Raw genomic sequence first — 112,634 nt, forward strand, 5'->3', positions numbered from 1 at the left:
TGCAAGGTCAATTTCGGTGTCACCTTCCCGCTGATGGCCAAGGTGGAGGTCAACGGTGCGCACGCCTCGCCGCTCTACGACTGGCTCAAGACATCGGCCAAGGGGCTGATGGGGTCGACCTCGATCAAGTGGAACTTCACCAAGTTCCTGATCGACCGGACAGGCAAGGTGGTGAAGCGTTACGGCCCGACCGACAAGCCCGAAGCCATCGCAAGGGACATTGAAGCGCTGCTGTAATTTTTCCCGCCCCTGTGGAGAATTAAGCCGGCGGTGCGCTTCCGGAATCGGCGCAAATTCCTAAACTGTGCGCCATGTCCTTCGCCCCCTTCGTCCCCCTGCGCGTGCTGTCGTCCTTCTCGATGCTCGAAGGGGCGATCGATCCCAAGGAAATTGCCAAGCTGGCGAAGGAACGGGGCTATCCCGCCATCGCCATCTGCGACCGCAACGGGCTCTACGGGATCATGGCCTTCGCCGCCGCCTGCAAGGGCGAAGGCGTGCAGCCGCTTATCGGGGCGCTGCTGGGCGTGGCGCGCGGGGGTGACAGCCGTGAAGTCGATTATCTGCCGCTGTTCGTGCAGGATGACGAAGGCTACGACAACCTGTGTCACCTCGTTTCCTCGGCGCACCTCGATCGCCCGCTGGAGTTTGACCCGCATGTCACGCTGGCCGATCTCGAAGGCCGCACCGCGGGGCTGATCGCGCTGACCGGCGCGGGCGAGGGCGGTTTGACCCGCCTGCTGGCAGAAGGCCAGCACGATGCCGCCGCACGGCTGGCCGACCGGCTGGAGACGCTGTTTCCCGGGCGGCTCTATATCGAGATCGCCCGCCATGGCGATCCGGTGTGCGAGCGCGCGGACGAGGCGCTGGTCGATCTCGCCTATGCGCGGGGTTTGCCACTGGTGGCGACCAATCCGGCCAACTTCGCCGAGCCGCACATGCACAAGGCGCATGATGCGATGCTGTGCATTGCCCATTCGACCCAGATCGAAGCCGATGATCGCCCGCGTTCCAATCCGCAGGCTTTCGTCAAACCGGCGACGATGATGGAAGAAGCCTTTGCCGATCTGCCCGAGGCGACCGCCAACACGCTCGTCATCGCGCAGCGCTGCGCCTTTGCTCCGCCCTATCGCAAGCCGATCCTGCCAAGCCTTGCCGGCGACCTTGCGGGCGAGGCCAGGATGCTGGCGGAGGATTCGCGCGCCGGGCTTGAAGCGCGGCTCGCGGCCTATCCCGATCTCTCCGAGGAAGAGCGCAAGGTCTATTTCGACCGCCTCGAATTCGAGATCGACGTGATCGTGAAGATGGGCTTTCCCGGCTACTTCCTGATCGTTGCCGACTTCATCAAATGGGCCAAGGACAATGGCATTCCGGTGGGGCCGGGGCGCGGGTCCGGTGCGGGTTCGGCGGTGGCCTGGGCGCTGACCATCACCGATCTCGATCCGATCAGGCTGGGCCTGCTGTTCGAACGTTTCCTCAACCCCGAACGCGTGTCGATGCCCGACTTCGATATCGACTTCTGCGAAACGCGGCGGGCTGAGGTGATCCGTTACGTGCAAGCGAAATACGGCAGCGATCACGTCGCGCAGATCATCACCTTCGGCAAATTGAAGGCCCGCGCCGTGCTGCGCGATTGCGGTCGCATCTTGCAGATGAGCTACGGGCAGGTGGACAGGTTGTGCAAGATGGTGCCCAACCACCCGACCGATCCCTGGACCCTGCCGCGTTCGCTGAACGGGGCGGCGGATTTCAAGCGCGAGTATGACAACGACAAGGAAGTGAAGCGCCTCGTCGACCTCGCGATGCAGCTGGAAGGCCTGCCGCGCAATTCATCGACCCACGCGGCGGGCGTGGTGATCGGTGACCGGCCGCTGGCGCAGCTGGTGCCGCTCTACCGCGATCCGCGTTCGGACATGCCGGTGACGCAGTTCGACATGAAATATGTCGAAAGCTCCGGTCTGGTGAAGTTCGACTTCCTCGGCCTCAAGACCCTGTCGGTGCTGCGCAAGGCGACCGATCTGCTCGAACAGCGCGGTATCACCATCGATCTGGGCGCGCTGCCGCTGGATGACCAGCAAGTCTACCACCTCATGCAGACGGGCAACACCGTGGGCGTGTTCCAGCTGGAATCCGAAGGGATGCGGCGCACGCTGAAGGCGGTGAAGCCGACCAATTTCGGCGACATCATCGCGCTCGTTTCGCTCTATCGACCCGGCCCGATGGACAACATCCCGCTGTTCGGCCAGCGCAAGGCGGGCGTGGTGCCGATCGAGTATCCGCACCCCAAGCTTGAGGGCATTCTGGCGGAAACCTACGGGATTTTTGTCTATCAGGAACAGGTGATGCAGGCCGCGCAGGTGCTCGCCGGTTACTCGCTCGGCGATGCAGACCTCTTGCGCCGCGCCATGGGCAAGAAGGTGCAGGCCGAAATGGACGCCCAGCGCGGGCGCTTTGTCGAAGGCTGCAAGGCTGTGTCGGACATCGAGGCAAAGCAGGCCAACGAGCTGTTCGACTTGATCGACAAGTTCGCAGGCTACGGCTTCAACAAGTCGCACGCGGCGGCTTACGCGCTGCTCGCCTATCAGACCGCGTGGATGAAGGCGCATTACCCCGAGGAATTCTACGCCGCCTCAATGTGTTTCGACATGCACCAGTCGGAAAAGCTGAACGTGTTTGTCGATGATGCGCGGCGCTATCCCAATGGTCGGGGCGGAGTGGAGGTGCTCGCGCCGTGCATCAACGCCTCCGAGGCCGAATTCACCGTCGAGCAGACCGACGAGGGCTATGCGGTGCGTTACGCGCTCGCCGGGATCCGCAATGTCGGCGAAAAGGCGATGGAGGCCATCGTTGCCGAGCGCAAGGCGGGCGGGGCGTTTGCCAGCCTCAAGGACCTGTTCGAACGCCTGCCGCAGGGCACCATGAACCGCCGCCAGCTGGAAGGGCTGATCTGCGCGGGCGCATTCGATGCGCTGGAGCCGGACCGCGGGCTGCTTTATGCCAATGCCGACATGCTGATGGCGGTGGCCGATGCGGCGATCCGCGAACGATCGAGCGGGCAGGCGGGTCTGTTCGGCGGCGAGGATGCGGCGGCAGAAGGCCTGCGCCTGCAAGCCGCGCCCGCATGGAGCCGCAGCGAGCGCATGGCGAAGGAGCGCGAGAATTTCGGCTTCTATTTCTCCGCGCATCCGGTGGCGCAGTATCGCGATGTCGCCTCGGCCAATGGCGCGCGCACCTATCAGAGCCTGATGGAAGCCGGGGCGCCGGTGGGCGGACGGGGGTCTGCGGTCATGGCAGTGCTGGTCGAAGGCATCACCAAGGCACGCACCCGCAAGGGCGGAACCTTCGTGCGGGCGGATTTCTCCGACGCTTCGGGCCAGTTCTCCGCCGCCTGTTTCGAAGAGGCGCTGGTGCCCGATTTCGAGCGCTGGGCGCAGGCGGGCGAGTGCCTGTTGCTGACGGTCGAACTCGATGCGCCAAGCCCGGACGAGCCGCCGCGTCTGACAGTGCGCGGTGCGCGTCCGCTGGCTGCAGTCAGCGGGGCGACGCCGATGGAACTCACCGCAGACATCGCCCACATCGATGCCTTGCGCGAATTGCAGATCGAACTCGCTGCGGCGCAGGCAGACCGCCCGACCGGCAGCGGAGAGGTGGTGGTGCGCCTGCACCTTGCCGATGGCGGGGAAGCGCGGATGCGGCTCGGATGCAATTTCGTCCTGACCGGCGAACTGGCAGAACGGCTTGCTGCGGTCGAGGGTATTGGCAAGGTCGCGCTGGTGCCGCTGAAGAAGCGCGGCAACCTGCGGCTGGTGGCTTGATATTACATCACCGATTGTGTCGCTGCCCGATTGCCAAGCGATGCTGCGGCGGGCAATGTTTCGCCCTGATTCACCCCCATAACGCGCAACAATCTGCGCCCAGAACACGGAGAGAGAGAAACCATGGCCACCACGCGCCTCGGAGCAATGCAGGAATGGACCATGCGGGTCACTGCGGTCATCGATCACGCCGCGCGCGAGGCACCGACCCGCGAGATCGTGACGCGTTGGGCCGATGGCACCATCACCCGCACCGATTGGGCCGGTATCCGCCGCGACGCGCTGAAGATGGCGCAGGCATTGCAGGCACTGGGTCTCAAGGCGGGCGACAAGGTGGCGAGCCTCGCCATGAACCATTCGCGCCATCTGGTGAGCTGGTACGGTGTCGCAGGGATGGGCGGAGTGCTGCACACGGTGAACCCGCGCCTGTTCGACGACCAGCTCGAATACATCGTCAACCACGCCGAAGACCGGGTGCTGTGTTACGATGTGGCCTTCCAGCCGATTATCGACCGGATGAAGAGCCGCTGGCCCACGGTCGAGCACTACATCTGCTACGATTCCGGCGAGCACACGACGGCGTTCGAAGACTGGATCAGCGCGCAGGACGGTGATTTCGAATGGGTCACGGGCTCCGAAACCGATCCCTGCATGATCTGCTACACCAGCGGCACCACCGGCAATCCCAAGGGCGTGCAATACGAACACCGTTCGACCGTGATGCACGCGCTGGCGGGCCTGCAACCGGCTGCGTTCAATTTCTCCAGCGCATCGGTGATGCTCCCCGTGGTGCCGATGTTCCACGCAGCCAGCTGGGGCCTGCCCTATGCAGGGGCGATGGCGGGGATCAAGTTCGTGTTCTCGGCGGTCAATGATCCGGCAGTACTGCACGATCTGATGCTGAAGGAGGGCGTCACCGATTCTGCCGGCGTGCCGACGGTGTGGCTGGCGCACTTCCAGTATTGCGATGCCAACGGGCTCGACCTGCCGCCGCTGAAGGCCGCGACCATCGGCGGCTCGGCCGCACCGCGCTTCATGATCGAGCGGCTGCTGAAGAACGGCACCCGTGTGCAGCACGCCTGGGGGATGACCGAAACCAGCCCCATCGGCACGGTCGGCGGGCCGACCTGGGACTGGGATCAGCTGACCCTAGAGGAAAAGGTCGAGAAGACCGCGATGCAGGGGCGGCCGATCTTCGGCGTGCAGCTGCGCACCGTCGATCTCGACGACATGGCAACCGAGCTTCCGCGCGATGGCAAGACGGCGGGCGCGCTCCAGATCCGCGGGCCTTGGATCATCAAGCGCTATTTCAAGGCGGAAACGGATGCCGCCAACAATGAAGGCTGGTTCGACACCGGCGATGTCGGCATCATCCACCCCGACGGCACCCTGCAACTGACCGACCGCACCAAGGACGTGATCAAATCGGGCGGCGAATGGATCAGCTCTGTCGAGCTGGAAAATGCTGCTTGCGGGCACCCCGCCGTGGCCGAAGCCGCCTGCATCGGCATCTACCACCCCAAGTGGGATGAACGTCCGGTGCTGTTCGTGGTGAAGAAGGCGGGCGCGGAGGTGACCGGCGGCGAGATCATCGAACACCTGAAGCCGATCGTCGCCAAGTGGTGGCTGCCCGACGCGTGGAATTCGTCGACGACATCCCGCACACCGCAACCGGCAAGATCAGCAAAAAGGACCTGCGCGACCGGTTCGCGGATTACACGCTTGCCTGATGTGACGGTCCGGCCTGCGCGTGCCGGTGACGCGCAGGCCGTTTGCAATATCTACGCCTTCCACGTTGCGCACAGCACCGCGACTTTCGATACCACCGCCCCCGATGTGGCGGCATGGGCAGAGAAGATCGCGGCTGTCACGGCACGTTGCTGGCCATTCCTTGTGGCCGAGCGGGGCGGGGTGGTGGCGGGCTATTGCTACGCCACGCAATTCCGCGATCGCGCCGCCTATGCGCGCACCTGTGAAGACAGCATCTACGTGGCCGACGCAGCACGCGGCAGCGGTGTAGGCTCGGCACTCCTCGTCGCACTGATTGCGGCGGCGAGGGGCTGCGGGTTCGAACAGATGATCGCAGTCATCGGCGGTGGCGAGCCTGCCTCGGTGGCGCTCCACGGCAAATGCGGTTTTGTCCATGCAGGCCGGATGCGCAATGTCGGCTTCAAGTTCGGCCGCAGGCTCGATACGGTCTATATGCAATGCGATCTTACTGCGACGGAGGCAGAGGCATGACCTGCGAAACCTATATCGATCCAAGCCCGGCGAACTTCCAGGCCTTCAAGGACCTGCCGCGCAATACTCCGATCAACATGCTCAACCTGCTGCTATACCGTGACCTTGCGGAATATCCCGAGGGCCATGAGCACGCGGCCAAGGGCTGGAGCGGGCGGCGCGCTTACGAGGAATACGGCATCACCAGCGGCCCGATCTTTCGCCGGCTCGGCGGGCAGATCTTGTGGCGCGGGCGGTTCGAGGGCGTGGTGACGGGGCCGGAGGGCGAGCGCTGGCACGACGCCTTCATCGCGCAATACCCCGATGCTGGCGCGTTCTTCGCCATGATCAAGGATCCCGATTACCAGCAGGCAGTCGTCAACCGCACCGCTGCTCTGATCGACAGCCGCCTCGTGCGCTTCGCTCCGGGCGAGGCGGGGGAAGGGTTCGGTTAGAGCGCTTTCCGACCAATCAGGGTGATCCGGATTGGTCGGAAAGTGCTCTAGACTTCCTTGAGGCGCGGCATCAGTTCCACGAAGTTGCAGGGCCGGTTGCGGCTGTCGAGCTGCTCCGCCAGGATGCCATCCCACCCGTCCTTCACCGCGCCGTTCGATCCGGGCAGGGCGAAGATATATGTGCCCCGCGCCACCACCGCACAGGCCCGCGATTGCACCGTGCTGGTGCCGATGCTCTTGTAGCTGAGCCAGCGGAACAGCTCTCCGAAGCCGGGAATATCGCGTGCGCCATTGATCATGGCCAGCGCTTCCGGGGTGACATCGCGGCCCGTAAGGCCGGTGCCGCCGGTGCTGACGATGGCGTCAATGGCGGGATCGTCGATCCACGCCTCGAACTGCGCGGCGAGGGCAGCGGCGTCATCCTTCACGATCATGCGGGCAGCGAGGGTATGGCCTGCGCCGGTCACCCGCTGCGCCAGAATATCGCCCGATGTGTCATTTTCCGCCGTGCGCGTATCGGACACGGTCAGCACCGCAATGTTGATCGGTTTGAAAACGCGGGCCTCGTCGATCGCCATTACGGCTCCAGCCTTGCCGAACGCACCGTGCCTGCCCGCGGAAACTCCGGCCAGCGACCCTGTGCCAGAGCGCGGCGGCTGGGCGAGGCGACGCCGGCGGCGCGTTCATACATCCAGTAATTGCGCATCACGATCGCGACACAGCCGCGGGTTTCCCAATAGGGGATCGATTCCATCCACAGCAGCGGATCGCCCTGATCGTTGATCTCGGCATTCCAGCGCCCGATCGGGGTGAGGCCGGCGTTATAGGCGGCCATGATCTTGGGCAGGACCCCGCCGGTCGCCGGATGATCGCGCAACATGGCAAGATGCCGCTGGCCATAGGCAAGGTTGACCTGCGGATCGTTCAAATCCTCGTAAGAGGCGCCAAGGCTGAGGCGGCCCGAATGGTCGCGGGCTGTGCCGGGCATGATCTGCATCAGCCCGCGGGCGTTGGCCGGGCTGACAGCATTGGCACGGAAGTTCGATTCCTGCAGCGCGTGGGCGAAGGCGAGCGCCGGATCGACTTGCCAGCCGCCCACCGGCTGCCAGTGCGCCACCGGGAAGCGCAGCGAGGGATCGCTGCTCGCACCATAGGGCGCATTGTGCGCCATCCACAGTTGGGTCGAGGGCAGTCCCAGTTCGCGGGCAAGGCGGGACAGCGCGCCGAACTGGCCGGCAGGGCCAATCTTTGCCTCGTGGCGCAGCACTTCATCGGCCATGCCCGCGCGCCCGATTTCGGTGAGTGCTACCGCCACGCGGACATTGCTGCGGCGCGAGAGTTGCTCCCAGTCATCACGCCCGAACGGCGGCGGCGGCGCATGGGCGGGCAATTCGACGCCAAGCTGGTCGGCGGCGAGCATGCCGTAGAGCGTCTCGTGCATCTGTGCAGCGGCATTGAGATGCTGCTGCGCCTGCCCCGGTTCGCGGCAGCGCACCAGCGAACGGTGCGCCCAGTAATGTCCTGCGGCAGCCAGTTCGGGATTGGATGCGCGGCCTGCGGTCCGGGCAAAAGCCTCGGCAGCGAGCGAGCAATAGCCCAGTCGCCACGCGGCCAGGCCTTCGGTCCAGGCACCTTCGGCGACCCATTCGCCGGTGCCTTCGGCCGCGGTGCGGGCGAGTTCCAGTGCGGCGGTATCATTGTTTTCGATATAGTGGCTCCAGGCGACGCGCTGGCGCCACTCGGCGCGGGCATCGCTGGATAGCTGCCAGTCAGCCTCGGCCAGCAGGCGCTGGGCCTCGGTAGGGTTGTCGGCCTTGATCGCGGCGAGAATGGCGCTCGCAGTGGCGGCGGGCATGGTCCCGTCGCTGACCGTGCGCGGCAGGATGCGCTTGGGCGCATAGGGCTGGCGGGCAAAGCCCTGACCTTGCGGAAGGGCAGGCAGAGCAGTCACCCCGCGCTTGGCACCCATCCGCGCCAGCTGTTCGGCTTGCGGCAGATCGACACCTGCGTTGAACCATGCCGCAATCTGCTCGGGCGCGATCTTGGGGCTTTTAGCGTGAGTGTAATAGGCCGCCTGTGCGGTCTGGGTCAGCACGCCGTCAGGGCGTTTGGCGAGCAGTTCTTCCACCAGAGGCCATTGTTCACGGTCAATCGCGGCAAACAGCTGGCGGTAATGTTCACGATCCTCGCCCGAGAGCACGGGCTTGAGCGCCGCCTCGCCGCGTGCTTCGCCGCGCCAGTCGGCCACCAGTGCGCCCGATTGCGCCTGCGCGGCGACCGGCAATGCCAGTCCCGCCAGCGCCATCGCCGCCATTCCGGCGCGCGCATACCCATTCATCAGGCTGACCATTCCATCCATCTCTTCCAGAACCGCGCCTTCAGACGCGGCATTTCCATCAGGGCGTCAAGCGTTTCGCTGACCATAACCGGGACCTTGCCATGGGCATGGTTGATTTCACGTAAAGGCTGTTCGCCAGACCGCGGCAGCAGCGCGGCAAGGCCGGTGCCGAACACCAGCAGCCGTTGCGGTGCAGCCAGCGCGATGTGGTGGGCCAGCACCGCGTCCATCCCGCTAGCTGCGAGCATCGCCAGATCGGCCACCGGCATATGGCTGGGGAGCGCGGAGGCGATGTAGACCACCTCGTCCCTGATACCCATGGCCGCCAGAATATTGGCGAGCAGGCGACCTTGCGGCCCTTCCAACAGGCGTTCCCGGTCGCCTTCTTCGGGTTGCGGCACCAGCACCATCAGCGCGGAGCCTGTTTGTCCGCGTGGCGCAATCCGTGGAAAAGTGCGGGCGGCATCAAGTGCATCGCTCTCCAGCCACCACTGGCGGAACGAAGGCAGATCGGCAGGCGGCGAATCGCCCAGAAGATTGCGGCGGATAACCTCGGGCAGAGGTGATGGCTGAGCCGGCGCAGGCGCCCGTGGCATCGCATCGCGCACCGCGCTGCCTGCCTGAACGCCCCCCTGAGACGCACCGGACCGCCTCGCCCCGGCTGCCGGCGGCGGCGCATCGAGCGGCGCATCGGCCAACCACGCCGTAGCGTCATCGGTGAAGTCATGGTCCACCCCCGCCGCCTGCCACCAGGCAAGCGCCGCTTCGAATTCACGGGCAAGGGAGAGCGTCGGTTGGGCCATGCTAGCAATGCGGGGTCTTGACTGTCCGAATCCCAGTTAGCAAGTGCACAGGGACTGCATTTCGCCGGAATGTGCGGCGAGCGCGCCAAAACTTGTCGAGGATCAGGAAAGCCCCATGAGCGAACGTGAATCAATGCCCTGTGATGTCGTCATCGTCGGGGGCGGGGTGGCGGGCCTTGCGGCGGCGATCAAGCTCAAGCAGCTCAATGCCGAGCTTGAGGTGATCGTGCTCGAAAAGGGTTCGGAGATCGGCGCGCATATCCTGTCGGGCGCGGTGGTCGATCCCAAGTCGCTTGACGAATTGCTGCCCGAATGGCGCGAGATGGGCTGTCCGATGGCCGAGACCCCGGTGACCGACAACTGGCACTGGGTGCTCTCCAAGACCGGCAAGACCTCCTTCCCCCACGCGATCATGCCGCCGCTGATGAGCAACCATGGCTGCTACACCGGCAGCCTCGGCAATCTCGCGCGCTGGCTCGCCGAACAGGCCGAGGGGCTGGGCGTGATGGTGTTCCCCGGCTTCCCGGCTGCCGAAGTGATGATCGACGAAAGCGGCGCGGTCGCGGGCGTGATCACGCAGGACATGGGCATCGCCGCCGATGGCTCGCACAAGGGCGACTACCAGCCGGGCATGGAGATCCACGCCAAGTACACCCTCTTCGCAGAAGGCGCGCGCGGGCATCTGACCAAGCAGATGAAGGCGAAGTATGATCTTGAGGCCAATTGCCAGCCGCAGGTCTACGGCATCGGCATCAAGGAGCTGTGGGACATTGATCCCAAGAAGCACAAGCCCGGCCGCGTGATCCACACGCAGGGCTGGCCGCTGACCGAGAGCGACAGCTGGGGCGGGGGCTTCCTCTACCATCAGGCCAACGGGCAGGTGGCCTTGGGTTTCGTGACCGCGCTCGATTACAGGAACCCCTGGGTCTCGCCCTATCAGGAATTCCAGCGCTGGAAGAACCACCCGGCGATCCGCGAATATCTCGAGGGCGGCAAGCGCGTCAGCTACGGCGCGCGGGCGATCAACGAGGGTGGGTGGCAGTCGGTCCCCAAGCTCGCCTTCCCGGGCGGCGCGCTGATCGGTTGCGCGGCGGGCTTCGTCAACGTGCCGCGCATCAAGGGCAGTCACACCGCGATGAAGAGCGGGATGCTGGCCGCGGAAAGCATCGCGGCGGCGATTGCGGCGGGGAGCGCCAATACCGAGCTGTCGGATTACGACGCGGCGGTGCGTTCGAGCTGGATCGCCACCGAGCTGAAGCTGGTGCAGAACGCCCAGCCGGCGGTTGCCAAGTATGGCGGCGATATCGGCACCGCGCTCGCCGGCATCGACATGTGGATGCGCACGCTGAAGATCGGCCTGCCCATCAGCATGAAGCACAAGCCGGACTACACCTACACGGGCCGCGCCGATCTCTACCCGAAGATCGACTACCCCAAGCCCGACGGCGTGATCACCTTCGACCGCCTGACCAACGTCGCTTACAGCTACACCAACCACGCCGAGGATCAGCCGGTGCACCTGCAGGTGGCCGATCTGGGCTTGCAGCAGGCCAGCGAGCTGGCGGTGTTCGGCGGCCCCTCGACCCGCTACTGCCCGGCGGGGGTCTATGAATGGCTCACCGACGAAAAGACCGGCGCGCCCAAGTTCCAGATCAACTCGCAGAACTGCGTCCACTGCAAGACCTGCGACATCAAGGACCCCAACCAGAACATCAAATGGGTGACGCCGGAAGGCGGCGGCGGGCCGAACTACCCGAATATGTGATTTAGTTGCTCCAGTATTTGAGGTGAGCTTTGCCTTGGTTTAGTGAAAGAAATCGGGATCGTTCGGCCAAATACTGCAGTATTGCGGGTGCAATCGCAGGCTTATTTTGGGGATTCTCGCTAGGTGGTTTGGGTGGAGCAATTCTTTTTGTAATCTTGGGGTTGGTTGCAGGATTGTTTGTTGGTGCTTTTGTTGGCATCATATTTGACAAGCGAGAGATGGAGGAAATTGGGGCGGGCTGCCTTTTAATTGGTATACCGATCCTGCTACTGGCCATAATTGCATTGCTCTGGGGTGTGGGAAGCTAAGGCGTTGATCGAAACCGCCTACGCCAAGATCAACCTCGCGCTGCATGTCCGCAGGCGGCGGGAGGACGGGTATCACGAGCTTGAGACCCTGTTCGCCTTCGTCGATGCGGGCGATGTGCTCAGCGCAGCGCCTGCCGCCACCGACAGCGTCACCACGCTGGGCGAGTTTGCGGGCGGGCTGGATAATCCCTTCGACAATCTTGTGGCTAAGGCCCTTAATGCCCTGCCTCGTCCGCAGGGTCTCGCGGTGACGCTGGAGAAGAACTTGCCGGTGGCGGCTGGCCTTGGCGGCGGATCGGCGGATGCGGGGGCGGTGTTTCGCATGGTCGAGGCATTGCGCGGCCTGCCGGACGACTGGCCAGCGCGCGCCGCAAAACTCGGCGCGGATGTGCCTGCCTGCGTTCTAAGCCGCACCCATATCGGCCTCGGCACCGGCACCGAGCAGGAGGGTGTCTCGGACGACCTCGCCGGAACCCCTGTCCTGCTGGTCAACCCCCGCGTGCCACTCTCGACCGGGCCGGTGTTCAAGGCGTGGGATGGCGAGGATCGCGGCACGCTCCCCGATGGCCCCGCCAGCCGGATCGCGAGGGAAGGGCGCAACGACCTCGAAGCCCCTGCAATTTCGCTATGCCCTGTTATCGCTGAGGTGCTCACGGCCCTGCAAGCCACTAACCCGTGGCTCGCCCGCATGTCCGGCTCGGGCGCGACCTGCTTTGCACTCTACGACACCCCCGAGGCCCGCGATGCGGCGGCGGCGGCCATGCCTGCCGGGTGGTGGACGATGGCGGGGCGGCTGCGGTGATCGCTCCAAAGTCCGTTCGTGTCGAGCGTAGTCGAGACACCCTGTACAAGCCTCTCGACTTCGCTCGAGGCGAACGGAGGTGGGGGCATGAGTGAAGCCTACCGCCAACTCGGCACGCCCACGCCCGGCGGGATCGTGCTGGTCGCCGACCATGCCTCGAACCACGTGCCCGCGGACATCGACCTCGGCATCCCCGCGCACCTGTTCCACGAACATATCGCGCTCGACATCGGCACCGAGGCGATCGCCGTGCTACTGGCGAAAGACCACGCCATCCCCGCCCACATCGCCGCCGTCAGCCGCCTCGTGTGCGACCTCAACCGCGAGGAGACCGCCCCCGGCCTCGTCCCGCCCGAGAGCGACGGCCACCCGATCCCCGGCAATTTCGGTGCCGACCGCGAAGAGCGCCTGAACCGCTTCCACCGCCCCTATCACACCGCGCTGGCCGCGTGGCTGGCAGCCGCAGAACCGGCCCTGATCCTTTCGCTCCACTCCTTCACCCCGCGCCTTGCCACCTCCGAGGCGGCGCGGCCGTGGCAGGTGGGGGTGCTCTACAATCAGGATGATCGCGCCGCGCGCATCGCCATCCCCTTGCTCGAAGCCGAGGGGCTTAATGTCGGCGACAACCTTCCCTATTCGGGGCGCGATCTCAATTACACCATGAACCGCCATGCCGAAGCGGCGGGGAGACCATATCTCGGCATCGAACTGCGGCAGGATCTGACGCAGACGCCGGAGGATCACGCCCGCTGGGCCGCTTTGCTCAGCCAGATCGCGCAAAGGGTTGCGTCCGCGCTTTGCTGAAGGCAAGGGCATTTCGCAAACCGCCTTCACCGGGAAATCTTATGTCGCAGAAGTTTGACAAGTCGAAGCTCCCCAGCCGCCACGTGTCGGTCGGGCCGGAGCGCGCGCCGCATCGTTCCTATTACTACGCGATGGGCATGACCGAGGAAGAGATCGCCGCGCCCTTTGTCGGCGTGGTCAGCGCGGGCAACGACTCGGCCCCCTGCAACACCACCCTGAACGCGCAGGCCGATATCTGCCGCGAGGGTGTGATCGCAGGCGGCGGCACCCCGCGCCGGTTCAACACCATCACCGTGACCGACGGCATCGCAATGGGCCATCAGGGCATGAAATCCTCGCTCATCAGCCGTGAGATCATTGCGGATTCGATTGAAGTGTCGGTGCGAGGGCATTGTTATGATGCGCTTGTCGGCTTTGCAGGCTGCGATAAGAGCCTGCCCGGCATGATGATGGCGATGCTGCGGCTGAACGTGCCGAGCATCTTCGTTTACGGCGGCTCGATCCTCCCCGGCACCCATCGGGGGAACGATGTGACCGTGGTCGACGTGTTCGAGGCCGTGGGCCAGTTTGCTGCTGGCAACTGCCCGCTGACCGAGCTGATCGCGCTCGAAAAGGTCGCCTGCCCCGGCCACGGCGCTTGCGGTGGGCAGTTCACCGCCAACACGATGGCTTGTGTCGGGGAGGCAATCGGATTGTCTTTGCCCAACAGCAACATGGCGCCTGCTCCTTACAGATCGCGTGACGATATCGCGGTTGCCGCCGGCAAGCAGGTCATGGAGCTTGTCGCCCGCAATCTGCGCCCGCGCGATATCTGCACCCGCGAGGCCTTTATGAACGCCGCGCGCGTGGTCGCTGCCACCGGCGGCTCGACCAACGCCGCGCTGCACTTGCCCGCGATGGCGAGCGAGGCGGGGATCGACTTCGACCTCTTCGATGTTGCCGAAGTCTTCAAATCAACGCCTTACATCGCGGACTTGAAGCCCGGCGGGAAGTATGTCGCCAAAGACATGCACGAGGCGGGCGGGGTCTACATGGCGATGAAGACGCTGCTCGACGGCGGTTTCATCGATCCCAACCCGATCACCGTCACCGGCAAGACCATCGGCGAGAACCTTGAGGAGATCACCTGGAACCCTGACCAGAAGGTGTTCTACGATGTGAAGACCCCGATCACCCCCACCGGCGGCGTGGTCGGCCTCAAGGGCAGCCTCGCCCCCGATGGCGCGATCGTGAAGGTTGCCGGGATGGCGCGCCTGCAATTCTCCGGCCCGGCCCGCGTGTTCGATTGCGAGGAAGATGCCTTTGCCGCCGTCGAAACCCGCGACATCGCGGAAGGCTGCGTTATCGTGATCCGCTACGAGGGCCCCAAGGGCGGTCCCGGCATGCGCGAAATGCTCTCCACCACCGCCGCGCTTTACGGGCAGGGCATGGGCGAGAAGGTCGCGCTGATCACCGACGGGCGCTTCTCGGGCGCCACGCGCGGCTTCTGCATCGGCCATGTCGGCCCGGAAGCGGCCGATTGCGGCCCGATCGCGCTGGTCGAGGATGGCGACATCATCTCCATCGACGCCGTGGCGGGGACCATCGATCTCGAAGTGGCCGAGGAGGTGCTGGCCGAGCGCCGCGCCAAGTGGCAGCCGCGCACCAACGACTATCAGGCGGGAGCCTTGTGGCGTTACAGCCAGGTCGTCGGCAAGGCGCGGTACGGCGCGCTCACCCATCCCGGCGCGAAGGCGGAAACCCATGTGTTTGCGGATATCTAGCACCCTCGCGATGCTTGCCCTGCTGGCGGCATGCGGCGCTGAAAGTCCGCTGCCGCCGGGGGATGATGTCGATTGCGCGATCGGTGCTGGTGCGGATTTTTCGGCTGTCTGCACGCTGGAGCTGGCAGGGGACGATATTGTCCTTCACCATCCCGATGGTGGCTTCCGGCGTTTGACCCGCGACCCTGAAACGGGCGCACTTGTACCGCGGGACGGCGCGGATGCGCTGGTGGCAGAGCAAAGCGATGGCGGGATACTTGCATTTGCGGTCGGCGCAGACCGCTACCGGATCCCGCTGAACCTGATCGATCCGCCCTCACCGTGACCGATGCACAAGTCCTCACCGCCGAACAGATGCGCGCTGCCGAGCAGGCGCTGCTGGATGCGGGGACAAGCATCCCGGACCTGATGGAGATTGCCGCAGGGGGCGCGGCTGAATGGGTTAGGCGCGTTGCGGCAGGACGCAGTGTCACGGTTCTGTGTGGCCCCGGCAATAATGGTGGCGATGGTTATGTGATGGCCCGGCGCTTGCGGGAGGCGGGCAATTCCGTCTCTGTCATCGCCCCGCTGGTTCCCGCGACAGAGGCGGCGCGGAATGCGCGGCAGCGCTGGGGCGGTCCGGTGGTTACCGCAGACAGCGGCGGGCATGGTGAGGTGTTTGTCGACTGCCTGTTCGGATCCGGCCTCACCCGCCCACTGGTGGCCGAACACGCGCTGTTGCTGCGCGATCTTGCAGCGCGTCACCGTTACCGGGTGGCGATCGATGTGCCATCGGGCATTGCCAGCGATAGCGGCGCGGCGCTCAACGAGCGGCTGCCGGCCTATGATCTGACACTCGCGCTTGGCGCGTGGAAGTTTGCACATTGGCGCCTGCCGGGCCGGGCCATGATGGGGCAACTGCGGCTGGTGCCAATCGGGATTGCCAGCATCGAGGGGGCGGCGCAGCTGGTTACTCGGCCACGCATCGTGCCTCCCGCGGCCGATAGCCACAAATACCGCAGGGGGCTGGCAGGGATTATCGGCGGGGCCATGCCGGGGGCAGCCCTGCTTGCCGCTGCTGCCGCGCAGCGCGCCGGAGCTGGCTACGTCAAGCTCTTCGCCCGCACGCCTGATCCGCGTACACCTGCCGATGTCGTGACCGAAACCGCGCCCTTGTCAGAGGTGCTGGCCGATCCGCGCATTGCTGCGCTGCTGGTCGGGCCGGGGCTCGGCAGGGATGCAGCGGCGCAGGCCATGCTGCGCGATACCTTGCGATTGGCCCCCGCGCTTGTGCTTGATGCCGATGCGCTTGGCCTGATCGCGCCGGATATGCTCGCGCGCGAGATTCCGCTGCTCGCCACCCCGCATGATGGCGAGCTTGAGACCCTATGCCGCAATTTCGGGGTGATAGCCGAAGGGCGCCAGGCGCGGGCTCTCGCTCTGGCCCGGGTCAGCGGGATGGTCGTGCTGGCCAAGGGGCCGGATAGCGTGGTTGCCGCGCCCGATGGCAGACTGGCGCTGGCCGCCCCGGCGCCAAGCTGGCTGTCGGTGGCAGGGACGGGTGATGTGCTTGCCGGCATTGCAGTCAGCCGCATGGCGTGCGGCGCGGATCCCTTTGCTGCCGCCTGCGAGGCGCTGTGGCTGCACGGCGAGGCTGCACGGCGGGCCGGAGCGGCCTTTACCCCATCGCAGCTTGCCGAACGGGTGGCAGAGGCGCTAGCGGCCTGCCTGTGAGCAATTCCGAAACGATTATCCGCCTCGCCGCCAAGGGCGATGGCGTGACCGCAACCGGCCGCCATGTCGCTGGCGCTGTTCCCGGCGACAGGGTCGACGAGGCTGGCGCAATTACGCCGGGGCCGCACCATATTGCGCCCGCCTGCCGCCATTTCGTCACCTGCGGCGGATGCCAGTTGCAGCATGCCGATGACGAGGCGCTTGCGCAATTCGTGGAGGGCCGCGTGCTCTATGCCGCAAAGGGGCAAGGCTTGGAGCCGGAGGAGTTGCTGCCTGTTCACCTTTCTCCGCCTGCCACGCGTCGGCGTGCCGGGCTGCACGGATTGCGGATCGCAGGCGGTGCGGCCTTGGGGTATCGTGAAGGCGGATCGCACCGGATTGTCGATCTTGCCGAATGTCCGGTGCTGCATCCCGCGCTCGCGGCGCTGGTGCCGTCGCTGCGGCGATTTGTCGCAGCCCACGGCCCCAAGGCGATGGTCGGGATCGACCTGACGCTTGCCGATCAGGGGGTCGATGTCAGCCTCATGCACTTTCCGCTCGAAGGGTTGGGGCCGACCGAGGCGGCGCTCGATTTCGCGCGCGATCAGATGCTTGCGCGGCTGACCATTGATCAGGGCTACGGGCCGGAGACAGTGTGGGAGCCTGAGCCTGCCACAGTCACGCTTGCAGGCGTGCCGGTCAGCCTGCCGCCGGGCGCCTTTCTTCAGGCAACGCAGGATGCGGAAGGACGGATGGTGGCCGATGCGGCCGCATGGCTGGCAGGCGCGCGGATTGTCGCCGATCTGTTTGCCGGTCTCGGCACCTTTGCCTTCGGCTTGCGGGAGGGCCGCAAGGTGCTCGCGGTCGAGGCGGAGCGCGCCGCGCACCTCGCCTGCAAGGCGGGGGGCGCAAGGGCGGGGGGCAATGTGCTGGCGCTCCACCGCGATCTGTTTCGCAGTCCGCTGCAGCCTGACGAATTGAGCCGTTTCGACGCAGTGCTGCTCGATCCCCCGCGGGCAGGTGCGCGGGCGCAGGTGGCTGAAATCGCTGCGAGCACCCTGTCGCGGGTGGTCTATGTCAGTTGCAACCCCTCAAGCTGGGCGCGTGATGCCGCAGTGCTGGCGGGGGCGGGGTTCCGGTTGCGCAAGCTGCGTCCGGTCGGCCAGTTCCGCTGGTCGACCCATGTCGAACTGGTCAGCCTGTTCGAGCGTTAAGATCTTAACGCCGCGAGGATTTCTGCCGTCAGCCAGTCCCGGTGCTGCGGTTCGACATAGGCGTGCCCTGCGCCTTCGCAGCGGCGGATGCGCGGGTCTGACGTGTCCCATGCGGCCTCGAACACCTGTGCCGTGCGGTCTGCTGTCGCAAGCAGAATGCGGACCTCGCCGCCGAACGTGGCCAGACCTTCACGCATTTCCTGCGCAAGGTTTGAAGGCGGCGGGGCAGGGCGCAGTGATCGCAGCAGGCCCTTCGCCAGCTTGCCAAGGTTCACCCCGCCGCCCAGCAGACGCATGATTTCGCGGGGGTTCTTGAGCTTTTCGAGATAGCGGGCACGGATGGCTGCCGGGGGCGGCGTATCATCCGTCTCGCTGCCGCCTTCGTCCTGCTCGATGGTCCAGGGGTTGGACAGCACCAGCCCGTCAAACCCTGCACCGCCCGCCAGCATCAGCGCCGAGGCCGCGTCGCAATTGCCGAAAGCGACCACCCGGCCAAGCTGCGGGGCCATCGCCCGGAAGGCGTCGAGCGCTGCGGCTATGTCTCTGGCTGAATGGCGAAAACCGCGATTCTCGCCCTCGCTGTCGCCGATCCCGCGGCGGTCGAAACGGAACACCGGAAAGCCTGCGGCGGCGATCCGGGCAGCAAGATCGGCCTGCCCACCGAAGGCGCCCGAGCGGATCTCGTTGCCGCCGCTGACGATCAGCAGGCCGGTGGTGCCGGGGGCGGTGTCGAGCGTGCCGGCCAGCAGCAAATCGCGGCAGCCGAAGGTGTGCGAGAGGCGGGTCATGCCGCAACCTCTTCGATTCCTGCGATAATCAGCGCAGCGAGGCGGTCCGCCTGTCCGGCATCATGGTCCGGTTCGGCGCGCAGCCACAGGCCGGGGCCGCCGATTTGCGACTGGGCGATATCGGACTGGCCGGGGGTGGGAGCGGGCTCGGCACCTTCGAGTTCGCGGAACATCGCTGCGCCGATGGCCCAGCCGCCCAGCGTCAGCCCCTCGCTGCGCCCTGTTGCCATAAGCCCTTCCGAAGTCTCGGCAATTCCGGCCTCGCGTGAGGAAATCGTGCGGGCGCGGATCATGCCGCGCAGCATCTTCGGTCCCGATTGCGCGGCATAGTGCCAGCCGGGCAGGGTTGCCGGAGCGACCAGCGCCCCCGCACGGATTGCCAGCACATGGGTCGCACCAAGGCCCGTCGCCGCTGCGGCCATGGCCGAGCGCCAGCCTGCAAGTGTCTGATCTTCGAGCCGAACAAGGCTCTCGTTGCAGCCCGGCAGATCGGGCAGGAAGCTGTCGATCCCCGCCCGGTCGAGCCGCCGCATCACCTCGACCGTGAAGCGCCTGAGCTTGTTCGCCTCGTCGAACCATGCAGGGCACACCAGCACCCGCACCGGCCGCCCGCGGTCAAAGGCGAGCAGCTGTTCCTCTTGGGAAGCAGCGTTTTCAGCAGCAGGAATGTTCCACGTGAAAAACACGCAAAGACGGGCCTGGAGGGGGTCAAGACGGGGTCTGGAGGGGGTCTAGCTTGGCCTGGGCGAAGGCCAGCAGGCCGCCATAGGTTTCCAGCATTTCCCCGTCGACATCGTCATCCTCGATCACGATGCCAAGCCGGTCTTCCATTTCGGTGAGCAGGCCAGCGACCGCCATCGAGTCCAGTTCCGGCAAATGCCCGAACAGGCCCGAATCCGGCCCGAAAGCAGCGGCCTGCGCCGGGTCGAGCCCCAGCACATCGGCGATCAGCGCCTTCAATTGCCGGTCGAGCGCGGCTTCGTCCAACGGACCTTCGGTGAATGGCGTGGTGCCCATGACGCTACCCTGTTTTCTGCGTGCGACCGTGGGCGCGGGGCTTAGCCATGCGCGGGCGCGGGCGCAAGCGCCGTGGCTTGGCCGGGATGACGCAGCGACCGCAGCATCCGCTTGGCGAGCGGCGCCCAGCTTTTCGGCTGTGCCGGGTCGAGACAGTCGATCCGGAAACGGGGACGCACGGCTTCCATCCAGTCCGCCTTGTAGCTTTGGTCGCCGGTGCCGAAATCCACCAGCGCGACCTTGTCGGTATCGATCACATGGGCAAACAGCGCGGCGCTGAGGGTCGTGCCTGCCGAGAGCGGCTTGTGGCTTTCAAGGTGCGCGAGCTTGTGGATGTAGGCAATTGAATTCTCGACGGTCCAGCACTGCGCGGCCACTGCCAGCCCGTCAGCCCGCGCCACTCCCAGCCGCAACCGTCCCGCCGCGCCTTCCTCTTCGGCGAAGGCGCGCAGCATCGCGGGCTGATCTTCGGCCGGTTTCCAGCTGGCGGCGTAGATCGCCTCGTATTCGGCCCAGACGGCCGGATCGAAGTGCGTCAGCACCTCGGTTTCGACCTTTTTGGCCTTGCGCTTCAAGGTGGTGCGCAAGGTTCCGGGGCGGCTTTCCCAGTATTCGGCAAAGCTGCGCCCGCGCACGTCCAGCACGTGGTTGGTGTCGCATTGTTCGACCGCGACGTGCCAGCCTGCCGCACGGAATGCCTGCACCAGCCGCCGGGCAGAGCCATCCTCGCCCGGAACGGGTTCGAGAGTCACGCGCCAGCCTTTCGCCTTCAGTCCGCGGGCGATTTCGGCCAGCAAGCGGTCACCCGCAGCCCCTGCCGGTGCCAGTTCGCGCCAGGTGAAGCTGTACCAGTTGCGCAGCGGCGTGATTCGTCCGCCTTGCGCCGTCAATGCGAGCGCCGCGCTGTTATCCGCATCGCTGGCAATCGCCACCAGCGGGGTCAGGCCGGTTTGTGCGAGCAGCGCATACCACTCCGCCCGGTCGAACGGCGCAGCGGTGCCTTGCTCCGCAGCTTTGGCGCTCAACGCTTGCAAGACGTTAACGCTATCGTGATACCGCGCTTCGATCACTGGAAAAGAATGCTCCCGAATATGCCGCATCAGCCCGATCCTCTCCCGCGTCCGCTCGATCACCTTGCCGAACTGGCAGGGCCGGCGGGGCGTGGGGAGAGGCCCGCGCTGGTGCTTCGCGAGGTCACGTTTAACCACAATCAGTTAAGACAGCGTGTCGCGATGCTGGCGGGCTGGCTGGCGCAGATGGTGCCCTACAAGGGCGCAAGGGTCGCAAGCTGGGCGGCCAAGGGCGAAATCACCTGCCTGCTGCCGCTGGCGGCGGCGCGAGCCGGGCTGGTGCACGTGCCGGTCAATCCGCTGCTGAAACGGGCGCAGGTGGCGCATATTCTGGCCGATAGCGGCACAAGGCTGCTGATCGGCACCGGTGCGCGGCTCGCCACGCTGGAGCCGGGCGATTTGCCCGCAGGCTGCGCAGCGCTGGGCGAGGGCGAGGCGCTGGCAGCGGCAGAGGCGGCGGGTGCAGAACTGCCCGCGTCGGATGCCGATCCTGCCGAACTGGCCGCGATCCTCTATACCTCAGGCTCGACCGGACGGCCCAAGGGTGTGATGCTGAGCCATGCCAATATGTGGCTGGGTGCGGTCAGCGTGGCGCATTATCTGGGTCTGGCCGATGATGATGTGACGCTGGCGGTGCTACCGCTGTCGTTCGATTACGGGCAGAACCAGCTTTTGAGCACGTGGTATGCAGGCGGCTGCGCGGTGCCGCTCGATTTCCTGTTCCCGAAGGATGTGGCCAAGGCCTGCGCGAAGCACGGCGTGACGACGCTGGCTGCGGTGCCGCCCTTGTGGGTGCAGCTGACCGAGTTTGACTGGCCCGCCGAGGCCTCGGCGCCCTTGCGGCGGCTGACCAACAGCGGCGGGGCGCTGACAACCGATCTGGTGCGCAAGCTTCGTGCGATGTTCCCGCAGGCGCGCCTGTTCCCGATGTATGGCCTGACCGAGGCGTTCCGTTCGACCTTCCTCGATCCGGCGCTGGTCGATTCGCACCCGACTTCGATGGGCAAGGCGATACCTTTCGCGGAAATTCTGGTGATCAACGATGCCGGAAATATCGCCGCCGATGACGAGGAGGGCGAGCTTGTCCATTGCGGCCCGCTGGTGGCGCAAGGGTACTGGCAGGATCAGGAGCGCACCGCCGAACGCTTCAAGCCTGCGCCGGCGGCCTCTGCCTATGGCGGCACGGCGGTATGGTCGGGCGACCGCGTGCGGCGCGACGCCCAGGGGCTGCTCTATTTCGCCGGGCGGCGCGATGCGATGATCAAGAGCGCGGGCAACCGCATCAGCCCGCAGGAGGTGGAGGAGGCTGCGATTGCCACCGGGCTGGTCGCCGAAGCGGTTGCGCTTGGCGTTGCCGATGCGCGGTTGGGTCAGGCGGTGCATCTGGTGGTGCGCGGCGCGGCTGATCCAGCGGCGCGGGCGGAACTGCCCAAACGGCTCCAGCGCGATCTGCCCAACTTCATGCAGCCCCAGCACATCCACTGGCGTGATGCCATGCCGATCAACCCCAATGGCAAGATCGATCGCACGGCCTTGCAAGCCGAACTCAACAAGGAATTTGCTGCATGAAGCCTGTCGGCCCGATCCCTGCCGGATATGAAATGGTTGGCGGCGAGCTGGCGATTGGCGGGAAGACCGCCAGCGCGCTGGTGGCCGAGGCGGGACGCACGCCGCTGTTCGTCTATTCGCGTGCCCATCTTGATGCCCGCGTGGCGCAACTGCGCGCCGCTTTGCCCGCGCGTATCGGGGTGAACTTCGCAGTCAAGGCCAATCCGCATCTGGCGGTGATCGGCCACATGGCTCCGCTGGTCGACGGGTTCGACATTGCCTCTTCGGGCGAACTGGCCCTGTGCATGGCGGTGGGGATCGACCCTGCGCGCATCAGTTTTGCCGGACCGGGCAAGCGCGATGACGAGCTGGAGGCGGCGATTGCCGCAGGCGTCACGCTCAATTGCGAAAGCGAGGGCGAGGCATCGCGCTCGCTCGCCATCGGCCAGCGGCTCGGCAAGGCGCCGCGCATTGCCATCCGCGTGAACCCGTCGTTCGAGATGAAGGGTTCGGGGATGAAGATGGGCGGCGGGGCCAAGCAATTCGGCGTCGATGCCGAGCGGGTGCCCGATCTGGCGCGCTTCGTGATCGGCGAGGGCGCCGAATGGCGGGGCTTGCACATCTTTACCGGCAGCCAGACCCTGAGCGCCGATGCGATCATCGAGGCGCAGGCCAATGTGCTCGACCTTGCAGCGCAGCTGGCGGACGATATCGGCCACGGCCTGCCCAAGCTGAACATGGGCGGCGGGCTGGGCATTCCCTATTTCCCCGGTGACGAGCCGGTCGATCTGGCGAAAGTCGGCGCGGCGCTGGCGGGTCGGCTGGAGCAGCTTCCGCCGGTGCTGGCCGATACCGCACTGTGCATCGAACTTGGCCGCTATCTGGTGGGGGAAGCGGGGGTTTATCTGACCCGCGTGATCGACCGCAAGGTCAGCCACGGGGTCACCTATCTCGTCACCGATGGCGGGCTGCATCACCAGCTGGCCGCATCGGGCAATTTCGGCACGGTGGTGCGGCGCAATTATCCTTCTGCGATTGCAACGCGTTACGGCGAAGAGCCGGTCGAGGAGGTCAATATCGTCGGCTGCCTGTGCACCCCGCTCGACCGGCTCGCCGATGCGGCGATGATGCCGCGTGCCGATGTCGGCGATCTGGTCGCGGTGTTCTGCGCCGGGGCCTATGGCGCGAGCGCCAGCCCTTCGGCTTTCCTCGGCCACGGACCGGCGGCCGAACTGCTGGTCTGAGGCGTGCGGTCGCGGGGGTGTTAACTCCCGATAAGCCATTGTCCCGAAGCGGGATGGGGGTGCATTGGGCGCTGTATAACTAACCAGATGTTCACCATTTCCGGCGACAAGAGACCCCATACCCGGAGGTCGCGTGTCGCAGGTCGCTCCTGCACAATGCATGCGGCTCCGGCTTCGAAACGGCCAAGGATCCTCGTGCAATGCCCCAAAGTCTGCCCCTTTCCCGCCTCGCCGCCCTTGGCCTCGCCACGGCGCTGACGACTGCCTGCGCCGGAGGCGGCCCGCAGCTGCCGCAGGCCAATTATTCGAGCAACTCCATCGCCCCGAGCGAGGAATACACCATCGGTCCGCTCGACGAGATCACCATTCACGTCTGGCGCAACCCCGAACTCAGCGCCGACAAGGTGCGCGTGCGCCCCGATGGCCGGCTGACAATTCCGCTGGTGCAGGACATCCCCGCCGTGGGCAAGACCGCCACCCAGCTGCAGGAATACATCGCGGGCGAGCTGTCGAAATACATCGAGCAGCCGATCGTCTCGGTGATCGTCAACACCCCCGAAGGCAACTTCACCCAGCAGGTGCGCATCATCGGCGCGACCGCGCAGCCCGCCTCGCTGCCTTACCGCGCCAACATGACCGTGCTCGATGCGATGATTGCTGTCGGCGGGCTCAACGAATTTGCTGCCGGTAACCGCGCCAAGCTGATCAGGCTGAATCGCGAGACCGGCAAGCAGGTCGAATACCGCGTCCGCCTGTCGGATCTGATCCGCAAGGGCGATTCGACCGCCAACGTCATGCTGATGCCGGGCGACACGATCATCATCCCGGAAAGCCGGTTCTGAGGGAGCGGCTGCGGCCATGAGCGAAATTTTCGACGAACTGCGCGCGGCGCTCTGGTCGGTCTGGCACCGGCGGTGGCTGGCGATTGCGGTCGCCTGGGGCGTGTGCCTGCTGGGCTGGCTGGTGATCGCGATGATTCCCAATTCCTATGAATCCAAGGCCCGCGTCTATGTCGACGTGCAGGATGTGCTCTCCAAGCAACTCGGCATTGCCGGTGACGGCAAGGAAGAGATCATGCGCGTGCGCCAGACCCTGTCGAGCGCCAAGAACCTCGAAAAGGTGATCACCTCGACCCGGCTCGGCGAGGACGTAACCGAGCGCGGCGCGCTCGATGCGATGATCGGCGAGCTGGAAAAGAAGGTGAAGGTGACGAGCGAGCAGGACAACCTGTTCGAAATCACTGCCGCAATCGGCCGCAGCGATCTGTCGGATGCGGAAAACGCCGTGCTGGCCCGCGATGTCGTGCAGAAGCTGCTCGATATCCTGCGCGAGGAGCACATCGTCGGCAACCGCGCCGGGATCAGTTCGGCAATCGGCGACCTCGATCGCCAGCTTGATGAACGCAAGCTCGAACTGGAAGAAGCCGAACAGCGCCGTCTGGCGTTCGAGGCGCAGTATCCCGATCTTATCGGCGGGTCTGACAGCCTGTCGAACAAGGTGCAGCAGGCGCGTGCCGAACTGCGCGATGTCGATGCCAATCTTGCCGCCGCGCAAAGTGCGCTCGCAGCGATTTCGGGGCAGCTGGCCAGCACCCCGCGCACGCTTGCGGGCGGTCGCGATGCGGTCGGCCCGCAAGCGGCGCTGATGCAGGCCCAGACCCAGCTGGCCGAACTGCGCGCCCGCGGATTGACCGACAGCCACCCCGATGTGGTCTCGACCACCCGGCAGGTTGCGATCCTGACCAAGCAGGCGGCTGCCTTCGGGGCAGATGCGGGCGGTGCGCCCAATCCGGCCTATGCCTCGCTGGTGGCGATCAAGAGCGAGCGGCAGGCATCGGTCGAAGCCTTGCAGGCCCGCCGCGCCGCGCTCCAGAGCAATTTTGCGGCCCTGATGGCTAGCCAGGCGAGCGAGCCGGCCATTGCAGCCGAAGCCAACCGCATCAGCCGCGATTACGATGTGCTGCGACAGAACTACGAAAAGCTGCTGCAGGACCGCGAGGCGCTGCGCACGCGTGGCAAGGTCGAGGACAAGGCCAGCCAGTTCCGGTTCGACATCATCCAGCAACCCGGCGTCCCGCAAAAGCCCGCCGCGCCCAACCGCCCGCTGCTGCTGTTCGGCGTGCTGATCGTCGGCCTCGGGGCAGGCGTGGCGGTGGCCTATGCCGTGAGCCAGTTCCGCTCGACTTTCGCGACCCCGCAGAAGCTGGAGCGCGCTTTCGACCTGCCGGTGATCGGCGCGGTGTCGCTCACCATGTCGGATGTCGCCCGCAAGGTCGAACGCCAGCGTCTGAAGCAATTTGCCGGAGCCTGCGGCGGGCTGTTCGCCATTTTTGTGATCCTGATCGCCATCGAGATCGTCTCGATCGGGACGATTGCGTGAGGGTGGAGGAAACACGATGACCGATCAGGGCAAGATCAACCGCGAGGGCGCACGGCCCGCTTCGCTGTTCGAACGGGCGGATGCTGCCTTCGGGCTTGGCCCGGTGGCAACGCCTGCCGTGCCACCTGTCCCGCAGGCACCGGCGGCCTTGCGCCGTCCCGCTGCGGCTGCGGCGGCCCCCGTCCAGCCTGCCGGTCCGGCTCCGGACCGCGGCGAGCGCCCTGCTGCGCAGGAGGCCCCGGCACCCAAGGTGCAGTTCTGCGGCCCGCGCGCTGCAATCGACCGCGATCACCTGCGCGATTCCGGCCTGATTGTGCCCGAAGACCCGGTGACCGGGCTGCTGGAGGAGTTCCGGATCGTCAAGCGCGAGCTGCTGGCCGATGCCCGTGCGGGCAATTCGGCGCTCTCGCGCCGCATTCTGGTCTGTTCGCCCCATACCGGCGAAGGCAAGACCTATTGCGCCACCAACCTCGCCATCGCACTGGCCGCCGAACGCGGGATCGAAGTCCTGCTGGTGGATGCCGATGTGGTCAAACCATCGATCACCGAAAGGCTCGGCATCGAGGCGGAACAAGGCCTGATGGATGCGCTCGCCGATCCTTCGATCAGGCCCGAAAGCCTCGTGATCCGCACAGATATCGAAGGCCTGTTCGTGCTGCCTGCCGGCACGGCGATGACGCTCGATGCCGAATATCTGGCAAGCGCCCGCACCGGCCAGCTGCTTGACCGGCTGACGCAGGGCGCGCCTGACCGGATCATCATTTTCGACACGCCGCCCGCGCTGGCTGCCTCGCCCGCTGCCGAGCTTGCCCAGCATGTCGGGCAGGCGCTGCTGGTGGTGCGTGCCGACGAGACGAGCCGCGCCGCACTCGACGATGCGCAGCAACTGCTGTCGGCCTGCGGCGATATCAAACTGCTTCTCAACGCCGCGCGTTACAGCCCCTCCGGGCGGCGCTTCGGCTCTTATGGATCGAGGGGGAAATGATGATGCGTCCCCGCATAATCGCAAACGTGCTGCTCGCTGGCGCCGCGGCTTCGGCGCTTGCTGTGCCCGCTGTCGCCCAGTCGCAAGGGCAGGGCCAGGGTCAGGGCGGCGATGTTCCCGGCCAACGCGCCAACCGCGTGGTGCAGCCCTATATCGAAGTCGGCCAGGTGGTTTCGGCCGAACTCAGCCCCGGCAACGATGTCGTCACCTTCACGCAGGTTGCGGTCGGGGTCGACATGAACGTGCAGGGCCGCAACAGCGGCGCGGCGGTTTCGCTGCGCTATGAACGCAACATCGGATACGGCGACGACAGCATCGACACCGACACGATCAGCGGGGTCGCGCGCGGCACGCTGGCGCTGGTGCCCAATGCCCTCAGCCTTGAAGCGGGCGCGCTTGCCTCGCGCACGCGGATCGACGCAAGCGGGGCGGCGACTGCCAACCCGCTGGTGCGCGAGGATGCCGAAAGCCGCTTCTACAGCGCCTATGCCGGGCCGAGCCTCAACACCCGCGTCGGCGATGTCGATGTGCAGGGGGTGGCCCGCGTAGGTTACAACCGCTTCGAGGTGGATCAGGCACTGGTGACCCCGCAGGGGCAGACCGTCGATGTGTTCGATGACAGCGTGACCTATCTCGGTCAGCTGCGCGCAGGCGTGCGCCCCGGCGAGGTGCTGCCGGTGGGCGTCGCGGTGACGGCGGGCGGATTTCAGGAAGATATCTCCAACCTCGACCAGCGGGTGCGCGATCTTTACGTGCGCGGCGATGTGACGCTGCCGCTCAGTCCCAGCCTCGCGCTGGTGGCAGGTGCCGGTTACGAGGATGTGGAAATTTCCAGCCGCGATGCGCTGCGCGATGCCAATGGCGCTCCGGTGATCGGCGCGGATGGCCGCTTTGTCACCGATAGCGCCGCACCGCGCCGGATCGCCTTTGCGGTCGATGGCCTGCTGTGGGATGTGGGCGTGCTGTGGCGTCCCTCGTCGCGCACCAATCTGGCAGCTTCGGTCGGACGGCGGTACGATTCGACCACCTATTACGGCACCTTCACCTACGCCCCCAGCCAGCGCAGTGCCTTTGCCCTGTCGGCCTATGACGGGGTGAGCGGCTTCGGCGGATTGCTGAACAACAGCCTTGCCGGGCTCGACAGCGACTTCGAGGCGATCCGCAATCCGGTCACCGGCGATTTCGGCGGACTGGTCAGCGGCACGCAGGGACAGGCGCTGATCGGCGGGCTGGGTTCGGCCCGGTCGGCGGCGTTCCGCGGGCGCGGGGTGCGCGCTTCCTACCAGCGCCAGATGGGCCGCACGACGGCGGCGATCGGGGCAGGGTATGACCGGCGCACCTTCATCGCGGCGGCCGGCACGGTGCTCAGCCCGCTCGATGGGCTGACCGATGAAAGCTACTACGTGATCGGCGGCCTGACCCGCGAGATCGGACAGAGCGCGAACATCACCACCAATGCCTATGTCAACTGGTTCGATCCGGCGGGGGCCAACAACAATGTCACCGCGATGGGGGCATCGGCGGCTTACAACCAGTCGATCACCCAGCGTCTGACGGGCCGTGCGGCGCTGGCAGTCGATTACTTCGACAGCCAGTTCACCGCCGAAGACTTTGCCTTTGCCACCGCGCTGGTTGGCCTGCGTTACAATTTCTGACGGGGATCAGAGCCTCATGTACGAACACCACTACGGCTTTAGCGCACGGCCCTTCCAGCTGACGCCCGATCCGAGCTTCTATTTCGAAAGCACCAGTCACAAGAAGGCGATGAGCTATCTGGGCTATGGTCTTTCGCAGGGGGAAGGCTTCATCGTTATCACCGGCGAGGTGGGCGCGGGCAAATCGATGCTGGTGGCACACCTGATGGAGCGGATCGACCCGCAAGCGCTCAGCGTGGCGCAGATCGTCACTTCGGCGCTCGACGGGGCGGAGATCGTCCATGTCGTCGCGCAGGCTTTCGGGCTTGCGGTCGAAGGACACGACAAGGCGGGTGCGCTCGGCGCGATCGAGCGCTTCCTGCAGGACGAGGCCCGCGCCGGCCGCCGCTGCCTGCTGGTGGTGGACGAATGCCAGAACCTTGAACTGACCGCGCTGGAAGAGCTGCGGATGTTGTCGAACTTCCAGCTCGGCTCGCACCCGCTGCTGCAAAGCCTGTTGCTGGGCCAGCCGGAGTTCCGCCGTACGGTCGCGCATCATCCGGGGCTTGAACAATTGCGCCAGCGGATCATCGCCTCGCACCATCTCGAAGCGCTGGATAGCGGCGAGGTGGAGGATTACGTCCGGCACCGGCTGGGGCAGGTCGGCTGGACCGGCCATCCCGGTTTCGAGACCGGGCTGATCGATGCGCTCTACCGTCACACCGATGGCATTCCGCGCCGCGTCAACCAGGTGATGAACCGCCTGCTGCTGCTCGGCGCAATCGAAGGGCGCGACCAGCTGACGCTGGCCATGCTCGACGATGTGATCGCCGAAATGGCATCCGACCAGACCCGCGGCGCGCGCGGCGGCAGCGATTTGCGCGCTGCACCGGTTGCTGCTGCTCCCGGAGCGGCGGGTCCCGCTCCGCAGGGCAGTCTGCCGGCGACCGAAGTTGCAGCCCTTCTGGCCCAGCGCGATGCCCGCACTGCCGAACTCGAAGCTGCGATCAGCGAGCTTCAGGCGGCTGGCACCAACCGCAAGGACAGCGATGGCGAGCCGCTTTCCCCCGATCAGATCCGCATCGCCGAGGCCCGCTTTGCCGCGGCGCTCGAACGGATCGAGGCGCGTCTGGAGGAGCAGGAGCAATCCTTCCGCCATGTGCTGACGATGCTGATCGAATGGCTTGAGGAAGACCCGTCGCGCGAGGCCGCCTGAGCCATGAACGCACACACCCCGATCCTGCCCGATGATACCGGCACCGCGATCGTCAACGGCCTGTCGGTCGATGTCGAGGACTGGTTTCAGGTCGGCGCGTTCGAAAACGTCATTGCCCGCGGCGAGTGGGACAGCATAAGGACCCGCGTGGAAGACAATGTCTACCGCGTGATCGACCTGTTCGCCGAGGCCGATGTGAAGGCGACCTTCTTCACGCTCGGCTGGGTGGCGCAGCGTCATCCGCAGATGATCCGCCGCATTGCCGAGGCCGGGCATGAACTTGCCAGCCATGGCTATGACCACGCCCGCGTGTTCACCTTCAGCCGCGCCGCGTTTGCCGAGGATATCCGCAAGGCCCGCGCAATCATCGAGGACTGTTCGGGCGCAAAGGTGACCGGCTACCGCGCCCCCAGCTTCTCGATCGATCAGCGCACGCCCTGGGCCTTCGCCGAACTGGCCGAGCAGGGTTACGCCTATTCCTCCAGCGTCGCGCCGGTGGTGCATGATCATTACGGCTGGCCCGAAGCTCCGCGCTTTGCCTTCCGCCCGCTGCCATGGTCGCAGATGATCGAACTGCCGGTAACCACCGCCATGCTTGGCGGACGGCGCGTGGCAGCGGGCGGGGGCGGGTTTTTCCGCGTGTTGCCCTATGCTTTCTCCCGCTGGGCGATCCGGCAGGTGAACCGAGACGAGCACCGTCCGGCGGTATTCTATTTCCACCCGTGGGAGGTCGACCCAGATCAGCCGCGTGTCGGCCATGCGCCGATGCGCTCGCGCCTGCGTCACTATACCGGCCTTGCGCGGATGGCCGACAAGCTGGGCGATCTGGTGCGCGAATTCCGCTGGGGCCGGATGGACATGATCGCCCACCGCGAGGCGGCACGGGCGGAAGAACTCGAACCGCTCGAACTGACCGCGGAAATCGCCTGATGAACGCGCCGGTCAAGGTGGCCGACACCGTGCGGCTGGCCGATTTCGGCGATGCGGCAGACCTGCGCCGTATCGAGGGCTTCGTGGGGGAGCAGCGCGGAAGCATTTTCCATCGCCCGGCATGGCTGCAAGCGGTTGCCGCAGGCACCGGTCAGCGCGCTGCCGGGCTGGTGAGCGAGCGGCTGGGCGTCATCACCGGCTGGCTCCCGCTCACCGAGGTGCGCTCTGTGCTGTTCGGCAAGGCACTTGTGTCGAGCGGGTTCGGTGTCGGCGGCGGTCTTCTGACAACGGGCGAGGGCGCGGTGCGCGCGCTGGCTGAAGCGGCACAGGCCCATGCCATGCGCGGGGGCTTTTCCGGTGTCGAACTGCGCGGCGGGCCGATTCCTGCGGGCTGGGACCAATGGAGCGACAAGCATTGCGGCTTTGAACGGGCCCTGGCCCCCGATGACGAGGCGGAACTGCTCGCCATTCCGCGCAAGGCCCGCGCCGAAGTGCGCAAGGGGCTGGGCTTTGGCCACCGTGTCACCATCGGGCGAAACGCCAGCGATCTTGCGGCGCATTATGCCTGCTACAGCGAAAGCGTCCGCAATCTTGGAACGCCGGTGTTCCCGCGCGCCTTGTTCGGGGCGATGCTGGAGGCCTTTCCCGCCAGCAGCGATATCCTCACTGTGTGGCAGGGAGACACTCCGCTGGCGAGCGTGTTGAGTTTCTATCACGACGGTGCGGTGCTGCCGTTCTGGGGCGGTGGCAGCCATGCCGCCCGCGCTGCCCGCGCCAATGAACTGATGTATTATGAACTGATGCTCCACGCCCGCAGGCATGGGATGCAGCGGTTCGATTTCGGGCGGTCCAAGACCGGCAGCGGCCCGTTTGCCTTCAAGAAGAACTGGGGCTTCGATCCCGTGCCGCTGACCTATGGCGCGTGGACCGCACCGGGCGCGCCACCGCGCAATATCGACCCCACCGACGCAAGCTACAGCCGCAAGATCGAACTCTGGAAGAAGCTGCCGCTCCCGCTCGCCAATTTCGTGGGACCGTGGATCGCACGTGGGCTGGCCTAGGGGACTGGCGTGATGGGAGACATCCTGTTCCTCGCCCATCGTGTGCCGTTTCCGCCCGATCGCGGCGACCGGATCCGTTCGCACCATCTGCTCAAGGCGCTTGCACGGCTGGCGCCCGTTCATGTCGGCTGCTTCGGAGAAGGGGATGCGGCGGCCGCTGCCGACCTTGCACGGCTTGCTGCAACCTGCTGTATCGCGCCGCGCACCAAGCCGCTGCCGCTGGCGGGGATCGAAGCGGTCCTTGCGGGAAAGCCGGTCAGTCTGACCGCGTTTCATTCGCGCAGGCTGGCGGGCTGGGTGAATCAAACCATCGCCACGCGGGACATTGCCGCGATCGTCGTCTTTTCCGGGCAGATGGGACAATACGTCCCCGATGACTTCACTGGCCGCGTGGTGATCGACCTGTGCGACGTCGATAGCGCCAAGTTCGCCAGCTACGCCGAGGCAGGCGAGCGCGTGTGGCTCAATACCCGCGAGGCGCGGTTGCTGGCGGCAGAAGAGGAACGCCTTGGCCGGCGCGCCGATGCCACGATCCTGATCTCCGCCGCCGAAGCCGCGCTGTACCGCAGCCGTCTGACGCAGCCGGAGACGGTCGAAGTTCGCGTGATCGGCAACGGGATCAACTCCGCTATCTTCAATCCCGATGCCGTGCGCCCCCATTCCGTGATTGGCGGCCTGCCGGGGCGGCATTTCGTCTTTACCGGGCAGATGGATTACCGTCCCAACGAACAGGCCGCGCTGTGGGTGATCGAGGCGCTTTTGCCCCAACTGCGCTCCCGCTTCCCGCAAGCTATGTTCCATGTGGTCGGGCGTAATCCGACTGGCAGGCTGATGGCGCATCACGGCACTCCGGGCGTGCAGGTGTGGGGCGAGGTGCCCGATGTGCGTCCCTTTATCGCCGCTGCCGACGCCGTGCTGGCTCCGCTGCTGATCGCGCGCGGGGTGCAGAACAAGGTGCTGGAGGCGATGGCGATGGCCAAGCCGGTGGTGCTGACGCCCGATGCCGCGACCGGCATTGCTGCAAGCGACGGGCGCGACTGGGTGGTGTGCCCGCCAGACCCCGCTGCCTTCGCCGGCCGCATCGCCGCGCTGCTCGCCGATCCTGCGGCTGCCGGGCAGATGGGTCATGCGGCACGCCGGTTCGTGTGTGATCACCACGGCTGGGACGCCATGATGGCCCCGCTCGCCGGTCTGCTGGGCGAGGGCGGGGAGGGGAAACGCCATGCCGCCTGAACCTGCGGCCTTGCCTGCTCCTCCTGCTGCCATGTCGCAGCGCATCCCCGAAGCATGGCGCTCGCCGCTGCTGGCGCTTGCTGCTGCCGCAGTCGCCCTTATCGCCGTCACGGCTGCCAGCTGGGGCGAGATCCTGCATCAGTGGTGGAACATCGATACCTATAACCACCTCCTGCTGGTGCCCTTCATCATTGGCTGGCTGGCACTGCTGAAGGCGGGCGAGTTGGCGAAGATCACGCCGCAGCCGTGGCTCCCCGGCCTTGCGCTGGTTGCCGCCGGATTGGGCCTGTGGTGGGCAGGCCGCGCAGCCGGCATCAACCTTGTCGCCCATGCGGGTGCTGTCGGCGCTTTGCAGGGGGCAGTGGTGGCCGTGCTCGGCCTGCGCGCCAGTCTGCTGCTCGCCCTTCCTCTGGCGATGGGCGTGTTCCTTGTGCCCTTCGGTGACGAAATCATCCCGCCGCTGCAATACATCACCGCCGACATCACCATTGCGCTGACCCGCTGGAGCGGCGTTCCGGCCGAGATCGACGGCATCTATATCGACACGCCCGCAGGCCTGTTCATCGTCGCCGAGGCCTGTTCGGGCGTGAAATTCCTGATCGCCATGGTCACGCTGGGTGTGCTGGTGTGCTTCACCCGCTTTGCCAGCTGGAAACGGCGCGCCGTTTTCCTTGCCGCCTGCGTGATCGTGCCGATCCTTGCCAACGGGGTGCGGGCCTGGGCGACGGTCTATGTCGCGCAATATGTCGGGGCGGAGAAGGCGAGCGGGTTCGACCATATCGTCTATGGCTGGATCTTCTTCGCGATTGTGGTCGCTGCTATGCTGGCGGGGGCATGGCGCTGGTTCGAACGCGAGCCGGAGGATTACGGCTGGACCGCCAAAGCGATCGAGCCTCAGCGCTGGGTCGCCCGCGCCGAAGCCCGCAGCCCTTCGCCCTTCGCCACCGCGCTGGTGATCGCCGCTTTTGCAGCGATTGCGGCGCTGGCCACCATGCTTTAGGCCGCCGCAAATGTGCGGAATTGCCGGGATCTTTCATGCCGAAACCCCGAAGCCGGTTGATCCTGCGCGGGTCGAGCGGATGTGCGATGCACTCGCCCATCGCGGGCCTGACGGGGCGGGGGTTTGGACCGATCACGGGGTAGGGCTTGGGCACCGCCGCCTGTCGATCATCGATGTGGCCGGATCGCCGCAACCGATGCATTCGCCCGATGGCAGGGCGGTGATCGTCTTCAACGGCGAAATCTACAATTTCCGCGAATTGCGCGCAGAGCTGGAACAAGCGGGCTTTACGTTCCGCACCAGCGGCGACACCGAGGTGATTCTGGCAGCCTACCGGCGCTGGGGCGTCGATTGCCTCGCACGGCTCGACGGGATGTTCGCCTTCGCGCTGTTCGACCGCGACAAGCGCCAACTGCTGCTCGCCCGTGACCGGTTCGGGGTGAAGCCGCTGTTCCATGCGGCCTTATCGGATGGCTCCATCGCCTTTGCCTCGGAACTCAAAGGCCTGCTCGCGCACCCGCTGCTGCGCCGCCGTGTGAATCCGCAGGCGATCGAGGCTTATATGACCTGGGGCTATGTGCCTGACAGCCATTCGATCCTTGCAGGGGTCGAGAAGCTGCCTGCCGGGCATTTCTGGCTGCTTGAACAGGGCAAGGCGCCGGGCCGTCCGCAGCGGTGGTGGGATATAGACTTCACCGCCCGCGAAAAGGGCAGCGAGGCTGATCTTTCGGCGCAGCTGATCCACCTGATGCGCGAAGGCGTGCGTTCGCGCATGGTGGCGGACGTTCCGCTGGGTGCTTTCCTTTCGGGAGGCGTGGATTCCTCGGGCGTGGTCGCGCTGATGAGCGAGGCGAGCGCGTCGCCGGTGCAGACCTGCTCGATCGGCTTCGATGTCGCCGCCTATGACGAGACGTCCTATGCCCGTCAGGTTGCGGCGAAGTTCGGTGCTGATCATCAGGAGCGGATTGTCGCGACCGACGATTTCGCCGCGATCGACACTCTCGCCGCGATGTTCGATGAGCCGTTCGCCGATGCTTCTGCCCTGCCGACATGGCGCGTGTGCCAGCTGGCGCGCGAACGGGTTACTGTGGCGCTGTCGGGTGATGGGGCGGACGAGGCCTTTGCCGGATACCGCCGTCAGGTGTTCCACCATCACGAAGAACGCGCCCGTTCGGTGCTACCCGCCGGTTTACGCGAACCCCTGTTCGGTGCGCTGGGCCGGCTCTGGCCCAAGGCCGATTGGGCACCCCGTCCCTTGCGCGCCAAGGCCACCCTGCTGGCGCTCGCGGAGAGCGGCGAGGAGGGCTATGCCCGCGGCCTGTCGGTGACACTGCCGGATGCGCGGCGGGCGCTCTATTCCGAAGGCTTCACCGCCAGCCTTCAGGGCTTTCGCGGCGAGGATGAACTGGTTGCGCTGATGCGCGCCGCTCCGGGTCGTTCGGGTCTCGACCGGGCGCAATATGCCGACCTGATGTTCTGGATGCCCGGAGACATCCTTACCAAGGTGGACCGCACCAGTATGGCGGTAAGCCTCGAAGCGCGCGAGCCTCTGCTCGACCACCGTCTGGTGGAGTTTGCCGCACGCCTGCCCGAAGCGATGCGGGTGAGAGGCGGGACCGGCAAATTCCTGCTCAAGAAATCGCTCGAACGCTATTTGCCGCATGACATTCTCTACCGGCCCAAACAGGGTTTCGTGACCCCAATCGCCGAATGGCTGCGCGGCCCGCTGGCAGGCGCGGCGCGGGGAATTGCCAGCGGCAGTCTGGCGCAAACCGGGTTCTTCGATCGCCAAGCAATCGGTGCATTGGCCGAGGCGCATATTGCAGGGCGCGCCGATCATTCGCGCACCCTGTGGCAATTGCTGATGCTGGAGAAATCGCTCGGGCAGCTCGGCGTCTCCGCCTAGCCTTCCGCTCCGTGGCCCAGCGCCATGTAATCGTCGCTCTGCATTTCGTTGAGCCGGCTCACCGTCCGCTCGAATTCGAACGCGCCGTCGCCTGACTGATAGAGCTGCTCCGGCTCGGCTGCGGCGGTGGCGAACAGTTTCACGCGGTTTTCGTAAAGCGCGTCGATCAGTTTGGTGAAGCGGATCGCCTCGTTGCGGTTTTCCGGCCCCATCTTCGGGATGCCGACAAGGATCACCGTGTGATAGGCATGGGCGATTGCGAGGTAATCCGCTGCTCCGCGGTTTTCGCCGCACAGCTTCTTGAAGCTGAACACGCCAACGCCCTTGAGGCTCTTGGGCACGTAGAGGGTGCGGCCGCCGCCAAGGTCCAGTTCGCCGCTGGGGACATTGGCAGCATCCTCGGGCGCGAAGTCGGTCAGGCGGAAGAAGGCTTCCCGCACCTGCGCGGTGGCGGCATCGCCGAGCGGCGCGTGCCAGGTTGCCAGCCCGCCGATCCGTTCCAGCCGGTAATCGGTTGGTCCGTTGAGGCTGAGCACATCCATGCGTGCCTCGACCAGATCGATGAAGGGCAGGAACAACGATCGGTTCAACCCGTCCTTGTAAAGGTCGCGGGGCGGTCGGTTGGAGGTGGTGACGATCACGGTGCCGCTTTCCATCAAGGCGGTGAAAAACCGGCCCATGATTGCAGCGTCGGCGGTGTTGTTGACGACCATCTCGTCAAAGGCGAGGCAGCGCACTTGCTCTGCCATGCGCATTGCCACCGCGATCAGCGGGTCCTGCCGCTGGGCCTTGCGCTCGGCGGCGATCAGCCGGTCAACCTCGAGCATGAATTCATGGAAATGGACGCGGCGCTTGGCGGAGATGCCGAGTGTTTCGACGAACAGGTCCATCAGCATCGACTTGCCGCGCCCGACGCCGCCCCACAGGTAGACGCCGCGAGGATCGGGGGTGGCTGCTGCGGTTCCGGTGAGGCGGGCAAACAGACCCTTTTTCGGCGGCGGCGCTTCCAGTTCGCGCTGCAACCGGTCGAGCCGCTCGGCCGCGGCACGCTGGTCGGGGTCTGCGCGCAGTTCTCCGCTGGCAATCAGCGCGTCATAGCGCGCCAGCAATCCGCTCACGGTCGTTGCTGCATCTTGCGCACGATGCCCGAAAAGCTGGCGACGACATCGCCGTCCTGCTCCACCATCCCGCGCACGAACACAAGCTTGCCGGTTTCGCGCACAATCTCGGTCACCGCATCCAGCGGCCGTTTCGGATCACCGCCGCCCACGAATTGCGTCGAAAGTTCCAGAGTAACCGAAGGCCCCGCATTGCCGGTACCGATCCGGTGCATGGTCACGAACAGCGAGATATCGATCAGCGCGAGAGTGATCGCGCCATGGATGACACCTTGGAGGTTTTCGTGCCTGCGCTCCGGAAACATCCGGAGCCGCGCCTTCCCGTCGGGATCGACACGGGTGATGAGCTTGCCCATCACCGCGCCGTTGAACAGCGTCTGGTCCTTGAGGTTCCAGTGGTTCCAGCCCGGATTGTCCGGGTCCGGCCCGTGCTCGAACACGTCGTCCTTGAAAGTCACCGCGTCAGATGGCCCGCTCGGCCATCATCTTCTTGGTCTCCGCGATCGCCTTGGCCGGGCTCAGGCCCTTGGGGCACACGTTGGCGCAGTTCATGATGGTGTGGCAGCGATAGAGCCGGAACGGGTCTTCGAGCGCATCGAGTCGTTCGCCGGTCATCTCGTCGCGGCTGTCAGCCAGCCAGCGATAGGCCTGAAGCAGGATCGCCGGGCCAAGGAACTTGTCGCTGTTCCACCAGTAGGACGGACACGAGGTCGAGCAGCAGGCGCACAAGATGCATTCATACAGGCCGTCGAGCTGTTCGCGCTGTTCGGGCGATTGCAGCCGTTCCTTGCCGCTCGGCGTCGGGCTGACTGTTTGCAGCCAGGGGCGGATCGAGGCGTATTGCGCGTAGAAATGGGTGAAATCGGGGACCAGGTCCTTGATCACGTCCATGTGCGGCAGCGGCGTGATGCGGATTTCGCCCTTCAGGTCCTCGATTGCGGTGGTGCAGGCGAGGCCGTTCTTGCCGTTCATGTTCATCGAGCACGAACCGCAGATGCCTTCACGGCACGAACGGCGGAAGGTCAGGGTCGGATCGATCTCGTTCTTGATCTTGAACAGGGCGTCCAGCACCATCGGGCCGCATTCATCGAGATTGATCTCGAACTTGTCATAACGCGGGTTCTGGCCGGAATCGGGATCGTAGCGGTAGATCTTGAACGCCTTCACGCGCCCGCCCGATGCCTTGTGCACCTTGCCGGCGTTGTTGATCTTTGAATTCTTGGGCAGAGTGAAGGTTGCCATGAACTGATCCCGTTTTGATTTGCACCCTATCTAGCGCCATTGTCCCGCCGCGCAAGCGGGCGCAGTTGCGCGCTTTTGCACAACCGTTGAATGCGCCTCACCGTTCGGAACCAAGCGGCTCGCGGGGCGCTTGAGCAGCGATGGCAATGACAGCACAAGTATCGAAAATGGGGTCACAATGGCCGCGCAGCGCCTGCGTGTTCGGGGCGAGCGGGGGGATCGGCCGGGCGCTGTGCGAGGCACTCGCGGCTCGCGGCGTCGGGCAGGTCTTTGCCGGTTCGCGGTCTGGCGAGGGGCCGCGGCACGCTGCGATCCGTCCCTTCGCCTTTGACCTTGCCGATGAAGCCAGCATTGCTGCTGCTGCCGCCATGATGCGGGATGCCCCGCCGCAATGGGTAATTATTGCCACCGGAGTGCTTACCCTTCCCGATGGCACCGGACCGGAGCGCACCTACAAGCGGCTTGATGCTGCGGCGATGGCGCAGGTGTTCGCGCTCAACACCATTGGCCCGGCACTGGTCGCCAAGCATATGCTGCCGCTGATGCCGCGCAACGAACGCTTTGTATTTGCGGCCTTGTCGGCGCGGGTCGGGTCGATCTCCGACAATCGCCTCGGGGGGTGGCATTCCTATCGTGCGAGCAAGGCCGCGCTCAACATGCTGATCCGGAACTTCGCGTTGGAGATGGCACGCACCCATCCGCTGGGCGTGATCGCCGGCTTGCATCCGGGAACGGTCGACAGCGCACTTTCCGCACCGTTCCAGTCAGGCTTGCCCGAAGGGCAGCTGACTGCGCCGGGCGATGCCGCTGACAATCTGCTCGGTGTGCTGGCAGGTCTTGCCCCTGATCAGTCTGGGCGGGTGTTCGATTTTCGCGGCGAGGAGGTTCCGGCCTAGTCGAACAGTCCAACCGCAAGGTGCGCCCAGATCGTCAGGAACATCAGCACCGCTAGCATGATCCCGCCGATGCGCCAGCGCGGGGCATCCAGAAAGTGCAGCGCAGCCTCGATCGCGCCGCATAGCAGCGCGAGCAACAGCGTCATTGCCGCGAAGTCCTCAAGGCCCCAGTTGACCTCCTCGCTCATCATCGTGCCGAGTGCGGGAAAGGCGAGCAACATCGCTGCTCCGATCCACAGCCCGGGATGGAAACGGAACCCCGATCTGGAGGCGGAAGCGCCGGGGTTGGTGGTGGACATGAAAGGCATCCTCCCAGAAGCCGGTTTGGCAATTGCGCCATAACGTGCCACGCCTTGTCGCAGAGGGAAAGAGGCGAAGCGAGGGAAGCATCGATGGGACTGAAAAGCTGGTACGAGGCGAATGTGATGCCGCGCTTGATCACCTGCGCATGTTCGCAGGGGCAGGTCATGAAGCGGCGCGCGGCCGTCGTGCCGCGAGCTGCCGGTGACGTTTTCGAGCTGGGCTGCGGTGGCGGGATCAATCATGCGTTCTACGATCCTTCGCGGATCACATCCTACGCGGGGATCGATCCGCATGAAGGCTTGCTTGATGGTGCACGTGCCGCTGCGAGGGACAAGGGCTGGGCCGCCGATCTCAGGCAGGGGCGGGGCGAGGCGATCCCATTTGCCGACGCCAGCTTCGATTGCGTGGTGTGCACCTTTACCCTGTGCTCGGTCGATGATCCGGCGCAGGTGATGCGCGAACTGCGCCGTATCCTTCGGCCGGGCGGACAGGCGCTGTTCCTTGAACATGGCCGCGCGCCCGATGCATCGGTGCGGGGCTGGCAGGAGCGGATAGAGCTAGTGTGGAAACGTCTTGCAGGCGGCTGTCACCTCACTCGCCCGATTTCGGAAGCGCTTTCCGGCGCGGGCTTCGATGTCGAGACGCTGGGTCAGGGCTATACCCCCAAAGCACCGCGATTTGCCGGGTGGATGGAGTGGGGCATCGCCCGCAAGCTGCCATAACAAAGGGCGGGAGCAGTTGCCTGCTCCCGCCCCTGAAATTCGCCCGGCTTGTTGCCGTTATTCGCCGAAAGTGCGGCTCCACCAACCCTTGCGCGGCTTTGCTTCGCTGGCCGGGGGGGCATCGCTTTCTGCTGCGCTTGCGGGCGCTTCCGGCTCGGCCTGAGAGACTTCGGCAGTTTCTGCCGGAGCCGCATCAGCAACCTTGGCCTTGCGCGGGGCGCGCTTGCGCTTGGGCTTCTCGACTGGAGCCTCGGCCTCAGCTTCTGACTCAGGAGCAGCTTCTGCGACCGGTTCAGCCTCGGTCTCGGCAGCTGCGGCTGCATCGGCTTCCGCCGCGAGCATCGCCTTGGTCTTGCGCGGGGCGCGCTTTCGCTTCGGCTTTTCCGCGGGGGTTTCTTCGGTTGCAGGCTCAGCCTCTGCGACTTCCGGCGTTGCCGCTACTGCCTGAGGCTCGGACGCTTCGGCGGTTACCTCGCCGTCCTCGCCACCACCACCGTCCTCGGTGTTTTCGCCTTCTGTCGCTTCGCCGGCGCCATCGCGCCGCTTGCGACCGCGCCCGCCACGACGGCGACGCTTTTTCGGACGACCTTCGGCATCGGTGCCATTCTGCTCTTCACCTTCCGCCGAACCGGCGTCGCCTTGAGCGTCGGCCGTCTCGTCGGCATCGCCGCTTTCGCCGCTTTCGCCTTCGAGGCCATCTTCGCGATCACCGCGGTTGCGGTTGCGGCCGCCCCGACGGCGGCGGCGCTTTTTCTTGCGGCCACCATCGTCCTCGTTGTCCCCGCCCTCACGCCGCTCGCGGCGGGCGCGCGGTTCGCGCTGTTCTTCTTCCTCCTCGGCGAAGTCCTCTTCCTCCTCGGGGAGGTCCTCGTCCTCGTCTTCGTCGATGATCGGTTCGAACTTGGGCGCGTGCGACGGGCGGGGTCCGGAACTGGACACGCTCATCTTGGCGCCTTCGTCCTCGCCTTCCGGCACGACTTCAACGCTGACGCCGTAACGCTGTTCGATTTCGACCAGATCGGCGCGCTTTTCGTTGAGCAGGTAGATCGCCGCTTCGGTGCTGGCTGCCAGACGGATCTGCGTGCCCTTGCCCTTTGCCGCCTCGTCCTCGATCAGACGCAGCGCCGAGAGGCCCGCCGAGGAGGCGGTGCGCACAAGGCCGGTGCCATCGCAATGCGGGCAGGGGCGGGTGGTGGCTTCAAGCACGCCGGTCCGCAGGCGCTGGCGGCTCATCTCCATAAGGCCGAAGCTCGAAATGCGGCCGACCTGAATGCGGGCGCGATCGTTCTTCAGCGCCTCCTTCATGGCCTTTTCGACCTTACGGACGTTGTTGGAATACTCCATGTCGATGAAGTCGATCACGACCAGACCGGCCATGTCGCGCAGGCGCAGCTGGCGGGCGATTTCCTTGGCGGCTTCAAGGTTGGTGTGAAGCGCGGTCGCCTCGATCCCGTGTTCCTTGGTGGAGCGGCCGGAGTTGATGTCGATCGACACCAGCGCCTCGGTCGGATTGATGATCAGATAGCCACCGCTCTTCAGCTGCACCATCGGATCATACATCGCGCGCAACTGGTCTTCGGCGCCATAGCGCTGGAACAGCGGCACCGGATCGGAATAGGCCTTCACCCGCCGCGCGTGGCTGGGCATCAGCAGCTTCATGAAGGCCTTGGCCGACTTGTAGCCTTCCTCGCCCTCGACGACGACTTCCTCGATTTCCTTGTTATAGATATCGCGGATCGCTCGCTTGATCAGGTCGCTGTCCGAATGGATCAGCGCGGGCGCCACCGATGCGAGCGTCTTTTCGCGAATCTCGTCCCACACGCGGGCGAGGTAATCGAAGTCGCGCTTGATCTCAGGCTTGGTGCGGCTCATGCCGGCGGTACGGACGATCAGGCCCATCGATTTGGGCAGCTTGAGGTCCGAAACCATGTCCTTCAGCCGCTTGCGATCGCTGGTCGAGCTGATCTTGCGGCTGATCCCGCCGCCATGCGACGAATTCGGCATCAGCACTGTGTAGCGCCCGGCAAGGCTGAGATAGGTAGTCAGCGCCGCGCCCTTGTTGCCGCGCTCTTCCTTGACGACCTGAACGAGCAGCACCTGCCGGCGCTGGATAACGTCCTGGATCTTGTAACGGCGGCGCAATTCCTGCCGCTTGGCGCGAACTTCGTCGACCTGCTTGGCGCGGCTGCGGCCCTTGGCAGTGTCATTACCCTTGCCCTGACGGCGCCGGCCGCGACGGCCACGCCCGCGATCCTGACCAGCCTCGTCGGTCTGCTCTTCATCGCCATTATCGTCGTCCGAACTGTCCTCGTCGGAGGTGCCGTCTTCGATCGTGGCAACGTCGTCCTTGTCGGAGGTGTCGACTTCCTCGACCCCGTTTTCGGCGAAGTCTTCGGCCAGTGCTTCACCACTATCGTCTTCGGCGTCGTATTCGTCACCCGGAGAGATGCCTTCGGCTTCCTCTTCGGCGCGAAGCCGTTCCTCTTCCTCGGCAGCTTCGGCATCGGCAGCGAGAAGTGCGTCACGATCCGCCTTGGGGATCTGGTAGTAATCGGGATGGATTTCGCTGAAGGCGAGGAAGCCGTGACGGTTGCCGCCAAAGTCGACGAAAGCCGCCTGCAGCGAAGGTTCGACCCGGGTTACCTTGGCGAGATAGATATTGCCTTTGATCTGCTTGTGTTCGGCAGATTCGAAATCGAATTCCTCAATCCGGTTGCCTTGCAGAACCGCCACCCGGGTTTCTTCCGGGTGGCGCGCATCGATAAGCATGCGCGTTGCCATGTAATAGTCTCCATGCGCCCGGCCTTGGCCGCGTGAGCGGGGGAAGGGGGCGCGAATTGTGGGATGAACCGGCCTGCCCGAAGGTCGCGCCGGAAGGGATTGTCGCGCCATGCCCGTGGCGGGCGGTCGGCGCGAAGCTCGTGTCTGCATTGATCGACGTGCGGCAAGCCGCCGCGCATTGACCCGCAACAGCAACGGAGCGCGGGATGCGCATCATGCTGATTTGCGGGAAAAAACGTCGTGTCACTGCATCAACCTGTACTGTGCCGGAAACCGTGAGAATGGAGTGGTCCGGCTCAAGAGGCGGGCGGTCGGAGCGCGATTGCGCCATAATGCTGCCTCTCTGGCAACACCGCTAGCACTGTGGGGCAAACCCCGCAACTCTATTGCGTTTCCTCGGCACAAGAACGTAAGCCGCTTGCAGGATGAGTTATCGCACCCTGCTGCTGATCGTGCTGCTGGCACCCGTGCTGCTGATTGGCGGGGCAGCCGCCCTGAATGTCGTGATCCCGGTGCCGCATTGGGGACGCGATTATGTTCTGCGCTTTGCACTGGAACAGGAAGACCTTGCTATCGATTTGCCGGATATCGCCGGACCTGACGATCCCTCCCGCCCGCTGGTGGTGATCGATGCAGGGCACGGCGGACGCGATCCCGGCGCGATTGGCACCGACGCTGCCGGGCGCAAGATCAGCGAAAAGGATATCACGCTCGCCATCGCCATCGCATTGCGCGACGAACTTTTGCGTGCGGGGAATATTCGCGTTGCGCTGACAAGGGAGGACGATCGTATCTTGCCGCTCCCTTACCGACCTGAAATCGCACGACTTCTCGACGCCGATCTGTTCATCTCCATCCATGCCGACTCTGCCGGAGAGCGCGACGATGTCAGCGGTGCGAGCATTTACACCCTGTCCGAACAGGCATCGAGCGAAGCTGCCGCCCGCTTCGCCGCACGCGAGAATGATGCCGACCGGCTGAACGGGATTGCAATCGAGGGCGCAAGCGAGGCGGTCAGCGCGATCCTTGTCGAACTCTCGCAACAACGCACACAGGAAAGTGCGCTGGAATTTGCCGGGCTGGTGGTGCGCGAAGGAGAAGCGCAACTCGCCTTTCATCCGCAACCCAAGCGCTCTGCCGCTCTGGCGGTCTTGCGCGCACCCGATGTTCCTTCCGTGCTGTTCGAGAGTGGTTTTGTCACCAACCGCACTGACCGTGCCCGGCTCACGACGACGCAGGGAAGGGCGCAATATGCAGCAGCTCTGGCGCAGGCGATCCGCGTCTATTTCGCCAGACGCGCCGATACGGGAGCAGGCGGGGAATAGCAGCCTAAAGCGGCTAGCCTTTCTGCCCGCCCGCGTGCTAGTTGCGCCGCGTCCATGACCGATCAAGCCTCTTCCGAAGCGCCCCTTTCTGGCTGGGCCTATCTGCGTTACCGCGTGAATCGCGATATCGGCGGCGCGCTTGCATGGTTTGCCGACAAGTGGCGGCAGAGCCTGCTGTTCAAACTTGTCGCCAGTGCTTTCGGCGTGTTTCTGGCGATCTGGGTCGCAGTCTTCGTTTGGCTGGCAAGCGACCTCCCCGAGGCCGAGGCCCTTCTGACCTACGAAACTCCGCTACCGACAGTGGTGCGCGGCTATGACGGCGAGATTGTCCACTCTTACGCCCGCGAGCGCCGGGTGCAGCTGCAATATGCCGATTTCCCGCAGCAGTTGATCGAGGCCTATCTTTCGGCAGAGGACAAGACCTTCTTTACCCATGGGGGCATCGATTTTCTTGGCACCGCCAATGCCGTGATCGATTACCTCAACCCCATGCGCACGCGCCGTGCCGTGGGCGGTTCGACCATAACCCAGCAAGTCGCCAAGAACCTGCTGCTGGGTGACGAGTACTCGGTTACCCGCAAACTCAAGGAAATGATCCTCGCCGGTCGCATCGAGCAGGTGCTGACCAAGCAGGAAATCCTCGAGCTTTATCTCAACGAGATCCCGTTGGGACGACGCTCTTTCGGAGTGCAGGCGGCCGCGCGCGCCTATTTCGACAAGGATGTCGATGATCTCGAACTGCATGAATCGGCCTTCCTGGCGATCCTCCCCAAGGCGCCCGAACGCTATGGCCGCAAGGGTCAGGAGCAGGCGGCGCTGACCCGGCGCAATTTCGTGCTCGAACAGATGGAAGCCAACGGCTTCATCACGTCAGCCGAGAAAGCAGCTGCCACGGCAAAGCCGCTCGGTCTTGTGACCCAGCGTCGCGAACGCAGCGTCGATGCAGGATACTTTCTCGAAGAAGTGCGCCGTGAACTGATTGAACGGTTCGGCGAGACTGCCGAAGATGGTGGCAACAGTGTCTATGCGGGCGGGCTTTGGGTGCGCACCTCGCTTGATCCGGATATGCAGATCGCTGCCCGCGATGCATTGCGTGAAGGGTTGCTGCGCTATCATGGCGGCCGTGCATGGACCGGGCCGATCGCGACAATCGATGTGGGTGAGGGCAACTGGGCGGGCCAGCTCGCAAGTTCGCCGCTCGGGATCAACTACAAGGACTGGCGGGTCGGTGTGGTGACCAGCCGCAACGGATCATCGGCGCGGATCGGGTTTGCCGATGGCAGCGAGGCGCCGCTCGGCGGTCTGCCGAATGCGCTGAAGGCCGGCGATGTCATTGCGGCCAGCCCTTCGGGCAATGGCTGGAATGTGCGCACCATTCCCGAAGCGCAGGGTGCGCTGGTGGTGCAGGCCGCGCAATCGGGCCGCGTGCTGGCAATGCAGGGCGGTTTCGATCACCGCCTGTCCGACTTCAATCGCGCCACGCAGGCGATGCGGCAGCCCGGATCGACCATCAAGCCGTTCGTTTATGCTGCGGGGCTGGACAACGGCATGACCCCTTCCACCCAGATAGATAACTCGCGGTTCTGCTATTATCAGGGCGCAAACCTTGGCGAGAAATGCATCCGCGGCGGCACCGGCGGCCAGTTTCCGATGCGGTACGGTCTGGAGCAGTCGCAGAACATCATGACCGTGCAGATCGGCATGACTGCCGGAATGCAAAATGTGGTCAAGGGGATCGAGAAACTCGGGATCGGCAAGTTTCCGGCTTATCCCTCGACCGCGCTTGGTGCTGGCGAAACGACACTGGTGAAGATGGTGTCGGCTTACAGCGCGCTCGCCAATCACGGGCGGCTCAACCAGCCGACTGTCATCGACTATGTGCAGGACCGGCGGGGCAAGGTGTTGTGGCGGGCCGATACCCGCGATTGTCGTGGCTGTTCGATGCCCAAGTGGGATGGCAAGCCGATGCCGCGCCTCGGGATCAAAGGGCAGCAGGCAATGGATGCCCGGACCGCATTCCAGGTCATGCATATGCTGCGCGGCGCGGTCAGCCGCGGAACGGCGACCGTGCTCAACCCGCTCAATCTTCCGCTGTTCGGCAAGACCGGCACCACCACGGGGCCGAAAGACGTGTGGTTCATCGGCGGCACGCAGGCGATGATCGCCGGTGCTTACGTTGGCTTTGATCAGCCGCGCAATATGGGCGGATATGCCTATGGCGGTACGATTTCCGCCCCGATCGTGAAGAGCCTGATCGAAAAGACCAAAGCGAAGTGGTCCGATCTTCCTGCGGTCGCGCCGCAGGGCGTGCGGATGGTGCGGGTCGATCGGCGATCCGGCAAGCAGGTGTTCGATGGCTGGCCGAGCGACGATCCCAAGTCGGCGATAATCTGGGAAGCCTTCAAGCCCGATACCGAGCCCGAACGTTACACCCGGCAGGACGAGATCGCTGCCAAGCGCAACGAAATCCTCGAATTGATCCGGGCTGGGCGCAAGAATGCCGAAAGGGCTGTGGTCGATCCGGTCGAGGAACAGCCAGCTAATCTCGTGGAGCAGCCAGGCGGCATTCAATGAAGCTGTCGCCTTCGCATGGAACCACGCATCCCATCACGGGTTAGTCCGATATGAAACGCGCTCTTGTTTTTGCCGCCGCAGCTCTGGCTGCCGTGATCACCCCTGCTGCTGCCGAATTGCCCAAGGGCGAAAAGGCGCCAGCTTTCGCCACTCGCGCAGCGCTGGCTGGCAAAGAATTTGGCTTCTCGCTCAACGCCGCCTTGGCGAAGGGGCCGGTGGTGCTCTATTTCTATCCCAAGGCCTTCACACAGGGCTGCACCCTCGAAGCCAATGCCTTTGCCGAAGCAATGCCGCAGTTCAAGGCGGCTGGAGCCAGCGTCATCGGCATGTCGGGTGACGACATCGAGACACTCAAGCGCTTCAGCCGCGAGGAATGCCGTGATGCCTTTCCGGTCGGGGTGGCCTCGCCCAAGGTGATTGCGGCCTACGATGTTGCGATGGGCAAGTCTGGCCTGACAACGCGCACCTCCTATGTCATCGCCCGCAATGGCAGGATTGTCGCGGTGCATTCGAACGCCGATTACCGCGGCCATGTCGAACAGACGCTGGCGGCGGTGAAGGCGCTGGGGAAGTAGCGCAGCCAAGTCACGATCAGGCGCACATGCTTTACAATCGCGCCGCCGACGCTAAGCGGGGCCGACTTTTTGGGCGTCACTGAAGGATAGACCATGCGGGCCGAAGGCCAGGCATATATCAACCGGATCGAAGCAGCGCTGGCGCTGGTGCGGCTTTCGCTCGATTGGGATCGGGCGCTTCGGCGTCTTGATGAGCTTAATGCCCGCGTGCAGGACCCAAACCTGTGGGACAACCCCAAACTGGCTCAGGCGATCAGCCGCGAGCAGAAGACGCTGGAAACAGCCGTCAATACCGTTAACGAAATCGCCGCCGAGATGGCCGACGCGGTCGAGTTCATCGAGATGGGCGAGGTCGAAGGCGAGGATTCTATCGTCGAGGATGGTCTGCGCACACTCGCGGCACTCGCCGACCGGGCCGATGCCGACAAGGTGCAGGCGCTGTTGTCGGGCGAGGCGGATGGCAACGACACCTATCTCGAAATCCACGCAGGCGCAGGCGGCACCGAAAGTCAGGACTGGGCCGAGATGCTGCTGCGCATGTACGCCCGCTGGGCCGAACGGCGCGGGTTCAAGGTCGATACGGTCGAATACCAGTCGGGCGAACAGGCCGGCATCAAGTCGGCAACGCTGCTGATCAAGGGCGACGGGGCCTATGGCTATGCCAAGACCGAGAGCGGCGTCCACCGCCTCGTCCGCATCAGCCCCTACGACAGCTCGGCCCGGCGCCACACCAGCTTTTCCAGCGTGTGGGTTTATCCCGTGATCGACGACAGTTTCGAGATCGAGATCAACCCGGCCGACCTCAAGATCGATACCTATCGTGCATCCGGCGCGGGCGGGCAGCACGTCAACACCACGGACTCGGCGGTTCGCATCACCCACCAGCCGACCGGCATCGTGGTCGCGAGCCAGCAGGATCGCAGCCAGCACAAGAACCGCGAAATCGCGATGAACATGCTCAAGGCGCGCCTCTATGAAGCGGAGATGCGCGCGCGCGAAGAAGCCGCCAGCGCCGAACATTCGGCCAAGAGCGACATTGGCTGGGGCCACCAGATCCGTTCCTACGTCCTGCAACCGTATCAGATGGTCAAGGACCTGCGTACCGGTGTGGTCTCGACCTCGCCCGATGCGGTGCTCGACGGGGCGATCGAGCCGTTCATTTCCGCGGCGCTGGCCCAGCGGGTGACCGGCGAGAAGGTCGAGATCGAGGACGTGGAATAGCCATGGCCCGGCGGCGCGCATGGGTGCCGGGGGTGGCCGCGGTGGCAGCGCTTATGCTGTCGGGCTGCGACCAGATCATGCCGGTCACGACGGACAGGCCGGATACCTCGCTCGAATTCCCTGCTCCCGACCGGCCCGTCGCCAAGGTGGTTTCGAACCAGTTTTCCGACGAGGACGTTCGCGACGAGCGCAACGAGGCGCAGGTCGTGATGGACCTCGCCGATATCCGTCCGGGCATGACAGTGGCGGATATTGGTGCGGGCGAAGGCTACTACACCGTAAGGCTGGCCGAGCGCGTTGGTAACGATGGCCGGGTGCTTGCGCAGGACATCAGCCGCGAAGCACTGGAGCGGCTCGGGCGACGGGTAGAGCGCGAGCGTCTCGAGAACATCTCGATCAAGCCCGGCGAACCATCCGATCCGCAGCTGCCGCCAGACAGTTTCGACCGTATCTTCATGGTGCACATGTACCACGAAGTAACCGACCCTTACGCCTTTCTGTGGCGTATGTGGCCAGCGCTCAACGCGGGCGGGCAGATCATTGTCGTGGAAAGCGAAACCACTGTCGGGCGCCACGGGCTGCCTCACACCCTGCTGTTTTGCGAATTCGAGGCGGTCGGTTACGTGCTGGTCGAATATATCGAACGGCCTGATATCAAGGGCTATTTCGCCCGCTTCGAACGCGGCGCCCAGCGGATCGAGCCCGAGGCCATCAGGGTTTGCCGCGCAGGCTAGCAATTGCGCCGTCTCAATCGTTGCGGCGTGCGTATCTGGCCTCTATGTGATCAACCTGCAAATGCGCGCCACGGGACGGCGCGAAGGGGAGTTTTCATTGTTCAAGGGATTGAGCCCGATCGTCTATGGCGGGCGCGAAGTTTGGCCGCTGGTCGAAGGCGGCAAAGGCGTATCGGCGACCAACCACGCCAGTTCGGGTGCATGGGCGGCGGCCGGCGGGATCGGCACTGTCAGCGCGGTCAATGCCGACAGCTATGACGCGGACGGCAATCCGGTTCCGCAGGTCTATCACGGCCGCACCCGCGAAGAACGCCATCAGGAACTGATCCGCTACGCCATCGACGGTGCGACCACGCAGGTCAAAAAGGCCTACGAGATCGCGAACGGCAAGGGTGCGATCAATATCAACGTGCTGTGGGAAATGGGCGGGGCGCAGGCCGTGCTCGAAGGCGTTCTGGAAAACACGCGCGGCATGGTCACCGGCGTCACCTGCGGCGCAGGGATGCCCTACAAACTCGCGGAAATCGCGGCGCGCTTCAACGTCTGCTACCTGCCGATCGTCAGCTCGGGCCGGGCTTTCCGTGCGCTGTGGAAGCGCAGCTACCACAAGGTCCCCGATCTTATGGCTGCGGTGGTCTACGAAGACCCCTGGCTTGCCGGCGGCCACAACGGCCTTTCGAACGCGGAAGATCCGACCAAGCCCGAAGACCCGTACCCCCGCGTCAAGGTGCTGCGCGACACGATGCGTGCCGAAGGCGTGCCGGACAGCGTGCCCATCGTCATGGCGGGCGGAGTGTGGTTCCTGCGCGAATGGAACGACTGGATCGACAATCCCGAGCTCGGCACGATCGCCTTCCAGTTCGGCACGCGGCCGCTGCTGACGCAGGAAAGCCCGATCCCGCAGATCTGGAAGGACATGCTGCGCACCGTGGAACCGGGCGACGTGCTGCTCCACAAGTTCTCGCCGACCGGTTTCTATTCGAGCGCGGTCAAGACCCCGTTCCTCTACGATCTGATGCACCGTTCCGAACGCCAGATCCCGTTCTTCAAACGCGGCGAGGAAGAGGGCACGATGCAGCTGGGCGAAGACGGCAAGGCCCGCAGCTTCTGGGTGAAGCCCGAAGACAAGGCCAAGGCCGAAATGTGGATGCGCGCCGGGCATACCGAGCCGCTGAAGACACCGGACAACACCATCGTCTTTGTGACGCCGGAATCCCGCGAGACCATCCGCAAGGATCAGCAGGACTGCATGGGCTGCTTGTCGCACTGCCAGTTTTCGAGCTGGAAGGATCACGACGACTACACCACAGGTCGCCTGGCCGATCCGCGCAGCTTCTGCATCCAGAAGACCCTGCAAGACATCGCCCATGGCGATGATCCGGACAACAACCTCGCCTTCGCCGGCCATGCGGCCTACCGCTTCAAGCAGGACCCGTTCTATTCGAACGGCTACACGCCCACCGTGGGCGAGTTGGTCGAACGGATTTTGACGGGGGATTGAGGGTCAGTGCCGGTGCGGGTTCATCCCCGCACCAGCGCGTCAAGCACCTGATCGGGCGGGCGGTGGCCGTCGGCCCACATGCGGATGTTGGCGATCACCTTGTGACCCGAATCCTCGCGGCCTTCCGCCGTTGCGCTGCCGATGTGGGGCAGGGTCATGACGTTCGGGTGCGCGATCAGGCGCGGGTCGACGTGCGGTTCGTCGGGATAGACGTCCAGCCCGGCGCCCGCGAGGTGGCCTGATTCCAGAGCCGCAATCAGCGCTTCCTGATCGATCAGTTCTCCGCGCGCGGTGTTCACGATGCTGCTCCCCGGCTTCATCAGCGCGATGCGGCGCGCATCGATCATATGGCGCGTCTCTTCGCTCAACGGGCAATGGAGGGTGAGAATATCGGCCTCTGCCATCAGCTCATCGACATTGCCCACGTATCGTGCGCCCAGCATCCGCTCGACGGCTTCGGGCAAAGGCTTGCGGTTGTAGTAGGCGATTTCGAGGCCGAAAGCGCGGGCGCGGTGGGCAACGGCCTGGCCGATGCGTCCCATGCCGATAATCCCGAGAACCTTGCCGGCCAGCTTTCTGCCGAGCAGGCCGGAGGGTGCCCAGCCGGTCCACTCGCCGCGCCGGACCAGCGCGGTGCCCTCGCGGATGCGGCGTGGCACGCCGATGATCCCCGCCATTGTCAGGTCGGCGGTGTCGTCGGTGAATACGCCCGGCGTATTGGTCACGATGATCTTGCGCGCGGCTGCTGCGGCCAGATCGATATGTTCCGTTCCTGCACCGAAGCTGGCAATCAGGCCGAGCTGCTCGCCCACGCCCGCGATCAGATCGGCATCGATCCGGTCGGTCACCGTCGGCACCAGCACATCGCAATCCTGCATCGCTGCGGCCAGTTGGTCACGGGTCAGCGGAACGTCGGCTTCGTTCAGCACCACATCGAACAACTCGCGCATCCGTGCCTCGACCGAGGGCATAAGGTGGCGGGTCACGATGACGCGCGGGCGGCGGTCGAGCGGGCGGGCAGGGCGCTGTGTCATGTCTACCGGCTAATGCTTCACAGGGCGCATGGTCAAGGCGCGATCCCTGCAATTGCGCGAACACCCCGCTTGAAAGCGCAATGGAAGAGCGGCTATCGGCATAGCCATGCGGAATTTCAGATCTTTCGGCGTCGTTTTCGCAGCTCTTGCGGCGGTGATCGCGGTGCCATTGCACGCGCAGGACCGTGCGTTGCCCTATTGGGCTTCGCTGCGTTACGACGAAGTGCGCATGCGCGTCGGGCCGAGCGAGGAATATCCGATCGAATGGGTCTACAAGCGCAAGGGTCTTCCGGTGAAGGTGGTGCGTGTGCGCGAGGGCTGGCGTCTGGTCGAGGATCCGGAGGGCACGCAGGGCTGGATCGCGTCGAGCCAGCTCAATCCGGCGCGCGGGGCGCTTGTCACCGGCGCCGCACTGGCAGAGGTGAGGGCCGAGCCTTCCGCTGCTTCAAAGGTGAAATGGCGCGCCCAGCCTGGTGTGGTCGCGGCACTGCTCAAATGCCGCGAGGCGTGGTGCGAGGTCGATATCACGGGCCGAAAGGGCTGGGTCGAAGCCGGCCGCTTGTGGGGCACCGAAAAGCTCCCGGGCGACGAGTAAGCCCGTCGCCCGGCTCTGTCGGTCAAACGAGTTCAACCGCCACAGCAGTCGCTTCGCCTCCGCCGATGCAGAGCGAGGCCACACCGCGCTTCTTGCCCTGTGCCTTCAGCGCGGCAATCAGCGTGACGATAATGCGGGCGCCGCTCGCACCGATCGGGTGGCCAAGCGCGGTGCCGCCGCCATTCACGTTGATCTTGTCGTGCGGAATGCCGAGATCGCGCATTGCGAACATGGCGACACAGGCAAAGGCCTCGTTGACTTCGAAGAGGTCTACGTCGTCGATGCTCCAGCCGGCGCGGTCGAGCACTTTGCGAATCGCCGGGATCGGGGCAGTGGTGAACTGTGCGGGCGCTTGTGCATGCGCGGCAGTGGCAACCACGCGGGCAACCGGAGCAAGCCCCTTTGCCTCGGCAACGCTCGTGCGGGTCAGAACGAGCGCGGCCGCACCATCCGAAATCGAACTGGAGGTTGCCGCGGTGATGGTCCCGTCCTTGGCGAAGGCCGGCTTCAGCTGCGGGATCTTGTCGGGGCGTCCCTTCGAGGGAGCCTCATCATGCTCAACCACAACGTCGCCAGCGCGGGTCGAAACCGTGACCGGCACGACTTCGTCGGCAAAGGCACCGCTGGCGATGGCCGCATTGGCGCGGGCGAGCGATTCGATGGAGTAAGCGTCCATCTCCTCGCGGGTCATCTGGTAGGCATTGGCGGTGTCCTGCGCGAAAGTGCCCATGGCGCGGCCCGGCTCGTAGGCGTCTTCCAGCCCGTCAAGGAACATATGGTCATAGGCCGTGTCGTGGCCGATACGTGCGCCCGAGCGGTGCTTCTTGAGCAGGTAGGGCGCATTGGTCATGCTCTCCATGCCGCCGGCAACCACCATGTCGATGGTACCGGCTGCGAGAGCCTCGGCGCCCATGATCACGGTTTGCATGCCCGATCCGCACACCTTGTTGACGGTCGTCGCTTCGACCGACTGCGGCAGGCCTGCCTTGATGGCGGCCTGGCGCGCCGGGGCCTGGCCAAGGCCTGCGGGAAGCACGCAGCCGATGTAGGCACGGTCGATATCCGCGCCGGCAACGCCAGCACGCTCGACCGCGGCCTTGACCGCAATCGCGCCCAGATCGGTCGCGGCAACGTCGGCCAGCGCGCCCTGCATCGCCCCCATCGGGGTGCGGGCGTAAGACAGGATGACGATCGGATCGGTGGGCGAAAGCTGGCTCATGGCGTTATCCTTCCGTGAGGGAATGAAGATTGGCGGCAGGCTCTAATGCTGCATTGCGGTATTGGCAATTGCGCGAGCGCGCAGGCAACATGCTTGTCAGGCGGACGGCTTTGCGCAACAACGCGTCTCAAATAACAACGCATATGTCCGAACGGGAGAACGACATGGCCGACGACCGCCGCGAAGAACTCGAAGCCCTGCTGGCCCGCCAGCGCGCCGCCTTCACCGCATCGCGGCCAGAAGCGATGTCCGTGCGCAAGGATCGCATCCGCCGGGCCATGGCGCTGGTGAAAGATCATGGCGAGGAATTCGCCAAGGCAATGAGCGATGATTTCGGCAGCCGTTCGATGCACCAGTCGATGCTCACCGATATTGCAGCGACGGTTGGCGCCGGCGCGCACGCGCTCAAGCACATGGACAGCTGGGCGAGAACCGAAAAGCGCAAGGTCCAGTTTCCGCTTGGACTGCTCGGGGCAAAGGCAGAGCTGCGTTATGAGCCCAAAGGTGTGATCGGTATTCTCTCACCCTGGAATTTTCCGGTGCAGCTGGCTTTTGGCCCGCTCATGCAGGTGTTGGCGGCGGGCAACCGCGCCATGATCAAGCCGTCCGAATTCACCGAGCGCACGAGCGAGTTGATGGCGAAGCTCACGGCGGAGTATTTTTCGCCCGAAGAAGTGTCGGTCGTCACCGGTGGACCGGAAGTGGCCGCGGCGTTTTCTTCCTTGCCCTTCGATCATCTGGTGTTCACCGGCTCGACCGCGACGGGACGGCGGGTGATGCAGGCCGCGGCTGCGAATCTTGTCCCGGTCACGCTTGAACTCGGCGGCAAGTCGCCGGTGGTCATGGGGCGCAGCGCAGATTTCGCCAAGGCGGGCGAGCGCATTGCCATCGGCAAGATGATGAATGCGGGGCAAATCTGTCTTGCCCCGGATTATCTGATGGTGCCCGAGGATAAGGCGGACGAGGCCGTTGCGGGCGTGACCGGTGCGGCAGCGGCGATGTATCCGCGCATTCTCGACAATGATGACTACGCCTCGATCGTGTCGGACCGGCACTTCGAGCGGCTTCAGGGCCTCGTTGCCGATGCACGCGACAAGGGTGCAGAGGTGATCGAGGTCAATCCGGCCGGCGAGGATTTCGCCAACGCGAACCAGCGCAAGATGCCGCTTACCGTGCTGCGCGGCGTGAGTGATGACATGACCGTGATGCAGGAGGAAATCTTCGGCCCGGTCCTGCCGGTGATGACGTATAAATCGGTCGATCAGGCGGTCGACTACATCAACGATCACGACCGCCCGCTCGGCCTCTATTATTTCGGCGAGGACAAGTCCGAGCAGGAGCGCGTGCTGACCCGCACCATTTCCGGCGGGGTGACGACCAACGATGTGGTGTTCCACGTCTCGATGGAGGACCTGCCGTTCGGCGGCGTGGGGCCGTCGGGCATGGGCAGCTATCACGCCATCGAAGGCTTCCGCGAATTCAGCCATGCCCGTGCAGTCTATCATCAGCCCAAGATCGACATTGCCAAGCTCGGCGGGCTCAAACCGCCTTATGGCAAAGCAACCGAGCAGGCTGCGGCGCGCATGATGAAGTAGGCCGCGTCCGCAACGTCTGTTCGATTTCCTGCAACAACCGTACGGGGTTTTCCCCGAGTCTCGGGCTTGCGCCTTGCGGCTGACAGGCTTAGGGCGACCAGCGGGATTAATAGCTTGGACATCGCTGTGATCGATCTCAGCCAGTATCTGCCGATACTGTTATTCGTGCTCGTTGCCTTCGGGCTTTCGTTGCTTTTCGTCGTGGCTCCGATGGCGGTGTCGCGCCTTACTGGTGTGCACAATCCGGATGCGGAAAAGCTGAGCGAATATGAATGCGGTTTCCCCGCGTTCGAGGACGCGCGCAGCCAGTTCGACGTGCGCTTCTACCTCGTCGCGATCAGCTTCATCGTCTTCGATCTCGAAGCGGCGTTCCTGTTTCCCTGGGCGGTAAGCCTTGGCGAGACTGGCTGGATCGGTTGGGGCGGGATGATGGTGTTCCTGTTCATCCTCGCGGTTGGCCTTGCCTATGAATGGAAGAAAGGGGCGTTGGACTGGGAATGAATAGCATCGTTTCTCCTCCCCAGGGACTTCCGGACATGTCGAAGCTGGCCACCGCGCAGGGCGGTGAGGTTCGCGCACCCGATGCCGATTTCTTCCAGGCGCTCCAGACCGAGGTGACCGACAAGGGCTTCCTTGTCACCTCGACCGAGGAGCTGTTCCAGTGGGCGCGCACAGGCTCGCTGTGGTGGATGACCTTCGGCCTTGCCTGCTGCGCGGTCGAGATGATCCACGTGAACATGCCGCGTTATGACATGGAGCGCTTTGGCGCCGCGCCGCGCGCGTCCCCGCGTCAGTCGGACGTGATGATCGTCGCGGGCACGCTGTGCAACAAGATGGCTCCGGCGCTGCGCAAGGTCTATGACCAGATGTCGGACCCCAAGTATGTGATCAGCATGGGCAGCTGCGCCAATGGCGGCGGCTATTATCACTATTCCTATTCGGTGGTGCGCGGCTGCGACCGGATTGTGCCGGTCGACATTTACGTCCCCGGCTGCCCGCCGACCGCCGAGGCGCTGCTTTACGGCGTCATGCAACTGCAGCGGAAGATCCGCCGCGTCGGCACCATCGAGAGATAAGGGCGAGGCATCATGGCTGTTCTCCATTCCGCCCCGAAGTTCGCTTCCAACGAGGGCGTGATCGAAGCCATCAGCGAGACGATTTCGGTCTGGCTGATCGAGGCCCACGAAGCGCACGGCGAGGTGATCTTCCGTGTCGAGCGCGATGCGGTGGATAAAGTCCTGCGCATTCTGCGCGATGACCACGCCTATCAGCAGCTTATGGAAATCGCGGGGGCGGACTATCCCTCGCGCGCAGAACGCTTCGAAGTCGTCTACATGCTCCAGAGCCTGACCAAGAACCACCGCATCATGGTCAAGTGTTCGGCGAGCGAGAGCACTCCGGTGCCGACTGTCACCACGCTGTGGCCCAATGCAGGCTGGCTCGAACGCGAGGTTTTCGACATGTACGGCGTGACTTTCGCCGGGAACCCCGATCTGCGCCGTATCCTCACCGACTACGGCTTCGAAGGGCATCCCTTCCGCAAGGACTTCCCGATGACGGGCTACACCGAACTGCGCTATTCCGAAGAGGAAAAGCGGGTTGTGTACGAGCCTGTGGAGCTCGCGCAGGAAATGCGCAGCTTCGATTTCCTCTCCCCGTGGGAGGGCGCGGACTACGTGCTGCCGGGCGACGAAAAAGCCCCTTCCGCTCCGCAAGGGGAGGCGAAGAAATGAGCATGCAACGCGAAGAATCGCTCACCACCACGGGTGAGGTGATCTCCAACTACACGATCAATTTCGGCCCCCAGCACCCGGCCGCGCACGGGGTGCTGCGCATGGTGATGGAACTGGACGGCGAGGTTATCGAGCGGATCGACCCGCATGTCGGCCTGCTCCACCGCGGCACCGAAAAGCTGATCGAGCACAAGACCTATCTTCAGGCACTGCCCTACTTCGACCGGCTCGATTACTGCTCTCCGCTGGCGATGGAGCACTCCTATGTGCTCGCCATCGAAAAGCTGCTGAACCTCGAAGTGCCCATCCGCGCCCAATACCTGCGCGTGCTGTTCGCCGAGCTGACCCGCATCTGCAACCACATGCTCAACATGGGCGCGCACATCCTCGATGTCGGCGCGTTCACGCCGAACCTGTGGATCATGGACCTGCGAGAGGATTGCCTCAACTTCTTCGAACGGGCGTCAGGCGCGCGGATGCACAGCGCCTATTTCCGCCCGGGCGGGGTCCATCAGGACGTGCCGGAGAAGCTGCTGGTCGATATCGGCGACTGGCTCGACAACCGCTTCTTCCAGCTTTTCGAAGACGCGATGAGTCTCGTCATGGACAACCGCATCTTTAAGCAGCGCAATGTCGATATCGCCGTTGTCAGCCGCGATGATGCCGTGGCTTGGGGCTTCAGCGGCCCGATGATCCGCGCTGCCGGCATTCCGTGGGACCTGCGCAAGAGCCAGCCCTACGACGTCTATGACCGCATGGAATTCGACATCCCGGTGGGCACCAACAGCGATTGCTATGACCGCTTCATGGTGCGCGTGAAGGAAGTCTACGAGAGCGCCAAGATCATCCGTCAGTGCCTGCGCGACATGCCGACCGGGCCGATTGCCAGCACCGACGGCAAGGTGTCCCCGCCCAAGCGCGGCGAGATGAAGCAGTCGATGGAAAGCCTGATCCATCACTTCAAGCTCTACACCGAAGGCTTCCACGTCCCCGCAGGCGAGGTTTACGTGGCGACCGAAAGCCCCAAGGGCGAGTTCGGCGTCTATCTCGTCAGCGATGGCACCAACAAGCCGTACCGCTGCAAGATCCGCCCCACGGCCTTCTCGCACCTGCAGGCTATGGACTTCATGAGCAAGGGCCACATGCTGCCCGACGCGACCGCCATTCTGGGCGCGATCGACGTGGTGTTCGGGGAGTGCGACCGGTGAAGAAAGTAATCGCCTTCGGCCTCGCTACCGAGATGCTTGTCTACTTTTGCGCTGGGTTCACGACTCTGGCTTTGCTCACGTATGCTGATGATGGTGTGGTCGATATGTCCCGTTCCTTGATAGTAGGTGCGGCTTTGGCGCTATTCCAAGTCGCCCGATTTGGGTGGGATCTTTGGCGTGACACTCGAGATCAAAGCGCCGCAAAGTTGGGCTCTACTCATGGCTGACCGTACCCCCGCTCCCGACACCCCCGAACTGCGCGCCCGTTGGGGTGCGTTCGCATGGACGCCGGAGAACAAGAAAACCGCCGACTGGCATATCGCCAAGTATCCCGAGGGGCGTCAGCGTAGCGCGGTGATGCCGCTGCTCGATCTTGCCCAGCGGCAGGTCGGCGCGGAGACCGATACCCAGGGCTGGCTGCCGCTGCCGGTAATCGAGTATGTCGCCAAGTATCTCGACATGCCTGTGATCCGCGTGCTCGAAGTCGCCAGCTTCTATTTCATGTATAACTTGAAACCCGTCGGCAAATTCCACGTGCAGGTGTGCGGGACGACGCCCTGCATGCTTCGCGGGAGCGACGACATCATGGCCGCCTGCAAGAAGCGCGGCATGAGGAAGGGCGAGGTTTCGGAAGACGGGTTGTGGACCCTCACCGAGGTCGAATGCATGGGCAATTGCGCGACCGCGCCGATGGTCCAGATCAACGACGACAACTACGAGGATCTGACACCCGAGCGCCTCGACGCGGTGCTCGATGCGCTTGCGGCAGGCCAGCAGCCCAAGTCCGGGACGCAGGAGCCGGGCCGTCACACGTCCGAGCCCTCGGGCGGGCCGACCACGCTGACTGCGATGGTCGATGCCAACCACGATTACCGGGGCGAGTGGTAAGGTGGAAACCATCGCCTCCATTTTCGGCGCGCTGCTGCTGGGCTTCATTGCCTACAAGCTGCTGATGGGCGTGATCCGCGTGGGCGTGATCCTGCTCATCGTCGCTGTGCTCGCCGGGCTGTGGCAGCAAGGGGCGATCGGATGAACGGGGTGACGCTGCTCTTTGCGATCCTCGGCCTTACCGGCTTTGCCGCCGGTGCCGTGCTGAGCGCGACCGGAGAGATGAATATGGGCGTGGCCTTGATGGGGCTGGGCCTCGCATTTCAGGTGATTTCGCTGGTGCGCATCAAGCGCGCCAAAAAGAGGGATGGCAGCAATGCTGGCGGATAAGGACCGCATCTTCACCAACGTCTACGGCTTTCAGGACTGGGGCTTGAAGGCGGCGCAGGCGCGTGGCGACTGGGACAGCACCAAGGCGCTGCTTGAACGCGGGCCCGAGGCGATCATCGAGGAAATCAAGGCATCGGGCCTGCGCGGACGGGGCGGGGCGGGCTTCCCGACGGGGCTCAAGTGGTCCTTCATGCCCAAGGAATCGCGTGACGGTCGTCCGAGCTTCCTCGTCATCAACGCCGACGAATCCGAGCCAGGTTCGTGCAAGGACCGCGAGGTCATCCGTCACGATCCGCACAAGCTGGTCGAAGGCGCGCTGGTCGCGGGCTTCGCGATGCGCGCGCGGGCGGCCTATATCTACATCCGCGGCGAATATATCCGCGAAGCCGAGACGCTCCAGAAGGCGATCCACGAGGCCTATGACGCGGGCCTGATCGGCAAGAACGCCTGCGGTTCGGGCTACGATTTCGATGTCTTCATGCACCGCGGTGCGGGTGCCTATATCTGCGGCGAAGAGACCGCGATGATCGAGAGCCTCGAGGGCAAGAAGGGCCAGCCACGCCTCAAGCCCCCGTTCCCGGCGGGTGCGGGCCTTTATGGCTGTCCGACCACGGTCAACAACGTCGAGAGCATCGCGGTCGCACCGACGATCCTTCGGCGCGGGGCCTCGTGGTTCTCGAGCTTCGGGCGCGAGAACAACAAGGGCACCAAGCTGTTCCAGATCAGCGGCCACGTGGAAAAGCCCTGCGTAGTCGAGGAAGCGATGAGCATCAGCTTTGAAGAGCTGATCGAGAAGCACTGCGGCGGCATCCGCGGCGGGTGGGACAATCTGCTGGCGGTGATCCCGGGCGGTTCGTCAGTCCCGCTGGTGCCTGCCGCGCAGATCCGCAACGCGCCGATGGATTTCGACGGGCTCAAGGAGTTGGGCTCCGGCCTCGGCACCGCAGCGGTGATCGTCATGGACAAGTCGACCGACATTGTCCGCGCGATCAGCCGCCTCTCCTATTTCTACAAGCACGAGTCCTGCGGCCAGTGCACCCCCTGCCGCGAAGGCACGGGCTGGATGTGGCGCATGATGGAGCGCCTGCGCACGGGCGATGCAGCAATCGAGGAAATTGACATGCTGCAGGAAGTCACCAAGCAGGTCGAAGGCCACACCATCTGCGCGCTGGGCGACGCCGCCGCATGGCCGATCCAGGGCCTCATCCGCCACTTCCGCCCCGAGCTCGAGCGGCGGATCAACGAACATAACGCGCAATTCCAAGAGGCAGCCGAGTAATGCCCAAGGTCACCGTAGACGGTCAGGAAATCGAGGTCCCGGCAGGCGCGACTGTCCTCCAGGCGTGCGAGCTCGCGGGCAAGGAAATCCCGCGCTTCTGCTATCACGAGCGCCTCTCCATCGCCGGCAATTGCCGCATGTGCCTTGTCGAGGTGAAGCCCGGGCCGCCCAAGCCGCAGGCCTCCTGCGCGCTGCCGGCTGCCGAGGGTCAGGAAATCCGCACCGATTCGCCCATGGTCAAGAAGGCCCGCGAAGGGGTGATGGAGTTCCTCCTCATCAACCACCCGCTCGATTGCCCGATCTGCGATCAGGGCGGCGAGTGCGATCTTCAGGATCAGGCGGTTGCCTATGGCCGCGGCGGCTCGCGCTATCACGAGAACAAGCGCGCGGTGACCGAGAAATACATGGGCCCGCTGATCAAGACGATCATGACCCGCTGCATCCACTGCACCCGCTGCGTGCGCTTCTCGGAAGAGATCGCGGGCGTGGACGAAATCGGCGCGCTCTATCGCGGCGAGGACATGCAGATCACCACCTACCTGGAGCAGGCAGCGGCGCATGAGCTTTCGGCCAACGTCATCGACCTGTGCCCGGTCGGCGCGCTGACCTCGCGGCCCTATGCTTTCGAGGCGCGGCCGTGGGAGCTGAAGAAGACGCTGAGCATCGACGTATCCGACGCGGTGGGCGCGAACATCACGCTCCACTCCAAGGGCCGCGAAGTCATGCGCGCGCTGCCGCGGGTGAACGACGACGTCAACGAGGAGTGGCTTTCAGACAAGGGCCGCTATCAGGTCGACGGGCTGACCAAGCGCCGCTTGGACCGCGTGTGGGTGCGCCGCGAGGGCAAGCTGCAACCGGCTGACTGGACCGAAGCCTTCGGCATGATCGCCTCTGAGCTCGAGGGCGACAAGGCCAGCATCGCGGCGGTGGCGGGTGATTTGCTCGACGCGGAAACGATGTTCGCCGCCAAGGCGCTCGTCAATGCCTGCGGCTCGAACCTCACCGAGGCGCGCCAGACTGGCATGACCTATGACGTGTCGAACCTCGCGGCGGTGAATTTCAACAGCACCTTTGCCGGGATCGAGACCGCCGACGCGATCCTGATCATCGGCAGCAATGTCCGCTGGGAGGCGGCGCTGCTCAATGTCCGCCTGCGCAAGGCGGTGAAGGCGGGGGCGAAGGTCTTCATCATCGGCCCCGAATGGGACCCGACCTATCCGGCGACCTTCCTCGGGTCCGACCTCAAGATCCTCAACCGCATTCCCAAGGAATTGGGTGACGTCATGAAGTCGGCCCAGCGTCCGGCGGTGATTGTCGGCGCGGCGGCTCTGGCCAAGGGCGCGCTGCCGGCTGCGCTCAAGCTGGTGGACAAGTTCAATCTGTTGCGTGACGATTGGAACGGCTTCAACGTGCTGCACATCTCGGCGGCGCGTATGGCTTCGCTGATGCTCGGCTTCACGCTGCCCGGCGGGATGGGCGACATTGCCGCAGCCAGCCCCAAGGTGCTGCTCAGCCTCGGCGCGGACGAGATGGACTATGCGCCTTACGCGGGCAGCCTGAAGGTCTATATCGGCCACCACGGCGACAAGGGCGCGCATCACGCCGACATCATCCTGCCGGGCGCATCCTACGCCGAAAAGGACGGGACTTACGTCAACACCGAAGGCCGGGTGCAGTTCGCCGAGAAGGCCGTGTTCGCCCCCGGCGACGCGCGTGAGGACTGGACGATCCTGCGCGCGCTCGCCGATGCGCTCGGTGTCACCGTCGGCTTCGACAGCTTCGACCAGCTTCAGGCCGCGATGATTGCCGCTGTCCCCGCCTTCGGGGAAGAAGGCCTTGCCGATTACGGCCCGCTGCCCAAGGCGGACAGCGGCGCCAAGTTCGAAGGCGAGATCGCGGGCTACCCGGTCAAGGACTTCTACCTCACCAACTCCATCGCCCGCGCCAGCGCAGTGATGCAGCAGTGCTCGGACGAATTGCTGCACGGGGCTGACGTTAAGGAGGCCGCGGAATGACCGCCTTCTTCCAATCCCTCGGCCTGCCTTACGAATGGGCCTGGACCGTCGCGACGCTGACCGGGATCATCGTGATCTCGCTGCTCGTCATGCTCTCCGTGGCGATGGTGATCTATGTCGACCGCAAGGTGCTCGGCGCGATCATGATGCGGCGCGGGCCCAATGTGGTGGGACCCTTCGGGTTGCTCCAGTCCTTCGCCGATGGCCTCAAGGTCTTCCTGCAAGAGACGATCATCCCGTCAGCCGCGAACAAGGGCATCTTCCTGATCGCGCCGATCATCACCTTCACCGTCGCGCTTGCGGCCTGGGCGGTGATCCCGTTCGATGCGGGCGTGGTGCTGTCGGACATCAATGTCGGCCTTCTCTACATCCTCGCGATCTCATCGATGGGGGTTTACGGCGTGGTGATGAGCGGGTGGGCGTCGAACTCCAAATACCCGTTCTTCTCGGCGATGCGCGCCTCGGCGCAGATGATCTCCTACGAAGTCTCGATCGGCTTCGTGCTGGTCTGCGTCGTGCTGTTTGCGGGGACCTTCAACCTCTCGGGCATCGTGAACGCGCAGCAGGGCTTCGGGCTGGGCCTGATCAACGCCTATGCGGTGCACCCGCTGCTCTTCCCGATGTGGGTGGTGTTCTTCATCTCGGCGCTGGCCGAGACCGCGCGCGCGCCCTTCGACCTCACCGAGGCCGAGAGCGAGCTCGTCGCGGGCTACCAGACCGAATATTCCTCGATGAGCTTCGCGCTGTTCTGGCTCGGCGAGTATGCGAACATCCTCCTGATGTGCTCGCTGAACACGCTGCTGTTCTGGGGCGGGTGGCTGCCGCCGCTCGATATTCCGGTGCTCTACATGGTGCCGGGGATCATCTGGTTCCTGCTCAAGACCTTCATCTTCTTCTTCATGTTCAGCTGGATCTGGGCGACCGTGCCGCGTTACCGCTACGACCAGCTGATGCGCCTCGGGTGGAAGGTGTTCCTGCCGATGAGCCTGCTGTTTGTTGCGGCGACCAGCGGGTACTTGATGGCGACGGGGCACTTTGATGACCAGCGCCAGAGCAGTTTCTTTTCGAGCAAGGACAATCAATACGATTGTTGGGCCAATCGACTAGTAGGCGGTGGGGCTGACAATGGCGCCCTGGATGCGCCCAGACCCGGCGCCGAGAAGCTCCGCCTCGCGTATGGCGTGCCTGATGGCGAAGCCTTTGCAGCAATTATCAACGCCGACGGCTCGGTGGAGCGCGGCAAGATCGTCAGCGCAGGCGGCGGCATTGATGGTGGCGCGGTGCTAGTCCAGGTGAAGCACGAGAAGCTCGGCAAGATCGAAGCGCGTCTGCTTGTTGGCGATCCCGAGAGAATTGATGTCGGCATTGTTCAGGCCAGCTCCGGCAACGAATTCGGCGGAGTTTGTCAGCCTGTTCGCGACACGGCAGGAAAAGCATAATGACCACCGTCTCCCACCTCATCAAATCCTTCACCCTCTGGGAATTCCTCAAGGCGCACGCCTTGACGCTGAAGTATTTTTTCAAGCCCAAGGTGACGATCAACTACCCGTTTGAGAAAGCCCCGCTCTCGCCCCGCTTTCGCGGCGAGCATGCGCTGCGGCGCTATCCCAACGGCGAGGAACGCTGCATCGCGTGCAAGCTGTGCGAAGCCGTGTGCCCCGCGCAAGCGATCACCATCGAGAGCGAGCCGCGCGAGGACGGCAGCCGCCGCACCACCCGCTATGACATCGACATGACCAAGTGCATCTTCTGCGGCTTCTGCCAGGAAGCCTGCCCGGTCGATGCCATCGTCGAGGGGCCGAATTTCGAATACGCCACCGAAACCCGCGAGGAGCTGCTCTACGACAAGGCCAAGCTGCTTGCGAATGGTGACAAATGGGAAAGGGCCATCGCGGCCAATCTTGAAGCCGACGCCCCCTATCGCTAGGGCGCGCCAAAACTTTCGAATGCTGCGAGAGACCGGCGGACACCGGGATTTTGCAAAGGGAATATGGGATCAAACTGGACGGTTTTGCGGTCGGCTCCGCCACATGGGGCAGGGGGCAAAACACGGGGATCATCATGATACAGGCCATCGCCTTCTATTTCTTCGCGACCATCGTGGTCGGCGCCGCCGTGATGGTGATCATGGCGAAGAATCCGGTGCATTCGGTGCTCTGGCTCATCATGGCGTTCTTCAACGCCGCAGGCCTGATGGTGCTGGTGGGCGCCGAGTTTATCGCCATGCTGCTGGTGATCGTTTACGTCGGCGCGGTCGCGGTGCTGTTCCTGTTCGTCGTGATGATGCTCGACATCGATTTTGCCGCGATGCGCGCAGGCTTTTCCCGCAATGCACCGCTGGGGCTGGCGATTGCTGCCGTTCTGCTGGCAGAGCTGCTGCTGGCAGTGGGCGCTTACAACGCGGGCGGCATCACTCTCGGCACGCCTGACGGCGCTGCGATGCAGGCCGCTGACACCTCGAATATCGAGGCCTTGGGCGCGCTGCTTTATGGCCGGTACATCTTGCTGTTCGAAATCGCAGGGATCATCCTGCTGGTCGCAATGATCGGCGCGATCGTGCTGACCTTCCAGCCACCCAAGCCGGGTGCGCGTGCACGGCAGGATGTTGGCAAGCAGATCCGCCGGCGTCCGGAAGATGCAACCGTCATGAAGAACCCGGAAGTCGGGCAGGGGGTCGAGCTGTGATCGGCGTTGAACATTATCTTACCGTGGCTGCGATCCTGTTCGTGCTCGGTGTGCTGGGGATTTTCCTCAACCGCAAGAACGTGATCGTCATCCTGATGGCGGTCGAGCTGATCCTGCTGGCGGTGAACCTCAACCTCGTGGCCTTCAGCGCATTCATGCAGGATCTGGTGGGGCAGGTGTTTGCCATGCTGGTGCTGACTGTCGCGGCGGCCGAGGCGGCCATCGGACTTGCAATCCTGGTGATCTACTTCCGTACCCGCGGCTCGATTGCGGTCGACGATATCAATCGGATGAAGGGGTAATCGCTCGTGAATTCGATCCTCATCATCGTGTTCGCGCCGCTGGCTGCTGCCCTTATCGCAGGGCTGGGCAACCGCATGATCGGCAATGTGGCGGCGAAGTCCGTGACCACCGGGGCGCTGTTCTTTTCGGCAGGGCTCAGCTGGCCGATCTTTCTGGGCTTTATCGGCGGGACCGAAAGTGCCGAAGTCGTGCAGGTATTGAAGTGGGTCGAAAGCGGCACGCTCAGCTTTGACTGGAGCCTGCGCGTCGACACGCTCACCGCGATCATGCTCGTAGTGATCAACTCGGTCTCGGCGCTCGTGCACCTCTATTCGTGGGGGTACATGGAGGAAGATCCGGACCAGCCGCGCTTTTTCGCCTACCTTTCGCTGTTCACCTTCGCGATGCTGATGCTGGTGACGGCCGATAACCTGGTTCAGATGTTCTTTGGTTGGGAAGGCGTGGGCCTTGCCTCGTACCTGCTGATCGGTTTCTGGTTCAAGAAGCCCTCGGCGGGAGCGGCGGCGATCAAGGCCTTCGTGGTCAACCGAGTGGGTGACCTTGGCTTCATGCTTGGCATCTTCGGCACCTATCTGGTGTTCCAGACCACCTCGATCACCGAGATTCTCGCGGCGGCTCCGGCCATGAGCGGATCGACGATCACCTTCGTCGGGATGCGCCTCTACACGATGGACATCCTGTGCATCCTCCTGTTCATCGGCGCGATGGGCAAGAGCGCGCAGCTGGGCCTGCACACCTGGCTGCCGGACGCGATGGAGGGGCCGACGCCGGTTTCCGCGCTGATCCACGCCGCCACCATGGTGACGGCGGGCGTGTTCATGCTGTGCCGCCTCTCGCCGATGTTCGAGACCGCGCCGACCGCGCTCACTATCGTCACCATCGTCGGCGCTGCCACCTGCTTCTTCGCCGCGACCATCGGCACGACGCAGTGGGACATCAAGCGGGTGATTGCCTATTCGACCTGCTCGCAGCTGGGTTACATGTTCTTCGCCGCAGGCGTCGGTGCCTACGGGGCGGCGATGTTCCACCTGTTCACCCACGCCTTTTTCAAGGCGTTGCTGTTCCTTGGCGCAGGGAGCGTAATCCACGCGATGCACCACGAGCAGGACATGCGCTATTACGGCGGGTTGCGTAAGCACATCCCGTTCACCTTCTACGCAATGCTGGCAGGCACGCTGGCGATCACGGGCCTCGGTGTTTACCATCTGGGCGTCGGTTTTGCCGGCTTCTGGTCAAAGGACGCGATCCTCGAAGTTGCTTTTGCGCGCGGTACGCAGGTTTCGACCACCGCGTTCTGGCTGGGAGTCGGCGCGGCTCTGCTGACGAGCTTCTACAGCTGGCGGCTGCTGTTCCTGACTTTCTGGGGCAAGCCGCGCTGGATCGAAAGCGAGCATATTCAGCACGCCGTCCACAAAACACCGGAGCAGGCGGGCGAGGACACCACCGGCGGCTATCACCCGCACGAAAGCCCGGTGCCGATGCTCATCCCGCTGGGCGTGCTGACAATCGGGGCTATCGCCGCGGGGCAGGTGTTCGCTCCCAAGTTCCTGGACGACGCCGCTTTCTGGGCCGGTTCGATCTTTTACAATGAACCGCTGATCCACGCGATGCACGCGGTGCCTTACTGGGTGAAGTATTCGGCCCTCATCGTCATGCTTCTCGGCTTTGCGGGCGCTTACATCGCCTACATCGCCAAGCCCGACATTCCTGCGAAGTTCGTCGCGACCTTCGGCGCTTTGCACAACTTCGTCTACCGCAAGTGGTACTTCGACGAGTTGTATGATGCGATCTTCGTGAAGCCTGCCTTCGCGCTGGGCCGCGCCTTCTGGAAGCTGGGCGATATCGGCACGATCGATCGCTTCGGCCCCAACGGCATCGCCTGGGTGGTCGATCGCAGCGCTACGGCCGCGAAGTCGATCCAGTCGGGCTACGTCTACACCTATGCGCTGATCATGCTCCTCGGGCTGGTCGCCGCTGTCACCTACGTTCTGCTTTAGGAGCGCGCTTCGTAATGGAAGGCCTTCCCATCCTGTCGCTGATGATGCTCGTGCCGCTGGCCGGGGCTGCGGCGTGCCTGTTTGCAGGTGCCAATGCCGCCCGCTGGATCGCATTGACGGCGACGCTTGTCACCTTTGCGCTCGGCGTCGTCTTGTGGTCGAATTACCAGATCGGTGGCCCGCAGTGGCAGTTCACCGAGAAGGCCGAACTGTTCGCGGGCTTCAGCTATGCGCTGGGGATCGACGGGATCGCACTGCTGCTGATCATGCTCAGCGTGTTCCTGATGCCGGTCTGCATCCTTGCAAGCTGGGATTCGATCGAGAAGCGCGTCGGCGAATACATGGCCGCCTTCCTGTTCATGGAAGTGCTGATGATCGGCACCTTCGCGGCGCAGGACCTGTTCCTGTTCTACGTCTTCTTCGAAGCCGGCCTCATCCCGATGTATCTGATCATCGGCGTATGGGGAGGGGACAATCGCATCTACGCAAGCTACAAGTTCTTCCTCTACACCCTGCTCGGATCGGTGCTGATGCTGATCGCGATGTTCTGGATGGTGGCCGAGGCTGGCACCTCCGACATTCCGACGCTGATGCAGTATGACTTCCCGGCAGAGGCGCAGACCTGGCTATGGCTGGCATTCTTCGCGAGCTTCGCGGTGAAGGTGCCGATGTGGCCGCTCCATACGTGGCTGCCTGATGCGCACGTGCAGGCACCCACGGCAGGCTCCGTGATCCTTGCCGGCGTGCTGCTGAAGCTCGGCGGCTACGGGTTCATCCGCTTCAGCCTGCCGATGTTCCCGGAGGCCTCGGCGCAGTTTGCATGGCTGGTTTTCGCGCTGTCGATGGTGGCGGTGGTCTACACCTCGCTGGTTGCGCTGGTGCAGGCCGACATGAAGAAGCTGATCGCCTATTCCTCGGTCGCGCACATGGCGATTGTTACCGTCGGCCTCTTTGCCTTTAACGTGCAGGGGCTGGAAGGCGCGATGATCATCATGCTCAGCCACGGCCTTGTGTCCGGCGCGCTGTTCCTGTGCGTGGGTGTGATCTACGACCGTCTGCACACCCGCGAGATTGCGCGTTACGGCGGGTTGGCGATCAACATGCCCTACTACGCGCTGTTCTTCCTGCTGTTCACCATGGCGAGCATTGGCTTGCCGGGCACCAGCGGCTTTGTTGGCGAGTTTTTGGCGCTTGCGGGCATTTACCAGACGTCGAGCCTTGTCGCGCTGGTGGCAACCACCGGCATCATCCTTGGCGCGGCCTATATGCTCTACCTTTATCGCCGTGTGGCGTTTGGCGGGCAGGTCAACGAGGACGCGGCGAAGATGACAGACATCACGGCGCGCGAGTGGGTGATGATGGCCCCGATTGCCGCAGCGGTGCTGTGGATGGGGGTCTATCCCGAAAGCTTCCTTGCGCCGATGCGCGCTGACATTGCCGTGCTTGATGCGCGGCTTGCAGCGGCGGCTCCTGCCGGCGATGCCGCACTGGCGGCCGGTGCGCCCCGCGCCGAGGCTGCAAACGCCTTGCCTGAACATTCGAGCGCCAAGGAGGGCGCGCACTGATGGATTTCGCTCACTCCTTTGGCCTCATCATCCCCGAACTGCTGCTAAGCTTTTCGGGTCTCGTGTTGCTGCTGGTTGCCGCATGGAGCGGCGACAAGGGCGCTCGCCAGATTGCCATCGGCGCCGCTGCCGCTCTGTTTGTCGCGGGCTTCCTGCTGGTGCCGGGACTTCATCTTGGAACGGATGGCCCTGCAACGCTGGCTTTTGGCGGATTGCTCAAGGTCGACAGCTTCGCGCTTTTCGCCAAGGCGTTGATCTACCTTGCCGCCATCGGCGCGCTGATGATCGCCCCGGCCTTCTTCGACAGCGCGGCTGCGGGGACCGAGCGCGGCATGCGAGCCGAATATCCGGTGCTGGTGCTGTTCGCGGCGGTTGGCATGAGCATCATGGTGTCCGCCAATGATTTCATGAGCCTCTACCTCGGGCTCGAGCTGAATAGCCTCTCTGCCTATGTGCTCGCCGCGATCCTGCGCAAGGACACGCGCTCGGGCGAGGCGGGGCTGAAGTATTTCGTGCTTGGCGCGCTCGCTTCGGGCATCTTGCTTTACGGGATGAGCCTGCTTTACGGCTTCACCGGCGGAACCGCGTTCACGGCAGTGCGTGCAGGCTTGACCGGCGAGATGGGCACCGGGGCGCTGTTCGGCGTTATCTTCGTGCTTTCGGGTCTCGCCTTCAAGATCAGCGCCGTGCCGTTCCACATGTGGACACCCGACGTCTATGAAGGCGCGCCGACCCCGGTCACGGCATTCTTCGCCACTGCGCCCAAGGTTGCAGCTGTCGCGCTGACCGCGCGGGTGGTGTTCGAAGTGTTCGGTGGTCAGGTTCTCGCATGGCAGCAGATCGTCATGTTCACCGCGCTGGCCTCGATCATTTTCGGCGCGCTGGGGGCGATCGGGCAAGAAAACCTCAAGCGGCTGCTGGCTTATTCGTCGATCAATAACATCGGTTTCATCCTGCTCGGCCTTGCGGTGGCCAATCAGGCGGGCGCCGCGGCGATGCTGGTGTATCTGTTCATCTATGTCGCCATGAGCCTCGGCAGCTTTGTTGCGCTGCTGATGCTGCGCGGCGAGGACGGCGCGCTGTTTGAAACCTTTGCCGACATCCGCGGTCTTTCTGTGACCCGTCCGGCAATTGCCTGGGCGCTGCTGGTGTTCATGTTCAGCCTGGCGGGCATCCCGCCGCTGCTCGGTTTCTACAGCAAGTTCGTGGTGTTTCAGGCGACGATCGAGGCGGGGCTTGTGGCCTTCGGGGCCATCGCGATTGCCGCGAGCGTGATTGGCGCGTTCTATTACATCAAATTTGTCAAAGTGATGTTCTTCGATGAGCCGGCCGGCGTGGTCACCGGCAAGAGCCCGGCGGGGCATTGGGTCTTGCTGGGACTGACAGCCCTGATTGTATCCCCTCTGGGATACCTCCTCACCCCGTCGCTCACCGATCTGGCCGACAAGGCCGCAGCTTCGCTGTTCCTTGCGGTTTGATCGAGATCGCTGAACAGACCGGCTCGACGAACGCCGACCTTGCCGCTGCAGTCCGCACCGGTGAGGGGTGGGCAGAGGGTCGCTGGCTGGTCGCCCGTCGACAGACCGCAGGGCGCGGGCGGCAAGGTCGCGAGTGGTTCGACGGTGCGGGCAATTTCATGGGTTCGACCGCGGTTGTGCCGGGCGAGGGCGCTCCTCCGGTCGCAAGTCTCAGTTTCGTTGCCGCATTGGCGGTCTACGATGCCGCGCTGGCGATGCTCGGCGAGAATGGCAACCTTTCGCTCAAGTGGCCAAATGATGTGCTGCTGGACGGAGGCAAGCTCTCCGGCATCCTGCTTGAAATGGTGCGAGGCGTTGTCATCGTCGGGATCGGCGTGAACCTCGCACGCGCTCCGGAACTGCCCGACCGCAAGACTGCCGCGTTGGCTGATGTCATGGCTGCACCGGTGCTGGAAGATTTCGCCAGCGGCCTTGCCGCAGCGTTCGACCGGCGACTGGAAGCGTGGCGCACCTATGGTCTCGGTCCGACACTCCAGGCTTTTCTCGCCGTGTCCATCCATGCGCAAGGCTCGCCCGTTAAGGTCCATGACACTGATGGTTCGGTTCTGTCAGGTTCCTTCGCCGGGCTTGAGGAAAGCGATGGTGCGTTGCGGCTGCGCTTGGCGGATGGCAGCGAACGTGTCATTCGCGCTGGCGATATTTCCTAGGAAGGAACGCATCCCATGCTGCTTGCTGCCGATGTCGGGAACACCAATGTCGTCTTTGCGCTGTTCGATTATCAGTCGGACGGCACGCACACCATCCGCGCCCGTTGGCGGATTGCCACCGATCCGCGCCGGACAGGCGATGAATATGCTGTCTGGCTGCTGCAACTGCTCAAGATCGAAGGGGTCGAGCGGGACGCCATCGCCCAGATCATCGTTGCCTCGGTGGTTCCGCGTGCGGATCACAACCTTACGGTGCTGTGCCAGAAATACTTCGGCATCACGCCGCTGTTTGCCGGGCAGGGTGCAGCCCGCTGGCGGTTCGAGATTGATGTTGACCAGCCTTCGTCGCTGGGCGCCGATCGCGCCCTGAACATCCTGGCTGCACACCACAAGTATGGCGGCGACCTGATCGTGGTCGATTTCGGCACTGCCACCAAGTTCGAGGCGGTCGATTTCACCGGCGCCTACAAGGGCGGGTCGATTGCGCCGGGAATCAATCTGTCGCTCGATGCCTTGGTGGGCAAGACCGCCAAACTCCCGCGCATCGCGATCCGCGCCCCTGCCAGTCGTTCGGTCATCGGACGGAATACCGAAGACCAGATGCTGATCGGGGTGTTCTGGGGTTATGTCGCGATGATGGAAGGCATGGTCGCCAAGATGAAAGCGGAGATCGGCCGACCGGCAAAGGTTGTCGCTACCGGCGGCCTCGCCATATTGTTTGGCGATGCCACCGAAATCTTTGATCACGTCGATGCCGACCTGACGCTTGATGGCCTCGCGATCCTCGCCCGGCAGGCCGAAACCGCCTGACCGTTGCCAACGTAAGAGACATTGTGAAGAACGATTTTACCCCGGAAGACGAGTTGCTGTTCCTTGCCCTTGGCGGGTCGGGAGAGATTGGCATGAACGTCAATCTCTACGGCTGTCAGGGCAAATGGCTGATGGTCGATCTGGGCATGACCTTCTCCGGTATGGAGTATCCGGGGGTCGACCTGGTCTTCGCCGATCTCGAATTCATCGAGGAACGGGTTGAAGACCTGCTCGGTATTGTGCTGACCCACGCGCACGAGGATCACATCGGTGCGGTGCCCTATTTTGCGGGTGAACTGGACGTGCCACTTTATGCCACACCTTTCACCGCCGATCTCGTCGCGCGCAAGCTGGAAGAGGCGGGGCTGCTGGGGAAGGTTGAGCTCAACATCATCGAGGATGATCACGGCGCGATCGACATCGGGCCGTTCACAGTCCGCTATCTGCCGCTGGCGCACTCCATCGCCGAGGGCAACGCTCTGCTGATCGACACACCGCATGGGCGGATTTTCCACACCGGTGACTGGAAGCTCGACGAGGATCCGATCATCGGCGTTCCGACCACTGAGGCGGAACTGCGGGCGATCGGTGATGAGGGCGTGCTCGCGCTGGTGTGCGATTCGACCAATGTGTTCAATCCCAAGCCTTCGGGCTCGGAAGGCGCGGTGCATCAGGCGCTGATGGACGAGGTTGCCCGGCACAAGGGCAAGCGGGTCGTCGTCACGACCTTCGCCAGCAATGTCGCGCGGCTCCAGACATTGGGCGATGTGGCGCGCGAGACGGGGCGGCAAATCTGCGTTGCCGGGCGCTCGCTCGACCGGATCATCGAGGTGGCGCAGGATAACGGCTATCTTGAGGATTTTCCCACGCCGGTCGATTTTGACACCGCCATGGGCCTGCCACGTGGCCAGGTGCTTATCATCGCCACCGGCGGGCAGGGCGAACCGCGTGCTGCGCTGGCGCGGATCGCCGAAAACAATCACCCGATCGAATTGACCGAGGGCGATGTGGTGCTGTTTTCATCGCGCCAGATCCCCGGCAACGAGATACCGATTGGCAAGATCCAGAACCAGCTGGCCGCGCGCGGGATCACGATGGTGACCGATCGGCAGGCTTTCATCCATGTGTCGGGCCATCCCGGACGGCCCGAGCTTGAAGCGCTTTACGAGTGGCTGCGCCCCGAGGTGCTGGTGCCGGTCCACGGCGAGATGCGCCACATGATGGAGCAGGCACGGGTCGGCAAGGCCAGCGGCATACCTTCGCAGGTGGTGCAGAAAAACGGCGACATCGTGCGTCTCGCGCCGGGCAAGCCGGGCAAGCTCGCCGAAGTGCGCGCCGGGCGTCTGGTGCTCGACGGCGACATTATCGCCCCCGCCAATGGCGAGGCGATCACCATGCGCCGTCGCATCGCATCTGAAGGCGTACTCGTGGTCGTTCTGGCGCGCGGGGCCCGTCCGATGATCGAGGCCGTTGGCCTGCCGCTGGACGAGGACCTTCCTGCCTTTCTCGAAGAGGCAACCGGCGATGTGCTGACAGCGATTGGTCGGCTGAAGGGCAAGGACGCCCGTGATCCGGCGGCAATCCACGAAGCGGCGCGGCTTGCGGCACGGCGGGCGGCGCAGCGCTGGTCCGGCAAGAAGCCGCAGGTTCGGGTGGTCATGCCAGGGGCTGCGGTCTGATGCAGATCACCTCGATTGCGGCGATCTATTTCCTGTTTTTCGTGATGAGCGCCTTTGTCATGCTGCCCTTCGGCGTGCGCACTGCGGACGAGGCGGGTGTCGAAAAGGTCCCCGGGCAGGCCGAAAGTGCCCCGGTGAATTTCCGGCCGGGCAAGGTTGCCGCCAGAGCTGCGGTGGTTGCTGCGGTGCTGACGGGACTGTTCGTCGCCAACTACCAGAATGGCTGGATCACCGCCGCCGATATCGACGTCCTGCCCAAGCCTCCGGTGGCGCGCAACTAGCTCCGGAAGCGCTGGATTGCCTGCGCCAGTGCAACGTAGAGCTTGCCCATTTCGGAACCCAGCACCGTCACGCTCAGCGCGTGGCCGTCCCGCGTCGAAAGCATGGCGCGCAGCATCGCTTCGAAATCGTGGATGTAGCGGTTGACGTTGCCCTTGAACGTCTCGTCGTCGCTGTAAAGCGTGGCGATGTCCTTGGCCGTGCCGTTGTCGATCAGCCGCACCGCACGCCGCGTGAAGATCCCGCGGTCCCCCTTGAGATAGGCATCCCACGCCGTGTCGGTCACTTCGGTCGATAGCGCGGAGGTGATGTCGATCGCGGCGGAGTTGAGGCTGTCGGTGATCAGCGCCATCCGCCGGGCGAAGTCGTTGTTGATCTGCTCTTCAGCCAGTTCGCGGGCGCGGGTGATGCGCTGCTCGAGATTGCCGGTCAGCTCGTTGACCCGCACCAGCTGGTCGCGCAGCTGGATGGTCGCCTCGCGTCCAACGCCCGAGGCGTGCGCTGCGGCTTGCTCAAGCTTGCCGATTGTCGCCGCCGCCTCGTTGCGCAGGGCGCGTTCGAGCGCCTGCACCGCTTCGCCGCCGATGTCTTCCGCAAGCGCCGCAGTCTTCTCGCGGGCGCCTTGGTCAAGGGTCGCAAATGCACTTGTGATCGCGGCCTCAAGCGTTTCAAGCGCGGTGCGCAATTCGTCCTGCGCCCCGGATGCCAGCGCCCCGCTTTCCTCTGCCAACCGGGCAAATCCGCCGCGCAACCCTTGCAAGCGGGCGAGGGCATCTTCTGCATCTTCTGCCAGCCTTGCCTTGAATCCGGCAATGGCGATTTCCGCCGCGTCGATTTCGGCACGGGTCTTGACCAGATAGTCCGAAAGATCGCTACCCTGCTGGCTCGACCGGAGCATAAGCTGGCCGACCTTTTCGGCGCGGCTTTCGGTTGCTGCCAGTGAGGCATCCGCTGCTGCAATCGCCGCGGGCAGATCTTCGCGGGTGGCGCGGGCGCCGGACTGGATGATTTCCAGCAGCCGGATGCCGCTTTCGGTAAGTTCCGCCAGCCGCGCTTCGGTTTGCGCAAGTGCCGTGCGCTTGTCTGCCAATTGCTGCCCGAGCGTGCCGAGCCCTGTCGCAAGACTGGCACGGGCCGCTTCGCCCTGCCGGTCGATTGCGAGCATCAGCTGCCCCAGCTCCTCCAGCTTCGCGGTAATCGCCTCGCCATGGGCAACCAGCTTTTCGGTATCCGCGATCTGCGCCTCGCGTCGCTGCGCCAGTGCATCATCAAGATTGGCAAGGCGCTGTGCGAGCACTTCGCTGGCCTGCGCCTCATGCGTCTCGAAAGCGGCCTGCCGCTGTTCGATCTGCTCGGCGAGAGCGATGCTGCGTTCGGCCATCTGCGCCTCGAATGTTGCGACATCGGCACGGAGCTGTTCGATCCGCTGCGCCGATGCCGTGCCGGTGGCGCGATCGATCTCGTCAACCAGCCGGAGCCGTTCGACCAGACCTTCGTGAAGTGCGGCAATGCTGGCTTCCAGCTGTTCGCGGGCAGTTTCGCTCGCGCTCCGCAGGCGATCGGCAATCGCCTCGGTTTCGCTTGCGGTTTGCTGCGCCCGTTCGCCCAGCGCCGCCAGTGCTTCGGCCTCCAGCGTGTCGAGCCGGGCGCGATAGGCCTCGGCATCGGATTGCAGCGTGACAAATCGCTGGCTGACGAGCGTTTCGATGCGGGAGAGCTGGTCTTCGAACCCGGCCAGTGTCTCGCCGACCCGCGATCCGAGGCTGCGCACCTGCGTTTCGCTGGCGCTGCCAAAGGTATTGAGCCGCTCGAACCCCGCCACCAGCCGTTCCAGCTGGTCTTGCGCATTGCGTCCGGCGCCGCCGATCTGGTTGGCGACATCGCGGGCGGCGTTGGCGATCACCGGCAGATCATCACGCAGCCGGTTCATATTGCCCAGAGCAGTCTCGCTGGTGGTTCCGATGGCATCGACCTGCGCGCCATTGCTGACGATCAGGGCCTGCAATTCGGCTGCGTGGGTCGAAATCCGCTCTGCTGCGATCCGGCCCAGCGATTCAAGCTCGCGGGACTGGGCGGCGAGAAACTCGCGGGCAAGGCTGAGTTCGCGGTTCACCACCTTGAGCCGTTCTTCCAGCGCAGCGCTTTCCTGGCTCATGTGCGCGGCGACGGCGGCGAAGCGGCGGGCCTCGGCGCGGGATGATCGCATCGCGATCAGCCACACGATACCGATCAGCGCTGCCGGCACCGACCATTGCACCAGCCATGCTGCCCAGTCCGAAGGCGCGGGGCTGGCCAGCATCGCCGCGCTGTTGGCCCAGCCGAAAAAGCCGGTCCATCCTGCCACAGCGAGCAAAGCCAGTGCCGGTGTCACCCAGCCGAACCGCGCAGGAGCGTGCGCCACTGGCGTCTCTTCGGCCTCTTCGAGCCAGCTGTCCCCGAGATCGAGCGGTGCTGCCTGCTGTTCGCCCAGAGCAGCCTCAGCCGCCGTGTCCTCGTTGCCCCCGCGCCCGAAAGCGCGCATCTGATGCCGTCCTGCCATGAACGCCTCATACCACAGCCGGAATCGGGATAAACCCCGCTTTAACCCAATTGCGGCTATGCCGTTGGCCATGGCCTTTGATAACGGAGCCCTCGATGCGACCCTCGCGGCAGCGGCCGGCGATGATGCCGCGCTGATGCGCGAGTTGCGTGCTGCCTTTCTGGAAAGCGCCAACCGCCAGCTTGATCTGCTCAAGCGGGCGCGCTGCGACGGCAACTGGAATGTTGCGGCCATGCGGCTCAAAGGCCTCGCTGCCAGCTTTCATGCCGACGATCTGTTGCAGGCCGCCGAAATCGCGCTGCATGCCGCGCCCGGTGAACCGATGGCGATCCGCGAGATCGAGGGCGTGCTGGGCCGTTTCGCACGGGCCAGCCGACGCTAGTTCGCCGGTCGGTCGCCTGCCTGCGCCGTCCTGCGACAAAGCGGCTTGAACCCCTGATCCGAACGCGCCAATCCCGCACCAGAGCATGGCTCTGTTGCGAAAAGGAATGCGATGCGCATCGGCCTGATTTCAGCAATGATCCGGACGCCGGAGGGGGGCTTGCGCGCAGATCTGGCGCTGGCGGGGCGATCCGTGCTGCACTGGCAGGCGGATGTGCTGCGGATGCTCGGGGCCGAGCGCATCCTGTGCCTGGCCGAAACGGCAGATACTGGTGTGCTGGCGCTGCAACACGAAGTCGAAGCCGCTGGCATTGCATTTCATGCCGTCCGGCACGGCGCGGCGATTGCCGCACTGGTTCGCGCTGAGGACGATCTTGTCTGCATCCGGGACGGGTTGATCCCTGACCCCGCCGTCTTGAAGACCCTGCTGACCGAGTGTGAGCAGCTTCGACGCCTGATCGCGACCATTCCTGCGGATCATCCGCTGGTCGAGGGACGACCTCAGGATTTCGAGCGGATCGATGCAACGCGCCATTGGGCCGGTGTGCTTGTCATGCGCGGTGCGCCGGTGCAGGCACTCGGCGATTTTCCCGCAGATGCCGATCCGGTTTCGGTGTTGCTGCGCCTTGCCTTGCAAGCCGGGACGCCCTGCCGCGAGGTTGATCGGGAATGCCTCACACAGGAATTCTGGTTGCTTGCCGAAAATGCCGAGGCGATTGCGCGGGGCGAGGCGGGGCTGATTGAAAAGGCTGCATCGCCCCCGGACTGGCGCACTCCGCTCACAAGTCTGGCTGGCTGGATCGTCCGCAAGGTGGCTCCCCGCGGATTGGCAAGCGGGGCGACTTTTGCCGGGTTTGCGGCGGGTGCCTTGATAGTCGGCGGTGTGGTGCTGGCTGCGCTGGGCACGGGTGCTGCGGGGTTGCTGATGTCCGCCATCGGGGCCTTTGCCGGATCGCTCGCCAGCGCGTTCGGCGATTTGGCGGGGCGATTGCGACCTATGGCGGGCAAACCGGCGGGGGAAAGGGTGATGGGTCTGTTGCTGGACGGGCTGGCGGCGCTCGCAATTGGGTTGGCGCTTGCCGGGGGGCTGGAATGGAATGCACTCGCTGCCTGCGGCCCCTTGCTCATCGGGCTGGCGCGTCTTGTGGCTCGCGAAGCGGTGGCGGCGCTGGCCACCGACCGGCCGGCGCTGCTGCTGGCACTGGCTGTCGCCGCAACAACAGGGCTGCTGGCCGAGCTGGTCGCCTGTCTCGCAATGGGGCTGCTCGCAGCTTTGCTGCTGCACCGGCGTGGCGATTGAACTAACGCGGATTTAACTATGCGGAGGGTAAGCCTTTCCGGAATGGGCGACCAGACGACCGACCTCGCTGCCGGCTTCGATGCCGAGGCAATGCTGCGCAGCGACCTTGCGCGGGAAAGCCGTGCCCTTCATGCGGTCGTGCCGGTGCTGCGCCACCTGCTGGGCAGCGAGGCGCAGACCCTGCTGAGCGATGCGGTGCTCGCAAGGGTGAGGGGCATGATCTCCGATTGCGCCGCGCAGCTGGCTGCGGCAGCCACAGGTAACGATCCTGTTGCCCATGCCTTGACCAGCCCTGATCCGGCCATGCTGGAACAGCACACCGAAACCTTGATGGCTGACGAGGCGCTGCTCGCCTTCTGTCACGCGATTGCCAGTGAAAGCCTGCTCGGCGAACGATTCCAGCACCGTCACGGTATCGATCCCGTGCTGAGCCCGCTGTTGCAGGAGCTGATCGCATCGGAGGATCCGGCGATTGCAAGCCTCGCAATGAGTACGCTGGCGGCGCAATCGCGGTTCGGTCAGACCCAGCGGCGCATGGAGCTGCCATTGACGGAGCTTCCGGCGGAACTGTTCCATGCCGTGCTTGACCGCGCGCGGGGTGACGCACCCCGTGATCCTGCGACAGCCGCCTTTTCCCGCTTGCAGGCCGGCTATGATGAAGCGGCCACACGGATCGGCCTGCTGGCGCGCCTTGTTGCAGCGATGCGGCGCGGGGCCATTGCGGCACTGGCGCTGGATCATGCCGGGGTCGCGCTGTTTTCGACCGCACTTGCCGCACAAACGCGCCAGCCGCGCTCGGCCATTGTGCTGGCTTGTCACGAGGGGCAGGGACTGCGACTTGCGCTGGCGCTGCGTGCGGCAGAGCTTGGTCTGCCTTCCATCGAGCGCCAGTTCCAGCTGATCGAGCCCGCCGCGCAGCTGCCGCGGGCTTTCGCTGCGATTGCGCCGGATCGTGCGGCTGCGCTGCTTGCGGCCGGCAAGGCGGCGTGATGGCGACGATGGATCATACGAGCGATCTGCTTGGAGCCTATGGCCTGACCGATGGCAGTGACCGGCTGTTGTCGGCCGATGCGCCACTTGCCGATTTGCAGGAACGCTGCGGCGGCGATCTGCCGGGTACTCTTGCCATCCCCGAATTGCTGGCGCTGGTGCAGCAGGCGCGGCGCATGGGGCTCAAGCTCGCCCGCAACTTCAGCGCCTTCGATGGTGACAGCATCGTCAGCGGCTTTGCCCGCATCCACCCGCTTGGCGAGGATGACGGCGGCGGGTGCGAGGTTCTGGTTGAAAACTGGCAGCGCGGCGCGCCTCTGGTCACGGGCAACCGCGAGTTTGCCGAGCGGATCGACGCGATCGACCGCGCCACGGCCGAAATCACCGCAAGGCTCGATGCCCGGCAGCATGTGCAGGTGCTGAGCGCGATGGTTGCGGACGGTCTGGAACTGGAGGCGACCGCGATGGCGCGTCCTGGCCAGCTGTGGAGCGACCTTGTCGATCTCGGGGCGGTCAGCCATCACCAGCCGCTGCACTGGCGCCTGCTCGATGGCACCAACTGCCGCTTTGCCGGATCGCAGCGCAATTGGCGGATTCGCCTGATCCCGCTCGGCGGTGATGTGCACAACCCTTCGGGCTTCGAGCTTCTCCTTATCGCCGAGGAGCCGTTTGCCGGGAAGCCGCAGCCAGAGGCAGCGGATTCAGGGGAGCCCGATACTCCGCCCACCCGCCTAGTCGGGACCGCTCTCACCCCGGTGTTGCGCAAGCCGATTGCCCGGATCATCGCTAATGCCGAGACAATCCGCGCACGGCTCGCCGGGCCGCTGCGCGAGGAATACAGCGAGTATGCCGGGACCATCGCCAGCGCGGGGCAGCACCTTGCGGCCATGCTGGACGATCTCGCCGATCTCGAAGTGGTCGAGACTCCGGGCTTCTCCACTGCGCGCGAGCCGGTCGATCTCGCTGACGCAGCGGCGAGGGCTGCGGGCATTCTGGGAGTGCGCGCGCAAAACCGCGATATTGTGCTGGAGGTATCGGGCGAGCGCGGAGACGCTGTCGCCACGGCAGAATTCCGGCGGGTGCTTCAAATTCTCATCAACCTGATCGGCAATGCGATCGCCTATTCGCCTGCCGGAAGCACCGTGTGGATTTCTCTGGAAACGCCGCAAAATGCCCGCGTCGCAGTGTGCGTTGTGGACGAGGGGCCGGGGGTCACGCCTGAGCAGGCCGAAAGGATTTTCGACAAGTTCGAAAGGCTCGGGCGTGATAGTGACGGCGGCAAGGACAAGGGGTCAGGCCTCGGACTGTTCATCTCCCGCCGCCTTGCCGAGGCTATGGCGGGCAGCCTGACAGTCGAAAGCGCGCCGGGCGGAGGGGCGCTGTTCCGGCTCGACCTGCCGGAGCATAAGCCCGGCTAGTTGCCCAGCGCCTCGAATTCCTTTTGGCTAAAGGTGAAGGTGCAAATCAGTTCGGGATTGTCGCCGATCCTCTTGTAGGTGAGAGCCCCGGCGCCCTGAGGGGTAGCCTTGTCGGCGCGATAACAGTTCTCCGACCAGTCGTGGCAGGCACCGAGCGCCCATGTTACCGATTGCCTGACGGCAGCATCGAGTGCCGGAGACCGTTCAAAGACGGCGGTAAAGGCGACCTCGTAGGCATTGTTGATATCGTAGGTCGGATGCGGCGGGAGAATTTTGAGGTTCAGGCTCTTGGGTTTTTGCCCAAAGACCAGCGTATCGCCGGGTGCGAACTCGATCATGTCGCCGTCGCCATGAAGGCCGATGAAGCCCTTGAACTGGCTTTGGCGGAGCACTTCAAGTGATCCCATCGCCATCATCGTCTCGCGATATGGCATGGTGCATTCGAACACCTTGACGGTGTCCTGCGCCTGTGCGGCGTTGGCCGTGAGCAGTGCCGCCAGGCTCGATGCGGTGACGATAGCTTTCATGCATTCCCCCAAAATCATGCGATCCGCAGGGGAAATGTTATCATCGGCCACGTGAACGGCCAAGCCGGACCGCCAGCCAAGCCAATCCTGCGCCAAGGCCTGACGCGATGGCGCCGTACAGCGCCCATTCGGTGCGCGCGAGCATGAAACTGTCTGCGGGCCAGCCAAGCAGTCCCAGCCCTTGAAAGGCCCAAATGGCACCCAAGGCAATCAGCGTGCCGCCGATCACCTTGAGCGCCATTGAAACCATCAGGCGCCTCAGCGCTGGCTGAGCGGCACGTAGTCGCGCTGCGTCGGGCCGGTGTAGAGCTGGCGCGGGCGGCCGATCTTCTGGCCGGGGTCGCTGATCATCTCGTTCCACTGCGCCACCCAGCCGACGGTGCGGGCAAGGGCGAAGAGCGCGGTGAACATCGTCGTCGGGAAACCGATCGCCGAAAGGATGATGCCCGAATAGAAGTCGACGTTCGGGAACAGCTTCTTCTCGATGAAATAGGGATCGTTCAGGGCGATCTCTTCGAGGCGCAGCGCGGTTTCGAACAGCGGATCATTGACCTTCAGCGCATCGAACACCTCGCGCACGGTCTTCTGCATCACCGTCGCACGCGGGTCGTAGTTCTTGTAGACGCGGTGCCCGAAGCCCATCAGGCGGAACGGATCGTTCTTGTCCTTGGCGCGCTCGATATAGTGCGGGATCTTGTCCGGCGTGCCGATTTCCTTGAGCATGTTGAGCGCCGCTTCATTCGCGCCGCCATGCGCCGGACCCCACAGGCAGGCAATGCCCGCCGCGATGCAGGCAAACGGGTTCGCGCCCGAGGAACCGGCCAGCCGCACGGTCGATGTCGAGGCGTTCTGTTCGTGGTCGGCGTGGAGGATGAAAATCCGGTCCATCGCGCGTTCCACCGCCGGGATCACTTCATATTCCTCGGCCGGGACGCCGAAGGTCATGCGCAGGAAGTTGCCGGTATAGGACAGCTTGTTGTCCGGATACATGAAAGGCTGGCCGACCGAATACTTGTACGCCATCGCCGCAATCGTCGGCATCTTGGCGATCAGGCGGTGCGAGGAAATCTTGCGGTGTTCGGGATCGGAAATGTCGGTGCTGTCGTGATAAAAGGCCGACAGCGCGCCCACCACGCCGCACATGATCGCCATCGGGTGCGCATCGCGGCGGAACCCGCGGTAGAAGGTCATCAGCTGCTCGTGCAGCATGGTGTGCCGGGTGATGGTGTAGGTGAAATCGTCGAGCTCGTCCTTGCTCGGCAGCTCGCCGTTGAGCAGCAGGTAGCTCACTTCCATGAAGCTCGAATCCTCGGCCAGCTGGCCGATCGGATAGCCGCGGTGCAGCAGCACGCCTTCGTCACCGTCGATATAGGTCAGCGCGCTTTCGCAGCTGGCAGTCGAGGTGAAACCGGGGTCGAAGGTGAACGCGCCGGTTTGTGCATACAGCTTGCGGATGTCGATCACATCCGGGCCGGTGCTGCCTTCGAGCACGGGATACTCATAGGTCTTGCCGCCCAGTTCGAGCTTCGCCAGCTTGTCTGCCAAGGTGTGTCTCCTGTCCAATTATCCTGCCCATGACCCGCGTTTACGCAGCCTGTGCGTCAAGCCGGGCCAGAGCCTCATCCCGTCCCAGAAGGACCAGAACATCGAAAATCCCGGGTGAGGTTGTCGTCCCGGTCAGCGCCGCACGCATCGGCTGCGCCAGCTTGCCGAGACCCAATCCCAGTTCCTCCGCAAGCGCCTTCGTAGTGGCTTCGAGCGCTTCGCTTGTCCAGTCGTTTTCGGTGCGAAGTCGGTCATGAATCTTGCGTAAAATTTCGCGAGCGTCGCCTTCAAGGAGCGCGGCTGCCTTTTCGGTCATTTCCAGCGGGCGTGTGGCGAACAGGAATGCGGCACCTTCAACGATTTCGTTGAGGTTCTTCGCCCGCACCTTGAGCACCGGCATGGCGCGGGTCAGCAAAGCCTCGTCAGCGGTTTCGCCGATCCGTGCAGCGACCAGCGCGGCCAGGCGCGCATCATCGGCCTCGCGCAGATAATGGCCGTTGAGGTTTTCGAGCTTCTTGATGTCGAAGCGCGAAGGGCTTTTGCCCACCCCGTCGAGATCGAACAGCGCAACGGCTTCCTCGCGGGTGATCTCCTCGCGGTCGCCGTGACCCCAGCCGAGGCGGAGGAGGTAATTGAACAGCGCTTCGGGCAGGATGCCGAATTCGTCGCGATAGGCCTCGACACCCAGCGCGCCGTGGCGTTTGGACAGCTTGGCCCCGTCCGATCCGTGGATCAGCGGGATGTGGGCATAGACAGGATCGGGCCAGTTACCCTCGATCTGGTTCATTGCGCGGATGATCGGCAGCTGGCGGAAGGCGTTGTTGAGGTGATCGTCGCCGCGGATCACGTGGGTCACGCCCATGTCGTGATCGTCCACCACCACCGCGAGCATATAGGTCGGCGTGCCATCGGCGCGCAGGATGATGTAATCGTCGATTTCCTCGTTCTTCACCGTCACCGCACCCTGGACCCGGTCATGGATCGTGACTTCGCCTTCGGTCGGGGTCTTGAGGCGGATAGTGAAGGGCGCGCCTTCGGGCGCTTCGGCAGGATCGCGGTCGCGCCAGCGCCCGTCATAGCGCAGCGGCTTTTTGGCGGCGCGCTGCTCCTCGCGCATGGCTTCGAGTTCTTCGGGCGTGGCGAAGCATTTGTAGGCGTGGCCCGCTTCCAGCAGCTGCCAGGCGACCTGTGCGTGCCGCTCGGCCCGGTCGGACTGGAAGATCGGCGGGGCATCGTAATCGAGGCCCAGCCAGTCAAGGCCTTCGATGATCGCGTCGATCGCGTCCTGCGTGCTGCGCTTGCGATCGGTGTCCTCGATCCGCAGCAGCGTGCGGCCGCCGTGATGGCGGGCATAGAGCCAGTTGAACAGCGCGGTGCGCGCGCCGCCGATATGCAGGTATCCGGTGGGCGAGGGGGCAAAGCGGGTGACGACCTCGCTCGCGGGCGCTGCGCTGCTGCTTTCGCTTGCCATGGGCACTGACTTCCTGTTCACTTTGAGCGGCTTGGCGCTGGCTTCTACCGGAGCCGGGCCGGTCGGGGGACGAGCCTTGCGCGATGTGCCGATCATTCCGATGGGGGACGATCCGGACGGCGACGATGCCGCTGGCGGAGGGTTGCCGCGCCCTTGGCAAACCGTAGGCCGATTGTCCAGCATCAGGGGCAGATTGCCGGGTGCGCTGGCGGACGGCGCCGAGCGGTTTCTCGCCCGCGCCGGGTTTGACCGGGCGCCGTGGCTGGCGGTGGTCTTTGCCAGCGGGATCATCACATGGTTTGCGCTGCCGCAGATGTGGCACTGGTGCGCGGCCCTTGGCGGCGGGATCGCGCTGGCCCTCACAGCGCTGGCCTTGTGGCCGCCGGGGAGCGCGGCTGACGAGACCCGCGCCAATCTGCGCCTTGCTCTGGTCGCTGGCGGGATGGTGTTTGCGCTGGGCATCGCGGTGGTGTGGGCCCGATCGGAACTTGTCGGGGCCGAACCGATCGCGCAGCCGATGGTGACCCGCCTGCATGGCACCGTGCTTGAACGCGAGGATCAGCCTGCCGATGATCGCTTGCGTCTGACGCTAGCCGTCCGTGACGCGGCTTCCGGCGAGGCGCTGAAAGTGCGGGTCAATGTGCCCTTGGCGGCCTTTGGCGAGGACGGCTTGCCTTCTGGGTTGGGGGAGGGAGCGGTGGTCAGCCTGCGCGCCCGGCTGATGCCGCCGGCCTCGCCGATGCTGCCGGGCAGTTACGATTTTGCCCGCGCCGCCTGGTTCAAAGGGCTGGCAGCGACCGGCACGATGGTCGGCCCGCTCGAGGTGTTGCAGCCTGCGGACGAGGCTGGCGGTATCGCCGGCATCCAGCGGTGGCTTTCGGCCCATGTGCGCTCGCGTGTCGATGGTTCTGCCGGAGCCATCGCGGCGGCTTTTGCCAGCGGGGACCGCGGCGGGATTGCCGAGGCTGACGAAATTGCGATGCGCGATTCAGGCCTGACCCACTTGCTTTCGATCAGCGGCTTGCACGTCAGCGCGGTGATAGCGGCGGCCTATTTCGTCGCCTTGCGCCTGCTGGCCCTGTGGCCCGCGCTGGCCTTGCGGGTGCGCCTGCCGCTGGCGGCGGCGGGAGCAGGGGCGCTGGCGGGGCTCGGTTACACCCTGCTCACCGGTGCCGAGGTGCCCACGGTGCGTAGCTGCGTGGCGGCCCTGTTGGTGCTCGGCGCGCTGGCGCTGGGGCGTGAGGCGCTGTCGCTCAGGATGGTCGCGGTGGCAGCGGGTTTCGTGCTGCTGCTGTGGCCGGAAAGCGCCATCGGGCCGAGTTTCCAGATGAGTTTTGCTGCTGTCCTGGCGATCATTGCGCTGTCTACCAGCGGTCCGGTGCGGGCCTTTCTGGCCCCGCGCGAGGAGGCCTGGTGGCAGCGTGCCGGACGGCGGGTGGTCATGCTGTTTGTGACGGGTCTGGTGATCGAGCTGGCGCTGATGCCGATCGTGCTGTTCCATTTCCACCGCGCCGGGCTTTACGGCGCGCTGGCCAATGTCGTCGCGATTCCACTGGTTACCTTCGTTTCCATGCCGCTGATCGCGCTTGGACTGGTGCTTGATACGGTCGGGCTGGGCGGGCCTTCGTGGTGGGTGGTGCAGCACTCGCTCGATCTCTTGCTGGGGATTGCGCATTTCACCTCGGCGCAGGCCGGGGCGGTCAAGCTGATGCCGCAGATTGGCGGGCTGGCGATCGTGCTGTTCGTAATCGGAGGCTTGTGGCTGGGCCTGTGGAGCGGGCGGGTGCGGCTTGCGGGGCTGGTGCCGGTTGTGATCGCGAGCGGGCTGGTGGCCGCCACGCCCATCCCCGATCTGCTGGTCTCGGGTGACGGGCGGCAGGTGGGGATCACCATGACCGGTCCTGATGGAGAGCGGCGACTGCTTGCCCTGCGCGACAGCCGCTCTTCCTATACGCGGGACAATCTGATGGAGCTTGCCGGGGTTGCTGCCGATCCGGTGCCACTGGCACAATGGTCGGGGGCGCGGTGTTCTTCGGCGTTCTGCACGGTCACGCTGGAGCGGGGCGGGCGGGACTGGGTGCTGCTGCTGGGGCGGGGGCGCGAGCAGGTGGAGGAGCGGGCCCTGGCGGCTGCGTGCAAGGAGGCCGATATCGTCGTTTCCGAACGGTTTCTGCCGCGCTCCTGCCAGCCGCGCTGGCTCAAGGCGGATCGCCGCTATCTGGAACGCAGCGGGGGGCTTGCGATCGATCTGGCCGGAGAATCCATAACCGCCGTTGCCGATCGGCAGGGCCGCCATGGCTGGTGGAAAGGGGCGGAGGCGAGAGCGGCCAAGCGGGGGTCTGGAACGACCTAGAGGTGGTCTAGAAGGGGTCTGGAGGGGGTCTAGACGGGCCTAGAAACCGGCCTTGCGTGAAACATTTTCCGCCAAGCCACTGTCTGGAAAGGAAAAACAGGCCAGAGCGAATGTTTCACGCGGGATGGTGCATTTCCACCCCACCGTGAACCCCCGCTCCGGCCCGCACACCCCTTAATGATAGCGCCGCAGCAGGCCTGCGAGCTTGCCCTGCACCTCGACTTCGCCGGGCAAGTAGTATTGCGGATCATAGGCTGCGTTGGCCGGATCGAGCCGCACCTTGCCGCCTTCCTTGCGCAGATATTTCAGCGTCGCTTCCTCGCCCCGCACCAGCGCCACCACGATCTCGCCGTCGCGGGCGGTGTTGGTGCGGCGCACCAGCGCGAAATCGCCATCGAAAATCCCGGCCTCGACCATCGAGTCGCCCGAAACCTCAAGCGCGTAATGCTCGCCCGGGCCGAGCAGCGCGGCGGGGACGGGGAGCGTGCTCTGCCCCTCCAGCGCCTCGATCGGGGCACCGGCGGCGATGCGGCCATGCAGCGGCAGTTCGATCACGTCGTTCGCAGCTTCCGGCGCACGGGCCGCAGGCGCGGGCATCGCCACCACATTGTCGCTCGCCGGAGCGCTGCGGGCCGGGGTCGTATCGCCCGGTTCACGGATCACTTCGAGCGCGCGCGCGCGGTTGGGCAGGCGGCGCAGGAAGCCGCGTTCTTCCAGCGCGGAGATCAGGCGGTGCACGCCCGATTTGCTCTTGAGATCGAGCGCTTCCTTCATTTCCTCGAAACTCGGTGAAATCCCGGTTTCTTCCAGCCGCTGCTGGATGAAGCGGATCAGTTCGTGCTGCTTGGCAGTCAGCATTGATCAGGTCTCCCTTGGTCGCATTCACGCCCGGCCATTGCGGCAAGGCGCAGTCCCTCGCGTGCTCCAAGAGGCACCGGCCCGGCAGGGCCATGGGTGCGTTGCGTGCACTTTCCGCCCGCCTTTATGGTGAACGAACACGGAACAATTAGGAAACTAAATGATCCGAGTCAAGCGCGGCCCACGGCAAACCCGCGCAATTCAGCCATTCCGGAGGCAGAACACCGGAACCGGCGCGCCCGCCGCCACCGCAGGGGCACCGGCCGGACGGTCGATCAGGCAATCGGCGGCAGCGAGGGCCGAAAGCGCGGAGGAATCCTGCGATCCGGCAAGGCGCACCGCATCGCCATCGATCACGGCGCGCAGGAATTCGCGGCGCTTGCCCACCGGCGGCAGCGCCTCGCCCGCGCGCAGGATCAGGCGGCGGGGCAGGGGATCGGCCGCGCCCATGCAGGCGCGCACCAGCGGCAGGGCAAACAGGAAGGCGGTGACAAAGCTCGACACCGGATTGCCCGGCAGGCCGAGGATCACCTGAGCGCCCCTGCTGGCGACCATCAGCGGCTTGCCCGGCTTGATCGCGACCTTCCAGAAGGCAATCTGCGCGCCCCAGTCCCGCAGCGCCTGCTGGATCAGATCGTGATCGCCGACCGAGGCCCCGCCGCTGGTGATCAGGATGTCGCTTCCTTCGGCACGCGCCAGCGCGGCGGCGAGCGCGGCCGGATCATCGGCGACGGGGCCGAGCATATCGACCGCTCCGACATAGGGATGCAGCATCGCGCCCAGCATCACGCCGTTGCTCGCCGGGATCTGGTGCGCGCCGCAGGGTTGGCCGGGCGGCACCAGTTCGTCCCCGCTATCGAGCACCGCGACCGAGGGCGGCGTGACCCATGGCAGAGCGCCATGCCCCGCTGCCGCCGCCAGCGCGAGCACGGCGGGCGAACAGGCTGTGCCCCGGTGCAGCACGGTGTCGCCCTCGCGGAAATCGAATCCGGCGCGGCGGATATGCTTGCCGGGTGCGGGGTATTCGGCAGCCTCGATCAGGTCGCCTTCGATGCGGGCATCTTCCTGCAACAGCACCGCCGCAGCGCCTGCGGGCACCACCGCGCCGGTCGAGATGCGCACGCATTCGCCGTCACGCAGCGTTCCGGCGAAAGGCGCACCGGCGCGGCTTTCGCCCACGCGCCGCCATGGGCCGGTTCCGGAGGCGATGGCGTAACCATCCATCGCGGACAGATCGGCTGCGGGCTGGGTGCGCCGCGCGGTAATGTCGCGGGCAAGGTAGCGGAGGCTGGCGAGTGGGGCGACCGGCTGTTCGGCCGCGGGTCGCTGCGGTGCCAGCGCCAGCAGCCGGGCCTGTGCGTCCTCAAGGCCCAGCAGCGCGCTCAAAGTGGATCGGCCTGCCAGTCGCCCGACTTGCCGCCGGTCTTGGCGATCAGGCGCACGCTTTCGATCACCATGCCCTTGTCTACGCCCTTGGCCATGTCATAGATTGTGAGGAGTGCGATGGAAGCACCTGTCATCGCTTCCATTTCCACGCCGGTCTTCCCCGTCAGCGAAGCGGTGGCGGTGACGCGGATGGCATTCGTTTCATAGGCGAAGTCGATCGTCACCGCTTCGAGGCCCAGCGGGTGGCACAGCGGGATCAGGTCTCCCGTGCGCTTTGCGGCCATGATCCCGGCGATGCGGGCGGTTCCAAGCACGTCACCCTTGGGGGCATTGCCTGCGCGGATGGCCTCCAGCGCCTCGGCCGACATGGCGATCCGCCCCGAGGCGACGGCACGGCGGGCGGTGGCGGGCTTGCCGCCGACATCGACCATATGCGCGGCGCCTTCGGCATCGAGGTGGGTGAGTTTGCTCATACGTCTCCCTATCCGTTCGCCTCGAGCGAAGTCGAGAGGCCGGTGCATGGTGTCTCGACTGCGTTCGATACGAACGGTTCCGGTTACTCTGGCCCGATCAGGGCGCGGGTGGCACTCGCAATATCGTCAGCGCGCATCAGGCTTTCACCGACGAGGAAGGTGCGCACGCCGGCGGCTTCGAGCCGCTGGCAATCGGCGCGGGAATTGATCCCGCTCTCGCCCACGATCAGCGTGCCTTCGGGCATCAGCGGGGCGAGGCGTTCGGTGGTGGCGAGCGAGGTGGTGAAGGTCTTGAGGTCGCGGTTGTTGACCCCGATCAGGCGCGACCGGAGGTGTCTGGCGGCGCGTTCAAGCTCGGCCTCGTCGTGCACTTCGACCAGCACGTCCATGCCGAGTTCGCGCGCGGCGGCTTCGATCTCGGCCATGGCGCTGTCCTCCAGCGCGGCGACAATGATCAGGATCGCGTCGGCCCCGATGCTGCGCGCTTCGAGGCACTGCCAGGGATCGACCATGAAATCCTTGCGCAGCACCGGCAGGGCGCAGGCGGCGCGGGCGGCGACGAGGTAATCCTCGTGGCCCTGAAAATAGGGCGCGTCGGTGAGGATGGAGAGGCAGGCAGCGCCGCCCGCCTCGTAAGCGGCGGCGTGATCGGCGGGGCGGAAATCGGCGCGGATCAGCCCTTTGGAGGGGCTGGCCTTCTTGATCTCGGCGATCAGGGCATATCCGCTCGCGGCCCGCTGGCGCAGCGCTGCCTCGAAGCCTCTGGGCGGGGTCTGGGCGGCGGCGAGCGCGGCCAGCGCGGCGGGAGTGGTCGTAGCCTTGCGAGCGGCGACTTCCTCGCGCTTGGTCGCGCAGATTTCCTCAAGCTTGTTCATGTGTCTCACTTCGCCATATCGATCCAGCGTCCGAGCAGCGCCAGCGCCGCGCCCGAATCGAGCGCTTCTGCCGCCATTGCCGCCCGCTCGCGCCAGTCGGTGCCGCGCCCTGCAACCTGCAAGGCGCCTGCCGCGTTGAACAGCACCGCATCGCGATAGGGGCCGGGGGTGCCCATCAGCAGCGCCTTCAATGCGGCGGCGTTGTGCCTGGCGTCATCGCCGCGGATCGCCTCGATCGGAGCGTGGGGCAGGCCTGCCATGGCGGCATCGACCCGCTCCATGCGGAAGGCGTTGCCGGTGACCACCGCGACCTCGTTGCCGCCCGCGAGGCTGAGTTCATCAAGGCCTTCATCGCCCGAGACGATCAGCGACCGTCCGGTGCCGAGCCGCGCCAAGGCGCCGGCATAGATCGGGACATAGGCGGGCCGGGCAATGCCGATCAGCTGGCTTGCGACCTTCGCGGGGTTCGACAGCGGGCCCATGAGGTTGAAGATGGTACGCTGGCCGATCCGCACCCGGATGGGCTGGATGCGCGCCATCGCCGGGTGGTGGTTCTTCGCGAAGAGGAAGCAGATGCCGATCTCCGCAAGGGTCTTCTCCGCGGTGCGCCCGGCTGCATCCATGTCGAGGCCCAAAGCCTCCAGCGTGTCCGCCGCGCCCGCTTTCGAGGATGCGGCGCGGTTGCCGTGCTTGGCGACCGGCACCCCGCAGGCCGCGACCACGAGGCTGACGGCGGTCGAGACGTTGAGGGTGTGGTGCCCGTCACCCCCCGTGCCGCAAACGTCGATCGCGCCTTCGGGGGCCGCAATCGGGATCAGCCGCGCGCGCAGCGCCCGCGCTGCCCCTGCGATTTCATCCGAGGTTTCCCCGCGGGCCGACAGGGCGACGAGGAAGCTCTCGATCTCCGTCTCGGAAGGCGCGCCGTCGAGCAGCACGCCGAAAGCAGCCTCGGCCTCGCTTTCGGTCAGCGGGGTGGTGACATCGGGCAGCAGGCTCATGCGCGCAGCCTTTCGGGCAGCACCGGCTCCAGCCCGCAGGCCCGCACGAAGTTGGCGAGCAGCGCATGGCCGTGCTCGGTGGCGATGCTTTCGGGATGGAACTGCACCGAATGGATCGGCAGTTCCGCGTGGCGGAAGCCCATCACGCTCGGGTGATCGGCCCCCGGCGTCCCGGCATGGGCGTTCGCCACCAGATCGGCGGGCACATCCACCACTTCAAGGCTGTGATAGCGCGTCGCGATGAAGGGCGAGGGCAGGCCTGCGAACACCCCCGTCCCGTCATGCGTGACCGGCGAGGTCTTGCCGTGCATCAGCCCGCCGCGTTGCACCCTTCCGCCGAAATGCTGGCCGATCGCCTGATGGCCGAGGCATACGCCCATCAAGGGCTTGCCCGCATCGGCACAGGCCGCCACCAGATCGAGGCTGATGCCCGCCTCGTTGGGCGTGCAGGGGCCGGGCGAGATCAGGAAGCCTGCCGCATTGGTGCGCAAAGCCTCGGCGGCGGTCAGCGCGTCGTTGCGCTCGACCTGCACCTCGGCCCCCAGCTCCATCAGGTAATGGACGAGGTTGAAGGTGAAGCTGTCGTAATTGTCGATGACGAGAATCATGGCTGGCTCTCCCGCTTCGTCACCACGATGATCGGGCCGACGCGGCCCTTGTCCTGCCGGGCGGTGGCCGGGTTCCAGAGGCTCGACACCTGCCCGTCAAGATAGAGCGCGTTTGCCGCCTTCACCTCGTCGCGGAAATAGCGCGCCAGCTGCCCGAAGCTGATGTCCCCGCCCGAAATCACGAAATGCGCCTTGCCTCCGGCATCCACGCCCACACCGTTGCGGATCGCCTTGGATGGGCCGTTGTCCTGGATCATCGGGTGCAGCTTGCCATCGATCACCATCAGCGGGCCGGATTGCGTGCCGAATTGCGGGCGATCCTTCACCGTGTTGAAGAAGGTGTTGCTGCCCAGCACCTGCCATGTCCCGCCTGTGCCGAAGAACACGCCGTTGGGCTTCATGTAGAAATTGCCGCCGCCTTCACCGCGGTTGAGCTCTGCCAGCCGCTCGCCGTTTTCGACATAGTAGCCGATCGGCTTCAGATCATCGCCATACATCCCGCCATTGACGGCAAAGGCAATGGTGCCTTCATCCACGCTGGCGGCAAAGGCAGCGAGCGAGCCGAACGGCTGCTTGTCCGCGCCGAGATTGGCCATGGTGATGCGGTGCTTGGCCGGATCGGCGACGCAGTGCGTCAGCGGCACATCCTCGAACACCACCTCGCGGCAATCGGACGGACCGCGGTTGGGCGGCGGGGTGGGATCGGCCGCAGGCGTCTCCTCCACCGAGCCATCGAGCACGGTGCGCACCACAGGTTCGCCCGCAGGCGCCTCCGAACAGGCAGCCGCCAGCACGGCAAGGCCTGCGGCAAAAGCAAAGCGGCGCATCATTGCCCGTACCCCGGTTCGCCCGCGACCCGCACCGCTTCGCGCGCGGCGGCGATCAGCGCGCCGGCCTTGGCGCGGCATTCGGCAAGTTCGTAATCGGGATCGGAATCGGCCACGATCCCCGCGCCTGCCTGCACGTGCATCACCCCGTCCTTCACCACTGCGGTGCGCAGGACGATGCACGAATCAAGGCTGCCGTCGGGCGCGAAATAGCCGACCCCGCCGGCGTAGGCGCCGCGGGTTTCCGGTTCGAGGCTCGCGATGATCTCGCACGCCCTGATCTTGGGCGCGCCGGACACTGTCCCTGCGGGAAAGCCTGCGAACAGGGCGTCGAGCGCGTCCTTGTCTTGCGCCAGCTTGCCCACCACGTTGCTGACGATGTGCATCACGTGGCTGTAGCGTTCGATGGTGAAGCTGTCGGTGACGGTGACGCTGCCCGCTGCCGCCACGCGGCCCACATCATTGCGGCCCAGATCGAGCAGCATCAGATGCTCGGCGCGTTCCTTGGGATCGGCGAGCAGGCTGGCCTCGTTGGCGTCATCTTCGGCGCGCGATTTTCCGCGCGGGCGCGTTCCGGCGATCGGGCGGATGGTGACCTCGTTCTCCCCCGACGCATCGGGGCGCACCCGCACCAGGATTTCGGGGCTGGAGCCGACCAGCGCGAAGCCCGGCAGATCGAGGAAATAGAGGAACGGCGAAGGGTTCACCCGCCGCAATGCGCGGTAGAGCGACAGCGGCGGCAGGGGGAAGGGACAGGTGAAGCGCTGCGCCAGCACCACCTGGAAGATGTCGCCGGCAAGGATGTAGTCCTTGGCCTTCAGCGCCATGGCCTTGTAATCCTCGGCGGCGATCACCGGCGCGAGATCGGGCAGGGTGGCGGGCAGCTCTGCGGTAGTGGTGGCGGGCGCGGGCTGGCCGAGCTGGCTCAGCGCTGCATCGATCCGCTCGCCTGCGCGTTCAACGGCAGCGGCAGGGTCGCTCGCTTCCCACACCGGCGCGATGGCGAACAGCGCATTGGTCAGCCCGTCGAACACCAGAATGACCGTGGGGCGCACGAACAGCATGTCGGGCAGGTCAAGCGGGCTGTCGGCGGCGCGGGGCAGGGTTTCGACGAGGCCGATGGTCTCGTAGCCGAGATAGCCGACAAGGCAGGCAAGGGCGGGCGGAAGGCCTTCTGGCATCGGGTCGATCCGGCAGGCCGCCGACAAGGCGCGCAGTTCGGCCAGCGCATCGCCTGTGCAGGGCACAAAAGCCTCGCGGTCGGTGCGCCAGTTGCGGTTGATCTCGGCCGAATTGCCCTTGGCGCGGAACACCAGATCGGGGTCGATGCCGAGCAGGCTGTAACGCCCGCGCACCTCGCCGCCTTCGACCGATTCGAGCAGGAAGTCCCCGCGTCCCGGCACGATCAGCCGCCGCGCCGCGCCCACCGGCGTGTCGCTGTCGGCGATGATCCGCCGCCACACCAGCGCGGCCCGTCCTTCGGCGAGGGCAGCGGTGGCGGCAGCGGCGTTTTCGGGCAGTCCGGCGGCAGGCAGGGTCACAGGCTCTCCGGGCCTTGCGCTTACTGTTCGCCCGACAGCTGCTTGCGCACGGCTGTCAGGGCGGCTTCGTTGCGGGTGACGCCCAGTTCGGTGCGCATCGCGGCGGTCGCCTGACGCAGGTACTCGTCCGACAGGGCGAGCCCCAGCTGCTGGCGGGTCTGCGTCACCAGCCCCGGTTCGCTGTCGACGGGATCGGTGCTGATGTCGTCAAGGCTGACGACATACCAGCCCAGATTGCGCGGCGCTTCGAGCAGCTTGACCGATCCTTCGGCCATGCTGAACATCAGCACCAGCGGCGGGGGCAGGTTGCCCTGCTGGCGGGCGAGCAGCTGGCGGCGTTCGAGATTGATCGCCTCGCGCTCGAAACCGGGCTTGTTCTCGGCTGCCAGCGCGGCGGCGAGCGGGGTCTTGCCGCGCACCTTGCCGAGAATGCGGTCGGCTGCGGCCTTGGCGAGCTTGGCCCCCTCGGCGCGCTTCCATCCGGCGATGGCGGCATCCCTGACCTCGGCGAGCGGCGGCGCGGCGGCTTCCTCGATCCGGGCGACTTCGAAGATCACGAATTGCTCCCCCGGCACGACCTCGGCCAGTTGCGGCTCGCTTTCCTCCATCTGGAACGCGGTCTGGAGCACCGGCACCAGCTGCGGCACGATCTGCACGTCGGGGCGACCGAAGGCCTGTCCGTTGGCCAGCAGCGAGGGGGTGGTTTCGACCTTGAGCCCGTAAGCCTTGGCGACTTCGGCCAGCGCGGTGCCGCCGTCGATCTCGCTTTCGATTTCGGCGGTGAGATCAGCGACCGCAGCGCCGCGCTTTTCCACGGCGAGCTGCTGGGTGATTTCGGGCGTCGCCTCGGCAAGGGTGCGGGCCGGTTTGCGCTCGACCTGGTCGACGCGGGCGACATACCAGCCGAGCGTGCCCTGCGCCGGTTCGACGATCCCGCCCTGCGCGGCCTTGAAGGCGGCTTCGGCAAAGGCAAAGCTGGTTGCGCCCGACATGGCCTCGCGGTCACGCAGCTCGCTGGCCGAGGCGGTGAACCCGGCCTCGCGCGCTGCGGCTTCGAGCGAGGTGCCACCGCGGATCTTCGCCACCAGCGCCTTGGCCGCATCCTGCGTCGGCACCACAAAGCTGGTCACGGCGCGGCGCTCGCTTGCCTGATACTTCACCGCATCGCGCTTGTAACGGGCGGCAATTTCGGCGGCGGTGGGGGTCGCATTCACTTCGAGCGAATCCTCGCCAAACACCGCAAAGCGCAGCGTGCGACGTTCGGGCCGGATGAATTGCGAGCGGTTGTCCTTGTACCACGCGACAAGCTGCGCGTCGGTCGGGTTGCCCGCGGGCGCGAATGCGGCGCTGGGGATCAGCGCGATCTCGCCCTTGCGCCGCTCCAGCACCAGTGCGGCATATTGGCGCGCGATCTTTTCGGGCAGCTGCGGCGCGGCCACGGCGGGCTTGAGCAATTGCTGCTCGATCAGCCCGTCGGTCAGATCGCGGCGGAAAATCGCGTCGGTCAGCCCCTGCTGGCGCAAGGCCGCCTGATAGGTCTGCACGTCGAATTCGCCCGTCAGCCCGCGGAATGCGCTGATCTGGAGGATTTCGCTGTTCACGAGGTTCTCGCCCGCACGCAGGCCGTATTTCTCGCCATAGGTGCCCACCGCATAGCGATCGATCAGCTGCTTGATCACCTCGTCCAGCCCGCCTTCGGCGATGAAGCCGGGCATGGTCAGCGTCGGGTTCTGTCGCCGCACCTGATCGAGCGCGGTGTTGGCCGCCATCGTCACGTCCGAAACCGGAATGGCCTCGCCGCCGACCACGGCCGCCCGGTCGGCGTTGGAGACCCCGCCGAAGGTGCCGGTGCCCGAAATGTCCGAGGCGGCAAAGGCCAGCGCCATCAACGCAAGAAACGCCATCACGATCGGCAGGCCGATCTTCGACTGGAAAAAGCGGCGGAAGAACGAAATCATTGCGTTTGTGACCCCATCGGAGGCTGGTTACGGGCGGAACAGGGCATTGCCCCGCCGGGTTTGCCGCGAAGGTCTCGCGGTGCGTCGGGCGCTTTATAGGCCCTGCGACCCTGCGGCAACAGGTTCGGTCGCGTTTTGACTAGCAAGTCTTCCTCGTCTAGCGGACGCGGCCCCGGAGCGATACTAGCGGCCAAAGAATCGCAAGGCCGCTCCGCCATCCTCTCGTTACAAGGTGCATAGAAAACCATGACCCGCCGGCCCTATATTGTCGGAAACTGGAAGATGCACGGCACCCGGTCGATGCTGTCGGAAGCGCGGGCGATCGACCGGGCGGCCCAGCGTCATATGAAAGTGGAGGTCGCGCTTGCGCCGCCTTACACCCTGATCCACCCGATCCACCGCGAAGCGGAACAGATCGCTGTCGGCGCGCAGGATTGCCACCATGCCGAAGGCGGCGCCTTCACCGGCGATATCTCCGCCGCGATGATTGCCGATGCCGGGGCCAAGTTCGTGATCCTCGGCCATTCCGAACGGCGTCAGGGCCATGGCGAAAGCGATGCGCTGGTGCGGGCCAAGGCCGAAAGCGCGCTGGCGGCGGGCCTGCGTGTGATCATGTGCTGCGGCGAAAGCGCTGAAACCCGCGAATCGGGCGAGGCCGTGGCCTTCGTGCAAGGCCAGCTCAAGGCTTCGCTTCCTGCTGCCGATGCCATGCCGGCCGATATCGCCGAGCGGCTGACGGTCGCTTATGAACCGATCTGGGCGATCGGCACCGGCAATGTCGCCACCACCGAAAACATCGCCGAAATGCACGGCGCGATCCGCGCCCTGCTGGTCGAACTGTTCGGCGAGGAGCAGGGGGCCGAGGTGCGCATCCTCTACGGCGGTTCGGTGAAGCCGGAAAACGCCGCCGAAATCTTCGCGGTTCCCGAAGTCGGCGGGGCGCTGGTGGGCGGGGCGAGCCTCACCGCCGACAGTCTGATGGGCATCGCGCTGGCTGCCAGCGAGCCGTTCGACAACTGATCCGCCTGCACAGTGCGCCGGCGATTGTCGCGGCGCACTTGTCGCGGGCGCGCTGTGGGCTTACATGGCGCGCAACACGCACAACCGGGGCCACCGCGCCCCTTGCCACGAGTTTATTGCATGTCCCTGTTCATTTTCCTCACCGTGATCCAGGCTCTGGTGGCCGCCGCACTGGTCGGCGTCATCCTGATGCAGCGTTCGGAAGGGGGCGGGCTGGGCATCGGCGGCAGTCCTTCGGGCGCGCTCGGCGCACGCGGCGCGGCCGATTTCATGACCCGCGCGACCAAGTGGCTGGCGGTGACCTTCGTGGTGATGTCGATCGTGCTGGCCGCGCTCGCCGTGCGTGAAAGCCGCGTGGGCGGGGTGACCTCGACGCTGGACCGTGATGTGCAGACCGGCGGCGCCGCCCCTGATCTGCTCGCCGATCCTGCGGCAGCCCCGGCGGCGGCTCCTGCAACCGCAGCACCCGAAGCGGCTCCGGCTGCTCCCGCCGGCGAGGATCCGCTCGCCGAATAAGCGGCGCGGCGGGCGGCTTTCGCTCCGTCATCCGAACAGCATTGTGGATGGCGCACATCGCGCCACCGCAAATCGCTTGCCCCGAATCCCTCTCGACGCTTAAGGCCCAACTCCCATGGCGCGGTTCATTTTCATCACCGGCGGCGTGGTCTCCTCGCTTGGCAAAGGTCTCATGGCAGCCTCTCTGGCGGCCCTCTTGCAGGCGCGTGGCTACAAGGTCCGCATCCGCAAGTTCGATCCCTATCTCAACGTCGATCCGGGCACGATGAGCCCGTATCAGCACGGCGAGGTCTATGTGACCGACGACGGGGCCGAGACCGATCTCGACCTCGGGCATTATGAACGCTTCACCGGCGTTTCGGCGCGGCAGAGCGATAACATCACCTCAGGGCGCGTCTATCGCGACATCATCGCCAAGGAGCGGCGCGGCGACTATCTCGGCGCGACCGTGCAGGTGATCCCGCACGTGACCGACGCGATCAAGGCCTTCGCGCTGGCCGATCAGGGCGATCACGATTTCATCCTGTGCGAAATCGGCGGGACGGTGGGCGACATCGAATCGCTGCCCTTCATGGAAGCGATCCGCCAGCTCAGGAACGAGCTGGAGCCGCTCCAGACCCTCAGCGTCCACGTTACGCTGGTGCCCTACATCAAGGCTGCGGGCGAGCTGAAGACCAAGCCGACGCAGCATTCGGTGCGCGAACTGGCGAGCCTCGGGATCAAGCCCGACATCCTGCTGTGCCGCGCCGAACACCCGATCCCCGAGGGCGAGCGCCAGAAAATCGCCAATTTCTGCAACGTGCGCAAGGAAGCGGTGATCCAGGCGCTGGACGCGCCCTCGATCTACGCGGTGCCGCAGCAATATCATGCCGAAGGGCTCGACGCCGAAGTGCTGCGCGCTTTCGGCATCACCGATGCGCCCGCGCCCGACCTTTCGGCGTGGGAGGATGTGACCGACCGCCAGTTCAATCCCGAAGGCGAGGTCACCATCGCGGTGGTCGGCAAGTATGTCGGGCTTCAGGATGCCTACAAGAGCCTCAACGAGGCGCTGGTGCATGGCGGCCTTGCCAACCGGGTCAAGGTCAACATCAAGTGGATCGACGCGGAAATCTTCGAAGGCGACGACGAATCGCAGATCATCGCCGCGCTTGAACCGATGCACGGCATTCTGGTCCCCGGCGGCTTTGGCGAGCGCGGCAGCGAGGGCAAGATTTCGGCGGTGCGCTTTGCCCGCGAGCGCGGCGTGCCGTTCTTCGGCATCTGCCTCGGCATGCAGATGGCCTGCATCGAAGGCGCGCGCGCGGCGGGGTTCGACAAGGCATCCTCGACCGAATTCGGGCCAACCGATACGCCGGTGGTGGGCATCATCACCGAATGGATGACGAAGGAAGGCCTCCAGCAGCGCGAAGAGGGCGGCGATCTGGGAGGCACCATGCGTCTGGGCGCCTATCCGGCGAAGCTCAGCCCCAACAGCCACACCTCGCGCATCTATGGCGGGGCCGAGCTCATCTCCGAGCGCCACCGCCATCGCTACGAGGTCAACAGCGCCTTCATCGAGCCGCTGGAGAAGCAAGGCCTGATCTTTGCGGGCATGAGCCCTGATGGTCTGCTGCCCGAAATCGTCGAGCGTCCCGACCATCCGTGGTTTGTGGGGGTGCAGTTCCACCCCGAGCTCAAATCGCGCCCGTTCGACCCGCACCCGCTGTTTTCCGGCTTCATCGCCGCTGCGCTGGAACAGTCGCGCCTCGTGTAACCGGTCCTTCCGGTTTGTCAGACGGTTACGGTTTTTAACTGCCGATCGTGCCCTTCGCGGGCGCCTGATCTAAGGTTAAAACGCAGCAAAGATTTGCAATCGTTTGTTTCTCAAGCCTAACTTTTGATGTCGCATCCTTACAAGTTTTCAAGATTAGCCTTGCGTGTTGTTACCATTCCGCATTACACGAAGCCTCGCATTCAGGCTTTGATAGGGCCCTGCTGCTAGACCGGCAGGGTTGGCTTTCCGGAAATTGCGGAAGGTCGAGGCAGATGGGGATGACATACCCCATGCCCCTGTTTTGACGAGCTTGTCCGGTTTTGTCCGTCTTCTGCGACCCGGACGGATAGGATCGGATAGGGCGACGCAAGTCGCGGGGGCGGATCGCAAGATCCGCCCCCTTACTTTTTGCCGATATTGAAACCGGGCAGGATCAGGCCGCGCTGGCGGTGTCGTCGCTGTCGATGCTGGGCACGGCGGTCAGCGTGGCGGTGCCGCCGATCGCGATCTTGCGCGGCTTCATTGCGTCGGGCACTTCGCGCACCAGATCGATGATGAGCAGGCCGTCAGCCAGATCGGCGCGCTCCACCCGCACGAAATCGGCGAGTTCGAAGCGGCGTTCAAACCCGCGGTTGGCGATGCCGACATGGATCAGTTCGGAACCGTCCTCGATCTCGTCGCGCTTCTTGCCCTGCACGACCAGCAGGTTCTGCTGCGCGGTGATGTCGATATCGCCGGCGCGGAAACCCGCCACGGCGAGCGTGATGCGGTAATTGTCCTCGCCCCGGCGCGAGATGTTGAAGGGGGGGTAATTGTCGCCGGCATTGAGGCGCGCCTGGTTTTCGAGCAGGTCGAACAGGCGGTCAAAACCCACGGTGCTGCGGCGATAGGGGGTGAAATCGAAGCGTGACATGGTCGCAAATCCTCTGTGATCGAGCAATCTGGTTCTGGCGCGGGCCTGCCGGATGCAGCACCCGCCGTGCCGCCTTTTGCGTTTCCCGAGACTGGCGAAACGCGGCGACAGGGCCTATCTGGTTTGCAACTTCTCCGCTTTCAAGAGGACCCTGATGGCTGCCCCGCAGATCGATATCTACACCAAGTTCGGTTGCCCTTACTGCGTGCGCGCCAAGCGCCTGCTCGACCAGAAGGGCGCGGCCTACAATGAATATGATATCACGCTGGGCGGGCCGAAGCGGTCAGAAATGCTGGAGCGCGCGCCGAACGCGATGACAGTGCCGCAGATTTTCATCGGCGCCGTGCATGTGGGCGGATCGGATGATCTTCACGCGCTGGAGGCGGCAGGCAAGCTCGACCCGCTGCTGGCAGGATAGGGGCGGACGCGCCGATGCCGAAAATCGCCCTGCTCCAGATGACGTCGGGGATTGATCCCGAGACAAATCTTGCGGTCATCATCGATGCGGCGCGTACGGCTGCGAAGAACGAAGCGCGCGTCCTGTTCACGCCGGAAATGGCGGTTCTGCTCGACCGTGACCGGCAGCGTGCGGGACGGTGGATCACCCAGGACTGGGCACAGCGGTTCGAGGACGAGCTGAGTCTGGTCTCAGCCAAATTCCAGATCGACATTGCACTTGGATCGATGGCGGTGCCGAGTTACAGTCGCAAATGGGCCAACCGTTCGCACTACTTCCGGCAGGATAACCAGAATCCTGTCATATATGACAAGATACACATGTTCGATGTGGATCTGACGAGCGGTGAGAGCTGGCGCGAAAGCAATGCTTACGAGCCGGGCAGGGAGGTGGTCACCATCCCCGGCACGCCGCTCGGGCGGCTAGGACTTTCGATCTGCTATGATCTGCGCTTTCCTGCCCTGTTCGAAGAGCTGGGCAACCGGCGCTGTGATGCTATCGCCGTGCCTGCCGCCTTCACGAGGCCCACCGGCGCGGCGCATTGGCACGTGATGCTGCGCGCCCGTGCGATCGAAGCGCAGGCCTTCGTGATCGCGGCTGCGCAAGTGGGCCGCCATGACGACGGGCGCGAGACCTACGGCCACTCGCTCGTGGTCGATCCGTGGGGCGAGGTGCTGCTCGATATGGGAGGAGAGCAGCCGGGGCTGGCTTTCTGCGACATTGATCTGGTCCGTGCGCACGAGGTGCGGCGGCAGATCCCGGCCCTTGCCAACCGCCGTCCCATTCCCAAATCCTGATGCGCCATGATCGTTTTCGACCTCTCATGCAGCCAAAGCCACCGCTTCGAAGGGTGGTTCGGATCGTCCGCCGATTTCGAGGACCAGCGGCAGCGCGGTTTGCTGTCATGCCCGCAATGCGGCTGCGGCGAGGTTTCCAAGGCCCCTATGGCTCCGGCGGTTCCGGCCAAGGGCAACCAGCGGCAGGAGGTACTCCCCAGAGAGACCCGGCCGATGGCCAATACGCCCATGCCTGCCGAAGTGCAGAAGGCGCTCGCCGCGCTCGCCAAGGTGCAGGCAGAAGTGCTGAAGAACAGCACCTGGGTGGGCGACAAGTTCGCCGATGAAACCCGCAAGATGCACTATGGCGAGCGCGAGGAGGCCCCGATCCACGGGCAGGCGACGCTGGCCGAGGCCAAGGCGCTGATCGAGGAAGGCGTGGCCGTAGCCCCGCTACCGTTCCCGGTGGCGCCGCCCGAAAAGTTGAATTGAAAGGATGGGGAGGGGTGCTATGTGGGCAGCGGGACTCCGTAGCTCAGCCGGATAGAGCACCAGATTCCTAATCTGGGGGCCGCGCGTTCGAATCGCGCCGGGGTCACCATTACCCTGCCTGCCGCTGCCAGCGCCGCTCTGCATGGAAAGCCAGCGCCATCACGCAGCTCGACATCGCCAGCATCAGCGCGCAGGTTCCCGCCCATCCGCCCCATTCATAGACCGACGTGCCCAGCGCACTGCCGATCGCCCCGCCGATGAACATCACGACGATATAGCTGGTGGTCAGCCGGGTGCGGATTTCGGGGGCGAGGATGAACAGCGTCATCCGGCCGGTGACATCGATGCTCGGTCCGACCATGTTGACGATCAGCAGCGGCACCAGCAGCGCCCAGATGCTGAAGCCGAAGGGATAGAACAGCGCGATCCCGCCAAACTGAACGATTGCGGCCACCAGCCGGGCCTTGCGCGGGCCGACCTTGTCCGCCCAGCGGCCCAGCCTCGGGGTGGTGATGACGCTGATCGCGGCAATCCCGGCGAGATAGCCGACATCATCGGTGCCATATCCCATCACAGGGCCGGTCAGATGCAGCGCCAGCGCCAGCCAGCTGGCGGTGAAGATTCCGAAATTCAGCCCCTGTATGGCGGCAGAAATCCGCATGTCCGGATGCCTCGCGGCGAGCGTGAAGACCGAGGCGATGAGCGCGCCGTAGCCCGCCTGCGGCTGCTTGGCCGGGGTAACCTCGCTGCGCATGGCGAAGGGCAGGAACCCTGTCACCGCCGCCATCAACCCCAGCGCGATGACATAGACCGCGTGCCAATCGGCATACTCGGCAACCACCCCTGCGCCCATCCGCGCCACCAGAATGCCGAAGATCACCCCGGCGGTCAGCTGCGCGGTGACCTGTCCCAGCCGTTCGGGCGCAACCCGCCGCGATGCGAAGGCGGGGATCAGATAGGGGGCGATGGTGACGAAGCCCAGCAGGGTCGATGCGGCGGTGAACAGCGCGAAATCCTGCGCCAGCACCATGCCGCCAAGGCACAGGGTCTGCGCTGCGACGAAGATCAGGCACAGGCGGCGGTTGGAATAAAAATCCCCCAGCGGCAACAGCAGCAGGATGCCGAGCGCCAGCGCGAGCTGGTTCAATGCCGGCACAATCCCGATTTCGCCTGCGCCGATCCCGAAAGCGCGGGCGACATCGCCGATGATCGGGTGGATGTAATAGGCATTGGCCGTAACCACCGCGATGGTCAGCGCCAGCGCCCGTTCCTGGGTGCGGGTAAGAAAAGCTTGCGGGGATGACATGGCCGGCGCCCTATCGGATCGCCGCCGCCGTGTCAGCGGCGTGTTTTGGTAAGGGCTGGCATTCTCGGCAGGTGGACAAGCCGCGCACGGGCGGGCTAGCAGCCGCAGCGCCATCCGAGGAGAGACGACAGGCCATGACCACCCGTGAAAGCGACGAACTCGCCGAAATCCGCCGTGCCGTGCGGTCCTTGTGCGATGGCTTCCCGGGCGAATACTGGCGCGCCAAGGATGCTGTGCGCGAATATCCGGCAGAGTTCGTCGATGCGCTGACGCAGGCCGGCTTTCTTGCAGCGCTGATCCCGGCCGAACACGGCGGCAGCGGCCTCAGTCTTGCGGCGGCCTGCGTGATCATGGAGGAAATCCAGGCCAGCGGGTGCAACGGCTCTTCCGCCCATGCGCAAATGTACATCATGAACACCCTGCTGCGTTACGGCAGCGAGGAGCAGAAGGCGCATTACCTGCCGCGAATCGCCAGCGGCGAGCTGCGCTTGCAGGCCTTCGGCGTGTCCGAGCCGACCAGTGGCACCGACACACTCAGCCTCAAGACCCGCGCTGTGAGGGATGGTGACGACTATGTCATCAACGGCCAGAAAATCTGGACCAGCCGCGCCGAATACTCGGATCTGATGCTGCTGTTAGCCCGCACCACCCCCCGCGAGGAAGCGGCGAGCAGGACCGAGGGGCTGTCGATCTTCCTCGTCGATATGCGCGAAGCGGTGAAGAATGGCATGACCATCAAGCCGATCCGCACGATGATGAACCACTCCAGCTGCGAGGTGTTCTTCGACGATCTGCGCATTCCCGCCAGCGCGCTTGTGGGCGAGGAGGGGAAGGGCTTCCGCTACATTCTTTCAGGGATGAACGCCGAACGCATCCTGATCGCTGCCGAATGCATCGGGGACGCCAAGTGGTTCATCGAGAAAGCCACAGGCTATGCGAAGGACCGCAGCGTGTTCGCCCGCCCTATCGGCCAGAACCAGGGCGTGCAGTTTCCGATCGCCCGCGCCTATGCCCAGATGCGCGCTGCCGAACTGATGGTTCACCACGCCGCGCAGGTTTACGACGAGGGTGGCAATCCCGGCGCGGAGGCCAACATGGCCAAGCTGCTGGCATCGGAAGCCAGCTGGGCCGCCGCCGACATGTGCGTGCAGACCTTCGGCGGCTTCGGTTTTGCCGAGGAATATGACGTCGAACGCAAATTCCGCGAAGCCCGGCTCTACACTGTCGCTCCGATCTCGACCAATCTGATCCTGTCCTACCTTGCCGAACACGTGCTGGGCCTGTCGCGCTCCTATTGATTCGCTGCGCAGGCGGGGGAATTGCAGAAATTTTGGCGCACATCGGCGCAATAGTCTTGCAGCGGGGCGGCAAGTGTGATTCTGTCGATCATCGGCACAGGGGATCAGGCCAGCAATGCGCAACACCGGACCGGATAGCAGGCTCAAGCGGGGGCTGGCGCTGATTGCGCTGGTGCTGCTCGCAGGCTTTGCCGTGGCCGGGCCGACGGGGCTGCTGGCATGGAGTGAAAACCTCACCGCGCTCGAACAGCGCGAGGCTGAAATCGCCCGGCTGACAGCGCAGCGCGATGCCTTGCGCAACCGCGTGATGTTGCTCGATCCCGAAGCAGCCGATCCCGATCTCGCCAGCGAGCTGGTGCGCGAACAGCTCGGCGTGATGCGCGAAGACGAGGTTGTGATCACGCTCGAAGATGAGTGATTGCAGGCGGCTGTTGCTGCCGCCTGATTTCGTATGCGTGTTGCATTTTCCGCTACGGCTTGGCGTTGCGCGGGGGGCATGTCCCTGCCTATAGGGGATTGATGCGCGTCTCCTCCCCATGAGTGCGCCAGAGTGAGGGATCTGATCTTGGCCAAAAAGCCCGCAAAGACGTCTGCTGCGGCGGACGATACCGATTTTCTGCTGCATTCGCTGCAGGACGCCTTCGAAGCGAACAAGCGCTACGCCGCCACGGAAGCGGAAATGCTCGAATTCTACCGTCAGATGCTGCTGATCCGGCGGTTCGAGGAGAAGGCGGGCCAGCTTTACGGCCTCGGTCTGATCGGGGGCTTCTGCCACCTCTACATCGGGCAGGAAGCGGTCGCCATCGGGCTGCAATCGGCGCTCGATCCTGACCGTGACAGCGTGATCACCGGTTACCGCGATCACGGCCACATGCTCGCCTACGGCATCGATCCCAAGGTGATCATGGCGGAACTCACCGGCCGCGAGGCGGGGATTTCCAAGGGCAAGGGCGGGTCGATGCACATGTTCTCGACCGAGCACAAATTCTACGGCGGCCACGGCATCGTCGGCGCGCAGGTGGCGCTGGGCGGGGGTCTGGCGCTGGCGCACCAGTACAACAACGACGGGGGCCTGTGCCTTGCCTATTTCGGCGACGGCGCAGCCAACCAGGGGCAGGTCTACGAGACTTTCAACATGGCCGCCTTGTGGAACCTGCCGATCGTCTTTGTCGTCGAGGACAACCAATACGCGATGGGCACCGCGACCAAGCGCTCTTCGGCTGAAACCCGCTTCTACCGCCGCGGCACCGCGTTCCGCATTCCGGGCATGGAAGTGAACGGCATGGATGTGCTCGAAGTGCGCGCCGCTGCCGAAGTGGCCTTTGCCCACGTGCGCGCCGGCAAGGGCCCGGTGCTGATGGAGTGCAACACCTACCGCTATCGCGGCCACTCCATGTCCGATCCGGCCAAGTACCGCACCCGCGAGGAAGTGCAGGAACAGCGCGATCATCACGACCCGATCGAAGGGCTGAAAAAGACCCTGATCGAGGCAGGCAAGACCGAGGACGAATTGAAAGCGATCGACAAGGCGATCCGCGCCGAAGTGGCGGCTTCTGCCGACTTTGCCGAAACCTCGCCCGAACCGGGCGCGGCCGAACTCTACACCGATGTTCTGGTGGAGGCCTATTGAGCCATGGGTATCGAACTGAAAATGCCTGCCCTTTCGCCCACCATGGAGCAGGGGACCCTCGCCAAGTGGCTGAAGCAGGAAGGCGACCGGATCGAGCCGGGCGATATCATCGCCGAGATCGAAACCGACAAGGCGACAATGGAATTCGAAGCCATCGATGAAGGCGTGCTGGAAAAGATCCTTGTGCCCGCCGGAACCGAAGATGTGGCCGTGGGCGCGGTGATCGCGCTGATCGCCGGGGAAGGGGAGGCGGCTGCGCCCGCACCCGCACCCGCGGCAACGCCGGCTCCTGCCCCCGCCGCTGCTCCGGCCCCGGCGCCCAAGGCCGAAAAGCCCGCGCCGGTTGCCGCCGCTGCCGATCCCGCCATTCCCGCCGGCACGAACCTTGTCAGCACCACCGTACGCGAGGCGCTGCGTGATGCCATGGCCGAAGAAATGCGCCGTGATCCCCGCGTCTTCGTGATGGGCGAGGAAGTCGCCGAGTATCAGGGCGCTTACAAGGTCACCCAGGGGCTTCTGGCAGAATTCGGTCCCAAGCGCGTGATCGACACGCCGATTACCGAATACGGCTTTGCCGGGATCGGAACCGGCGCGGCGATGGGCGGGCTTCGTCCGATCGTCGAGTTCATGACCTTCAACTTCGCGATGCAGGCGATTGACCACATCATCAACTCGGCTGCCAAGACCAACTACATGTCGGGCGGCCAGATGCGCTGCCCGATCGTGTTCCGCGGCCCCAATGGCGCGGCGAGCCGCGTCGGCGCGCAGCACTCGCAGAACTACGGCCCGTGGTATGCCAGCGTCCCCGGCCTGATCGTGATCGCGCCCTATGATGCGGCCGATGCCAAGGGGCTGATGAAGGCCGCGATCCGCTGCGAGGATCCAGTGGTCTTTCTCGAAAACGAGCTGGTCTATGGCCGCAGCTTCGATGTCCCCGATGTCGAGGACTATGTCCTGCCCATCGGCAAGGCGCGGGTCATGCGCGAAGGCAAGGATGTCACCATCGTCAGCTATTCGATCGGGGTCGGCCTCGCGCTCGAAGCCGCCGCGACGCTGGCAGACGAGGGGATCGATGCCGAGGTGATCGACCTGCGCACCCTGCGCCCGCTCGACAAGCAGACCGTGCTGGCGAGCCTCGCCAAGACCAACCGTCTGATCGTGGCCGAGGAAGGCTGGCCGACCTGCTCGATCGCCAGCGAGATCATCAGCATCTGCATGGAGGAGGGCTTCGACCACCTCGATGCCCCCGTGATGCGGGTGTGCAACGAGGATGTGCCGCTGCCCTATGCCGCCAATCTCGAAAAGCTGGCGCTGATCGATGCCGCCCGCATTGCCGAGGCAGCCCGCAAGGTGTGCTACAAATAGTACCAGCGCGCTAAGATGCTGACGCATCACGCGCTGGAACTGCTCAGACGCCGCACGGGCTCATACCAAGGCGTGATGAGTCAAGCTCATCGCGCCTTGGTATAAGCGGCAGGCGCCGCCCGGTCTGTGATCAGGCCGGGCGGTTCGCCGAATAGACCGTGCAGCTGGCCTGCGGACCGCCGGCGTAGAGCTGCGTCAGGTCGCGCGAATCACGCACGTTGAACGCGGCGGTATAGATAATCTCGCGCCCTTCGAAGATGTCGAACGGGGTGAGCGAGCGGTAGTCATAGGCGACCTCGACAAACATCACCGCCGTTCCGGCGCTTGCCGTGATTTCGCGTCCGGCCACGCCCATGCCGGGGAAACCGGTGCCGGTCGCGCCTGCGCCTTGCAGGCCGAATGACGAGACATGCTCCTTGGCACCGCGGCAGCGCTGCCAGGCAATCCACTGCCCGCCCTGCGCATTGCGCTGGAGGCTGGAGACGATCACGCGGCCCTGCTGGAAGATATTGATCGTCTGGCCGAGTTTCTCCGCGCCGACGAAGGCCTCGTTCACGTCACGCTCGAACACCTTGCGTGCGGTCAGCACGTCCTGTTCGCCGATGCGCGAGGCGTTGTCGGCCATCTGCATCGCCAGCTGGCTGACCTGCATATGGGTGATCACATAATTGGCCGTCTCGGTCCCCAGCATCCCGAGACCGAGCATGATCGGGGCCGTGAAGGCGAACTCGATCATTGCCACGCCCGAAGTCTCGCAGCGCAGGCGTCTGGCGAGGGCGCGAAGGGGTTTGAGCGGAGCCAGTTTCATGGGCAGTTTCCTGTCTCGACCGAACGATCCTGCTCGTCGAAAGGCTGGTTGCGCAGCACGGTGGAGGAGCGCAGGGTGACCGTTTCGGGAAGGCCGGCAAGGCCATACATCGGGAACAGCCGCGGGTAGGTTACCACGGCGGTGTAGAGCACCGCGTCACGGGCACCGCCGATGCCGGCCTGACCGCGATCGGCATCCCAGCGCCCGTTGCCGTTATCGTCGGCAAAGACCTCGTTGCGGTTGCAGATGCCATCGCCATTCTCGTCGGTGAACTCCTCCGGTTCGCCGATGTCGCTGAAATCGAAGTGCGACAGGCGCTCGAAGGTCACCGTGGCCCCCGGCGGCACCACATTGAGCACCTGCTGGCGCACGCGGGTGTCCACCAGCGTCTGGCGACTTGCGGCGTTTTCCAGCGTCATGTCGCGCCCGGCCTTCTGCATTGCGCCGTTCACCAGTGCATTGGTGTATTGCGTATGGGCCATATCGAAGATGCCCATGACCAGCACGACCAGCACCGGGCCGACAAAGGCGAATTCGGTCAGGGTTGCACCGCTGCGGTCGCCCAGCAGGCGGCGCAACAGCGAGGGGCGGGATGAGCTCTTGCGGATCATGACGTAAGCCTCAGGGCTGCGATTTTCTGGGCGATTTCGCGGAAGGCGGCATCAAGCGCGGCATTGTTGTTCGCCTGGTAGGCACGTCCCGGCGAGGCACAGTCGGTCAGGCTCTGGGTCAGCGTGGTGCCGAAGGCGACCACCCAGACCGTGACGTTTTCCTGCCGCGCGGCCCGGCACGCCGCCTGGAAGCGCGCTTCGTGGCGGGCGAACTGGTCGGTCGAACCGTCAGCGGTCACGCGCCGGTCCCATGGCTCGATCCCGTAGGACGAATAGATCGATCCGCTCGGAGCAAGGGCGCCGTCGGTCATGAACACGATGTGGCGGGCAATCGCATCGCCGTTGGGCGCGGTTTCGTTGTCGGCCGCAAAGATGCCGCGCGGGGAGATGTAGCGTGCACCCCAGATCATGCCGATATCGTGATAGGTGCCCCCGAAGGCGACCAGCGAATTGACATAGCTCTGGAGATCGGACCGGCTGATCTCGCTGAGGCGGCGGGCTGCGCGCACACAGTTGGCAAAGGGCCGCCAGCCGTTGTTGTCACCGCTTGCGATGTTCGAGGTGGTCGCAACATTGCTGCTGTTGAAGCGCCGCCACACCGCATTGTTCAGCTGCGGCTTCCATTTCTGCGCTTCGGTCGAGGGGATCAGGTTGATGTTGAGATCGTTCGCGCCCGTCGGCAGCGGGTTGAACGAAGCGACATTGACCGAGTTGGCCTCTTCGATGCAGCCTTCCCATGTGATGGTCTGCATCGCGCCGCCGGTGCCGGTGGGCATGTTGATACGGTTGTCGTCATAAAGCGTTCGCAGATCGACCGCTTCCCAGCCTGCCGGGCTTCCCGCAGGGTTGGCTGTGCCGCATTGGTTGGCAACACCGGGGGTGACGCGGCAATAGATATAGTCTCGGAATTCGACCGTGGTGACCTCGCGCAGCTTGCGCACACGGCCACGGCACCCCGCACGGCTGCTGCTGCTGCCACCCGACCACACGTTGAGCACATAGTCGTCAGACAGAACCTGCCACTGCTCGTCACCGACCCAATATGTCTTGCCGTCCATGTTCTCGCAACGGCTTGAGTCGGTCGTATCTGCAAGCGTGGGGATGCCTGGGAAATTGTTGAAGCGGTAGTGATCCGTGTTGGTCGAGCCGAAATTGGTTGTCGAACGTGGCAACCATTCGACCTGATCGGAATAGGGCGTCCAGCGCGTCACGTTCTGGAAACGCGGCACCCGCGACTGGTAGCTGTGCGTATCGGCCATGTACTGGCGCGGAATGTCGAAGCCGACATTGACCGTCTGGGCATAGGGCAGCAGGCCATAACGCACCTGCGCGCTGGCCGAGGTCGATGCCTCGACCGTGTCGTAGAAGCCCATCACCGCGTTGCGCAGGCCGACGATCAGCGAGTTCGATGCCTCGACGTTGTTGTTGTTGCCGTTGGTGCAGCCCGCGATGTTGTTATCGGGGCAGTTCATCGAGCCGGTCACGTCGAGCACGAACATGATATCGGTGTTCGAGATGTTGATTTCGGCCGAACAGCTCACCGAGATGCCGAGGTCGCTGAATCCGAAAATGCCCATCAGCGTGGTCGGCAGGCGGCCGCTGGCAGTGCCGGTGACCACGCCCTCGCCATCGCTCGTGTAGTTGCGCTGGCGGTTTTCGGTCATGAACATGCCGTCGTTGAAGTTCTGGTCGAAGAAATTCAGACCGATCTGGCGGTGTTCGCTGGTGAAGGTGTCGTCGATCATCGCGCGGCGGGCGGCGAGCGCTCCGGCGTCGCACGCGTTCTGCATGCGCGAGGCGGCCATGTAGTAGCGGCTGGCATCAATCCCGCCGCCGACCATGGCGATGATCGGCACCATCGATGCGGCGGCAATCGCGATGGTGTTCGCGGTGCGATCATGCAGTAATGTGCGCAGGAACGGCTTGCGAACCGGTGTTTCTCGTTCCATTGACAGCGTGTCCTTCCCCTGACGTCCAGCCGAAAACGGGCGCGGAACTTTCAGATGCATCGGACCGCCTTAATCCACTCTGGTAAGCGGATTACCAAAGACCGTGGTTAGCAAAGGGTTAAGCGTCGCTATCGCAGTGTCTTAGCCGTCAGTGTACCGGTGCAGGACACTTCGCTTGCCGTTCGTGAAAAGCTGTGGTGAGGCGAGGGCATGACGACCTCCGAAAGCCCCGATATCCTCCCGCCCGAAGCCGGTCTGGCGCTGGCATGGACCCCTCAAAAGGTTCGCGGGGCATTAACCACAGCCCTTCAGCTTGACCGGCGGCTGGCGCGGATTGTCGCCCGCACGACCGAACCGATGCTGGGGCAGATGCGGCTTGCCTGGTGGCGCGAGGCGCTGGGCAAGCCGGTCGCAGATCGCCCGCGCGGCGATGCGGTGCTCGACGCTATCGGCGAGCACTGGCAGGGCGGCGAAGAGCGGCTCGTGGCGATGGTCGATGGCTGGGAAGTGCTGGTCACCGCCGAACAGCTCGGCCCTGCGGAAGCCGAAGCGTTCGGCACAGGACGGGCTGCCTTATTCAATGCTCTTCACGACGAACGGGACGCGGCAACGGGTCAGCGCGTCGCAGCAGCGGGACTGCGCTGGGCGCTCGCTGATGCCGCCGCCAGTCTGTCCGACACCGCCGAGCGCGAGGTTTTGCGCAAGGTGGCGCTGGGTGCGATGCGGCAGGGCGGGCGCCTGCCGGGCACACTGCGCGGCCTTGCCGTGCTCGAAGCGCTGGCGCTGCGTTCCCTGCGGCGCGGCGGGCGGCCCCTGATGGAGGGGCGGGGCAGCGCCCTTGCTGCCTTAAAGGCGGCTATCTTTCTGACCTGATTAGGTATATTCCCGTAAGTCCGTGCAGCAACAGGGGGCAGACCGTTGCGACAGGCAGTGATGGGCGTAGTGGGCGGGCTGGCGCTTGCCGGGATCGGAATGTTCTGGTGGCAGGGCCGTGCCGCCATCGAAAACAGCGCGCCGCCGCCGCCTGTTCCCGAAGGCCCCGCGCCCGATCCTGACAGCCTGCCGATTGCCGATCCCGGCACCTTGAAGGGCCCGGCGCCGCCCGAAGTGAGCGAACTCAGCCGCGAGGAGCAGCGCTTCTTCCGCTACGATCGCAATCGCGACCGGCTGATCACCCGCAACGAAATGCTTTCGACCCGCACCGATGCCTTCCGCGCGCTCGACAAGGATGGCAACAACCTGCTCACCTTCGAGGAATGGGCGGTGACCACTGTCCAGCGGTTCGAGAAAGCCGATTCCGACGGTGACGAGCGT

Annotated in this window: 101 protein-coding genes, 1 tRNA gene and 3 pseudogenes (2 of these 105 only partly in view); 72 read left to right on the forward strand and 33 right to left on the reverse strand. The window is 64.8% G+C overall.

The window, feature by feature from the left end; all coding sequences use genetic code 11:
- From ACU0AG_RS04145 to ACU0AG_RS04165, 5 genes and pseudogenes are all read left to right on the forward strand, one after another.
- Positions 1-237: the final stretch of a glutathione peroxidase gene (locus ACU0AG_RS04145; RefSeq protein ID WP_482780998.1), read on the forward strand. The gene continues 243 nt to the left of window position 1, outside the view; 237 of the gene's 480 nt are visible here — the last part of the coding sequence; its start codon lies off the left edge, out of view; its stop codon occupies positions 235-237.
- A gap of 74 nt (positions 238-311) precedes the next feature.
- Positions 312-3,812 (forward strand): DNA polymerase III subunit alpha, encoded by a 3,501-nt coding sequence (gene dnaE, locus ACU0AG_RS04150; protein ID WP_482780999.1) that lies wholly within the window; start codon positions 312-314, stop codon positions 3,810-3,812.
- 147 nt (positions 3,813-3,959) lie between these two features.
- Positions 3,960-5,542 (forward strand): annotated as a pseudogene (locus ACU0AG_RS04155) (long-chain fatty acid--CoA ligase).
- Between the two features lies 1 nt (position 5,543).
- Positions 5,544-6,053 (forward strand): GNAT family N-acetyltransferase, encoded by a 510-nt coding sequence (locus ACU0AG_RS04160; protein WP_482781000.1) that lies wholly within the window; start codon positions 5,544-5,546, stop codon positions 6,051-6,053.
- Positions 6,050-6,487, forward strand: coding sequence for a DUF1330 domain-containing protein (locus ACU0AG_RS04165; RefSeq protein ID WP_482781001.1), 438 nt, complete (start codon positions 6,050-6,052; stop codon positions 6,485-6,487). The genes ACU0AG_RS04160 and ACU0AG_RS04165 overlap by 4 nt, the downstream gene beginning before the upstream one ends.
- A 47-nt stretch (positions 6,488-6,534) precedes the next feature.
- Here ACU0AG_RS04165 and moaB read toward each other — a convergent pair whose 3' ends face one another.
- The 3 genes from moaB to ACU0AG_RS04180 are packed head-to-tail and all read right to left on the reverse strand — an operon-like array spanning position 6,535 to position 9,628.
- Positions 6,535-7,065: a molybdenum cofactor biosynthesis protein B gene (moaB, locus tag ACU0AG_RS04170; RefSeq protein WP_482781002.1), complete on the reverse strand. Its 531-nt coding sequence runs from the start codon at positions 7,063-7,065 to the stop codon at positions 6,535-6,537.
- Entirely contained in the window at positions 7,065-8,825 is a 1,761-nt protein-coding gene (locus tag ACU0AG_RS04175) for a lytic transglycosylase domain-containing protein (protein ID WP_482781003.1), read from the reverse strand. The genes moaB and ACU0AG_RS04175 overlap by 1 nt, the downstream gene beginning before the upstream one ends.
- Complete coding sequence (locus ACU0AG_RS04180) at positions 8,825-9,628, reverse strand: uracil-DNA glycosylase family protein (protein ID WP_482781004.1); 804 nt, start codon at positions 9,626-9,628, stop codon at positions 8,825-8,827. Before ACU0AG_RS04180 ends, ACU0AG_RS04175 begins: the two co-directional genes overlap by 1 nt.
- A 115-nt stretch (positions 9,629-9,743) precedes the next feature.
- Between ACU0AG_RS04180 and ACU0AG_RS04185 the strand changes: the two genes are divergently transcribed.
- The 7 genes from ACU0AG_RS04185 (at position 9,744) to ACU0AG_RS04215 (ending at position 17,976) form a co-directional block, all read left to right on the forward strand.
- The gene (locus ACU0AG_RS04185) at positions 9,744-11,393 is read left to right on the forward strand and encodes an electron transfer flavoprotein-ubiquinone oxidoreductase (RefSeq protein WP_482781005.1); all 1,650 of its coding nucleotides are present in this window, start codon (positions 9,744-9,746) and stop codon (positions 11,391-11,393) included.
- A 312-nt stretch (positions 11,394-11,705) separates the two neighbouring features.
- The gene (locus ACU0AG_RS04190; RefSeq protein WP_482781006.1) at positions 11,706-12,503 is read left to right on the forward strand and encodes a 4-(cytidine 5'-diphospho)-2-C-methyl-D-erythritol kinase; all 798 of its coding nucleotides are present in this window, start codon (positions 11,706-11,708) and stop codon (positions 12,501-12,503) included.
- Positions 12,504-12,590: 87 nt separating this feature from the next.
- Positions 12,591-13,307 carry an N-formylglutamate amidohydrolase gene (locus ACU0AG_RS04195; protein ID WP_482781007.1) on the forward strand — a complete coding sequence of 239 codons (717 nt, stop codon included), beginning with the start codon at positions 12,591-12,593 and terminating at the stop codon, positions 13,305-13,307.
- Between the two features lie 41 nt (positions 13,308-13,348).
- Positions 13,349-15,070 carry a dihydroxy-acid dehydratase gene (gene ilvD, locus ACU0AG_RS04200; RefSeq protein ID WP_482781008.1) on the forward strand — a complete coding sequence of 574 codons (1,722 nt, stop codon included), beginning with the start codon at positions 13,349-13,351 and terminating at the stop codon, positions 15,068-15,070.
- 10 nt (positions 15,071-15,080) lie between these two features.
- On the forward strand, positions 15,081-15,395 hold the full coding sequence (locus ACU0AG_RS04205; RefSeq protein WP_482781009.1) for a hypothetical protein: 315 nt from the start codon (positions 15,081-15,083) through the stop codon (positions 15,393-15,395).
- Complete coding sequence (locus ACU0AG_RS04210) at positions 15,392-16,783, forward strand: NAD(P)H-hydrate dehydratase (protein WP_482781010.1); 1,392 nt, start codon at positions 15,392-15,394, stop codon at positions 16,781-16,783. Before ACU0AG_RS04205 ends, ACU0AG_RS04210 begins: the two co-directional genes overlap by 4 nt.
- Positions 16,780-17,976 (forward strand): class I SAM-dependent RNA methyltransferase, encoded by a 1,197-nt coding sequence (locus ACU0AG_RS04215; RefSeq protein WP_482781011.1) that lies wholly within the window; start codon positions 16,780-16,782, stop codon positions 17,974-17,976. Before ACU0AG_RS04210 ends, ACU0AG_RS04215 begins: the two co-directional genes overlap by 4 nt.
- Here the strand turns inward: ACU0AG_RS04215 and ACU0AG_RS04220 are convergent.
- Genes ACU0AG_RS04220 through ACU0AG_RS04235 form a run of 4 tightly spaced genes read right to left on the reverse strand, consistent with a single transcriptional unit; the run spans position 17,973 to position 20,806 of the window.
- On the reverse strand, positions 17,973-18,764 hold the full coding sequence (locus ACU0AG_RS04220; RefSeq protein ID WP_482781012.1) for a hydrolase 1, exosortase A system-associated: 792 nt from the start codon (positions 18,762-18,764) through the stop codon (positions 17,973-17,975). The genes ACU0AG_RS04215 and ACU0AG_RS04220 overlap by 4 nt on opposite strands.
- Positions 18,761-19,450, reverse strand: a complete 690-nt coding sequence (locus ACU0AG_RS04225) for an alpha/beta hydrolase family protein (RefSeq protein WP_482781013.1) — start codon at positions 19,448-19,450, stop codon at positions 18,761-18,763. The genes ACU0AG_RS04220 and ACU0AG_RS04225 overlap by 4 nt, the downstream gene beginning before the upstream one ends.
- Positions 19,451-19,472: 22 nt before the next feature.
- Positions 19,473-19,781 carry an acyl carrier protein gene (locus ACU0AG_RS04230; protein ID WP_482781014.1) on the reverse strand — a complete coding sequence of 103 codons (309 nt, stop codon included), beginning with the start codon at positions 19,779-19,781 and terminating at the stop codon, positions 19,473-19,475.
- A 41-nt stretch (positions 19,782-19,822) separates the two neighbouring features.
- Entirely contained in the window at positions 19,823-20,806 is a 984-nt protein-coding gene (locus ACU0AG_RS04235) for a GNAT family N-acetyltransferase (protein ID WP_482781015.1), read from the reverse strand.
- Positions 20,807-20,872: 66 nt separating this feature from the next.
- Between ACU0AG_RS04235 and ACU0AG_RS04240 the strand changes: the two genes are divergently transcribed.
- The 12 genes from ACU0AG_RS04240 (at position 20,873) to ACU0AG_RS04295 (ending at position 35,987) form a co-directional block, all read left to right on the forward strand.
- Positions 20,873-22,420: an acyl-CoA ligase (AMP-forming), exosortase A system-associated gene (locus ACU0AG_RS04240; RefSeq protein ID WP_482781016.1), complete on the forward strand. Its 1,548-nt coding sequence runs from the start codon at positions 20,873-20,875 to the stop codon at positions 22,418-22,420.
- Complete coding sequence (locus tag ACU0AG_RS04245) at positions 22,417-23,643, forward strand: pyridoxal-dependent decarboxylase, exosortase A system-associated (protein ID WP_482781017.1); 1,227 nt, start codon at positions 22,417-22,419, stop codon at positions 23,641-23,643. Before ACU0AG_RS04240 ends, ACU0AG_RS04245 begins: the two co-directional genes overlap by 4 nt.
- A gap of 200 nt (positions 23,644-23,843) precedes the next feature.
- Positions 23,844-24,485 (forward strand): XrtA/PEP-CTERM system exopolysaccharide export protein, encoded by a 642-nt coding sequence (locus ACU0AG_RS04250; protein ID WP_482781018.1) that lies wholly within the window; start codon positions 23,844-23,846, stop codon positions 24,483-24,485.
- 16 nt (positions 24,486-24,501) lie between these two features.
- Positions 24,502-26,022 carry an XrtA system polysaccharide chain length determinant gene (locus ACU0AG_RS04255; RefSeq protein WP_482781019.1) on the forward strand — a complete coding sequence of 507 codons (1,521 nt, stop codon included), beginning with the start codon at positions 24,502-24,504 and terminating at the stop codon, positions 26,020-26,022.
- A gap of 16 nt (positions 26,023-26,038) precedes the next feature.
- Positions 26,039-27,007, forward strand: coding sequence for a P-loop NTPase (locus tag ACU0AG_RS04260; protein ID WP_482781020.1), 969 nt, complete (start codon positions 26,039-26,041; stop codon positions 27,005-27,007).
- Positions 27,004-28,662: a porin family protein gene (locus ACU0AG_RS04265; protein WP_482781021.1), complete on the forward strand. Its 1,659-nt coding sequence runs from the start codon at positions 27,004-27,006 to the stop codon at positions 28,660-28,662. Before ACU0AG_RS04260 ends, ACU0AG_RS04265 begins: the two co-directional genes overlap by 4 nt.
- A gap of 16 nt (positions 28,663-28,678) precedes the next feature.
- Positions 28,679-29,857, forward strand: coding sequence for an XrtA/PEP-CTERM system-associated ATPase (locus tag ACU0AG_RS04270; RefSeq protein ID WP_482781022.1), 1,179 nt, complete (start codon positions 28,679-28,681; stop codon positions 29,855-29,857).
- A gap of 3 nt (positions 29,858-29,860) precedes the next feature.
- A complete protein-coding gene (locus tag ACU0AG_RS04275; protein ID WP_482781023.1) occupies positions 29,861-30,787 on the forward strand; it encodes an XrtA system polysaccharide deacetylase in 927 nt (308 codons plus the stop codon).
- Complete coding sequence (locus tag ACU0AG_RS04280) at positions 30,787-31,848, forward strand: FemAB family XrtA/PEP-CTERM system-associated protein (RefSeq protein ID WP_482781024.1); 1,062 nt, start codon at positions 30,787-30,789, stop codon at positions 31,846-31,848. Before ACU0AG_RS04275 ends, ACU0AG_RS04280 begins: the two co-directional genes overlap by 1 nt.
- Positions 31,849-31,860: 12 nt before the next feature.
- Entirely contained in the window at positions 31,861-33,081 is a 1,221-nt protein-coding gene (locus tag ACU0AG_RS04285) for a TIGR03087 family PEP-CTERM/XrtA system glycosyltransferase (RefSeq protein ID WP_482781025.1), read from the forward strand.
- Between the two features lie 31 nt (positions 33,082-33,112).
- Entirely contained in the window at positions 33,113-34,081 is a 969-nt protein-coding gene (gene xrtA, locus ACU0AG_RS04290) for an exosortase A (protein ID WP_482781026.1), read from the forward strand.
- A gap of 10 nt (positions 34,082-34,091) precedes the next feature.
- Positions 34,092-35,987, forward strand: coding sequence for an XrtA/PEP-CTERM system amidotransferase (locus tag ACU0AG_RS04295; RefSeq protein WP_482781027.1), 1,896 nt, complete (start codon positions 34,092-34,094; stop codon positions 35,985-35,987).
- On the opposite strand, the gene zapE is transcribed toward ACU0AG_RS04295, so the two are convergent.
- From zapE to ACU0AG_RS04310, 3 genes are read right to left on the reverse strand one after another with little or no spacing between them, the layout of a single operon-like run.
- Positions 35,984-37,105, reverse strand: coding sequence for a cell division protein ZapE (gene zapE, locus ACU0AG_RS04300; RefSeq protein ID WP_482781028.1), 1,122 nt, complete (start codon positions 37,103-37,105; stop codon positions 35,984-35,986). The genes ACU0AG_RS04295 and zapE overlap by 4 nt on opposite strands.
- Positions 37,102-37,563: a PaaI family thioesterase gene (locus ACU0AG_RS04305; protein WP_482781029.1), complete on the reverse strand. Its 462-nt coding sequence runs from the start codon at positions 37,561-37,563 to the stop codon at positions 37,102-37,104. The genes zapE and ACU0AG_RS04305 overlap by 4 nt, the downstream gene beginning before the upstream one ends.
- Before the next feature lie 4 nt (positions 37,564-37,567).
- A complete protein-coding gene (locus ACU0AG_RS04310; RefSeq protein WP_482781030.1) occupies positions 37,568-38,347 on the reverse strand; it encodes a succinate dehydrogenase iron-sulfur subunit in 780 nt (259 codons plus the stop codon).
- 167 nt (positions 38,348-38,514) lie between these two features.
- On the opposite strand from ACU0AG_RS04310, the gene ACU0AG_RS04315 reads away from it, so the two are divergent.
- Complete coding sequence (locus tag ACU0AG_RS04315; RefSeq protein WP_482781031.1) at positions 38,515-39,243, forward strand: SDR family NAD(P)-dependent oxidoreductase; 729 nt, start codon at positions 38,515-38,517, stop codon at positions 39,241-39,243.
- Here the strand turns inward: ACU0AG_RS04315 and ACU0AG_RS04320 are convergent.
- Positions 39,240-39,542, reverse strand: a complete 303-nt coding sequence (locus ACU0AG_RS04320) for a hypothetical protein (RefSeq protein WP_482781032.1) — start codon at positions 39,540-39,542, stop codon at positions 39,240-39,242. The genes ACU0AG_RS04315 and ACU0AG_RS04320 overlap by 4 nt on opposite strands.
- 93 nt (positions 39,543-39,635) lie before the next feature.
- Here ACU0AG_RS04320 and ACU0AG_RS04325 point away from each other — a divergent pair, with 93 nt between their 5' ends.
- Positions 39,636-40,268 carry a class I SAM-dependent methyltransferase gene (locus ACU0AG_RS04325; protein ID WP_482781033.1) on the forward strand — a complete coding sequence of 211 codons (633 nt, stop codon included), beginning with the start codon at positions 39,636-39,638 and terminating at the stop codon, positions 40,266-40,268.
- 57 nt (positions 40,269-40,325) lie between these two features.
- On the opposite strand, the gene ACU0AG_RS04330 is transcribed toward ACU0AG_RS04325, so the two are convergent.
- Positions 40,326-43,049, reverse strand: a complete 2,724-nt coding sequence (locus ACU0AG_RS04330; protein ID WP_482781034.1) for an Rne/Rng family ribonuclease — start codon at positions 43,047-43,049, stop codon at positions 40,326-40,328.
- Between the two features lie 425 nt (positions 43,050-43,474).
- Between ACU0AG_RS04330 and ACU0AG_RS04335 the strand changes: the two genes are divergently transcribed.
- The 6 genes from ACU0AG_RS04335 (at position 43,475) to ACU0AG_RS04360 (ending at position 50,979) form a co-directional block, all read left to right on the forward strand.
- The gene (locus ACU0AG_RS04335; protein ID WP_482781035.1) at positions 43,475-44,374 is read left to right on the forward strand and encodes an N-acetylmuramoyl-L-alanine amidase family protein; all 900 of its coding nucleotides are present in this window, start codon (positions 43,475-43,477) and stop codon (positions 44,372-44,374) included.
- A gap of 54 nt (positions 44,375-44,428) precedes the next feature.
- Complete coding sequence (locus ACU0AG_RS04340; RefSeq protein ID WP_482781036.1) at positions 44,429-46,948, forward strand: penicillin-binding protein 1A; 2,520 nt, start codon at positions 44,429-44,431, stop codon at positions 46,946-46,948.
- Between the two features lie 50 nt (positions 46,949-46,998).
- Complete coding sequence (locus ACU0AG_RS04345; RefSeq protein ID WP_482781037.1) at positions 46,999-47,523, forward strand: peroxiredoxin; 525 nt, start codon at positions 46,999-47,001, stop codon at positions 47,521-47,523.
- Positions 47,524-47,616: 93 nt separating this feature from the next.
- Positions 47,617-48,744: a peptide chain release factor 2 gene (gene prfB, locus ACU0AG_RS04350; protein WP_482781038.1), complete on the forward strand. Its 1,128-nt coding sequence runs from the start codon at positions 47,617-47,619 to the stop codon at positions 48,742-48,744.
- A 2-nt stretch (positions 48,745-48,746) separates the two neighbouring features.
- Positions 48,747-49,478 carry a methyltransferase domain-containing protein gene (locus ACU0AG_RS04355; protein ID WP_482781039.1) on the forward strand — a complete coding sequence of 244 codons (732 nt, stop codon included), beginning with the start codon at positions 48,747-48,749 and terminating at the stop codon, positions 49,476-49,478.
- A gap of 61 nt (positions 49,479-49,539) precedes the next feature.
- Entirely contained in the window at positions 49,540-50,979 is a 1,440-nt protein-coding gene (locus ACU0AG_RS04360; RefSeq protein WP_482781394.1) for an NAD(P)H-dependent flavin oxidoreductase, read from the forward strand.
- 20 nt (positions 50,980-50,999) lie between these two features.
- Here the strand turns inward: ACU0AG_RS04360 and ACU0AG_RS04365 are convergent, their stop codons facing one another.
- Positions 51,000-52,013 carry a 2-hydroxyacid dehydrogenase gene (locus ACU0AG_RS04365; protein ID WP_482781040.1) on the reverse strand — a complete coding sequence of 338 codons (1,014 nt, stop codon included), beginning with the start codon at positions 52,011-52,013 and terminating at the stop codon, positions 51,000-51,002.
- A gap of 106 nt (positions 52,014-52,119) precedes the next feature.
- Here ACU0AG_RS04365 and ACU0AG_RS04370 point away from each other — a divergent pair, with 106 nt between their 5' ends.
- Complete coding sequence (locus tag ACU0AG_RS04370) at positions 52,120-52,608, forward strand: SH3 domain-containing protein (protein ID WP_482781041.1); 489 nt, start codon at positions 52,120-52,122, stop codon at positions 52,606-52,608.
- A gap of 22 nt (positions 52,609-52,630) precedes the next feature.
- Here the strand turns inward: ACU0AG_RS04370 and ACU0AG_RS04375 are convergent, their stop codons facing one another.
- Positions 52,631-53,827, reverse strand: a complete 1,197-nt coding sequence (locus ACU0AG_RS04375) for a thiolase family protein (RefSeq protein ID WP_482781042.1) — start codon at positions 53,825-53,827, stop codon at positions 52,631-52,633.
- Positions 53,828-53,991: 164 nt separating this feature from the next.
- Here ACU0AG_RS04375 and ACU0AG_RS04380 point away from each other — a divergent pair, with 164 nt between their 5' ends.
- The 21 genes and pseudogenes from ACU0AG_RS04380 to ACU0AG_RS04480 all read left to right on the forward strand — a co-directional run bounded on the left by ACU0AG_RS04380 (position 53,992) and on the right by ACU0AG_RS04480 (position 74,380).
- Positions 53,992-55,422 (forward strand): coniferyl aldehyde dehydrogenase, encoded by a 1,431-nt coding sequence (locus ACU0AG_RS04380; RefSeq protein WP_482781043.1) that lies wholly within the window; start codon positions 53,992-53,994, stop codon positions 55,420-55,422.
- A 126-nt stretch (positions 55,423-55,548) separates the two neighbouring features.
- Positions 55,549-55,923 (forward strand): NADH-quinone oxidoreductase subunit A, encoded by a 375-nt coding sequence (locus tag ACU0AG_RS04385; protein WP_482781395.1) that lies wholly within the window; start codon positions 55,549-55,551, stop codon positions 55,921-55,923.
- Positions 55,893-56,498, forward strand: coding sequence for a NuoB/complex I 20 kDa subunit family protein (locus ACU0AG_RS04390; protein ID WP_482781044.1), 606 nt, complete (start codon positions 55,893-55,895; stop codon positions 56,496-56,498). The genes ACU0AG_RS04385 and ACU0AG_RS04390 overlap by 31 nt, the downstream gene beginning before the upstream one ends.
- A gap of 12 nt (positions 56,499-56,510) precedes the next feature.
- A pseudogene (locus tag ACU0AG_RS04395) lies at positions 56,511-57,134 on the forward strand (NADH-quinone oxidoreductase subunit C); the annotation flags it as partial.
- A gap of 17 nt (positions 57,135-57,151) precedes the next feature.
- Positions 57,152-58,363, forward strand: coding sequence for an NADH-quinone oxidoreductase subunit D (locus tag ACU0AG_RS04400; RefSeq protein WP_482781045.1), 1,212 nt, complete (start codon positions 57,152-57,154; stop codon positions 58,361-58,363).
- A gap of 219 nt (positions 58,364-58,582) precedes the next feature.
- Positions 58,583-59,251 (forward strand): NADH-quinone oxidoreductase subunit NuoE, encoded by a 669-nt coding sequence (nuoE, locus tag ACU0AG_RS04405; protein WP_482781046.1) that lies wholly within the window; start codon positions 58,583-58,585, stop codon positions 59,249-59,251.
- A 1-nt stretch (position 59,252) separates the two neighbouring features.
- Positions 59,253-59,396 (forward strand): hypothetical protein, encoded by a 144-nt coding sequence (locus ACU0AG_RS04410; RefSeq protein ID WP_482781047.1) that lies wholly within the window; start codon positions 59,253-59,255, stop codon positions 59,394-59,396.
- Positions 59,393-59,581, forward strand: coding sequence for a hypothetical protein (locus ACU0AG_RS04415; protein WP_482781048.1), 189 nt, complete (start codon positions 59,393-59,395; stop codon positions 59,579-59,581). The genes ACU0AG_RS04410 and ACU0AG_RS04415 overlap by 4 nt, the downstream gene beginning before the upstream one ends.
- Positions 59,568-60,860 carry an NADH-quinone oxidoreductase subunit NuoF gene (gene nuoF, locus ACU0AG_RS04420; RefSeq protein ID WP_482781049.1) on the forward strand — a complete coding sequence of 431 codons (1,293 nt, stop codon included), beginning with the start codon at positions 59,568-59,570 and terminating at the stop codon, positions 60,858-60,860. The genes ACU0AG_RS04415 and nuoF overlap by 14 nt, the downstream gene beginning before the upstream one ends.
- Positions 60,860-62,875 carry an NADH-quinone oxidoreductase subunit NuoG gene (nuoG, locus tag ACU0AG_RS04425; RefSeq protein WP_482781050.1) on the forward strand — a complete coding sequence of 672 codons (2,016 nt, stop codon included), beginning with the start codon at positions 60,860-60,862 and terminating at the stop codon, positions 62,873-62,875. The genes nuoF and nuoG overlap by 1 nt, the downstream gene beginning before the upstream one ends.
- Positions 62,872-63,912, forward strand: a pseudogene (gene nuoH / locus ACU0AG_RS04430) (NADH-quinone oxidoreductase subunit NuoH); the annotation flags it as partial. The gene nuoG and the pseudogene nuoH, both read left to right, overlap by 4 nt.
- 401 nt (positions 63,913-64,313) lie before the next feature.
- Positions 64,314-64,802, forward strand: coding sequence for an NADH-quinone oxidoreductase subunit NuoI (nuoI, locus tag ACU0AG_RS04435; protein WP_069310315.1), 489 nt, complete (start codon positions 64,314-64,316; stop codon positions 64,800-64,802).
- Between the two features lie 134 nt (positions 64,803-64,936).
- The gene (locus ACU0AG_RS04440; protein ID WP_482781051.1) at positions 64,937-65,560 is read left to right on the forward strand and encodes an NADH-quinone oxidoreductase subunit J; all 624 of its coding nucleotides are present in this window, start codon (positions 64,937-64,939) and stop codon (positions 65,558-65,560) included.
- Complete coding sequence (gene nuoK, locus ACU0AG_RS04445; RefSeq protein ID WP_482781052.1) at positions 65,557-65,862, forward strand: NADH-quinone oxidoreductase subunit NuoK; 306 nt, start codon at positions 65,557-65,559, stop codon at positions 65,860-65,862. Before ACU0AG_RS04440 ends, nuoK begins: the two co-directional genes overlap by 4 nt.
- 6 nt (positions 65,863-65,868) lie before the next feature.
- Complete coding sequence (gene nuoL, locus ACU0AG_RS04450) at positions 65,869-67,860, forward strand: NADH-quinone oxidoreductase subunit L (protein WP_482781053.1); 1,992 nt, start codon at positions 65,869-65,871, stop codon at positions 67,858-67,860.
- Between the two features lie 14 nt (positions 67,861-67,874).
- Positions 67,875-69,425, forward strand: a complete 1,551-nt coding sequence (locus ACU0AG_RS04455; RefSeq protein WP_482781054.1) for an NADH-quinone oxidoreductase subunit M — start codon at positions 67,875-67,877, stop codon at positions 69,423-69,425.
- A complete protein-coding gene (gene nuoN / locus ACU0AG_RS04460; protein ID WP_482781055.1) occupies positions 69,425-70,903 on the forward strand; it encodes an NADH-quinone oxidoreductase subunit NuoN in 1,479 nt (492 codons plus the stop codon). The genes ACU0AG_RS04455 and nuoN overlap by 1 nt, the downstream gene beginning before the upstream one ends.
- Complete coding sequence (locus ACU0AG_RS04465) at positions 70,900-71,610, forward strand: biotin--[acetyl-CoA-carboxylase] ligase (protein ID WP_482781056.1); 711 nt, start codon at positions 70,900-70,902, stop codon at positions 71,608-71,610. Before nuoN ends, ACU0AG_RS04465 begins: the two co-directional genes overlap by 4 nt.
- A gap of 15 nt (positions 71,611-71,625) precedes the next feature.
- Entirely contained in the window at positions 71,626-72,420 is a 795-nt protein-coding gene (locus tag ACU0AG_RS04470) for a type III pantothenate kinase (protein WP_482781057.1), read from the forward strand.
- 23 nt (positions 72,421-72,443) lie between these two features.
- Positions 72,444-74,099: a ribonuclease J gene (locus ACU0AG_RS04475; RefSeq protein ID WP_482781058.1), complete on the forward strand. Its 1,656-nt coding sequence runs from the start codon at positions 72,444-72,446 to the stop codon at positions 74,097-74,099.
- Entirely contained in the window at positions 74,099-74,380 is a 282-nt protein-coding gene (locus tag ACU0AG_RS04480) for a DUF1467 family protein (RefSeq protein ID WP_482781059.1), read from the forward strand. Before ACU0AG_RS04475 ends, ACU0AG_RS04480 begins: the two co-directional genes overlap by 1 nt.
- Here the strand turns inward: ACU0AG_RS04480 and ACU0AG_RS04485 are convergent.
- The gene (locus tag ACU0AG_RS04485; protein WP_482781060.1) at positions 74,377-76,917 is read right to left on the reverse strand and encodes a coiled-coil domain-containing protein; all 2,541 of its coding nucleotides are present in this window, start codon (positions 76,915-76,917) and stop codon (positions 74,377-74,379) included. The genes ACU0AG_RS04480 and ACU0AG_RS04485 overlap by 4 nt on opposite strands.
- Before the next feature lie 70 nt (positions 76,918-76,987).
- On the opposite strand from ACU0AG_RS04485, the gene ACU0AG_RS04490 reads away from it, so the two are divergent.
- From ACU0AG_RS04490 to ACU0AG_RS04505, 4 genes are all read left to right on the forward strand, one after another.
- Positions 76,988-77,299 carry an Hpt domain-containing protein gene (locus ACU0AG_RS04490; RefSeq protein WP_482781061.1) on the forward strand — a complete coding sequence of 104 codons (312 nt, stop codon included), beginning with the start codon at positions 76,988-76,990 and terminating at the stop codon, positions 77,297-77,299.
- Between the two features lie 135 nt (positions 77,300-77,434).
- On the forward strand, positions 77,435-78,598 hold the full coding sequence (locus ACU0AG_RS04495; protein ID WP_482781062.1) for a hypothetical protein: 1,164 nt from the start codon (positions 77,435-77,437) through the stop codon (positions 78,596-78,598).
- A gap of 42 nt (positions 78,599-78,640) precedes the next feature.
- The gene (locus tag ACU0AG_RS04500; RefSeq protein WP_482781063.1) at positions 78,641-79,588 is read left to right on the forward strand and encodes a hypothetical protein; all 948 of its coding nucleotides are present in this window, start codon (positions 78,641-78,643) and stop codon (positions 79,586-79,588) included.
- Positions 79,588-81,006, forward strand: a complete 1,419-nt coding sequence (locus ACU0AG_RS04505) for a sensor histidine kinase (protein ID WP_482781064.1) — start codon at positions 79,588-79,590, stop codon at positions 81,004-81,006. The genes ACU0AG_RS04500 and ACU0AG_RS04505 overlap by 1 nt, the downstream gene beginning before the upstream one ends.
- Here the strand turns inward: ACU0AG_RS04505 and ACU0AG_RS04510 are convergent.
- The 4 genes from ACU0AG_RS04510 to gltX are packed head-to-tail and all read right to left on the reverse strand — an operon-like array spanning position 81,003 to position 84,549.
- Positions 81,003-81,533 carry a hypothetical protein gene (locus ACU0AG_RS04510; RefSeq protein ID WP_482781065.1) on the reverse strand — a complete coding sequence of 177 codons (531 nt, stop codon included), beginning with the start codon at positions 81,531-81,533 and terminating at the stop codon, positions 81,003-81,005. The two genes, ACU0AG_RS04505 and ACU0AG_RS04510, sit on opposite strands and share 4 nt — an antisense overlap.
- Positions 81,534-81,573: 40 nt before the next feature.
- Entirely contained in the window at positions 81,574-81,774 is a 201-nt protein-coding gene (locus tag ACU0AG_RS04515) for a hypothetical protein (protein WP_482781066.1), read from the reverse strand.
- A gap of 17 nt (positions 81,775-81,791) precedes the next feature.
- Positions 81,792-83,078 (reverse strand): citrate synthase, encoded by a 1,287-nt coding sequence (locus tag ACU0AG_RS04520; RefSeq protein WP_482781067.1) that lies wholly within the window; start codon positions 83,076-83,078, stop codon positions 81,792-81,794.
- Positions 83,079-83,118: 40 nt separating this feature from the next.
- Complete coding sequence (gene gltX / locus ACU0AG_RS04525; RefSeq protein WP_482781068.1) at positions 83,119-84,549, reverse strand: glutamate--tRNA ligase; 1,431 nt, start codon at positions 84,547-84,549, stop codon at positions 83,119-83,121.
- A 100-nt stretch (positions 84,550-84,649) separates the two neighbouring features.
- Between gltX and ACU0AG_RS04530 the strand changes: the two genes are divergently transcribed.
- Positions 84,650-86,902 carry a ComEC/Rec2 family competence protein gene (locus ACU0AG_RS04530; RefSeq protein ID WP_482781396.1) on the forward strand — a complete coding sequence of 751 codons (2,253 nt, stop codon included), beginning with the start codon at positions 84,650-84,652 and terminating at the stop codon, positions 86,900-86,902.
- Between the two features lie 174 nt (positions 86,903-87,076).
- Here the strand turns inward: ACU0AG_RS04530 and lexA are convergent, their stop codons facing one another.
- The 9 genes from lexA to ACU0AG_RS04575 form a co-directional block, all read right to left on the reverse strand.
- Positions 87,077-87,760 (reverse strand): transcriptional repressor LexA, encoded by a 684-nt coding sequence (lexA, locus tag ACU0AG_RS04535; protein WP_482781069.1) that lies wholly within the window; start codon positions 87,758-87,760, stop codon positions 87,077-87,079.
- A 201-nt stretch (positions 87,761-87,961) separates the two neighbouring features.
- Complete coding sequence (locus ACU0AG_RS04540; protein ID WP_482781070.1) at positions 87,962-89,146, reverse strand: molybdopterin molybdotransferase MoeA; 1,185 nt, start codon at positions 89,144-89,146, stop codon at positions 87,962-87,964.
- Positions 89,143-89,619, reverse strand: a complete 477-nt coding sequence (moaC, locus tag ACU0AG_RS04545) for a cyclic pyranopterin monophosphate synthase MoaC (RefSeq protein ID WP_482781071.1) — start codon at positions 89,617-89,619, stop codon at positions 89,143-89,145. The genes ACU0AG_RS04540 and moaC overlap by 4 nt, the downstream gene beginning before the upstream one ends.
- An 83-nt stretch (positions 89,620-89,702) precedes the next feature.
- Complete coding sequence (gene trpC / locus ACU0AG_RS04550; protein ID WP_482781072.1) at positions 89,703-90,494, reverse strand: indole-3-glycerol phosphate synthase TrpC; 792 nt, start codon at positions 90,492-90,494, stop codon at positions 89,703-89,705.
- A gap of 5 nt (positions 90,495-90,499) precedes the next feature.
- A complete protein-coding gene (gene trpD, locus ACU0AG_RS04555) occupies positions 90,500-91,492 on the reverse strand; it encodes an anthranilate phosphoribosyltransferase (protein WP_482781073.1) in 993 nt (330 codons plus the stop codon).
- On the reverse strand, positions 91,489-92,100 hold the full coding sequence (locus tag ACU0AG_RS04560) for an anthranilate synthase component II (protein ID WP_482781074.1): 612 nt from the start codon (positions 92,098-92,100) through the stop codon (positions 91,489-91,491). The genes trpD and ACU0AG_RS04560 overlap by 4 nt, the downstream gene beginning before the upstream one ends.
- Entirely contained in the window at positions 92,097-92,930 is an 834-nt protein-coding gene (locus ACU0AG_RS04565; RefSeq protein WP_482781075.1) for a phosphodiester glycosidase family protein, read from the reverse strand. Before ACU0AG_RS04565 ends, ACU0AG_RS04560 begins: the two co-directional genes overlap by 4 nt.
- Positions 92,927-94,468 carry an anthranilate synthase component I family protein gene (locus ACU0AG_RS04570; protein WP_482781076.1) on the reverse strand — a complete coding sequence of 514 codons (1,542 nt, stop codon included), beginning with the start codon at positions 94,466-94,468 and terminating at the stop codon, positions 92,927-92,929. The genes ACU0AG_RS04565 and ACU0AG_RS04570 overlap by 4 nt, the downstream gene beginning before the upstream one ends.
- Before the next feature lie 20 nt (positions 94,469-94,488).
- Positions 94,489-96,426, reverse strand: a complete 1,938-nt coding sequence (locus ACU0AG_RS04575) for a peptidylprolyl isomerase (RefSeq protein ID WP_482781077.1) — start codon at positions 96,424-96,426, stop codon at positions 94,489-94,491.
- Positions 96,427-96,672: 246 nt separating this feature from the next.
- Here ACU0AG_RS04575 and tpiA point away from each other — a divergent pair, with 246 nt between their 5' ends.
- The 3 genes from tpiA to ACU0AG_RS04590 all read left to right on the forward strand — a co-directional run bounded on the left by tpiA (position 96,673) and on the right by ACU0AG_RS04590 (position 99,715).
- Positions 96,673-97,446, forward strand: coding sequence for a triose-phosphate isomerase (gene tpiA / locus ACU0AG_RS04580; protein WP_482781078.1), 774 nt, complete (start codon positions 96,673-96,675; stop codon positions 97,444-97,446).
- Between the two features lie 120 nt (positions 97,447-97,566).
- A complete protein-coding gene (gene secG / locus ACU0AG_RS04585) occupies positions 97,567-97,962 on the forward strand; it encodes a preprotein translocase subunit SecG (protein WP_482781079.1) in 396 nt (131 codons plus the stop codon).
- Positions 97,963-98,077: 115 nt separating this feature from the next.
- A complete protein-coding gene (locus tag ACU0AG_RS04590) occupies positions 98,078-99,715 on the forward strand; it encodes a CTP synthase (RefSeq protein ID WP_482781080.1) in 1,638 nt (545 codons plus the stop codon).
- 433 nt (positions 99,716-100,148) lie between these two features.
- On the opposite strand, the gene ACU0AG_RS04595 is transcribed toward ACU0AG_RS04590, so the two are convergent.
- Positions 100,149-100,628 (reverse strand): Hsp20 family protein, encoded by a 480-nt coding sequence (locus ACU0AG_RS04595; protein ID WP_482781081.1) that lies wholly within the window; start codon positions 100,626-100,628, stop codon positions 100,149-100,151.
- Positions 100,629-100,782: 154 nt separating this feature from the next.
- On the opposite strand from ACU0AG_RS04595, the gene grxC reads away from it, so the two are divergent.
- The 4 genes from grxC (at position 100,783) to ACU0AG_RS04615 (ending at position 102,462) form a co-directional block, all read left to right on the forward strand.
- Entirely contained in the window at positions 100,783-101,046 is a 264-nt protein-coding gene (grxC, locus tag ACU0AG_RS04600) for a glutaredoxin 3 (RefSeq protein WP_482781082.1), read from the forward strand.
- Between the two features lie 14 nt (positions 101,047-101,060).
- A complete protein-coding gene (locus tag ACU0AG_RS04605; protein WP_482781083.1) occupies positions 101,061-101,882 on the forward strand; it encodes a carbon-nitrogen hydrolase family protein in 822 nt (273 codons plus the stop codon).
- A gap of 6 nt (positions 101,883-101,888) precedes the next feature.
- On the forward strand, positions 101,889-102,353 hold the full coding sequence (locus ACU0AG_RS04610; protein ID WP_482781084.1) for a DUF1178 family protein: 465 nt from the start codon (positions 101,889-101,891) through the stop codon (positions 102,351-102,353).
- Positions 102,354-102,385: 32 nt separating this feature from the next.
- Positions 102,386-102,462: transfer RNA gene (locus tag ACU0AG_RS04615), tRNA-Arg, on the forward strand.
- On the opposite strand, the gene ACU0AG_RS04620 is transcribed toward ACU0AG_RS04615, so the two are convergent.
- Positions 102,463-103,659, reverse strand: a complete 1,197-nt coding sequence (locus ACU0AG_RS04620) for an MFS transporter (RefSeq protein ID WP_482781085.1) — start codon at positions 103,657-103,659, stop codon at positions 102,463-102,465. It abuts the tRNA gene before it with no gap.
- A 134-nt stretch (positions 103,660-103,793) separates the two neighbouring features.
- Here ACU0AG_RS04620 and ACU0AG_RS04625 point away from each other — a divergent pair, with 134 nt between their 5' ends.
- The 4 genes from ACU0AG_RS04625 to ACU0AG_RS04640 all read left to right on the forward strand — a co-directional run bounded on the left by ACU0AG_RS04625 (position 103,794) and on the right by ACU0AG_RS04640 (position 107,952).
- Positions 103,794-104,957, forward strand: coding sequence for an acyl-CoA dehydrogenase family protein (locus tag ACU0AG_RS04625; protein ID WP_482781086.1), 1,164 nt, complete (start codon positions 103,794-103,796; stop codon positions 104,955-104,957).
- 115 nt (positions 104,958-105,072) lie between these two features.
- Positions 105,073-105,375 (forward strand): FtsB family cell division protein, encoded by a 303-nt coding sequence (locus tag ACU0AG_RS04630; protein ID WP_482781087.1) that lies wholly within the window; start codon positions 105,073-105,075, stop codon positions 105,373-105,375.
- 147 nt (positions 105,376-105,522) lie between these two features.
- Entirely contained in the window at positions 105,523-106,587 is a 1,065-nt protein-coding gene (gene pdhA, locus ACU0AG_RS04635; RefSeq protein WP_482781088.1) for a pyruvate dehydrogenase (acetyl-transferring) E1 component subunit alpha, read from the forward strand.
- A gap of 3 nt (positions 106,588-106,590) precedes the next feature.
- The gene (locus ACU0AG_RS04640) at positions 106,591-107,952 is read left to right on the forward strand and encodes a pyruvate dehydrogenase complex E1 component subunit beta (RefSeq protein WP_482781089.1); all 1,362 of its coding nucleotides are present in this window, start codon (positions 106,591-106,593) and stop codon (positions 107,950-107,952) included.
- Between the two features lie 130 nt (positions 107,953-108,082).
- Here ACU0AG_RS04640 and ACU0AG_RS04645 read toward each other — a convergent pair whose 3' ends face one another.
- Genes ACU0AG_RS04645 through ACU0AG_RS04655 form a run of 3 tightly spaced genes read right to left on the reverse strand, consistent with a single transcriptional unit; the run spans position 108,083 to position 111,320 of the window.
- On the reverse strand, positions 108,083-108,760 hold the full coding sequence (locus ACU0AG_RS04645) for a TadE/TadG family type IV pilus assembly protein (RefSeq protein WP_482781090.1): 678 nt from the start codon (positions 108,758-108,760) through the stop codon (positions 108,083-108,085).
- Complete coding sequence (locus tag ACU0AG_RS04650; RefSeq protein ID WP_482781091.1) at positions 108,757-109,371, reverse strand: TadE/TadG family type IV pilus assembly protein; 615 nt, start codon at positions 109,369-109,371, stop codon at positions 108,757-108,759. Before ACU0AG_RS04650 ends, ACU0AG_RS04645 begins: the two co-directional genes overlap by 4 nt.
- Positions 109,368-111,320 carry a pilus assembly protein TadG-related protein gene (locus ACU0AG_RS04655; protein WP_482781092.1) on the reverse strand — a complete coding sequence of 651 codons (1,953 nt, stop codon included), beginning with the start codon at positions 111,318-111,320 and terminating at the stop codon, positions 109,368-109,370. Before ACU0AG_RS04655 ends, ACU0AG_RS04650 begins: the two co-directional genes overlap by 4 nt.
- Before the next feature lie 210 nt (positions 111,321-111,530).
- Between ACU0AG_RS04655 and ACU0AG_RS04660 the strand changes: the two genes are divergently transcribed.
- Together ACU0AG_RS04660 and ACU0AG_RS04665 are read left to right on the forward strand one after the other, a co-directional pair.
- Positions 111,531-112,193, forward strand: coding sequence for a hypothetical protein (locus tag ACU0AG_RS04660; protein ID WP_482781093.1), 663 nt, complete (start codon positions 111,531-111,533; stop codon positions 112,191-112,193).
- A gap of 60 nt (positions 112,194-112,253) precedes the next feature.
- Positions 112,254-112,634, forward strand: partial view of an EF-hand domain-containing protein gene (locus ACU0AG_RS04665; RefSeq protein ID WP_482781397.1) — the 5' portion only. The gene runs 69 nt beyond the window's last position; only the first 381 of its 450 coding nucleotides appear in the window; its start codon is at positions 112,254-112,256; its stop codon lies off the right edge, out of view.

Source organism: Erythrobacter sp. RANMB8 (genome assembly GCF_056848235.1).

What these genes read in the sequence shown, in the direction of transcription:
- ACU0AG_RS04255 (WP_482781019.1), top strand. Translation starts at nt 24,502, where the DNA reads ATGAGCGAAATTTTCGACGAACTGCGCGCGGCGCTCTGGTCGGTCTGG.
- ACU0AG_RS04515 (WP_482781066.1), bottom strand. Translation starts at nt 81,774, where the DNA reads ATGGCGCTCAAGGTGATCGGCGGCACGCTGATTGCCTTGGGTGCCATT.
- ACU0AG_RS04415 (WP_482781048.1), top strand. Translation starts at nt 59,393, where the DNA reads ATGAACGGGGTGACGCTGCTCTTTGCGATCCTCGGCCTTACCGGCTTT.
- ACU0AG_RS04560 (WP_482781074.1), bottom strand. Translation starts at nt 92,100, where the DNA reads ATGATTCTCGTCATCGACAATTACGACAGCTTCACCTTCAACCTCGTC.
- ACU0AG_RS04625 (WP_482781086.1), top strand. Translation starts at nt 103,794, where the DNA reads ATGACCACCCGTGAAAGCGACGAACTCGCCGAAATCCGCCGTGCCGTG.
- nuoF (WP_482781049.1), top strand. Translation starts at nt 59,568, where the DNA reads ATGCTGGCGGATAAGGACCGCATCTTCACCAACGTCTACGGCTTTCAG.
- ACU0AG_RS04265 (WP_482781021.1), top strand. Translation starts at nt 27,004, where the DNA reads ATGATGATGCGTCCCCGCATAATCGCAAACGTGCTGCTCGCTGGCGCC.
- ACU0AG_RS04355 (WP_482781039.1), top strand. Translation starts at nt 48,747, where the DNA reads ATGGCCCGGCGGCGCGCATGGGTGCCGGGGGTGGCCGCGGTGGCAGCG.
- tpiA (WP_482781078.1), top strand. Translation starts at nt 96,673, where the DNA reads ATGACCCGCCGGCCCTATATTGTCGGAAACTGGAAGATGCACGGCACC.
- ACU0AG_RS04180 (WP_482781004.1), bottom strand. Translation starts at nt 9,628, where the DNA reads ATGGCCCAACCGACGCTCTCCCTTGCCCGTGAATTCGAAGCGGCGCTT.
- ACU0AG_RS04195 (WP_482781007.1), top strand. Translation starts at nt 12,591, where the DNA reads ATGAGTGAAGCCTACCGCCAACTCGGCACGCCCACGCCCGGCGGGATC.
- trpC (WP_482781072.1), bottom strand. Translation starts at nt 90,494, where the DNA reads ATGAACAAGCTTGAGGAAATCTGCGCGACCAAGCGCGAGGAAGTCGCC.
- ACU0AG_RS04440 (WP_482781051.1), top strand. Translation starts at nt 64,937, where the DNA reads ATGATACAGGCCATCGCCTTCTATTTCTTCGCGACCATCGTGGTCGGC.
- ACU0AG_RS04175 (WP_482781003.1), bottom strand. Translation starts at nt 8,825, where the DNA reads ATGAATGGGTATGCGCGCGCCGGAATGGCGGCGATGGCGCTGGCGGGA.
- ACU0AG_RS04295 (WP_482781027.1), top strand. Translation starts at nt 34,092, where the DNA reads ATGTGCGGAATTGCCGGGATCTTTCATGCCGAAACCCCGAAGCCGGTT.
- ACU0AG_RS04240 (WP_482781016.1), top strand. Translation starts at nt 20,873, where the DNA reads ATGCCGCATCAGCCCGATCCTCTCCCGCGTCCGCTCGATCACCTTGCC.
- ACU0AG_RS04335 (WP_482781035.1), top strand. Translation starts at nt 43,475, where the DNA reads ATGAGTTATCGCACCCTGCTGCTGATCGTGCTGCTGGCACCCGTGCTG.
- ACU0AG_RS04660 (WP_482781093.1), top strand. Translation starts at nt 111,531, where the DNA reads ATGACGACCTCCGAAAGCCCCGATATCCTCCCGCCCGAAGCCGGTCTG.
- ACU0AG_RS04490 (WP_482781061.1), top strand. Translation starts at nt 76,988, where the DNA reads ATGGCCTTTGATAACGGAGCCCTCGATGCGACCCTCGCGGCAGCGGCC.
- ACU0AG_RS04610 (WP_482781084.1), top strand. Translation starts at nt 101,889, where the DNA reads ATGATCGTTTTCGACCTCTCATGCAGCCAAAGCCACCGCTTCGAAGGG.
- nuoG (WP_482781050.1), top strand. Translation starts at nt 60,860, where the DNA reads ATGCCCAAGGTCACCGTAGACGGTCAGGAAATCGAGGTCCCGGCAGGC.
- ACU0AG_RS04400 (WP_482781045.1), top strand. Translation starts at nt 57,152, where the DNA reads ATGAGCATGCAACGCGAAGAATCGCTCACCACCACGGGTGAGGTGATC.
- prfB (WP_482781038.1), top strand. Translation starts at nt 47,617, where the DNA reads ATGCGGGCCGAAGGCCAGGCATATATCAACCGGATCGAAGCAGCGCTG.
- ACU0AG_RS04310 (WP_482781030.1), bottom strand. Translation starts at nt 38,347, where the DNA reads ATGGCAACCTTCACTCTGCCCAAGAATTCAAAGATCAACAACGCCGGC.
- ACU0AG_RS04260 (WP_482781020.1), top strand. Translation starts at nt 26,039, where the DNA reads ATGACCGATCAGGGCAAGATCAACCGCGAGGGCGCACGGCCCGCTTCG.
- ACU0AG_RS04320 (WP_482781032.1), bottom strand. Translation starts at nt 39,542, where the DNA reads ATGTCCACCACCAACCCCGGCGCTTCCGCCTCCAGATCGGGGTTCCGT.
- ACU0AG_RS04220 (WP_482781012.1), bottom strand. Translation starts at nt 18,764, where the DNA reads ATGACCCGCCTCTCGCACACCTTCGGCTGCCGCGATTTGCTGCTGGCC.
- ACU0AG_RS04380 (WP_482781043.1), top strand. Translation starts at nt 53,992, where the DNA reads ATGGCCGACGACCGCCGCGAAGAACTCGAAGCCCTGCTGGCCCGCCAG.
- ACU0AG_RS04485 (WP_482781060.1), bottom strand. Translation starts at nt 76,917, where the DNA reads ATGGCAGGACGGCATCAGATGCGCGCTTTCGGGCGCGGGGGCAACGAG.
- ACU0AG_RS04595 (WP_482781081.1), bottom strand. Translation starts at nt 100,628, where the DNA reads ATGTCACGCTTCGATTTCACCCCCTATCGCCGCAGCACCGTGGGTTTT.
- ACU0AG_RS04575 (WP_482781077.1), bottom strand. Translation starts at nt 96,426, where the DNA reads ATGATTTCGTTCTTCCGCCGCTTTTTCCAGTCGAAGATCGGCCTGCCG.
- dnaE (WP_482780999.1), top strand. Translation starts at nt 312, where the DNA reads ATGTCCTTCGCCCCCTTCGTCCCCCTGCGCGTGCTGTCGTCCTTCTCG.
- ACU0AG_RS04370 (WP_482781041.1), top strand. Translation starts at nt 52,120, where the DNA reads ATGCGGAATTTCAGATCTTTCGGCGTCGTTTTCGCAGCTCTTGCGGCG.
- ACU0AG_RS04345 (WP_482781037.1), top strand. Translation starts at nt 46,999, where the DNA reads ATGAAACGCGCTCTTGTTTTTGCCGCCGCAGCTCTGGCTGCCGTGATC.
- grxC (WP_482781082.1), top strand. Translation starts at nt 100,783, where the DNA reads ATGGCTGCCCCGCAGATCGATATCTACACCAAGTTCGGTTGCCCTTAC.
- gltX (WP_482781068.1), bottom strand. Translation starts at nt 84,549, where the DNA reads ATGGCAAGCGAAAGCAGCAGCGCAGCGCCCGCGAGCGAGGTCGTCACC.
- ACU0AG_RS04480 (WP_482781059.1), top strand. Translation starts at nt 74,099, where the DNA reads ATGCAGATCACCTCGATTGCGGCGATCTATTTCCTGTTTTTCGTGATG.
- nuoE (WP_482781046.1), top strand. Translation starts at nt 58,583, where the DNA reads ATGGCTGACCGTACCCCCGCTCCCGACACCCCCGAACTGCGCGCCCGT.
- ACU0AG_RS04470 (WP_482781057.1), top strand. Translation starts at nt 71,626, where the DNA reads ATGCTGCTTGCTGCCGATGTCGGGAACACCAATGTCGTCTTTGCGCTG.
- ilvD (WP_482781008.1), top strand. Translation starts at nt 13,349, where the DNA reads ATGTCGCAGAAGTTTGACAAGTCGAAGCTCCCCAGCCGCCACGTGTCG.
- ACU0AG_RS04315 (WP_482781031.1), top strand. Translation starts at nt 38,515, where the DNA reads ATGGGGTCACAATGGCCGCGCAGCGCCTGCGTGTTCGGGGCGAGCGGG.
- moaB (WP_482781002.1), bottom strand. Translation starts at nt 7,065, where the DNA reads ATGGCGATCGACGAGGCCCGCGTTTTCAAACCGATCAACATTGCGGTG.
- ACU0AG_RS04565 (WP_482781075.1), bottom strand. Translation starts at nt 92,930, where the DNA reads ATGATGCGCCGCTTTGCTTTTGCCGCAGGCCTTGCCGTGCTGGCGGCT.
- ACU0AG_RS04365 (WP_482781040.1), bottom strand. Translation starts at nt 52,013, where the DNA reads ATGACACAGCGCCCTGCCCGCCCGCTCGACCGCCGCCCGCGCGTCATC.
- ACU0AG_RS04330 (WP_482781034.1), bottom strand. Translation starts at nt 43,049, where the DNA reads ATGGCAACGCGCATGCTTATCGATGCGCGCCACCCGGAAGAAACCCGG.
- trpD (WP_482781073.1), bottom strand. Translation starts at nt 91,492, where the DNA reads ATGAGCCTGCTGCCCGATGTCACCACCCCGCTGACCGAAAGCGAGGCC.
- ACU0AG_RS04530 (WP_482781396.1), top strand. Translation starts at nt 84,650, where the DNA reads ATGGGGGACGATCCGGACGGCGACGATGCCGCTGGCGGAGGGTTGCCG.
- ACU0AG_RS04455 (WP_482781054.1), top strand. Translation starts at nt 67,875, where the DNA reads ATGGAAGGCCTTCCCATCCTGTCGCTGATGATGCTCGTGCCGCTGGCC.
- ACU0AG_RS04270 (WP_482781022.1), top strand. Translation starts at nt 28,679, where the DNA reads ATGTACGAACACCACTACGGCTTTAGCGCACGGCCCTTCCAGCTGACG.
- ACU0AG_RS04205 (WP_482781009.1), top strand. Translation starts at nt 15,081, where the DNA reads ATGCTTGCCCTGCTGGCGGCATGCGGCGCTGAAAGTCCGCTGCCGCCG.
- ACU0AG_RS04280 (WP_482781024.1), top strand. Translation starts at nt 30,787, where the DNA reads ATGAACGCGCCGGTCAAGGTGGCCGACACCGTGCGGCTGGCCGATTTC.
- ACU0AG_RS04630 (WP_482781087.1), top strand. Translation starts at nt 105,073, where the DNA reads ATGCGCAACACCGGACCGGATAGCAGGCTCAAGCGGGGGCTGGCGCTG.
- ACU0AG_RS04340 (WP_482781036.1), top strand. Translation starts at nt 44,429, where the DNA reads ATGACCGATCAAGCCTCTTCCGAAGCGCCCCTTTCTGGCTGGGCCTAT.
- ACU0AG_RS04165 (WP_482781001.1), top strand. Translation starts at nt 6,050, where the DNA reads ATGACCTGCGAAACCTATATCGATCCAAGCCCGGCGAACTTCCAGGCC.
- ACU0AG_RS04185 (WP_482781005.1), top strand. Translation starts at nt 9,744, where the DNA reads ATGAGCGAACGTGAATCAATGCCCTGTGATGTCGTCATCGTCGGGGGC.
- ACU0AG_RS04505 (WP_482781064.1), top strand. Translation starts at nt 79,588, where the DNA reads ATGGCGACGATGGATCATACGAGCGATCTGCTTGGAGCCTATGGCCTG.
- xrtA (WP_482781026.1), top strand. Translation starts at nt 33,113, where the DNA reads ATGTCGCAGCGCATCCCCGAAGCATGGCGCTCGCCGCTGCTGGCGCTT.
- ACU0AG_RS04650 (WP_482781091.1), bottom strand. Translation starts at nt 109,371, where the DNA reads ATGATCCGCAAGAGCTCATCCCGCCCCTCGCTGTTGCGCCGCCTGCTG.
- nuoI (WP_069310315.1), top strand. Translation starts at nt 64,314, where the DNA reads ATGACCACCGTCTCCCACCTCATCAAATCCTTCACCCTCTGGGAATTC.
- ACU0AG_RS04285 (WP_482781025.1), top strand. Translation starts at nt 31,861, where the DNA reads ATGGGAGACATCCTGTTCCTCGCCCATCGTGTGCCGTTTCCGCCCGAT.
- ACU0AG_RS04325 (WP_482781033.1), top strand. Translation starts at nt 39,636, where the DNA reads ATGGGACTGAAAAGCTGGTACGAGGCGAATGTGATGCCGCGCTTGATC.
- ACU0AG_RS04360 (WP_482781394.1), top strand. Translation starts at nt 49,540, where the DNA reads ATGCGCGCCACGGGACGGCGCGAAGGGGAGTTTTCATTGTTCAAGGGA.
- ACU0AG_RS04245 (WP_482781017.1), top strand. Translation starts at nt 22,417, where the DNA reads ATGAAGCCTGTCGGCCCGATCCCTGCCGGATATGAAATGGTTGGCGGC.
- ACU0AG_RS04510 (WP_482781065.1), bottom strand. Translation starts at nt 81,533, where the DNA reads ATGAAAGCTATCGTCACCGCATCGAGCCTGGCGGCACTGCTCACGGCC.
- ACU0AG_RS04230 (WP_482781014.1), bottom strand. Translation starts at nt 19,781, where the DNA reads ATGGGCACCACGCCATTCACCGAAGGTCCGTTGGACGAAGCCGCGCTC.
- ACU0AG_RS04590 (WP_482781080.1), top strand. Translation starts at nt 98,078, where the DNA reads ATGGCGCGGTTCATTTTCATCACCGGCGGCGTGGTCTCCTCGCTTGGC.
- ACU0AG_RS04645 (WP_482781090.1), bottom strand. Translation starts at nt 108,760, where the DNA reads ATGAAACTGGCTCCGCTCAAACCCCTTCGCGCCCTCGCCAGACGCCTG.
- ACU0AG_RS04500 (WP_482781063.1), top strand. Translation starts at nt 78,641, where the DNA reads ATGGGCGACCAGACGACCGACCTCGCTGCCGGCTTCGATGCCGAGGCA.
- moaC (WP_482781071.1), bottom strand. Translation starts at nt 89,619, where the DNA reads ATGAGCAAACTCACCCACCTCGATGCCGAAGGCGCCGCGCATATGGTC.
- lexA (WP_482781069.1), bottom strand. Translation starts at nt 87,760, where the DNA reads ATGCTGACTGCCAAGCAGCACGAACTGATCCGCTTCATCCAGCAGCGG.
- ACU0AG_RS04605 (WP_482781083.1), top strand. Translation starts at nt 101,061, where the DNA reads ATGCCGAAAATCGCCCTGCTCCAGATGACGTCGGGGATTGATCCCGAG.
- ACU0AG_RS04390 (WP_482781044.1), top strand. Translation starts at nt 55,893, where the DNA reads ATGGAAGAAAGGGGCGTTGGACTGGGAATGAATAGCATCGTTTCTCCT.
- nuoN (WP_482781055.1), top strand. Translation starts at nt 69,425, where the DNA reads ATGGATTTCGCTCACTCCTTTGGCCTCATCATCCCCGAACTGCTGCTA.
- ACU0AG_RS04250 (WP_482781018.1), top strand. Translation starts at nt 23,844, where the DNA reads ATGCCCCAAAGTCTGCCCCTTTCCCGCCTCGCCGCCCTTGGCCTCGCC.
- ACU0AG_RS04495 (WP_482781062.1), top strand. Translation starts at nt 77,435, where the DNA reads ATGATCCGGACGCCGGAGGGGGGCTTGCGCGCAGATCTGGCGCTGGCG.
- ACU0AG_RS04640 (WP_482781089.1), top strand. Translation starts at nt 106,591, where the DNA reads ATGGGTATCGAACTGAAAATGCCTGCCCTTTCGCCCACCATGGAGCAG.
- ACU0AG_RS04620 (WP_482781085.1), bottom strand. Translation starts at nt 103,659, where the DNA reads ATGTCATCCCCGCAAGCTTTTCTTACCCGCACCCAGGAACGGGCGCTG.
- ACU0AG_RS04655 (WP_482781092.1), bottom strand. Translation starts at nt 111,320, where the DNA reads ATGGAACGAGAAACACCGGTTCGCAAGCCGTTCCTGCGCACATTACTG.
- secG (WP_482781079.1), top strand. Translation starts at nt 97,567, where the DNA reads ATGTCCCTGTTCATTTTCCTCACCGTGATCCAGGCTCTGGTGGCCGCC.
- ACU0AG_RS04375 (WP_482781042.1), bottom strand. Translation starts at nt 53,827, where the DNA reads ATGAGCCAGCTTTCGCCCACCGATCCGATCGTCATCCTGTCTTACGCC.
- ACU0AG_RS04275 (WP_482781023.1), top strand. Translation starts at nt 29,861, where the DNA reads ATGAACGCACACACCCCGATCCTGCCCGATGATACCGGCACCGCGATC.